General features: G+C 58.3%; 107 protein-coding genes and 3 pseudogenes (2 of these 110 only partly in view). 63 read left to right on the top strand and 47 right to left on the bottom strand.

The features are described 5' to 3' along the window. Window positions 1–39, bottom strand: partial view of a DNA helicase RecQ gene (gene recQ / locus EA797_RS08570; protein WP_122164804.1) — the start only. Its footprint begins 2,085 nt before the window's first position; the window shows 39 of its 2,124 coding nt (coding positions 1–39); its start codon is at window positions 37–39; the stop codon falls past the left edge of the window. Window positions 40–282: 243 nt separating this feature from the next. On the opposite strand from recQ, the gene EA797_RS08575 reads away from it, so the two are divergent. Beyond that, window positions 283–870 carry a UPF0149 family protein gene (locus EA797_RS08575; protein ID WP_122164805.1) on the top strand — a complete coding sequence of 196 codons (588 nt, stop codon included), beginning with the start codon at window positions 283–285 and terminating at the stop codon, window positions 868–870. A 13-nt stretch (window positions 871–883) separates the two neighbouring features. Further along, window positions 884–1,285: a YbaN family protein gene (locus EA797_RS08580; RefSeq protein WP_122164806.1), complete on the top strand. Its 402-nt coding sequence runs from the start codon at window positions 884–886 to the stop codon at window positions 1,283–1,285. A gap of 8 nt (window positions 1,286–1,293) precedes the next feature. Here the strand turns inward: EA797_RS08580 and EA797_RS08585 are convergent, their stop codons facing one another. Further along, on the bottom strand, window positions 1,294–1,890 hold the full coding sequence (locus tag EA797_RS08585) for a tRNA-uridine aminocarboxypropyltransferase (protein WP_122164807.1): 597 nt from the start codon (window positions 1,888–1,890) through the stop codon (window positions 1,294–1,296). A gap of 95 nt (window positions 1,891–1,985) precedes the next feature. On the opposite strand from EA797_RS08585, the gene EA797_RS08590 reads away from it, so the two are divergent. Then, window positions 1,986–2,657, top strand: a complete 672-nt coding sequence (locus EA797_RS08590; RefSeq protein WP_122164808.1) for a glutathione S-transferase family protein — start codon at window positions 1,986–1,988, stop codon at window positions 2,655–2,657. 26 nt (window positions 2,658–2,683) lie between these two features. Here EA797_RS08590 and EA797_RS22150 read toward each other — a convergent pair whose 3' ends face one another. The 3 genes from EA797_RS22150 to aceK form a co-directional block, all read right to left on the bottom strand. Continuing rightward, window positions 2,684–2,809, bottom strand: coding sequence for a PA1414 family protein (locus EA797_RS22150; RefSeq protein WP_304664911.1), 126 nt, complete (start codon window positions 2,807–2,809; stop codon window positions 2,684–2,686). Then, window positions 2,790–2,927, bottom strand: coding sequence for a hypothetical protein (locus EA797_RS21800; RefSeq protein WP_167468789.1), 138 nt, complete (start codon window positions 2,925–2,927; stop codon window positions 2,790–2,792). The genes EA797_RS22150 and EA797_RS21800 overlap by 20 nt, the downstream gene beginning before the upstream one ends. Window positions 2,928–2,988: 61 nt before the next feature. Continuing rightward, window positions 2,989–4,710 carry a bifunctional isocitrate dehydrogenase kinase/phosphatase gene (aceK, locus tag EA797_RS08595; RefSeq protein WP_122164809.1) on the bottom strand — a complete coding sequence of 574 codons (1,722 nt, stop codon included), beginning with the start codon at window positions 4,708–4,710 and terminating at the stop codon, window positions 2,989–2,991. A gap of 153 nt (window positions 4,711–4,863) precedes the next feature. Between aceK and EA797_RS08600 the strand changes: the two genes are divergently transcribed. After that, entirely contained in the window at window positions 4,864–5,778 is a 915-nt protein-coding gene (locus EA797_RS08600) for a DMT family transporter (protein WP_122164810.1), read from the top strand. Window positions 5,779–5,894: 116 nt separating this feature from the next. Here EA797_RS08600 and cysK read toward each other — a convergent pair whose 3' ends face one another. After that, on the bottom strand, window positions 5,895–6,869 hold the full coding sequence (gene cysK, locus EA797_RS08605; RefSeq protein ID WP_122164811.1) for a cysteine synthase A: 975 nt from the start codon (window positions 6,867–6,869) through the stop codon (window positions 5,895–5,897). 139 nt (window positions 6,870–7,008) lie between these two features. On the opposite strand from cysK, the gene EA797_RS08610 reads away from it, so the two are divergent. From EA797_RS08610 to EA797_RS08625, 4 genes are all read left to right on the top strand, one after another. Beyond that, entirely contained in the window at window positions 7,009–8,085 is a 1,077-nt protein-coding gene (locus EA797_RS08610) for an AsmA family protein (protein WP_122164812.1), read from the top strand. Window positions 8,086–8,224: 139 nt separating this feature from the next. Next, on the top strand, window positions 8,225–9,070 hold the full coding sequence (locus tag EA797_RS08615) for an AAA family ATPase (protein ID WP_122164813.1): 846 nt from the start codon (window positions 8,225–8,227) through the stop codon (window positions 9,068–9,070). A gap of 50 nt (window positions 9,071–9,120) precedes the next feature. After that, window positions 9,121–9,519, top strand: coding sequence for a GFA family protein (locus EA797_RS08620; RefSeq protein WP_122164814.1), 399 nt, complete (start codon window positions 9,121–9,123; stop codon window positions 9,517–9,519). A 47-nt stretch (window positions 9,520–9,566) separates the two neighbouring features. After that, window positions 9,567–10,745 (top strand): vWA domain-containing protein, encoded by a 1,179-nt coding sequence (locus EA797_RS08625; protein ID WP_122164815.1) that lies wholly within the window; start codon window positions 9,567–9,569, stop codon window positions 10,743–10,745. Between the two features lie 73 nt (window positions 10,746–10,818). Here EA797_RS08625 and EA797_RS08630 read toward each other — a convergent pair whose 3' ends face one another. Genes EA797_RS08630 through EA797_RS08640 form a run of 3 tightly spaced genes read right to left on the bottom strand, consistent with a single transcriptional unit; the run spans window position 10,819 to window position 12,641 of the window. Further along, window positions 10,819–11,358 (bottom strand): DUF2937 family protein, encoded by a 540-nt coding sequence (locus EA797_RS08630; RefSeq protein WP_122164816.1) that lies wholly within the window; start codon window positions 11,356–11,358, stop codon window positions 10,819–10,821. Next, on the bottom strand, window positions 11,358–12,134 hold the full coding sequence (locus EA797_RS08635; RefSeq protein ID WP_122164817.1) for a class II glutamine amidotransferase: 777 nt from the start codon (window positions 12,132–12,134) through the stop codon (window positions 11,358–11,360). The genes EA797_RS08630 and EA797_RS08635 overlap by 1 nt, the downstream gene beginning before the upstream one ends. Before the next feature lie 39 nt (window positions 12,135–12,173). Then, window positions 12,174–12,641 (bottom strand): MFS transporter, encoded by a 468-nt coding sequence (locus tag EA797_RS08640; RefSeq protein WP_122164818.1) that lies wholly within the window; start codon window positions 12,639–12,641, stop codon window positions 12,174–12,176. A gap of 206 nt (window positions 12,642–12,847) precedes the next feature. Here EA797_RS08640 and EA797_RS08645 point away from each other — a divergent pair, with 206 nt between their 5' ends. Beyond that, on the top strand, window positions 12,848–13,288 hold the full coding sequence (locus EA797_RS08645) for a universal stress protein (protein ID WP_122164819.1): 441 nt from the start codon (window positions 12,848–12,850) through the stop codon (window positions 13,286–13,288). 32 nt (window positions 13,289–13,320) lie between these two features. On the opposite strand, the gene EA797_RS08650 is transcribed toward EA797_RS08645, so the two are convergent. Together EA797_RS08650 and EA797_RS08655 are read right to left on the bottom strand one after the other, a co-directional pair. Then, window positions 13,321–14,013, bottom strand: a complete 693-nt coding sequence (locus tag EA797_RS08650; RefSeq protein WP_122164820.1) for a DUF6901 family protein — start codon at window positions 14,011–14,013, stop codon at window positions 13,321–13,323. A gap of 99 nt (window positions 14,014–14,112) precedes the next feature. Next, window positions 14,113–16,020: an ATP-binding cassette domain-containing protein gene (locus EA797_RS08655; RefSeq protein WP_122164821.1), complete on the bottom strand. Its 1,908-nt coding sequence runs from the start codon at window positions 16,018–16,020 to the stop codon at window positions 14,113–14,115. Between the two features lie 285 nt (window positions 16,021–16,305). Between EA797_RS08655 and EA797_RS08660 the strand changes: the two genes are divergently transcribed. Beyond that, window positions 16,306–18,237, top strand: coding sequence for a transglycosylase SLT domain-containing protein (locus EA797_RS08660; protein WP_122164822.1), 1,932 nt, complete (start codon window positions 16,306–16,308; stop codon window positions 18,235–18,237). A 118-nt stretch (window positions 18,238–18,355) separates the two neighbouring features. Here EA797_RS08660 and EA797_RS08665 read toward each other — a convergent pair whose 3' ends face one another. From EA797_RS08665 to yegS, 3 genes are all read right to left on the bottom strand, one after another. Further along, on the bottom strand, window positions 18,356–19,159 hold the full coding sequence (locus EA797_RS08665; protein WP_122164823.1) for an MOSC domain-containing protein: 804 nt from the start codon (window positions 19,157–19,159) through the stop codon (window positions 18,356–18,358). A gap of 23 nt (window positions 19,160–19,182) precedes the next feature. Then, the gene (locus tag EA797_RS08670) at window positions 19,183–20,115 is read right to left on the bottom strand and encodes a chemotaxis protein CheV (RefSeq protein ID WP_122164824.1); all 933 of its coding nucleotides are present in this window, start codon (window positions 20,113–20,115) and stop codon (window positions 19,183–19,185) included. Window positions 20,116–20,249: 134 nt separating this feature from the next. After that, window positions 20,250–21,179 carry a lipid kinase YegS gene (gene yegS / locus EA797_RS08675; RefSeq protein WP_122164825.1) on the bottom strand — a complete coding sequence of 310 codons (930 nt, stop codon included), beginning with the start codon at window positions 21,177–21,179 and terminating at the stop codon, window positions 20,250–20,252. A 377-nt stretch (window positions 21,180–21,556) separates the two neighbouring features. Here yegS and EA797_RS08680 point away from each other — a divergent pair, with 377 nt between their 5' ends. The 13 genes from EA797_RS08680 to EA797_RS08740 all read left to right on the top strand — a co-directional run bounded on the left by EA797_RS08680 (window position 21,557) and on the right by EA797_RS08740 (window position 36,807). After that, on the top strand, window positions 21,557–22,993 hold the full coding sequence (locus EA797_RS08680) for an undecaprenyl-phosphate glucose phosphotransferase (protein ID WP_122164826.1): 1,437 nt from the start codon (window positions 21,557–21,559) through the stop codon (window positions 22,991–22,993). Window positions 22,994–23,151: 158 nt separating this feature from the next. Continuing rightward, window positions 23,152–23,589 carry a low molecular weight protein-tyrosine-phosphatase gene (locus EA797_RS08685; RefSeq protein WP_122164827.1) on the top strand — a complete coding sequence of 146 codons (438 nt, stop codon included), beginning with the start codon at window positions 23,152–23,154 and terminating at the stop codon, window positions 23,587–23,589. A gap of 15 nt (window positions 23,590–23,604) precedes the next feature. Continuing rightward, window positions 23,605–25,815: a polysaccharide biosynthesis tyrosine autokinase gene (locus EA797_RS08690; protein WP_122164828.1), complete on the top strand. Its 2,211-nt coding sequence runs from the start codon at window positions 23,605–23,607 to the stop codon at window positions 25,813–25,815. A 164-nt stretch (window positions 25,816–25,979) separates the two neighbouring features. Beyond that, complete coding sequence (locus EA797_RS08695) at window positions 25,980–27,041, top strand: glycoside hydrolase family 5 protein (protein ID WP_122164829.1); 1,062 nt, start codon at window positions 25,980–25,982, stop codon at window positions 27,039–27,041. 322 nt (window positions 27,042–27,363) lie between these two features. Next, on the top strand, window positions 27,364–28,620 hold the full coding sequence (locus EA797_RS08700; RefSeq protein WP_122164830.1) for a hypothetical protein: 1,257 nt from the start codon (window positions 27,364–27,366) through the stop codon (window positions 28,618–28,620). Then, window positions 28,580–29,464: a glycosyltransferase family 2 protein gene (locus tag EA797_RS08705; protein WP_122164831.1), complete on the top strand. Its 885-nt coding sequence runs from the start codon at window positions 28,580–28,582 to the stop codon at window positions 29,462–29,464. Before EA797_RS08700 ends, EA797_RS08705 begins: the two co-directional genes overlap by 41 nt. Then, entirely contained in the window at window positions 29,454–30,215 is a 762-nt protein-coding gene (locus EA797_RS08710) for a WecB/TagA/CpsF family glycosyltransferase (protein WP_122164832.1), read from the top strand. The genes EA797_RS08705 and EA797_RS08710 overlap by 11 nt, the downstream gene beginning before the upstream one ends. 165 nt (window positions 30,216–30,380) lie before the next feature. Next, on the top strand, window positions 30,381–31,412 hold the full coding sequence (gene gmd / locus EA797_RS08715; RefSeq protein WP_122164833.1) for a GDP-mannose 4,6-dehydratase: 1,032 nt from the start codon (window positions 30,381–30,383) through the stop codon (window positions 31,410–31,412). 262 nt (window positions 31,413–31,674) lie between these two features. After that, window positions 31,675–32,586, top strand: a complete 912-nt coding sequence (locus EA797_RS08720) for a GDP-mannose 4,6-dehydratase (RefSeq protein ID WP_122164834.1) — start codon at window positions 31,675–31,677, stop codon at window positions 32,584–32,586. A gap of 539 nt (window positions 32,587–33,125) precedes the next feature. Next, the gene (locus tag EA797_RS08725) at window positions 33,126–34,214 is read left to right on the top strand and encodes a polysaccharide biosynthesis/export family protein (protein WP_122164835.1); all 1,089 of its coding nucleotides are present in this window, start codon (window positions 33,126–33,128) and stop codon (window positions 34,212–34,214) included. Between the two features lie 441 nt (window positions 34,215–34,655). Beyond that, window positions 34,656–34,952 (top strand): DUF3649 domain-containing protein, encoded by a 297-nt coding sequence (locus tag EA797_RS21985; RefSeq protein WP_122164836.1) that lies wholly within the window; start codon window positions 34,656–34,658, stop codon window positions 34,950–34,952. Next, window positions 34,949–36,481 carry a PepSY-associated TM helix domain-containing protein gene (locus tag EA797_RS08735; protein ID WP_122164837.1) on the top strand — a complete coding sequence of 511 codons (1,533 nt, stop codon included), beginning with the start codon at window positions 34,949–34,951 and terminating at the stop codon, window positions 36,479–36,481. Before EA797_RS21985 ends, EA797_RS08735 begins: the two co-directional genes overlap by 4 nt. After that, entirely contained in the window at window positions 36,478–36,807 is a 330-nt protein-coding gene (locus EA797_RS08740) for a DUF3325 domain-containing protein (protein ID WP_122164838.1), read from the top strand. Before EA797_RS08735 ends, EA797_RS08740 begins: the two co-directional genes overlap by 4 nt. Before the next feature lie 69 nt (window positions 36,808–36,876). Here the strand turns inward: EA797_RS08740 and EA797_RS08745 are convergent, their stop codons facing one another. Further along, window positions 36,877–38,592: an amidase gene (locus EA797_RS08745; protein ID WP_122164839.1), complete on the bottom strand. Its 1,716-nt coding sequence runs from the start codon at window positions 38,590–38,592 to the stop codon at window positions 36,877–36,879. Between the two features lie 282 nt (window positions 38,593–38,874). Here EA797_RS08745 and EA797_RS08750 point away from each other — a divergent pair, with 282 nt between their 5' ends. The 6 genes from EA797_RS08750 (at window position 38,875) to EA797_RS08775 (ending at window position 43,667) form a co-directional block, all read left to right on the top strand. Next, window positions 38,875–39,066, top strand: a complete 192-nt coding sequence (locus EA797_RS08750) for a hypothetical protein (RefSeq protein WP_122164840.1) — start codon at window positions 38,875–38,877, stop codon at window positions 39,064–39,066. A gap of 361 nt (window positions 39,067–39,427) precedes the next feature. Then, on the top strand, window positions 39,428–39,877 hold the full coding sequence (gene aroQ, locus EA797_RS08755) for a type II 3-dehydroquinate dehydratase (protein WP_122164841.1): 450 nt from the start codon (window positions 39,428–39,430) through the stop codon (window positions 39,875–39,877). Next, window positions 39,870–40,727, top strand: a complete 858-nt coding sequence (locus EA797_RS08760) for a shikimate dehydrogenase (RefSeq protein WP_122164842.1) — start codon at window positions 39,870–39,872, stop codon at window positions 40,725–40,727. The genes aroQ and EA797_RS08760 overlap by 8 nt, the downstream gene beginning before the upstream one ends. Window positions 40,728–40,798: 71 nt before the next feature. Beyond that, window positions 40,799–41,341, top strand: coding sequence for a TRAP transporter small permease (locus EA797_RS08765; RefSeq protein ID WP_122164843.1), 543 nt, complete (start codon window positions 40,799–40,801; stop codon window positions 41,339–41,341). Continuing rightward, on the top strand, window positions 41,338–42,618 hold the full coding sequence (locus tag EA797_RS08770; protein WP_122164844.1) for a TRAP transporter large permease subunit: 1,281 nt from the start codon (window positions 41,338–41,340) through the stop codon (window positions 42,616–42,618). Before EA797_RS08765 ends, EA797_RS08770 begins: the two co-directional genes overlap by 4 nt. 44 nt (window positions 42,619–42,662) lie before the next feature. Continuing rightward, entirely contained in the window at window positions 42,663–43,667 is a 1,005-nt protein-coding gene (locus EA797_RS08775) for a TRAP transporter substrate-binding protein (protein WP_122164845.1), read from the top strand. 87 nt (window positions 43,668–43,754) lie between these two features. On the opposite strand, the gene EA797_RS08780 is transcribed toward EA797_RS08775, so the two are convergent. Beyond that, window positions 43,755–44,414: a TetR/AcrR family transcriptional regulator gene (locus EA797_RS08780; RefSeq protein ID WP_122164846.1), complete on the bottom strand. Its 660-nt coding sequence runs from the start codon at window positions 44,412–44,414 to the stop codon at window positions 43,755–43,757. A gap of 78 nt (window positions 44,415–44,492) precedes the next feature. Beyond that, window positions 44,493–46,385, bottom strand: coding sequence for a 3-dehydroshikimate dehydratase QuiC (quiC, locus tag EA797_RS08785; RefSeq protein ID WP_122164847.1), 1,893 nt, complete (start codon window positions 46,383–46,385; stop codon window positions 44,493–44,495). Between the two features lie 250 nt (window positions 46,386–46,635). Here quiC and EA797_RS21990 point away from each other — a divergent pair. Continuing rightward, window positions 46,636–46,767: pseudogene (locus tag EA797_RS21990) on the top strand (MFS transporter); the annotation flags it as partial. A 128-nt stretch (window positions 46,768–46,895) separates the two neighbouring features. Here the strand turns inward: EA797_RS21990 and EA797_RS22205 are convergent. Continuing rightward, the gene (locus tag EA797_RS22205; RefSeq protein WP_122164848.1) at window positions 46,896–47,795 is read right to left on the bottom strand and encodes an alpha/beta hydrolase family protein; all 900 of its coding nucleotides are present in this window, start codon (window positions 47,793–47,795) and stop codon (window positions 46,896–46,898) included. 404 nt (window positions 47,796–48,199) lie between these two features. On the opposite strand from EA797_RS22205, the gene EA797_RS08800 reads away from it, so the two are divergent. Next, complete coding sequence (locus EA797_RS08800) at window positions 48,200–49,126, top strand: helix-turn-helix domain-containing protein (protein WP_122164849.1); 927 nt, start codon at window positions 48,200–48,202, stop codon at window positions 49,124–49,126. Between the two features lie 94 nt (window positions 49,127–49,220). Here EA797_RS08800 and EA797_RS08805 read toward each other — a convergent pair whose 3' ends face one another. Then, complete coding sequence (locus tag EA797_RS08805; protein ID WP_122164850.1) at window positions 49,221–50,267, bottom strand: hypothetical protein; 1,047 nt, start codon at window positions 50,265–50,267, stop codon at window positions 49,221–49,223. Window positions 50,268–50,618: 351 nt separating this feature from the next. Between EA797_RS08805 and EA797_RS08810 the strand changes: the two genes are divergently transcribed. The 3 genes from EA797_RS08810 to EA797_RS08820 are packed head-to-tail and all read left to right on the top strand — an operon-like array spanning window position 50,619 to window position 53,866. Then, window positions 50,619–51,392: a PP2C family protein-serine/threonine phosphatase gene (locus EA797_RS08810; RefSeq protein WP_122164851.1), complete on the top strand. Its 774-nt coding sequence runs from the start codon at window positions 50,619–50,621 to the stop codon at window positions 51,390–51,392. Between the two features lie 12 nt (window positions 51,393–51,404). Beyond that, window positions 51,405–52,952 carry a serine/threonine-protein kinase gene (locus EA797_RS08815; protein WP_122164852.1) on the top strand — a complete coding sequence of 516 codons (1,548 nt, stop codon included), beginning with the start codon at window positions 51,405–51,407 and terminating at the stop codon, window positions 52,950–52,952. A gap of 59 nt (window positions 52,953–53,011) precedes the next feature. Next, window positions 53,012–53,866, top strand: a complete 855-nt coding sequence (locus EA797_RS08820) for an FHA domain-containing protein (protein WP_122164853.1) — start codon at window positions 53,012–53,014, stop codon at window positions 53,864–53,866. Between the two features lie 147 nt (window positions 53,867–54,013). Here EA797_RS08820 and EA797_RS08825 read toward each other — a convergent pair whose 3' ends face one another. Further along, entirely contained in the window at window positions 54,014–54,709 is a 696-nt protein-coding gene (locus EA797_RS08825) for a potassium channel family protein (protein ID WP_208644429.1), read from the bottom strand. Beyond that, on the bottom strand, window positions 54,699–56,027 hold the full coding sequence (locus EA797_RS08830; RefSeq protein ID WP_122164854.1) for a TrkH family potassium uptake protein: 1,329 nt from the start codon (window positions 56,025–56,027) through the stop codon (window positions 54,699–54,701). The genes EA797_RS08825 and EA797_RS08830 overlap by 11 nt, the downstream gene beginning before the upstream one ends. 388 nt (window positions 56,028–56,415) lie before the next feature. Here EA797_RS08830 and EA797_RS08835 point away from each other — a divergent pair, with 388 nt between their 5' ends. Beyond that, a complete protein-coding gene (locus tag EA797_RS08835; RefSeq protein ID WP_122164855.1) occupies window positions 56,416–58,536 on the top strand; it encodes a TonB-dependent siderophore receptor in 2,121 nt (706 codons plus the stop codon). Window positions 58,537–58,727: 191 nt separating this feature from the next. On the opposite strand, the gene EA797_RS08840 is transcribed toward EA797_RS08835, so the two are convergent. From EA797_RS08840 to EA797_RS08850, 4 genes are all read right to left on the bottom strand, one after another. Further along, complete coding sequence (locus EA797_RS08840; RefSeq protein WP_122164856.1) at window positions 58,728–61,577, bottom strand: LysM peptidoglycan-binding domain-containing protein; 2,850 nt, start codon at window positions 61,575–61,577, stop codon at window positions 58,728–58,730. Window positions 61,578–61,652: 75 nt separating this feature from the next. Then, window positions 61,653–61,808 carry a hypothetical protein gene (locus EA797_RS21805; protein ID WP_167468793.1) on the bottom strand — a complete coding sequence of 52 codons (156 nt, stop codon included), beginning with the start codon at window positions 61,806–61,808 and terminating at the stop codon, window positions 61,653–61,655. A 128-nt stretch (window positions 61,809–61,936) separates the two neighbouring features. Then, entirely contained in the window at window positions 61,937–62,113 is a 177-nt protein-coding gene (locus EA797_RS21810) for a hypothetical protein (protein ID WP_167468794.1), read from the bottom strand. 39 nt (window positions 62,114–62,152) lie between these two features. Beyond that, a complete protein-coding gene (locus EA797_RS08850) occupies window positions 62,153–63,028 on the bottom strand; it encodes a LysR family transcriptional regulator (protein WP_122164858.1) in 876 nt (291 codons plus the stop codon). Window positions 63,029–63,114: 86 nt separating this feature from the next. Here EA797_RS08850 and EA797_RS08855 point away from each other — a divergent pair, with 86 nt between their 5' ends. After that, window positions 63,115–63,567, top strand: coding sequence for a multidrug/biocide efflux PACE transporter (locus tag EA797_RS08855; protein ID WP_122164859.1), 453 nt, complete (start codon window positions 63,115–63,117; stop codon window positions 63,565–63,567). 192 nt (window positions 63,568–63,759) lie between these two features. On the opposite strand, the gene EA797_RS08860 is transcribed toward EA797_RS08855, so the two are convergent. Next, a complete protein-coding gene (locus EA797_RS08860; RefSeq protein WP_122164860.1) occupies window positions 63,760–64,347 on the bottom strand; it encodes a glutathione S-transferase family protein in 588 nt (195 codons plus the stop codon). Further along, window positions 64,344–64,772 (bottom strand): VOC family protein, encoded by a 429-nt coding sequence (locus EA797_RS08865; protein WP_122164861.1) that lies wholly within the window; start codon window positions 64,770–64,772, stop codon window positions 64,344–64,346. Before EA797_RS08865 ends, EA797_RS08860 begins: the two co-directional genes overlap by 4 nt. 113 nt (window positions 64,773–64,885) lie before the next feature. Between EA797_RS08865 and EA797_RS08870 the strand changes: the two genes are divergently transcribed. Beyond that, a complete protein-coding gene (locus tag EA797_RS08870) occupies window positions 64,886–65,788 on the top strand; it encodes a LysR family transcriptional regulator (protein WP_122164862.1) in 903 nt (300 codons plus the stop codon). Between the two features lie 106 nt (window positions 65,789–65,894). On the opposite strand, the gene EA797_RS08875 is transcribed toward EA797_RS08870, so the two are convergent. The 3 genes and pseudogenes from EA797_RS08875 to EA797_RS21885 form a co-directional block, all read right to left on the bottom strand. Beyond that, a complete protein-coding gene (locus EA797_RS08875) occupies window positions 65,895–66,671 on the bottom strand; it encodes an SDR family oxidoreductase (RefSeq protein ID WP_122164863.1) in 777 nt (258 codons plus the stop codon). After that, window positions 66,665–66,997, bottom strand: coding sequence for a nuclear transport factor 2 family protein (locus EA797_RS08880; protein ID WP_122164864.1), 333 nt, complete (start codon window positions 66,995–66,997; stop codon window positions 66,665–66,667). The genes EA797_RS08875 and EA797_RS08880 overlap by 7 nt, the downstream gene beginning before the upstream one ends. 406 nt (window positions 66,998–67,403) lie before the next feature. Continuing rightward, window positions 67,404–67,595: pseudogene (locus EA797_RS21885) on the bottom strand (response regulator transcription factor); the annotation flags it as partial. Window positions 67,596–67,828: 233 nt separating this feature from the next. Between EA797_RS21885 and EA797_RS08890 the strand changes: the two are divergent. Continuing rightward, complete coding sequence (locus tag EA797_RS08890) at window positions 67,829–68,746, top strand: LysR family transcriptional regulator (protein ID WP_122164866.1); 918 nt, start codon at window positions 67,829–67,831, stop codon at window positions 68,744–68,746. A 53-nt stretch (window positions 68,747–68,799) separates the two neighbouring features. Here EA797_RS08890 and EA797_RS08895 read toward each other — a convergent pair whose 3' ends face one another. Further along, window positions 68,800–70,239 carry an HD domain-containing phosphohydrolase gene (locus tag EA797_RS08895; RefSeq protein ID WP_122164867.1) on the bottom strand — a complete coding sequence of 480 codons (1,440 nt, stop codon included), beginning with the start codon at window positions 70,237–70,239 and terminating at the stop codon, window positions 68,800–68,802. 89 nt (window positions 70,240–70,328) lie between these two features. Here EA797_RS08895 and EA797_RS08900 point away from each other — a divergent pair, with 89 nt between their 5' ends. The 4 genes from EA797_RS08900 to EA797_RS08915 are packed head-to-tail and all read left to right on the top strand — an operon-like array spanning window position 70,329 to window position 74,194. Further along, a complete protein-coding gene (locus tag EA797_RS08900; RefSeq protein ID WP_122164868.1) occupies window positions 70,329–71,102 on the top strand; it encodes an alpha/beta fold hydrolase in 774 nt (257 codons plus the stop codon). A 41-nt stretch (window positions 71,103–71,143) separates the two neighbouring features. Further along, a complete protein-coding gene (locus EA797_RS08905) occupies window positions 71,144–72,721 on the top strand; it encodes a GMC family oxidoreductase (protein WP_122164869.1) in 1,578 nt (525 codons plus the stop codon). 4 nt (window positions 72,722–72,725) lie between these two features. Continuing rightward, window positions 72,726–73,838, top strand: coding sequence for an FAD-dependent monooxygenase (locus tag EA797_RS08910; protein ID WP_244214085.1), 1,113 nt, complete (start codon window positions 72,726–72,728; stop codon window positions 73,836–73,838). Then, entirely contained in the window at window positions 73,835–74,194 is a 360-nt protein-coding gene (locus EA797_RS08915; protein WP_122164870.1) for a hypothetical protein, read from the top strand. Before EA797_RS08910 ends, EA797_RS08915 begins: the two co-directional genes overlap by 4 nt. Window positions 74,195–74,386: 192 nt before the next feature. On the opposite strand, the gene EA797_RS08920 is transcribed toward EA797_RS08915, so the two are convergent. After that, on the bottom strand, window positions 74,387–75,700 hold the full coding sequence (locus EA797_RS08920; RefSeq protein WP_122164871.1) for a DUF4832 domain-containing protein: 1,314 nt from the start codon (window positions 75,698–75,700) through the stop codon (window positions 74,387–74,389). 278 nt (window positions 75,701–75,978) lie between these two features. Here EA797_RS08920 and EA797_RS08925 point away from each other — a divergent pair, with 278 nt between their 5' ends. Genes EA797_RS08925 through EA797_RS21690 form a run of 4 tightly spaced genes read left to right on the top strand, consistent with a single transcriptional unit; the run spans window position 75,979 to window position 78,907 of the window. Next, a complete protein-coding gene (locus tag EA797_RS08925; protein WP_122164872.1) occupies window positions 75,979–76,644 on the top strand; it encodes a helix-turn-helix domain-containing protein in 666 nt (221 codons plus the stop codon). Between the two features lie 3 nt (window positions 76,645–76,647). Then, complete coding sequence (tmk, locus tag EA797_RS08930) at window positions 76,648–77,319, top strand: dTMP kinase (protein ID WP_122164873.1); 672 nt, start codon at window positions 76,648–76,650, stop codon at window positions 77,317–77,319. Window positions 77,320–77,322: 3 nt separating this feature from the next. Next, a complete protein-coding gene (locus tag EA797_RS21685) occupies window positions 77,323–78,246 on the top strand; it encodes a hypothetical protein (protein ID WP_147456811.1) in 924 nt (307 codons plus the stop codon). Beyond that, a complete protein-coding gene (locus EA797_RS21690) occupies window positions 78,239–78,907 on the top strand; it encodes a hypothetical protein (protein ID WP_147456812.1) in 669 nt (222 codons plus the stop codon). The genes EA797_RS21685 and EA797_RS21690 overlap by 8 nt, the downstream gene beginning before the upstream one ends. Window positions 78,908–79,009: 102 nt before the next feature. On the opposite strand, the pseudogene EA797_RS21995 reads toward EA797_RS21690, so the two are convergent. Further along, a pseudogene (locus tag EA797_RS21995) lies at window positions 79,010–79,507 on the bottom strand (GlxA family transcriptional regulator); the annotation flags it as partial. Window positions 79,508–79,713: 206 nt separating this feature from the next. Here EA797_RS21995 and EA797_RS08940 point away from each other — a divergent pair. Continuing rightward, window positions 79,714–80,754 (top strand): hypothetical protein, encoded by a 1,041-nt coding sequence (locus EA797_RS08940; RefSeq protein ID WP_122164874.1) that lies wholly within the window; start codon window positions 79,714–79,716, stop codon window positions 80,752–80,754. A 226-nt stretch (window positions 80,755–80,980) separates the two neighbouring features. Here EA797_RS08940 and EA797_RS08945 read toward each other — a convergent pair whose 3' ends face one another. The 4 genes from EA797_RS08945 to EA797_RS08960 all read right to left on the bottom strand — a co-directional run bounded on the left by EA797_RS08945 (window position 80,981) and on the right by EA797_RS08960 (window position 84,749). Then, the gene (locus EA797_RS08945; protein WP_122164875.1) at window positions 80,981–81,766 is read right to left on the bottom strand and encodes a DeoR/GlpR family DNA-binding transcription regulator; all 786 of its coding nucleotides are present in this window, start codon (window positions 81,764–81,766) and stop codon (window positions 80,981–80,983) included. A gap of 112 nt (window positions 81,767–81,878) precedes the next feature. Further along, the gene (locus EA797_RS08950; protein ID WP_244214086.1) at window positions 81,879–83,264 is read right to left on the bottom strand and encodes a sensor histidine kinase; all 1,386 of its coding nucleotides are present in this window, start codon (window positions 83,262–83,264) and stop codon (window positions 81,879–81,881) included. Beyond that, window positions 83,242–83,928 carry a response regulator transcription factor gene (locus tag EA797_RS08955; RefSeq protein ID WP_122164877.1) on the bottom strand — a complete coding sequence of 229 codons (687 nt, stop codon included), beginning with the start codon at window positions 83,926–83,928 and terminating at the stop codon, window positions 83,242–83,244. Before EA797_RS08955 ends, EA797_RS08950 begins: the two co-directional genes overlap by 23 nt. Beyond that, window positions 83,928–84,749 carry a MipA/OmpV family protein gene (locus tag EA797_RS08960; protein ID WP_244214087.1) on the bottom strand — a complete coding sequence of 274 codons (822 nt, stop codon included), beginning with the start codon at window positions 84,747–84,749 and terminating at the stop codon, window positions 83,928–83,930. Before EA797_RS08960 ends, EA797_RS08955 begins: the two co-directional genes overlap by 1 nt. A gap of 210 nt (window positions 84,750–84,959) precedes the next feature. Between EA797_RS08960 and EA797_RS08965 the strand changes: the two genes are divergently transcribed. The 3 genes from EA797_RS08965 to EA797_RS08975 all read left to right on the top strand — a co-directional run bounded on the left by EA797_RS08965 (window position 84,960) and on the right by EA797_RS08975 (window position 90,748). After that, window positions 84,960–86,381: an efflux transporter outer membrane subunit gene (locus EA797_RS08965; protein ID WP_122164878.1), complete on the top strand. Its 1,422-nt coding sequence runs from the start codon at window positions 84,960–84,962 to the stop codon at window positions 86,379–86,381. 78 nt (window positions 86,382–86,459) lie between these two features. Further along, the gene (locus EA797_RS08970; RefSeq protein WP_122164879.1) at window positions 86,460–87,650 is read left to right on the top strand and encodes an efflux RND transporter periplasmic adaptor subunit; all 1,191 of its coding nucleotides are present in this window, start codon (window positions 86,460–86,462) and stop codon (window positions 87,648–87,650) included. Then, the gene (locus EA797_RS08975) at window positions 87,647–90,748 is read left to right on the top strand and encodes an efflux RND transporter permease subunit (RefSeq protein ID WP_122164880.1); all 3,102 of its coding nucleotides are present in this window, start codon (window positions 87,647–87,649) and stop codon (window positions 90,746–90,748) included. The genes EA797_RS08970 and EA797_RS08975 overlap by 4 nt, the downstream gene beginning before the upstream one ends. Window positions 90,749–90,826: 78 nt before the next feature. Here the strand turns inward: EA797_RS08975 and EA797_RS08980 are convergent, their stop codons facing one another. Then, window positions 90,827–91,516, bottom strand: coding sequence for a class I SAM-dependent methyltransferase (locus tag EA797_RS08980; protein WP_305127076.1), 690 nt, complete (start codon window positions 91,514–91,516; stop codon window positions 90,827–90,829). 303 nt (window positions 91,517–91,819) lie between these two features. On the opposite strand from EA797_RS08980, the gene EA797_RS08985 reads away from it, so the two are divergent. Further along, window positions 91,820–92,212, top strand: a complete 393-nt coding sequence (locus EA797_RS08985; protein WP_106158052.1) for a VOC family protein — start codon at window positions 91,820–91,822, stop codon at window positions 92,210–92,212. Window positions 92,213–92,344: 132 nt separating this feature from the next. On the opposite strand, the gene ggt is transcribed toward EA797_RS08985, so the two are convergent. Together ggt and EA797_RS08995 are read right to left on the bottom strand one after the other, a co-directional pair. Then, complete coding sequence (ggt, locus tag EA797_RS08990) at window positions 92,345–93,979, bottom strand: gamma-glutamyltransferase (protein WP_244214111.1); 1,635 nt, start codon at window positions 93,977–93,979, stop codon at window positions 92,345–92,347. A 276-nt stretch (window positions 93,980–94,255) separates the two neighbouring features. Further along, window positions 94,256–94,516: a DUF2790 domain-containing protein gene (locus EA797_RS08995; RefSeq protein ID WP_122164883.1), complete on the bottom strand. Its 261-nt coding sequence runs from the start codon at window positions 94,514–94,516 to the stop codon at window positions 94,256–94,258. Window positions 94,517–94,856: 340 nt separating this feature from the next. On the opposite strand from EA797_RS08995, the gene EA797_RS09000 reads away from it, so the two are divergent. Both EA797_RS09000 and EA797_RS09010 read left to right on the top strand, forming a co-directional pair. Continuing rightward, window positions 94,857–95,108 (top strand): hypothetical protein, encoded by a 252-nt coding sequence (locus EA797_RS09000; RefSeq protein ID WP_147456813.1) that lies wholly within the window; start codon window positions 94,857–94,859, stop codon window positions 95,106–95,108. Window positions 95,109–96,014: 906 nt separating this feature from the next. Continuing rightward, the gene (locus EA797_RS09010; RefSeq protein WP_122164886.1) at window positions 96,015–97,469 is read left to right on the top strand and encodes an MBL fold metallo-hydrolase; all 1,455 of its coding nucleotides are present in this window, start codon (window positions 96,015–96,017) and stop codon (window positions 97,467–97,469) included. 85 nt (window positions 97,470–97,554) lie between these two features. On the opposite strand, the gene EA797_RS09015 is transcribed toward EA797_RS09010, so the two are convergent. The 3 genes from EA797_RS09015 to EA797_RS09025 form a co-directional block, all read right to left on the bottom strand. Continuing rightward, a complete protein-coding gene (locus EA797_RS09015) occupies window positions 97,555–97,854 on the bottom strand; it encodes a PilZ domain-containing protein (RefSeq protein WP_122164887.1) in 300 nt (99 codons plus the stop codon). 245 nt (window positions 97,855–98,099) lie between these two features. Then, the gene (locus EA797_RS09020; protein ID WP_122164888.1) at window positions 98,100–98,738 is read right to left on the bottom strand and encodes a peroxiredoxin; all 639 of its coding nucleotides are present in this window, start codon (window positions 98,736–98,738) and stop codon (window positions 98,100–98,102) included. 50 nt (window positions 98,739–98,788) lie between these two features. Next, complete coding sequence (locus EA797_RS09025; RefSeq protein ID WP_122164889.1) at window positions 98,789–99,370, bottom strand: alpha/beta hydrolase; 582 nt, start codon at window positions 99,368–99,370, stop codon at window positions 98,789–98,791. A 244-nt stretch (window positions 99,371–99,614) separates the two neighbouring features. Between EA797_RS09025 and oscA the strand changes: the two genes are divergently transcribed. The 10 genes from oscA to EA797_RS09075 all read left to right on the top strand — a co-directional run bounded on the left by oscA (window position 99,615) and on the right by EA797_RS09075 (window position 110,051). Further along, window positions 99,615–99,794 carry a sulfur starvation response protein OscA gene (gene oscA / locus EA797_RS09030; RefSeq protein ID WP_122164890.1) on the top strand — a complete coding sequence of 60 codons (180 nt, stop codon included), beginning with the start codon at window positions 99,615–99,617 and terminating at the stop codon, window positions 99,792–99,794. 185 nt (window positions 99,795–99,979) lie between these two features. Further along, window positions 99,980–100,978: a sulfate ABC transporter substrate-binding protein gene (locus EA797_RS09035; protein WP_122164891.1), complete on the top strand. Its 999-nt coding sequence runs from the start codon at window positions 99,980–99,982 to the stop codon at window positions 100,976–100,978. 187 nt (window positions 100,979–101,165) lie between these two features. Then, a complete protein-coding gene (cysT, locus tag EA797_RS09040) occupies window positions 101,166–101,984 on the top strand; it encodes a sulfate ABC transporter permease subunit CysT (RefSeq protein WP_122164892.1) in 819 nt (272 codons plus the stop codon). 13 nt (window positions 101,985–101,997) lie between these two features. Further along, window positions 101,998–102,873, top strand: coding sequence for a sulfate ABC transporter permease subunit CysW (gene cysW / locus EA797_RS09045; protein WP_122164893.1), 876 nt, complete (start codon window positions 101,998–102,000; stop codon window positions 102,871–102,873). A gap of 2 nt (window positions 102,874–102,875) precedes the next feature. Continuing rightward, window positions 102,876–103,865 carry a sulfate/molybdate ABC transporter ATP-binding protein gene (locus tag EA797_RS09050; protein ID WP_122164894.1) on the top strand — a complete coding sequence of 330 codons (990 nt, stop codon included), beginning with the start codon at window positions 102,876–102,878 and terminating at the stop codon, window positions 103,863–103,865. Between the two features lie 230 nt (window positions 103,866–104,095). Beyond that, the gene (gene chrA / locus EA797_RS09055) at window positions 104,096–105,460 is read left to right on the top strand and encodes a chromate efflux transporter (protein WP_122164895.1); all 1,365 of its coding nucleotides are present in this window, start codon (window positions 104,096–104,098) and stop codon (window positions 105,458–105,460) included. A gap of 266 nt (window positions 105,461–105,726) precedes the next feature. Next, window positions 105,727–106,788: a TRAP transporter substrate-binding protein gene (locus EA797_RS09060; RefSeq protein ID WP_122164896.1), complete on the top strand. Its 1,062-nt coding sequence runs from the start codon at window positions 105,727–105,729 to the stop codon at window positions 106,786–106,788. Window positions 106,789–106,833: 45 nt separating this feature from the next. After that, window positions 106,834–107,361, top strand: coding sequence for a TRAP transporter small permease (locus tag EA797_RS09065; protein WP_122164897.1), 528 nt, complete (start codon window positions 106,834–106,836; stop codon window positions 107,359–107,361). Further along, window positions 107,358–108,680, top strand: a complete 1,323-nt coding sequence (locus EA797_RS09070) for a TRAP transporter large permease (protein ID WP_122164898.1) — start codon at window positions 107,358–107,360, stop codon at window positions 108,678–108,680. Before EA797_RS09065 ends, EA797_RS09070 begins: the two co-directional genes overlap by 4 nt. Window positions 108,681–108,839: 159 nt before the next feature. Beyond that, window positions 108,840–110,051 (top strand): OprD family porin, encoded by a 1,212-nt coding sequence (locus EA797_RS09075; RefSeq protein ID WP_425275574.1) that lies wholly within the window; start codon window positions 108,840–108,842, stop codon window positions 110,049–110,051. 183 nt (window positions 110,052–110,234) lie between these two features. Here the strand turns inward: EA797_RS09075 and map are convergent, their stop codons facing one another. The 4 genes from map to EA797_RS09095 all read right to left on the bottom strand — a co-directional run. Continuing rightward, on the bottom strand, window positions 110,235–111,026 hold the full coding sequence (gene map / locus EA797_RS09080) for a type I methionyl aminopeptidase (RefSeq protein WP_122164900.1): 792 nt from the start codon (window positions 111,024–111,026) through the stop codon (window positions 110,235–110,237). 2 nt (window positions 111,027–111,028) lie between these two features. Continuing rightward, window positions 111,029–111,295, bottom strand: a complete 267-nt coding sequence (locus EA797_RS09085) for a ParD-like family protein (protein ID WP_122164901.1) — start codon at window positions 111,293–111,295, stop codon at window positions 111,029–111,031. A gap of 193 nt (window positions 111,296–111,488) precedes the next feature. Beyond that, window positions 111,489–111,887, bottom strand: a complete 399-nt coding sequence (pcaC, locus tag EA797_RS09090; RefSeq protein ID WP_122164902.1) for a 4-carboxymuconolactone decarboxylase — start codon at window positions 111,885–111,887, stop codon at window positions 111,489–111,491. Between the two features lie 77 nt (window positions 111,888–111,964). Next, window positions 111,965–113,251, bottom strand: the 3' portion of a protein-coding gene (locus tag EA797_RS09095) for a 3-carboxy-cis,cis-muconate cycloisomerase (RefSeq protein WP_122164903.1). The gene runs 72 nt beyond the window's last position; 1,287 of the gene's 1,359 nt are visible here — the last part of the coding sequence; its start codon lies beyond the right edge, outside the window — the gene reads right to left on this strand; the stop codon is at window positions 111,965–111,967.

Below are 113,251 nucleotides of genomic sequence, written 5' to 3' on the forward strand. Positions count from 1 at the left end.
GAATACATCTTTGAGAATGCGCTGTGCCTGATCGAGCATGCCGGTCTCCGAAACAAGACGCGCGAGTATACGCGACACGGCGGCGGGGTTCAGGCAGAACCCTTCGTCGATGCGATAACCGGGTCGGAAGCCGTGTCGCGGAACTCCGACGCCATTTGTTCATCTGTCGAAGGCGAATGGGCGAGAAATGTCCGTCGCCGCGTCAACCATCCGGCTGCGCGGTAGCCGGGGAACCATAGCTCGTCTAGAATCAGCGCTGTTTTCTCTCCAAGGTAGCCACCGATGTCATTCGCCGAGCAACTCGCCCGCCTGCAAGTGTTTCTGGATGCAGATGATCTGCACGAAGAGGCGCTCGATTACATCGCCGCGCACGGCTACCTGACCGCCTTGTGCATCTGCTCCGAGCAGGTGCCGGAGCGGGAGTGGATAGATGCGCTTTTCGCCGAGCCGCCGAAATACGCGGACGATACCGAGAGGGAATCGATCGAGGCGACGCTCATTCAGCTCAAGGCACATATCTCTCGACAACTCGCCAGCGACGAAGACATGGAGCTGCCCTGCGACCTAGAGATGGGCGACGAGCCTGACGAGTCCGATCTGCGGGGTTGGTGCATCGGCTTCATGGAAGGGGTGTTCATGCGTGAATCAGTATGGTTCGAGGATTCCGAAGAGGAAGTCAGCGAGCTGCTGCTACCGATCATGGTCGGCTCTGGGCTCTTCGACGAGCAGCCCGAGTTCAGCGACATAGCCACTGACCCTGACCTGGTCGCGGAGATGGTTTCGCAGATTCCGGAGATCCTTACAGCTCTGTATCTGATCTGCCACGCTCCCGAAGAGAAGCCCGCACTTCTCAAACCACGCAAGCACTGACGCCGGCCCCCTCTTGGCTCACCGCGATATTCCAACGTATCGCAACCCGGTAGTGCGCTACGCGCTACTGGGGATCGGTTGGCTAAGCGTTGCGCTCGGGGTTATCGGAATATTCCTTCCTGTTCTGCCGACGACACCCTTTCTCCTCCTGGCCGCGGCATGCTTCGTACGCAGCTCTCGGCGCTTCTACAACTGGCTCGTCATGCATCCGTGGCTGGGCCCGTGGTTCAAGGACTATCTGGAAGGCAACGGGATACCGCGCAAGGCCAAGATATACGCAATCGTCATGATGTGGCTTAGCATCGGGTTTTCCTGCTGGCTCGTACCGCTGGCCTGGGCCCGGTTCGGCATGCTGCTAAGCGCGACGCTGGTAACCTTCTACATTCTCCGCTTGCGAACGCTGCCGACCCGCTGACAACTCCTCTAGCCCTTTAAAGGCAAGTGATTGCGCTGAAATACGTCGCTGCCCATGGCCTCGATCTGCGCGTCGATCAAAGCCTCGAATGGTTTGAGCAACGCTTCGAAACGGATGCCACCTTCAAGACTGTTAAGCGCCACCACGATTGCCTCTATCGTCGACAGCGCACCAGGCATCGGTGCTTTGCGCAGGCGATAACGAGAAACGAGCCCCTCAGGTAAAGCTACCCGTGGAAGACTGGCTAAGCGTGGGTTGAGATGCAGCACCTTGCGCGCCTTGCGCCAAGTGCCGTCCGGAACGATCAACCTACGCGGCTCGGGCCGCTCTACCAGCTCCTCAAGTGACAGCGCATCTTCGCCAGGAAACAACAGATAGCTCTCCACCCCGTCGTCCATAGGAAGGTCTTTATCGAATTGCTCACCGATTCGCAGCTCTGCGTTTAGCAGCCCTAGCACTGCAAGTCTCGCTGTATTCAATGCATGCCGGGACTCACTCGAGTGCTGCAGGATCAGCACGGAGGTTTTGCTGGGCAGCGACGGAATCAAAGGACACAGACAGTGGCGTTGGGGGCGCTGACAGCGGGCACACTGCGGACGTGGCATAACTTCCTCCTGATGGGGGACGAATTTTGCCATACGGGTACAAGCCAGGGAGGGTGAACTAAGCTAGTCGCGGTCACCACCCCAAGGAGATATAGATGCTCACCCTGCACCATTTGGAAAATTCCCGTTCGCAACGCGTGCTGTGGCTGCTGGAAGAGCTGCAACTGCCTTATGAAATCAAGCGCTACGCTCGTGATCCGAACACGATGCTGGCACCGGTCGAGCTGAGAAAAGTGCATCCTCTGGGCAAATCACCAGTCATTACTGACGGCGAATTGACCTTAGCCGAGTCAGGCGCCATTCTTGAGTACTTGGTTGAACGCTACGGCGAAGGTCGCCTCGCTCCTGCTGCCAATACGGCGGACCAACTGCGCTATCGCTATTGGATGCACTATGCCGAAGGCTCGGCCATGCCGCCTTTGTTGCTGAGGCTGGTATTCAATCGGATATCCAACGGCCCAATGCCGTTCTTCATCCGCCCCGTGGCCCGTGCAATTGCCAAAGGCGCCAACCAGGCATTCATAGGGCCTCAGCTAAAGCTGCACCTTGATTACATGGAAAGCGAACTGGACAAAAGACAGTGGTTCGCTGGAAAGGACTTCAGCGTTGCGGACATTCAGATGAGCTTCCCGCTTGAAGCAGCACAGTCACGCGGAGGGCTGGATGAGCGCTACCCGAACCTGACAGCGTTCTTGCAGCGCATACGAGAAAGGCCCGCCTATCAGCGAGCCATCGAAAAAGGTGGGCCAGTGATGCCGGGACGTTGAATACTCAGCGCCCGGCTCGCATTTGGTCAGCGACGCTGGGCCGCTGCCTTGTCACGTTGAGCACGCACCGGTATAGGTTGCAACCGAGGCGGTTCGACAAACCCAAGCGCCACTGCCAGATTCCAGCACACACTATTGAGCCATGCTTTCATGGTCTAACCCCTCCTGCTTGATACGGGTCTTGGTGGAGCCCGGGACTTCGAGATCAGCATAACCCAACATTCGCAGCGCCGCCTGTGGCAGGTGTTGCAGATTGTTCAGACACTTCATCGTTCATCCGTCCCTTGATAATAACGACCCTTGCCGCCGCGAAGCGTTCGTGTCCCCCTCTCTATTGAATCGCTTCCTGCCTGCGACGATAGGGAAACACGTCGATAACCTTGCCGTCGCTGATTGCCTGCTGAAGCCCCTTCCAGTAATTGGCGTCGTACAGCTCTCCGTGAAGTTTGGCGAAAAGGCGGCGTTGTTTGAGGTCTGCAAACAGGAAGCGCGGAAATTCTTCGGGAAATACATCGTTCGGCCCGACTGAATACCAAGGCTCCGATGACATTTCGTCCTCTGGATAACGAGCTTCAGGGATGTAACGGAAATTCACCTCAGTGAGAAAGCAGATCTCGTCGTAATCGTAGAACACCACGCGCCCGTGCCGGGTTACGCCAAAATTCTTAAGCAGCATGTCGCCCGGAAAGATATTGGCCGCCGCCAGTTGCTTGATTGCAAGTCCATAATCTTCTAGTGCTTCCTCGACTTGCTGTTCGCTGGCGCTCTCCACATAAAGGTTCAGCGGGGTCATGCGTCGCTCGGTCCAGCAGTGACGCACAAGCACGGTATCGCCCTGCACCTCCACTGTGGACGGCGCGACTTCCAGCAACTCAGCCAGGCACTCTGGATCGAACTTGGACGTGGGAAAGCGGAAATCAGCAAATTCTTGGGTATCGGCCATCCGCCCTACCCGGTCAACGCTCTTCACCAACCGATATTTCTCGATCACCGTGGCGCGATTGACGTTCTTGGCGTGAGAGAAGCGATCCTTGATGATCTTGAACACGGTGTTGAAACCGGGCAGCGTGAACACACTCATCACCATGCCGCGAACGCCTGGTGCCATGACGAAGCGGTCGTCAGTGGTCGCCAGATGATTGATCAGTGAGCGGTAGAATTCAGACTTTCCGTGCTTGTAGAAACCAATCGAGGTGTACAGCTCAGCGACATGTTTGCCTGGCATTATCTGCCTGAGGAAGCCGATGAACTCCGCGGGAATGGATACCTCGACCATGAAATACGAGCGGGTGAACGAAAAAATGATCGAAACCTCCGCTTCATCTGTGATCAAGGCGTCGGCAACCAACCCCTCACCTTCGCGGTGCAGAAGTGGAATCACCAGCGGCCACTGTTCGTCTCGCGTGAAAATGCGCCCGACCAGATACGCGCCCTTGTTTCGATAGAGAACAGAGGTGAAAAGCTCGACGACCAGCTCCGGATCCTTGCATACCCAGTCGGGTAGCGACACCTGTAGCTGCGCCTCCAGCCGCTCCAGATCGCCGCTCAGGTCGCCGTACGGGACATCGAACGCGAAGTCACTGAGGATCTGCTCCAGCACGCCACGCAAATCTCCACTGGGTTGGTAACGTCTCGTCTGCGCCATCCGCTGGGCACGGTTCGCGGGCCGGGTGGTATGGATAAACATGGTGTCATCGTTGATGCAGTCGTGACTGAAGAGCGTGCAGAAAATGGAGTTATACCAAGTCTCCGAAAGCTCATCATCGAAGCGCGGGTTGATCAGCCCGATGTACTCGCTCTTGACCCGCGGCCAGCGCTCAACATCGAGCAGCACCTGCGACTCCACAGCCGAGCGCAATGCCGAAGCGGTTTGGCTGACCTTTTCCTCGTACAGGCTGATCCGTGCAGCGGACGCCCGCTGGGCGTCCTGCCACAGGGCCTGCTCGAAGCGAGATCTGGCGCCTTCGGTTATTAGCCTGAAATGTTCGCGATAGTCATCGAAGCCCAGAAGAATCTGGCGGGCTATCTCGACGTCCGGCGAATGCTGCGCCATATCATTGCTCTCGCTGCATGAAAGCCTCGAGCTTATCCAGACGTTTCCCCCAATGAAAGCTGATCAGCCCAACGGAAAGTTTAAAAGCGTGAATCGTGTTGTCAGCCCTCGGCGCCTCGCCAACACTATCGCGTCAACTCATGGAGCCCCGTTATGCGCCTTGTCGACTTGTTGCGTCTGCTCAGCCTCGCCGCGATCTGGGGCGCCAGCTTTCTCTTCATGCGAATCATCGCGCCGGAGCTCGGCACCTTTCCCACTGCCTTCTTTCGGGTGCTGTTCGCCTTTGTCGGGTTGCTCGCAATTCTGCTCTTGATGCGCAGTCGGTGGGATTTTCGCGGAAAGCTGAAGTTGTGTCTGATCCTGGGAATGATTAACTCGGGGGCACCTTTTGCCCTCTACGCGTTAGCCGCGCAATTCCTGCCGACCGGGTATTCGGCCATTTTCAATGCCACCACGCCAATGATGGGCGTCATCATCGGTGCACTGTTCTTTGCCGAGTCGCTGACGGCGTCGAAAATGATCGGCGTGGTGTTCGGTCTCGGTGGTGTGGCCTTGCTGACGCGAACCGGGCCCGTCGCATTCGATGTAGACCTTTTGATTGGCGCAATCGCTTGCCTGGGCGCAACAGCCTGCTATGGATTCGGTGGATTTCTGACCAGACGGTGGATCAATCAACAGGGCGGCTTGAGTAGCGAATTGGTCGCCTTCGGCAGTCAGGCCGGAGCCGCACTGTGCCTACTGCCACTCTTTGCCCTATCGCTGATTACTGCGCCACCCGTTTCCTGGGGTAACGGAAGCGTCTGGCTCAGCCTGCTGGCGCTTGGCATCGGCTGCACGGCTTTCGCCTACATCCTCTACTTTCGCTTGCTGTCGGACATCGGGCCGGTCCGGACGCTGGCGGTCACCTTCATCATTCCGCCGTTTGGCGTCCTATGGGGTGCTCTATTTCTGGGTGAGCCGCTGGACTGGGCCTATGTCTATGGAGGGGCACTCATTGGCGTGGCGCTGTGGCTTATCCTGAGGCAGGCGCCCGTAACGACGGTGGTGCCTGACGCGCAGCGCAGCTAGCGGCTGGTCTGCCGGTTGCTACTCATGACCAGCTGCCGGCCGAGGCGGCCGTGCGAAATGACGGCCACGGCCGAAGGACACGCGCCGGGGTTGCCAAAGCACCCCGGCGCAGCGGATCACTGCTGTAGTTCCTGTTCGCCGAACATGTCGGAGAAGAGCATCGAAGACAGATAGCGCTCACCGGAGTCAGGCAGAATCACCACAATGTTCTTGCCTTGCATTTCCGGCTTCTCCGCCAGTCGGACCGCCGCAGCCATTGCTGCACCACAGGAGATGCCGCAGAGGATTCCCTCCTCCCGCATCAGGCGCAGAGCCATTGCTTTTGACTCATCGTCATCCACACGCTCGACCTGATCGACAATGGACAAGTCCAAATTTTTCGGCACGAAGCCAGCACCAATGCCCTGAATCTTGTGCGGGCTCGGTTTGACTTCATCCCCAGCCATCGTTTGCGTGATAACGGGAGAGCTGTGCGGCTCCACCGCAACGCTGAGAATCTGCTTGCCTTTAGTGTTCTTGATGTAGCGTGACACGCCGGTAATGGTGCCGCCGGTGCCAACTCCTGCAACCAGCACATCAATGCTGCCTTCGGTGTCATTCCAGATTTCCGGACCGGTTGTTTTCTCGTGGATAGCCGGATTCGAAGGATTCTCGAACTGTTGCGGCATGAAGTACTTGTCCGGGTCCGTCGCGGCAATTTCTGCTGCCTTTTCAATTGCGCCCTTCATGCCTTTTGCCGGCTCGGTAAGTACCAGTTCCGCGCCAAGCGCCTTCAGCACCTTGCGGCGCTCAAGGCTCATTGAGGCCGGCATCGTCAACATCAGCTTGTAGCCGCGTGCCGCCGCGACGAATGCCAGGCCAATACCAGTGTTGCCGGAAGTGGGTTCGACCAGGGTCATGCCCGGCTTCAGGCGTCCGCTTTCCTCGGCATCCCAGATCATCGCCGCGCCGATGCGGCATTTGACCGAGTACGCCGGATTGCGACCTTCGATCTTGGCCATGATGGTGACGCCCTTAGGGCCCAGTCGATTGATCATTACCAATGGCGTATTGCCGATGGTTTGCGCGTTGTCAGCAAAGATGCGGCTCATGACAGTGTCCCTGCGATGTAAAAATCAGACTGATGAGCCTAAGCGCAGTCCCAGATCTCGTCCAGCCGAACTCACCAGGTGCCGCTGGGTCCACCCTTTTGGTACGTAACCATCCTTGAACTCAACCACCAGGCTCGTTATGAAAAAAAGCTACCGTTTGCCGCTCTGGATTCTGCTCGGCGTCGCATTGCTCCTGCTCGTAGCGCACCTGCTGCTTCCGCACCTCGTGCTGAACTACCTCAACGACAAAATGGCAGACATGGGCGATTACCGAGGCCAGGTGGAAGATGTAGACCTGGCCTGGTGGCGCGGGGCGTATAGCGTCGACGGTTTGCGTATCGAGAAAAAGCAGGAGCCAGTTCAAGCTCCGCTGTTTACTGCTGCCTCCATCGATATTGGCGTCAGCTGGCGAACGCTGTGGCGTGAACGTGCCCTCGTAGGCGAGGTGATTCTCCATGAGCCGCACCTCAATTTCGTTGACGATGACGAGCCAGAAAGCGACCAGACCGGCGGAGGTCTGGACTGGAGGGAGCGCGTGAACGAGCTGGTCCCCTTCACGCTGAATGAGGTCAGGGTGATTGACGGTCAGCTTTCATTCCGGAATTTCGATGCCGATCCGCAGGTGCATGTCTATGCGAACGCTATCAACGCCAGCCTCTACAACTTGACCAATTCAGCAAAAGAGGAACAGGGCCGGGTCGCGAGATTTGAGGGCGAGGCGAAGTTCTTCAACCAGGCGCCGATCGAAGCCACTGCGCACTTCGATCCATTTACCGACTGGGAGGATTTCGACGTGAGTCTGCGCATGACCGGCCTGGAGCTTACGAAGCTGAACGACTTCAGCAACGCGTACGGCAAGTTCGATTTCGAAGCCGGGACTGGCGATCTGGTGGTTGAGGTGCAGGCGCGCGATAGCCAGCTGGACGGTTACATCAAGCCGCTGCTGCGCAACGTGCAGGTGTTCGATATCGAGCAGGACATCAAGAATGAGGACAAGGGTTTCTTTCGCGGCATTTGGGAAGCCGTCGTCGGCGGGAGCGAGAACATCCTCAAGAATCAAAGCAAGGACCAGTTCGCTACTCGGGTCGAGCTTTCCGGCAGCACGAAAAACACCGAAGTCAGCCCCTTCCAGGCGTTCATTGCAATCCTACGCAACGGCTTTGTCGAAGCCTTCTCGGCTCGTTTTGAGCGCTCTCTGGCGGAGGATGAAGGGTGATGAAGACCAACAGTTCGGCCGACGCCCATTCAGTGACTGAATGATCCACTTACGTTCACACTCGTTCATCCTTCACTTATAGTCAGCCATCTAAACCAACACGAGTGCCTGCGTGCCAGGCCCGATCAAGGATACTCAGATGAAGTTCGAAGGCACCCAGTCCTATGTCGCCACTGACGATCTCAAGCTCGCAGTCAACGCTGCCATCACGCTAGAGCGTCCGCTACTGGTCAAGGGCGAACCTGGCACCGGCAAGACCATGCTGGCCGAGCAACTGGCCGATTCCTTTGGTGCACGCCTGATTACATGGCATATCAAGTCGACCACCAAAGCTCACCAGGGCTTGTATGAATACGACGCCGTGAGCCGACTGCGTGACTCGCAACTTGATTCCGATCGCGTTCACGATGTCCGCAACTACATCAAGAAAGGCAAATTGTGGGAGGCGTTCGAGTCCGAGGAGCGCGTGATCCTGCTGATCGATGAGATCGACAAGGCCGATATCGAGTTTCCTAACGATCTGTTGCAGGAACTCGACAAGATGGAGTTCTACGTCTACGAAACCAACGAGACGATCAAGGCAAAGCAGCGCCCGATCATCATCATTACGTCGAACAATGAGAAAGAACTGCCGGATGCGTTCCTGCGCCGCTGTTTTTTCCATTACATCGCCTTCCCCGATCGCGAGACGCTACAGAAGATCGTCGACGTCCATTATCCGAATATCAAGAAGGATCTAGTGGCAGAAGCCCTCGATGTGTTCTTTGATGTACGCAAGGTGCCTGGCCTGAAAAAGAAGCCGTCGACCAGCGAATTGGTCGATTGGCTGAAATTGCTGATGGCCGACAACATCGGCGAAGCCGTTCTGCGCGAGCGTGATCCGACCAAGGCCATTCCGCCACTGGCCGGGGCGCTGGTAAAAAACGAGCAGGACGTGCAATTGCTGGAGCGTCTGGCGTTCATGAGTCGTCGCGCCAACCGCTGATTGCGGCGGTTCAGCGGAACCGGCCGCCTCACGTCATTGGAGGAAGAGCCATGCAAACCCTTACCGGAAGTTGCCTGTGTGGCGTCGTGCGTTACCGCATCGATGCACCGATAAACGAGCTGACCCACTGCCATTGCAAGATGTGCCGAAAGGCCCACGGTGCGGCATTCGCCACCTACGCAGGTGTGCCACTCGAGGCGTTTCACATTCTCTCCGGCAAGGACCAGCTAGGCGTTTATCACTCGTCCGAACACGTGACTCGTACGTTCTGCATTCGCTGCGGCTCCAACCTGCAATTCGTCGATAACCGAGAGCATGAGCTCGGCGTCGCTGCCGGCACGCTCGACTCGCCGCTACCTGCCCCGCCACAGGCGCACATATTTGTGCGCTCCAAAGCGGACTGGTACGAGATCCGCGACGGTCTCCCGACTCACGACGAAGATCGCTGACCCATTCATGCAAGGTGCCGCTAGCGCGGCACGCTAGAGGTTCTGCCATGTTGCTTGGCTTGTTCAATGAAATGCGCGCTGCCAAGGTTCCAGTGTCAGTGCGCGAACTGCTCGATCTGGTCAATGCGCTGAAACACAATGTCGTGTTCGCCGACATGGACGAGTTCTATTACCTGTCCAGGGCAATCCTGGTGAAGGACGAACGACACTTCGACAAATTCGACCGTGCGTTCGGCGCCTACTTCAAAGGCCTTGAGAATCTCGATCAGCATATCGAGGCGTTGATTCCGGAGGAGTGGCTGCGCAAGGAATTTGAACGGTCGCTCAGTGACGAAGAGCGGGCGAAGATCGAATCGCTAGGCGGTTTGGACAAGTTGATCGAGGAATTCAAGAAGCGCCTGGACGAGCAGAAAGGCAAACACGCTGGCGGCAACAAGTGGATCGGCACCGGCGGCACCAGCCCATTCGGCTCAGGCGGCTACAACCCCGAGGGCATTCGCATCGGTGATGCCGGCAAACGCCAGGGCAAGGCAGTTAAGGTCTGGGACCAGCGCGAGTACAAGAATCTTGACGATCAGGTCGAGCTTGGGACGCGGAATATCAAAGTCGCGTTGCGTCGGCTGCGTAAGTTCGCACGCCAGGGCGCTCAGGACGAGCTTGATCTGGACGGCACCATTGACCACACCGCGAAAGATGGCGGCCTGCTCAATATTCAGATGCGACCCGAGCGACGTAATGCTGTAAAGCTGCTGATTCTGTTCGACATCGGTGGCTCGATGGACGCGCACGTGAAGGTCTGCGAAGAGTTGTTCTCGGCCTGCAAGACCGAATTCAAGCATCTAGAGTATTTCTACTTCCACAACTTCATTTATGAATCGGTGTGGAAAAACAATTTCCGTCGCACGTCCGAGCGTACCTCGACCCTGGATCTGCTGCATAAGTATGGCGCGGACTACAAGGTGGTATTCGTTGGCGACGCCGCTATGGCGCCCTACGAAATTACCCAGGCCGGCGGCAGCGTCGAGCACTGGAACGAAGAAGCTGGCTATGTCTGGATGCAGCGCTTCATGGAAAAGTACAAGAAACTTATCTGGATCAACCCCTACCCGAAGGACACCTGGGGCTACACCTCCTCCACCGGAATCGTCCGTGATCTCGTCGAAGACCGGATGTATCCGCTGACCTTGAGCGGCCTGGAGGAAGGCATGAAGTTTCTGTCGAAATAAGTACCCGGCCCTCGACAATGGGCGCTAGCAGGCAACAAATAGTGACAAGGCTGCTGTTAGCCGCTTGGCTAGGCTATTGCGGGGGCGGAAGCGGCTTAGCGATACGCCGCCGCTTTCGATAGCGCTGCGGGAACAGAGCTTGCTGCAGCAACACGAAAATGCTCTCGATAACCCAAGCCAGCAGCAACGCGCTACACAACCCCCAGGCAATGGCCTCGGGCGCCAGCAGCACCTGGAACTTGTAGCTGCTCCAAACTTGCGCTTTCAAGCTTTTATCGGCCCCTACCAACACGTGCCATGCCTGCGCGTACCAGGGGCCTTGCATGATTCGCCATTCGCGGTCCAGCAGCCGCGCACGTTCCACCAATGCAGAAACGCTACGAGCATCACTTTGGATCACCGGGTCTTCACTGGCGCGGTAATGGGCGACCAGCGCATTGAGATCACCGTTGAAGAATCGGCCGGCCGTTTCCTGAAACCCGGTCAGCCCTTGCTGGGCTTCCAGTCGCCGCGCTTCCACATTGTTGGCGTAGGCCTGAATGAACCCGGGAACCTGGATTCCGACCAGCAGCCCCAGGGCGAACAGCGTCAATCGCAGATAGCTTCTGAGCATCAGGCCACCTGCCCACGTGCAACGCACTCGCCCAGGCGCCATAACGTCCATTCGCCCGACTGGTGGATATCCCACTGCTCGTTATCGGTTAGCGGCTCGGTCGCCAAAACGGTCACCACATCGTTTGGCGTAGTTTCAGCAGTGAAATCGACAGTCAACTCTGCATCCTTCAATTGCGCCGGGCCGAAGGGAGCGCGACGTGTGATCTGAGCCAGCTTGGTCGAACAGAAGCTGAACAGCCATTCGCCATTGCTGAGCAGACAGTTGAATACCCCTTTGGCCCGATAAGTTGAACAGGCATCGAGCAGATGAGGCAGCAGATCCTCGGCGGCGACCCGCTCAGGGAAATCGCTGCGTATGCGATTGAGCAGATCGCAGAACGCGGCTTCACTGTCGGTATCGCCAACTGGCCGATAGAAACTGCGGGCCGGTTCGAAATCAGCCAACTGCCCATTGTGGGCGAAGCACCAGTGCTGGCCCCACAGTTCGCGCACGAAAGGATGGGTATTGACCAATGCGACCTTGCCGACATTGGCATGGCGAATATGGCCGATGACCACGTTGCTTTTGATCAGATAGTGCTGAACCATCTTTGCAACTTCCGACTCGCAGCTGGCCACCGGGTCCTGAAACAGCCGCAACCCTCGGCCTTCATAGAATGCGATGCCCCAGCCATCCTTGTGCGGCCCCGTACGGCCACCGCGCTGCATCAGCCCGGTAAAGCTGAAGTGAATGTCGGTAGGCACATTGGCACTCATGCCGAGCAGTTCACACATGGACTATCTCCCGGTGATCGTCGAAGGACGGCTTTGACCTCAGAGCCTGGGCTCGGTCCGCGTCTGGTAACGGCTCGCGGGGCGATAATCATCATCCTCGTCTTCTTCGAGCCGTTCGCGCAGGGTGCGCGGATCCTCATCATCGGACGAGTCGCTGCGGCCCTGCGGCCTGCGACGCTCGACGAGGAATCGCAAACCGACAAACAGTGCATACAAAGCGAAAGCGATCAAGCCGTATAGCGCGAGATCGGCGACCGCCCGCCAGGCGTTGTTGCCCACTTTGAACAAGAGGTCCAGAGCCGTGATCGCGACCGCGGGGGCGAACAGCTCTTTTGCGGGGTCGACAATCGTCGGCGTCAACAGCAAGACCGCCATGATCAGCCGCAACGGCTCCCGTAGCCAACGCCACATGGGACGGGTGATGCGGAACCAGACCAGCAGACAGCCCAGCGCGGCGATACCGTACGCCGACCAGGCAAGCAGATATTCATTGGCAAACAGGAACATGGTGATCTCTAGACAGGTTGGCAGACACGCCGGCATAGGTGTTGCGCATGATAACAGCCGGAAACCTTTGCACGGCTATTCAGCTGATGTAATGCACACTGGCCATTGTTCATCCAACGCCGTATAAACGCTGAAAAAAAACGCTGCACCCCTATTGCGTGCTGAGAAGCCATACTTGTCGTAACCGACACATCAGGAGATTCACCATGACCTATCAGCATATTCTGGTCGCTACCGACCTGAACGATGAATGCCATCCGGTCGTAGCACGCGCTCAGGCGTTGGCGACCGCCAGCGGTGCGAAGCTTGCGTTGGTCCACGTCATCGAGCCGATGGCCATGGCCTTCGGCGGTGACGTGCCGATGGATCTTTCGATGCTCCAGCAACAGCAGTTCGACCAGGCCCGAGACCGCTTGGCGGTGTTTGCCGACCGTTACCCGGGTTTGACCGCCGAGCAGCGTCACATCGCCTACGGGCAGCCCCGCCAGGAAGTGCACCGCCTTGCCAAGGAGCAAGGCTGCGATCTGGTGGTGGTTGGCAGCCACGGCCGTCATGGTTTGGCCCTGCTACTCGGCTCTACCGCCAACGACATTCTCCACGGAGCGCCCTGCGACGTACTTGCGGTCCGCTTGAAGAAGGCCGAATAACCCAAAGCAACACCGGCCTGTTCCATTGATGATCAGGCCGGGTCTGCACCCTCGCCCGCACTCATCACCATCGGCCTGATCTTTTTCAGTTGGGTTTCCAGCGAATAGGTAAGACTGGACGCCATGGAGAAAAAGGTTAGAAAGGCCTTCAGATTCGAGTCACCGTGGCAGGTGTCATGGATACGCTGCCAGAACGCTTGGTTCACCAGCTGCAGCTGCTGGAAGGAACGCACCAGCCCGCGCAGCTCCCAATCGGCATGCCGCCCCTCACGCAAGTTGAAATATTGCCTTGCCAGATAAAGCGAAACCGCACGCAGCACGAACTCCTGATTGCTGGCGAACGGCAGATGCTGGTGAGCCATTGGTTTCAAGGTACCGAGAATCGGGCAGGCGCTGGTGGCCATGATCACGCCCAATAATGCACGCAGCCCCTCGTCCAACCCGACCAGCTTGTTGTATTCGCGCTCAGGTGTGCGTACACGCACTTGCGCTTTTTTGAAGGCTGGCAATCCCTGAAAGTCTTCGACTACCTGATACAGATCCACGGCCGCCGGGCAGTGAGTGAAATTCTCACCGCTAAGTGGACAGTTATTGCATCGCTGATGATCGAGTCGTGTCCATTTGGGCGCCAACGCAGCGGCATCGGGATCGTACGTGCGGTCCAGCTCAATTCTGTAGCTGAACTCATGCTCGTCATCCAGGACGATGCGGTAATCAATTGCCATCTATGCCCCGTCCAGTGCTGACAGATGTCATGGTTAATGGTGCTCAGTAAAGTTGAGGTGCTCAGCACTGAAAGCGACGGTTGCAACCGAATCAGGTTGTCAACTTTCGAGTTCCGCCCAGCGCTCCAGCAAATCGTCGAGCTCTTTTTGCAACGTTTCCAGCCTGGCTATCGTTGCGCCAGTAAGCTCAGCTGGCTGCTGATAGAAATCGGGCTTGGCAATTTCAGCCTGTGTAGCAGCTATGCTCTTTTCAACGGCGTCTATCTTTCCGGGTAACGAGTCCAGCTCACGCTGCACCTTGTAGCTGAGCTTCTTCTTCGCTGGCGCAGGTTCGACTGCTGGCGTAGCGGTGGCTTGGGGTGTTTCGACCTTGGCTTCTTTTCCTTCCTTGCTATCGGCTACCCCCAGCAACCTGGGCGAACCTCCCTGACGAAGCCAGTCCTGATATCCGCCGACATACTCGCGCACAACGCCATTGCCCTCGAATACCAACGTGCTGGTCACGACGTTGTCGAGGAATGCCCGGTCGTGGCTGACCATCAGTACCGTTCCCTGGAAGTTGAGCAGCACTTCTTCAAGCAGCTCCAAGGTTTCTACGTCGAGATCGTTGGTCGGCTCGTCGAGAACCAGCAGGTTGGCCGGCTTGCTGAACAGCTTGGCGAGCAAGAGGCGTGCCCGCTCGCCACCTGAAAGAGCTTTGACAGGGGTCCGGGCACGCTGAGGGCTGAAGAGAAAATCACCCAGATAGCTCAGCACATGTCGGCTCTGCCCATCGATAGTAATGAAGTCGCGACCTTCGGCGACGTTATCGATGACGGTCTTTTCCAGTTCCAACTGGTGACGCAGCTGGTCGAAATACGCCACTTCCAGACGCGTGCCGGCCTCTACCTTGCCACTCGTGGGCTGCAGATCTCCAAGCAGAAGTTTAAGCAGCGTGGTCTTTCCGGTGCCGTTGGCACCGAGCAAGCCGATGCGATCTCCTCGCTGCAGCACCGTAGAAAAGTCGCGAATCAGCGGAGCACCACCCGGATGGGCAAAGCTCGCATGTTCGACGACGATGACCTGCTTGCCAGATTTTTCCGCTGCGTCGATCTGAATATTGGCCTTGCCCTGATGCTCGCGACGTTCACTACGCTCGGCGCGCAATGCCTTGAGCGCACGCACGCGGCCTTCGTTGCGGGTGCGTCGGGCCTTGATGCCCTGGCGGATCCAGACTTCCTCTTGCGCGAGCTTCTTGTCGAACAATGCATTGGCTGTCTCTTCGGCCGCCAGCTGCTGCTCCTTGTGAACCAGAAAGCTGGCGTAATCGCCGTTCCAATCGATCATGTGGCCGCGATCGAGCTCTAGAATGCGAGTAGCGAGGTTTTGTAGAAATGCCCGGTCGTGCGTGATGAAAAGTACGGCACCATTGAATCCGGTCAATGCCTCTTCAAGCCAGGCGATGGCACCGATATCCAGGTGGTTGGTTGGCTCGTCCAGCAGCAGCAGGTCCGGCTCGGAAACCAGTGCCTGGGCCAACAGCACCCGCCGGCGCCAGCCTCCGGATAGTTCAGCCAAAGTCTTGTCGGCTGGCAGCTGCAAGCGGCTCAGGGTACTGTCGACCAACTGCTGCAGGCGCCAACCGTCCTTTGCTTCGAGCTCCTGCTGCACATGCATCAGCTTGTCGAGGTCGGCGTCGTTCTGAATGTTCTGACTGAGGTGGTGATAGTCGGCAAGCAGCTGACCAACACCCGCCAACCCTTCAGCCACCACATCGAACACCGTGCGTTCGTCAGCGAGGGGTAGCTCTTGAGGTAGCTCGCCAATCTTCAGCCCTGGAGCGCGCCAGATTTCACCATCGTCTGGCAACTGGCTACCCTTGACGAGACTGAGCATGCTGGACTTTCCGGTCCCGTTACGGCCGATGATGCACACCCGCTCACCCCGCGCGATCTGCCAGGACACTCCATCGAGCAATGGATTGTTGCCATAGGCGAGGGACACATTGGTCAACTTGAGCAGGGTCATGACTACCTCCGGAAAACTGGGCGCGCAGTCTAGCAGAACGGGCCCCCATGACGGTTGCCGACCAGCGCCCTCCTGTCCAGTTGATACGTCTTAACGAGCGCTGGGCATTCACCTCTCTTCTAGATCAGGCGCTGGAGATAACGTTGGCCGAAATAGCCCTACGGCTCGTTCGTCGGAACCAATGAGTTTGTTTGTTTCAAGAGCTTAATCCGCGTTTAACTGGCCGACTCGCCGAGCTAAGCTAGCGGCCAGCAACTTCATGCCTCCCCCGTTTTCGGAAGTCTCATGCGCGGTCGACTCTCCAGTATCTGTTTCAGCCTTCTAATCGTTGTCGTCACCCTTGAGACTACTCAAGCCGCCAGCCTGCAGCAGCAACGTCAGCTTTATGACGAAGCCAAGCGTGCGTTGGACAAGGGCGATGCCGGCCCCTATCGCCGCAATGCCAGTGCGCTGCGCGATTATCCTCTGGAACCCTATCTGGCTTACGACGAGCTGACTGCTCGACTGAAGACCGCCAGCAACGCAGAAATCGAGAAGTTCCTGGCCGAGCACGGCGACCTGCCTCAGGCCAACTGGATGAAACTTCGCTGGTTGCGCTTGCTTGCCGCGCGAGGGGATTGGCAGCCCTTCCTGGCGCACTACGATCCGAAGATGAACTTCACCGAACTGGACTGCCTGTTCGGCCAATACCAACTGTCCAGTGGTCAGCTCAAAGAGGGTTACCAAACGGCGGAGCGCCTATGGCTGGTCGGTAAATCTCAGCACAATGCGTGCGATGCGCTGTTCGATCGTTGGGCTGCTGCAGGGCAGCTCACAGAATCGATGCGTTGGAAACGCACCAAACTGGCAGTCGAAGCGAACAATACCGGGCTCGCCAAGTTTCTGGTGAAAGGCTTGCCCACACTGAAAGCCGAGGGCGAGTTGCTGCTGGACGTGGCTGAAAAGCCGGAATTGCTGACCCAAATCGCTCGTTTTTCGCCGGCTACCGAAGCGATGGGGGACGTCGTCTCCATTGGCCTGCGCCGACTGGCCCGCAAAGACCCCGAGAAAGCGCTCGGCCTACTCGATGCTTACGCTAAACGGATGTCATTCTCTGCCGACGAAAAGGTGTCCATTGCTCGGCAAATCGGACTCACGCTTGCCAAGCGCTTTGACCAACGCGCACTGAAGGTCATGGCCGAATATGACCCCGAGCTGCGCGACGACACCGTCAGCGAATGGCGCGCCCGCCTTCTGTTGCGTCTGGGACGCTGGGATGAAGCATTTGAGCTGACGCAGCGATTCAAGGGTGAGCTCGGCGAAAGCAACCGTTGGCGCTACTGGAAAGCCCGTAGTCTGGAGTTAGCCAAACCCAAGGATGAACGGATTCCTCAACTCTATCGACCGGTGGCCGGCGAACGGGATTATTACGGCTTTCTCTCGGCGGATCGGATCAAGGCGCCTTACAAGCTCAATCATCAGCCACTTGCCCTTGATGCGAAGCTGGTACAGAAGGTGCGCAATACGGCAGGTATTCGCAGGGCCATGGAATTTCATGACCGCGGACAGATAGTCGATGGTCGTCGCGAGTGGTACCACGTCAGCCGGCTATTCAGCCGCGACGAGCTTGTCGCTCAGGCACGCTTGGCCTACGACATGGAATGGTATTTCCCAGCAATCCGCACCATCAGCCAGGCCAAGTATTGGGATGACCTGGATATCCGATTCCCCATGGCCCATCGCAACAGCCTGGTCAACGCCGCTAAGGCGCGCGAGATTCACCCCAGCTGGGCGTTTGCCATTACTCGCCAGGAAAGCGCTTTCATGGCCGATGCTCGCTCTCATGTCGGTGCCACCGGCCTCATGCAATTGATGCCGGCGACAGCCAAGGAGACCGCCAAACGCTATGGAATTCCGCTGGCCTCACAGCAGCAGGTACTCAACCCCAATACCAATATTCAGCTGGGCACCGCTTATCTGAGCCAGATTTATGGTCAATTCAAGGGAAATCGAGTCCTAGCCTCTGCTGCGTACAACGCAGGTCCGGGTCGAGTTCGGCAGTGGCTGAAGAACGCCGAGCATCTGCCCTTCGATGTCTGGGTGGAGAACATTCCATTCGATGAAACCCGGCAGTACGTTCAGAACGTCCTGACCTACTCGGTCATCTATGGCGAGAAACTCAACGCGCCGCAGCCGCTGGTGGAATGGCACGAACGCTATTTCGACGGGCAGCGTTAATCCTAGTAGCCGGCGGGTCGCCAACTTGGCGTATCCGCCGGGCTGTTTTGAGAAGGTCGTAAGTATGGATCAAGCCAGACCGCACTGGCTGGCTTGATCGCAACACCAAATTAGAGAGTTACTCGAGGACTTCGACAGGCATGTCCACGCGCAGCATGCCCGTCCCTTCGGCAATGAGATTCTGGCCGAAAAACACGCCTCCATCCCCCTTACGGTACTTCATGAGTGTAGCCAGCGGCTCACGAGCCGGGTTCCGCACGCCAGTAATCGGATCGATCGTCGGAATAATGCAGCGAGAGCAGGGCTTGACCACTCGAAACTCGATATCGCCGATGCGGATGCGTCGCCACGTATCTTCGGCATAAGGCGCAGAGCCGGCGACAACCAGATTTGGCCTGAATCGGCGCACATCAAGTATCTGGCCGACCCTGGCCGAAAGGTCGTCAAGGGATCGCTGACCAATCAAAAGATAAGGAAATCCGTCACTGAATGCAGTGCGCTCACCGGGCTGGGCGTAGTCCAGATCGACCTGTATTCCACGTGATGCGGGCAGATAGACCAACCGGCTGGAATGATCAAGCAAACGCGTCAACCATTGCGCCGCAGCATCGCCAGCATCCGGTACCTGCAAGCTTTCACGCCAGATCTGCACGCCGCGCGCAACATTGTGCGTATCCGGCACCGCGACCCTCAGGTCATCCATACCTGGGGCGCTCAGCAGCAGTGCTGCTTCGCCTTCCCAGCGAGCAGTCAGTAAAGCCATACCCGGCTGCGCCCGCTGCGTCAGAAACTTCCCGGAACTCGCATCAACCACCATCCAGCGTCGATCGCCGCTCAGGCCGAGCTCGTCGCATCGCCCCTCATCAAGCAATTCAGCGGAACCGGACTTGAGTGGGTAGCGATACAACGAGGATAGATGCATGGATGCCTCGATCAGATGAAGGGTCAGCTTCGGTCTTCCAGCAACAGGCGTTCGCGGACGACGTCTACCAGTTTCTCCGGTTGGAATTTGGAAAGGAAGTTGTCGCACCCAACTTTCTGCACCATCGCCAAGTTGAAGTTACCAGACAAGGAGGTGTGAAGGACTACGTAGAGATCACGCAGGCGTGGATCATTACGAATCTCTGTTGTGAGCCGATAGCCATCCATTTCCGGCATTTCGGCATCAGTGAACACCATCAGCAGCCGGTCGCTGACGACTTCACCTGCATCAGCCCAGGCCTTGAGCTTATTAAGGCCTTTGGCACCATCACTCGCTGTGTGGATGGTGATACCGAGCTGGGTCAGCGTCTCACGCAGCTGTGACAACGCAACGGTAGAGTCGTCCACGCACAGCACTTCGCGTCCTCGTGCCCTTTCGAGTACCGGGTCGGTCAAGCGCTCAGGTGCGATGCTGGTGTTGTAGGGGACGATCTCGGCCAGTACCTTCTCCACGTCGATGACTTCAACAAGCCTGTCTTCGACTTTGGTAATCGCGGTGAGATAGTGCTGGCGTCCCGCTGTTGATGGCGGCGGCAGCACCTCCTCCCAATTCAGGTTGAGGATGCGTTCCACGCCGCCGACCAGAAATGCCTGAATCGAACGGTTGTATTCGGTCACGATGATGGTGCTGCGCTCATCGGGCACCAGCGGCCGCAAGCCTATCGCACGGGACAAGTCGATGACTGGTAGAGTCTGCCCGCGGAGATTCACTACGCCACATACCGACCCATGACGGTGCGGCATGAGCGTCATCTTCGGCAGCTGCACCACCTCCTGGACCTTGAAGACGTTAATCGCGAACTGTTGCCGTCCCGAAAGCCGGAACATGAGGATTTCCAGACGATTCTGCCCCACCAAGCGGGTGCGTTGATCGACTGACTCTAGAATGCCGGCCATTTGCGGGCTCCTTGGCGAGTGAAGGGGAACTTAGGAGCTATCGGCCGCAAGTGGTGATGCTTTATCTAGACAGGCAAGTTTTTCTGCGCATTGACCTGGCCGCTGGCAAGAGCCACAGCGGCCACAGGCATCGGTCAAGCGGTCTGATCGTCGCCTAGAACGAGTTCCTCGTCGCGCAGCAATGGGCTGTCGGCCGGAAGGTGCAGCCGCAGCGCACGCCGCCTCACCGAAAACCGCATCCGCTTGGCAGTAACAGGCTCGCCGTCTAGGTTGATGTCGATCGCCTCCGGCGCGTCGACTTCGAGCCATGGCACCCGTGCTTTGACGGACACAGTATCTATTCCCAGAAGGCCGCCACTGAGCAGGGTTCCGATAGTGCTGACCGCATCGGCCGGTGCCGGGACGATGCAGATGTCCAATAGGCCGTCATCGATCGACGCTTGCGGGCATAGCTGCTGGCCACCGCCAGACTGACGACCATTACCAATGCCCAGCGCGAGGAATTCGCCTTCCCAGGTGAAGTCGGGCGCAACGAACCTTCCCCACGTCGCCCGCAGCTCACTGAAACGCGACAAACCAGTAAGCAGGTACGCGCTGCCCCCCAGAACGCGCTTGAGCTCCTGCGATGTAGTCGCAGTGACTTTGGAGCCGAATCCACCAGTCGCCATGTTGACGAAAGGTTCGCCATTCATCTCGCCAACGTCCACTGGAACGGGTTCCCGATCGAGCAGAGTCAATGCGTCGAAAGGCTCAAGCGGGATTTCGGCGGCTCTTGCGAAATCGTTGGCCGTACCCAGGGGCAGCACGGCCAGGCTTGCGTCCGAGCCGCTGCTCAGCAACGCATGAGCAATTTCCCGCACGGTGCCGTCGCCACCGCCAGCAACCAGCGTTTTGCACCCCAGGGCAAGCGCCTCCAGGACAAACCGCTCAGTGTCGCCAGGCTCCCAGGTCACGCGCACAGCCAGTTCATTACCAAGCTGCCGCCACTCGTTGACAGCTGCTCGCACTTCTTCGTTGAGCCCTTGCTTGCCATGAAGGACGAGCAATGCCTTGGGTACTTTCATGCCAATTGTTCCAGTGATCCGTTTTGGTATGCGCAGATAGACCTGCTGCCGGGCCATAAAGTTGTCTACGTCGAGCATCAACGCGGGTTAAGCCGGCTGTCCGAACGCCCTTACCACCGGTCAGCATTGCACATGAGATTAGCGTCCCCATTTTTTTGTTTTGAAACTTAACCGTATATATATCAACAACTTAAAAGCCGCATTTAATCCTTTTGAGCTGCACGACACTTTGCAGCTGGCCTGTGAACTCATTCCAAAGAAGGCGGTCCGAGCAGGTGTCCAGGTGAAGGTTGCGATAGCGGCCTGCCATCAGAACCGCGGATCGCGGCGATCAAATCGAGTATTGAGCTAGTAATAGCCGTAGGAAGGAGCCTTGTATGCGCTTACAGTCCGTTGGAACCCTTGAGTACGCCCACCCCAGTTTCGTCGATTACTTCCTCGCCAGCATTCGCCTGATCCATGGGCTTACTGCTGTGTTGCCGGGCGTACTTCTGCTGCTGTTTCTTCCGCTCGAGCTTCCAGCTGGTGGCGGCACATTCAGCACATTCCTGATGTTCTTCGGAGTGATCAGCGTCGTAATCTTCCAGTCCGTCGGAATCTACAGTGAGGAAGTGTTCAGCACCCTCCTTCGCTTTCGCACCATGCTGGTCGCTTGGGCCGCTGCGTTCAGCCTGCTGATCTTCATGCATCAGGGCCTGAGCATGTTCAGCTATCTGGAAGCCAAGCACCTGACTTTCTGGTTCCTCACCAGCGGCATCCTGTTCGGCGCTGAGCGGCTGATGATGCTGGCGCTGTTCCGCCGCCTCATGTCCAAGGGCGTTTATCTGCAGAACGCGGTAATCCTGGGTGGCACCGACAATGGAATTCGGGTCGCTGAATACCTGGCGCATCATCGCGACATCCGCACCGGCGTTCTAGGCTTCATCGATGACCGCCTGGAGCGTCTACCCAAGACCCTGGCTGATCTGCCGCTACTGGGTAATACCCGCGATCTGGAGCGGATGATCCGCGAAGAAAAGGTGACTCAAGTCCTTGTCGCCCTTCCCTGGTTCGCCGATAGCCGCATCGGCCAGGTCATCAATGAGCTGCGCAAGTTGCCGGTAAATGTGCTGCTCGTTCCCGACATGGTCGCTTTCCGCCATGCCAACAAGCGCATTACCGAAGTTGGTGGTTTGCCCACGCTGATCGCGTCAGACCTGCCACTGCGCGGGTGGTCGCCAATGTTCAAGCGCATCGAGGACATCATCCTGTCCAGCCTGGCGCTGCTGGCCGCCGCACCCGTGATGCTGCTGCTCGCACTGGCCATCAAGATCGACTCACCCGGCCCGATTCTGTTCAAGCAGAAGCGCTACGGCTACAACAACCGCTTGATCGAAGTTTTCAAGTTCCGCTCTATGTATCACGCCAAGTCGGATGCAAACGCCGAACGGCAGACTACCCGCGACGATGATCGTATTACCCGCGTTGGCCGTTTCATCCGCAAGACGAGCCTGGATGAGCTACCTCAGCTGCTCAACGTGTTCCTTGGCAGCATGTCTATGGTCGGCCCCCGTCCTCACGCCACTGCAACCAAGGCTGCCGGCGTGCTGTTTGAAGATGCTGTCTCAGAGTATTCCGCTCGCCATCGCGTCAAGCCTGGCATCACTGGCTGGGCGCAGATCAATGGCTATCGCGGCGAAACCGACACCCTCGAAAAGATCGAGAAACGCGTCGAGTTCGATCTGGATTACATCGAGCGCTGGTCGGTCTGGTTCGACATCTACATCCTCGCTCGGACCATCCCTGCCCTGCTGTTCAACCGGGACGTTTACTGACTGCCTCACGCATCGAGCAGCTTTAAGGCAACTACGCCACATTACATGCGCGAGCGCAGCAGGAAGATTGAACTAATGAAGCAAGGCAATATCAGATTTGCGTTCTGCATTAAGCAGGCCCGTACGCCCATGAAAATCAGGGCTGCGAGGCTGACTTAATGTTCAAGAATATATTGATCGTCTGTGTTGGAAACATATGCAGAAGCCCCGCGGCTGAAGCTTTGCTAGCCCACGGACTCCAGGGAAAAGGCCTGAGGATTAGTTCAGCAGGCATTGGTGCATTAGTAGGCAACCCAATGGACAAGACCGCACATGAGGTGCTCAAGGAACACGGCCTGGACCATACGGCCCACCGTGCTCGGCAGGTCGATAGCGAGATGCTGCATCAGGCTGACCTGATCCTCGCGATGGAGCATAGCCACATTCAGCACATTCGCCAGATAGCGCCCGAAGTACACGGAAAGACCTTCCTGCTGGGCAAATGGCTGGACGATACGGAAATCCCCGACCCCTATCGCCAATCAAAGCCCGCATTCGAACACGTTCACAGCCTTCTGACTCAGTCTGTCGAAAGCTGGCTTCCTTACCTGAAATAAGAAGAAGGAACTTCAATGACCACCATGCCACGACCAATATATGAAACCAAAGAGGAGAAGGACATTGACCTTGGCCACCTCTTTGACACCTTCCTCAATAACCGCGGGCTCATTCTCACCATAACCGGTTTCTTCGCCGCGCTTGGTGTTGCCTATGCTTTGCTTGCGACGCCAGTCTATCTGGCGAGCGCGATGATCCAGATTCAAGCCAAGGGCGGACTTCCAAGCCTTACTGATGTGGTTGGTACGGCACCTGCCGTGTCGCCTGCGCAAACAGAAATCGCGCTGCTCAAATCGCGTTCTGTTGTTGGTAGCGCCGTAGAAGATCTGAATCTCGACATCATTATCGAGCCTCATCATTTCCCGGTGATTGGCGGCTACATCTTCCGCCGGTTCGAACCTTCCGAGGAAGGCGAGCTGGGCTGGTATCCAGACGGATTCGAATCCTACGCCTGGGGCGGCGAGTCACTTCGCATCACGCATCTGATCGTGCCGGACAAAATGCACGGTGAGAAACTGACACTTGAAGCTGCTGAAAACAATGGCTTCATCCTCCGGGATACGGATGGCGAAGTCGTTGTCCAGGGCGCCGTTGGCGAACACATCGAGACTCCGGATTACGGCGTAACCGTAGCGGAACTGAATGCCCGCCCCGGCACGACCTTTACCGTTGTAAAGAACCGGACGTACGCGACCACCGAGGACTACCAGAATCGCCTGAATGCGGGTGAGCGCGGCAAGCTGTCCGGCATTCTGAACGTGACGCTGGAAGACACCGATCCGGAAAAAGCGGTGAAGGTACTTGAAGCCGTTGCTCAGCGCTATGTTGATCAGAACATTGCTCGCAATGCGGCCGAAGCGACCCAGAGTCTTGAGTTCCTGAGCGAGCAGGTGCCCGAGGTTCGCAAGAAGCTCGACGCTGCTCAGACTGCTTTGAACACCTTTCAGACTGGCAACCGCTCTGTCGACATCAGCGCCGAGACGCAGTCGGTCCTCGACCGCATTGTTGGCCTGGAAAACCAGATCTCCGAGCAGAACCTCAAGCGCACCGAGATGGAGCGTCGCTTCACCCGACAGCATCCAAACTTTCAGGCGCTTATGAATCAGATCAGCCAGCTGCAAGCGCAGAAGACTGAGCTTGAAAAGCAAATCGGCACCCTGCCTTCCACTCAGCAAGAACTGCTGCGTCTGAACCGCGATGTCGAGGTTTCCTCCGAAACCTATTCGATGCTGCTGAACAAGACTCAGGAACTGGACATCATTCGCGCCGGCACCGTCGGTAACGTTCGAATCGTCGACCATGCTGCCGCCGATATCGACAAACCAATCAAGCCGAACAAGCCGCTGATCGTCATCGCTGCCATCCTACTGGGCGGTATTATTGCGGTCGCTTTCGTTTATGTGCGCGAAGCACTCAAGCGCGGCGTTGAAAATCCGGAAGAAATCGAGCGTGTCGGCATCCCGGTCTATGCCGCAATCCCGTTCAGCGAGAAACAGGGTCTGCTGGAAAAGCGCCTGGCTAACTTCAAGCGAGACAAGAGTACCGCCTCGTATCTGCTCTCGATCAATGATCCCGCGGATCTGGCAACCGAAGCGATGCGCAGCCTGCGCACCAGCCTGCACTTCGCGATGATCGAAGCCAAAAACAACATCCTGATGATTACCGGGCCAAGCCCAACCGTCGGCAAGTCGTTCGTGACCAGCAACCTCGCTGCGGTGATCGCTCAATCAGGCAAGAAGGTCCTGCTGATCGACGCTGACATGCGTAAAGGCTATCTGCACAAAGTCATGCGCTGCCAGGGCGAAAAGGGTCTCTCAGATATCCTGTCTGGCCGCATCACTCTGTTCGATGCTATCCAGAAGACTCAGCTGAACAATCTTCACGTAATAACCCACGGTCAGCTTCCGCCCAACCCGTCCGAACTGCTGATGCACGAGAATTTCTCTCGCTTCGTCAAGGAAATCAGCAGCATGTATGACCTCGTGATCTTCGACACCCCGCCGATCCTGGCTGTAACCGATGCGGCACTCGTGGGCAGTCAGGCTGGCACCACTCTGATGGTGACCCGCTACGGACTGAACGGTGTCAAGGAAATCGAGTTCGCGAAGCGTCGTCTTGAGCAGAATGGAATTCTGGTCAAAGGCGTGATATTCAACGCTGTAGTGCGCAAGGCATCGACGTACAGCGAGTACGGTTACTACCAGTACGAATATCAAAGCAAGTAGCAAGTAACAGGTGCCCGGCTGATGCCGGGCAAATACAGCGCGCTCAGCTCAGTCACCTCTCCCACCGTTGATACGTTCTTCCCTCATGAGTGGAAGAACGCATCGCCTTGGCATCGACTGACCCCCTATCGTGCCTCACCTGAACACTTGGAGACAAAGACATCATGGAAAGTCGCTTCTTTACCACTTTGTTCAAGACCATAAAGTTAACCGCTGGCCTGGCGATTATTAGCAGCATATCGCTAGGCTATTCCCAAGCCGAGGAAAGCGGTTCCGGCATAGATTTGGTCGGGATCAACATGTCGGGCGCCAATTTCGCCCCGCACATTACCCCAGGCAAAGTAGGCACGAATTACTTCTACCCAGAGAAGAAATACTTCAAGTACTACGCCGAGAAGAATATTCGCCTGATTCGTTTCCCATTCATTTGGGAACGTGTGCAACACGACTTGCACAAAGGCATCAATTTCGACCAGATGCGATTACTTAAAAGAACGCTCGATTACGCCGCTGAGCATGACCAGAAGATCATTCTGGATATGCACAATTACGGGCGATACAAGGGCAAGCTCATCGGCTCCCCTGAGGTTCCTTACAAAGCCTACGCGGACGTATGGCGTAAGCTCGCTGAAGAATTCAAGGGTCATCCTGCATTGCTCGGCTACGACATCATGAACGAGCCCCACTCCACGAACGGCCTATGGCCTGGCGCTGCGCAGGCAGCTGTCGACGCGATACGCGAAGTCGATATGGACGCCCTGATATTCGTTGAAGGTGACCGCTGGGCCAGCACCTTCCACTGGCGCTACGTCAACGAGGATTTTCTTATCAAGGATCCCGCCGACAAAATCGTCTACGAGGGCCATCTGTACCTCGACAAGGACTTTTCAGGTCGCTATGCCGCTGACGAGACGGTCGATCCGATGCTGGGCATCGAGCGTGTTCGGCCGTTTGTCGAATGGCTGAAGGAAAACAATCTCAAAGGTTTCTTAGGCGAGTACGGTGTGCCTGCCCATTCCGAGTCGATGCTGGTCGCCATGGACAACCTGCTCGGCTTTCTCAACGAAAACTGCATGCCCAGCGCATATTGGGCTGGTGGACCGGGTTGGGGCGAGTATGTGCTCGCGGTGGAGCCGATCGATGGCAAGGACAGGCCGCAGATGGACGTACTGCAGAAACACATGTCAAATAATTGCACCGAATACGGTCCTGCCGGTAAGCACTAACGGTGCGCAGTCCTCAGGCAGCCCCACGGGGGCTGACCAGGGTGTTAAGCCGTTCATAAATTTTTTGATGAATCCTGAGCTATGGACGCAACCCAGCCATTAACCGGTTGTCCAAATCCAACCTCACGTCGAGCGGGTTAATGCGAGCGGAACTCAAAGGACAGTGCAGCTATCGAAGCAAGCGTTGTCAGCCCTGGGCTGATACAGCATTTTCAGCGACACGAAAGTGACGAAACGCCGGTGCACATCATGGCAATGCTGAAAGCTTGAGCTAGTTGCGACGCGGTAATCTGGAATGGAAATGCACCTAAGGACCCAGGTGATGACAAACATCAGCTCGAAATTATTCTTCTTCCCGTTGACAGTGCTAGCCATCATCTTGCACTTCTCGATATTTGGCGACAGCACGCACAACCCCATCGGATTCAAGTTCCTTAACGAAGCTTATCTCGCCGTTTGCATGGGGCTGTCTTTTCTGCTCATTCTTGCCAGCACTGAAAGCTCGAGCCGGGAATTTCGCATCCTGATGTACTACGCGTTCTATAGCGTTGTGGTATTCACGGTGCTGCCGGCGATATTTGCGTTTTACACTTTTGGTCAACCCATCACTTACGGCTTGATCGAAGAACGAAGAATTCTGTTTGCGTTCGGTTTCGTACCGTTGTTGCTGCTTGCCAAATACATCACCACCCTCCAATTCGAGCGTGCATTTATCTACGCAGCGCTTCTGGCAGTAGTCTTGTCATGGTGTTTCAAGTTCGGTTTGGTTCCAGACCTGCGTGAAGAACAGACCTCTTGGGACCGCCCTGACCGCTCATCCATCGGGCCATATCTGATTTGCTTCGCGTACTTCTATTGCATTCAGATCTGGGCGCAAGGCGCATCGCCGATCAATGGTGAAGCTCGACAGCGTAATTTTTATTTGATCGTTGCGGCTATTTTGCTGCTGACTCTGGTATTCGCAACGCAAACCCGACAGCTCATCGTCCTGTGCCTGGCATTTACTCTCTTTTCGTTGCGAGCCAAGGCAATTGTATGGGCGGCGTCACTTTGCGTGCTGTTGTCTCCTTTCTATTTCTATCCTGAGCTACTCGAAATACTTGGGCTCAATACCGAGTTTTACCAGAGCAACATTGAAGGGGGCGTAGAGGACGGCGTCCGACCTCACACGATCGCATCCGTCTTCAGCCACCTCGATCTGGTGAGCTGGTTGCCAAGCGGATCACTGTCATTGATGTGGCAGGACGGCTTCATTCCATACTTCGGAGAGCATTTCTTCCTTTCCGACATTGGAATAATCGGCACGCTGTTCCGCTTCGGCTTTCTGACCTTCTTGTTAGTACCGTTGTCGCTGTACATCTATCAGCGTATCGCTAAAAACATCCATCCGGACATGGGCTTCAGCTACGCCGTGGTGCTTGCTTTTTTCGTGATCTGGCCGCTCCAGGGATTGTTCGAATATTTGCAGCCGGTCATCTGTATGCTTTTTGTTTTGCATGCTCTTCGGGCACGCCATCTACGCAGCAAGGAACGAGTACATGAACGTCGCACTTATTCTCAACTACAAAGCTGCTACTGAAACTATCAGCTGCGTTGAAAGCCTGCTCGAACATTGCGCGACGATCGACCATATTGTGGTCATCGACAATGATTCCCAGGACGGCTCCGCCCTCGCCTTTCAACAGTGGCTTGAGGAAAAGGCTTACCCGAAGGTGACTCTGCTCTGCAATCCCGAGAACAATGGATACGCGGGTGGCAATAACTACGGTTTGCGTTGGGCGATGAAGAATCTGCAGCCGGAGTATTTCTGGGTGGTCAACAACGACACCTACGTAGACAGCGATGCCTTCTCCCCCCTGCTGGAGGCGCTGCGGCATAACGACCGGCAGTTCGTCGGCTCGTTGGTGCTCAGCGCCGATACCGGGCGACTTGAGTGCTACGGTGGCGGCAAACTGTATCCAATACTCGGCAAGGCTAGATTGCTTGGCAAAAACCAGAGCATCGAAGCTTCTCAGAGGCAAAATCCACAGCACGAACCGGATTACATAATGGGTTGCAGCCTGGCGTTTTCCGCCGCACTGACGGAAGAAATCGGTCTTATGGATGAAGACTATTTCATGTATTTCGAAGAAGTGGACTGGCAATACCGAGCGAAGCGTTTTGGCATCACGTCCAAGGTCATCCCAGGCAGTCGGGTATTTCATTACGGCTCTCTCAGCCTGGGCAGTCGCTCGGCGTTCTACCACTACTACCGCAACCGCGCCGCCACACGTTTCAACAAACGTTTCTACGGACCGGTTTTCGCGATCGTTTCCGCGTTTCTTCTTTCGGCTGTCACAACGATCAAGGAATACAGGAATCCCACACTCGCCTGGTCAGGTATCAAAGGCGCCTTCAAGGGAGTAGCAATGAGTGTCGAGTGATACTAATGCGTTCGGAATAGACTTCTATTCCGGCAATAAGAAAGCTTTATTGACCTGCATCCGTGAGGGAGTGAAGCAGCCCTATTCGTTTGTTGTGACGCCGAACGTTGACCACCTCGTTCAGCTGGAGCATGACGAACAGCTGCGTGACGCATATGCCAAAGCGCGGTGGCGTTTGTGCGACAGTCGCATTTTGCTCTCGTTGCTGACCCGGCTGGGCGTTCATTTGGATGAGGCGATCCCCGGTAGCGATCTGACTCTCGACCTGCTCAAATGGGCCGACGCAGAGCGCCTGCGTGTTGTGTTGATTGGCTCGGTGGAGTCCGAAGCGGAAAAGCTGCGCGCGCTTTACCCTGGCATCGATCTTTATCACTACAACCCTCCGATGGGCTTCATCAAGAATCCGGAAGAGGTGCAGCGCTGTCTCCAGTTCGTGCGTGAAAATCCCTCTGAGCTCGTGCTGTATGCCGTCGGGACACCACGTGGAGAAGTGCTTGCCGCGGCTACTCAGCCCAGCGAACGCACCGGTATGGGTTTCAGCATTGGCGCATCCATCTCCTTTGCCACCGGCACTATCAAACGTGCCCCGAAGTGGATGCGCGAGTACAAGCTCGAATGGCTTCATCGCATGTGCATGGAACCACGCAGGCTAGCCAAGCGTTACTGGATCGATGCGTTGTATATCGTCCCTGCATTCCTGCGGGAAAAAAACGCCAGGCAAAAGACCAGCCCTGCCAAGCAGGAGTCCTGAACCAATTCAATTAGTCGGCATCTGACACTTCCTCGTATCTGTTGCGATGCTGACTAGCACCATTCACGCTTATTGCAGATGCGTGATCACTTGTTGACGCCTAGTGCCAGGCATAAGCGAAGTGATCGCATCTCCGAACAAACCTAACCTCAAACAGGGAAGAAAATGAAAGCGATCATCACAGGTATCACTGGGCAAGACGGCGCCTATCTGGCAGAACTGCTGCTGGAAAAAGGCTACACCGTTTATGGCACGTTCCGTCGCACCAGCTCGGTGAACTTCTGGCGGATCGAAGAGTTGGGCATCGACAAGAATCCCAACCTGCACCTCGTTGAGTACGATCTGACCGATCTGTCTTCCAGCATTCGCCTCTTGCAGAACACCGGCGCCACCGAGGTATACAACCTGGCAGCCCAGAGCTTCGTGGGTGTCTCGTTCGAGCAGCCCTTGACCACGCTGGACATTACTGGCGCAGGTGCGGTCAACCTGTTGGAAGCCATCCGTATCGTTAACCCGAAGATTCGCTTCTACCAGGCCTCGACTTCTGAAATGTTCGGTCAGGTACAGGCCATTCCTCAGCTCGAAACAACCCCGTTCTATCCGCGTAGCCCCTACGGCGTTGCCAAGCTCTATGCGCATTGGATGACGATTAACTACCGCGAGTCCTACGGAATCTTCGGTTGCAGCGGCATCCTGTTCAATCATGAGTCCCCACTGCGCGGCCGCGAGTTCGTGACCCGCAAAATCACTGACTCGGTTGCCAAGATCAAGCTGGGTCAACTGGATGTGCTCGAGCTGGGCAACATAGACGCCAAGCGCGATTGGGGCTTTGCCAAGGAATACGTCGAAGGTATGTGGCGCATGCTGCAAGCCGATGAGCCTGATGTTTTTGTGCTGGCGACCAACCGCACCGAAACCGTGCGTGATTTCGTCACGCTCGCCTTTAAAGCTGCCGATATCGAGCTGCAATGGAAAGGCAGCGGTGAGCAGGAAGAGGCTATTGATGCCGCGACCGGCAAGGTAGTCATGCGGGTCAATCCAAAGTTCTATCGCCCAGCCGAGGTCGACTTGCTGATCGGCAACCCGCAAAAAGCCAAAGAGGTTCTGGGTTGGGAACCGAAAACTTCGCTGGAGCAGCTGTGCCAGATGATGGTCGAAGCAGACCTTCGCCGTAATCAGCAAGGCTTCTCCTTCTAAGCGAGTAGCCACATGAGAATGGGCCGAGATTGATTGATCGCAGTCTGGCCCGTCCTCAGGATCTCAGGGTCGCCGTCGTCTGGCCAGCCCGGATCCCGGCACTACGGCAACCGTTTATCCCAGCGGCCAGTGCAAGTTTCTTATCAGGCAGCTGATCCGAGACCTTGCGATACGTCAGTCGACGTTAACCTGGCCGCAACATCCTATGGCTATACGGGGATACGGCGCCGCTGAAATTGGATTCCACCCTATCGGGAAGATCATGCGCAAAGTGCTGATTACCGGCGTTACCGGTTTCACCGGACGCTACATGGCAGAGGAACTCGCGGCCGAGGGTTACGAAGTCCATGGCCTCAGCTATCGCCAGCCCTTAGGTGCGCTGCCTGCGGCTGTTTCAGCCATTCATTGCTGTTCATTGAACGACGCAGAGACGCTGCGGACGTTGCTGACTGAGATACGACCGACCTATGTCGTACACCTCGCGGCGGTCTCCTTTGTAGCCCATGCCGATGCAGATGCCATCTATAACGCGAACCTGCTCGGTACGCGTCACCTTCTGGAGGCGCTGCGCACCGCACCTGCAGAGCTCGAAGGTGTGTTGCTGGCAAGTAGTGCGAATGTCTACGGCAACGCTACTGAAGGTGTACTGGATGAGTCTGCGCCGTTCGCGCCCGCCAATGATTACGCTATCAGCAAGGCGGCAATGGAATATCTGGCACGGCTTTACCAGAGTCGTTTGCCGTTGATCATCACCCGCCCCTTCAACTACACAGGGGTCGGTCAGGCCGAACAGTTCCTCATCCCGAAAATCGTCGCGCACACGCGCCGTCATGCGGAGGTAATCGAGCTGGGCAACCTGGATATAGCCCGCGACTTCTGCGATGTACGGCAGGTCGCGCAAGCCTATCGTCGTCTGCTCGAGTCGCCCGCTGCTATCGGCGAAACCGTGAATATCTGCTCGGGCTTTGCGTACACACTTCAATACGTGCTCGAACAGGCAGCCGCCATTTCTGGGCACTCCATGGAGGTCAGGGTCAATCCAGCCTTCGTGCGCAGCGCAGATGTCAAAAACCTGTTTGGTAATCGAACCAAGCTGGATTCGCTGATTGGCGATTTGCCGCAGATTGAACTGAAGGACACATTGCGCTGGATGATCGAGTACTCCGGTAGCTGACTTGCGGTCCATCTGTCGCCGCGACGGTCGTATGACTTGCACTCCACCCTCGTTGAGTTGCGTGCTACAGGATTTATGGGCGGGCTTTAAGCGGCCCGCAGTCCAGCTCGTTTAGTCAATGTGTCAGAGGAACCCGCGACCTGGGCATAGCGATCACATTCCGATTCATCACGTTCTCAACGCAATCACTGCTCTACGCCTCATTTATGCGCACCGCCGTGAACCCCGGAGAAACGAAGCGGTCTATGGCTTCTGTGAGCAGCACAGGCCTCCTTTTTTCAGCAGAGTCAAAGGCGCTGGGCAGAGTTGAGCAGGATGTTCGGAAGCTTGTCCGTCACCTGTCTCGCTTTGAGTCTGGAAGCTAGACCTTCCAAAGCTTGCGGTAGTGACATCCGGAACGGCAGAACCGGGATCGCTTATCTCCGCGGATGAATGTTCGACGGCTGATAAACAAAAAACGGTTCGCGTTCCTTTAGCTAAACGTGAATTGCGCTGTTTCACTTTGTAAAAACAACTATTCCGTCAAGGATGAAGAAACCATGAAACCACTATTTGCTCTCGCTTTCTCCTCCGTGCTGGTGCTGCAGGGATGCGTTTTCTCACCTGGCCAACATCTTGATCCAGACCAGTTCAAGAAAGGTGCGGAAACGGAAGACGGCACTGTCCGGTTGATGCAGATCACCCCTGAAATGCTCAAGGGCGAGCTACCGTCCGACCAGGGCACCTCAAGCAAGCAAGAGCTGCTGGGCTTCAAGCCTGAGGCTTATCGCATTGGCGCCAATGACCTCCTGTACATCACCGTTTGGGACCATCCCGAGCTGACCGCTCCGTCCGGCCCGCAACAGCAGCTGGATGCTAACGGCCGCCTCGTTCGCCCTGACGGCACCCTGTTCTACCCATACATCGGCAACATCGATGCCGCCGGTAAGACCATCGAGCAACTGCGTGCCGACATCGCCAAGCGTTTGGCCAACTATATCGACAGCCCGCAAGTAGACGTCAGCCTACTGCGCTTCGGTAGCCAGCGCATTGTGCTTTCAGGCGCATTCACCACAGCAGGCCAGGTTGAAGTAACCACCGCGCCGATGACCGTCGTTCAAGCCATCGGTCAGGCTGGGGTCGACACCGACACAGCCGACCTCTCGGGTCTGATGCTCAAGCGTGATGGCCGTGAATACCTGCTCAATCTTGATGACATGAACCGTCCGGACTCGTGGCTGCATCAGGTGTACCTGAAAGACGGCGACCAGCTTCACCTGCCTTATAACGATCAGAAGAAGATCTACGTATTGGGTGAGGTTGTGAATCCGCAGGCCATGACGTTCAAGGCAACCAGCCTCAACCTGATGGATGCCATTGGTACAGCTGGCGGTATTCGTCAGGAAACTGCTGATGGCGAAGCGGTTTACGTCATTCGTGGCGCTGAGAACATTGCAACCGAGAAGGCTACTGTTTTCCAACTGAACGCCGCCTCCCCTGCAGCTTTCGCCCTGGCCAAACACTTCCCGCTGCAACCGCAGGACGTTGTGTTTGTCGGTCCAGCAGGCATCACCCGCTGGAACCGCTTCATCAGCCAACTGCTGCCTTCGGCTAGCGTCATCGGAACCGGTGCTGCGTTCAACCGTTAATGCCGGGCACTTCCTCAGGCTGACCAGAGCCTGAACAAAAACCGCAGTCAGCCCCCGAGCTGCTGCGGTTTTTTTTCGCCCATCGTTTGAACCAGCTCCCGACGCTCTTGCGTTACGCAGCGCACGCTCAAAAACGATTATTCAGCATTCAGCGGCTTCGCCCACCTCAGCAGGAAGACGATTGCTCAATGCTTACGCAAAGATGATGATCTTTAAAGCATCGCTTTTAAAATCTAACTTATTCGCATTAACATACCCATCCTCTTGCCGACCGAGTGTATATGCACGTGCGTATTCGATTGATGTTGCTCGCATCTACTTGGACGCTTGCTCAGGTTCAGTCGTGAACATGGCAGCAGATGGGGGCACTCGTGCAACCGCTTTGCGGCGTTTTGTATTTCAAGCGTGAGCTACTCATGCACCGTTCGGAGGGCTATTTCAATGGCCACACTCGTGTCTCCCCGCGTCACCAACCTGGTTGGCCGCATCTCTGCGGCGCTGCTGGGGGGCTATGCATTGGCCTTTGGTTTTACCGCATTCTTTTCCGTGTACCTGCCCATGTCGCGCCCTGATCGGGTCGTCACGGCGAGTCTTTTATGCTTTGCCGTCTGGGTAGCTGCAGCTATTTACGCATTTGCCGCCCGGAGCGCGTTATACGCCTGGCTGCTCATAGCCGTGTTGACTGCCCTCTTCTGCCTAGGCGCTTACCTACCGGTCGATTTGAGGACCCGCCCATGACTCTTCGCCAATCCATGGCTGGCCTGCATACCTGGGGCGGTTTGCTGCCGAGCTGGCTGCTGTTCGTGATTATCTTTGCTGGCACCCTGGCCTGCTTCGACAAAGAACTGGAGCGGTGGATGCGACCTGCTCTGCATATGCCATCGGCCACGACGATGACGGCCGACGATGTAAGCCAATGGGTGCAGACGAATGTGAAAGAACCCCTGCACGTCTACTGGCTGCACGGGCCGACCACGCGCGAACCTTATTGGCGACTTGGCTGGGAGGAGGATGAGACGGGTACGCGCGGCCGTGCTGCGTTCGATCCCCACACCGGCAAACCCATGCCTGAAACGGTGGGCGGAGAGTTCTTCTTCACGCTTCACTACAACCTGCAAGCAGGCACCGTAGGCATGTACATCGTCGGCCTGGCCGGTATGTTCATGCTGGTAGCCCTGGTCTCGGGCATCATCATTCACCGGCGAATCTTCAAAGACTTCTTTACGCTGCGCCCGCAGGCAAACGGGCAGCGCGCGTGGCTTGACGCCCATAATCTGTTCGGCGTCATCGGGCTGCCATTTCACCTGATCCTGGCTTACACGGGGGTGGCCATCTTTGTCGCAACCTATATGCCAGCGGGTGCGATGGTTGCATACAACAGCGACCCGCTCGCTTTTTTCGAGGAGGTGCAAGGCGGATACCACCGCAACGAGCTCGATCAGCCAGCTGGCCAACCGGCCTCTTTGAACGGAATGCTTGCCAATGCTCGCCAGCATTGGGGTAACGGAGAGCCGGGCTGGATGATCGTCGAGCACCCGGATGACGCCTCATCCGTCGTCAGCATTCGTCGTCTCGATCCGACACGAATCGGATCTCCTCAGGATGCCCTGAGCTTCGATGCATTCACGGGCGAACTGCTCGACGAGCAACAGGCACCAACGGGCTATCGGGCTTACATGTGGCTGGTGGGGCTTCACATGGCGCAGTTCGGCGGGACCATCGTGCGAGTACTGTACGCGCTGCTCGGGCTGGCAGGATGCGCCATGCTGGTCGCGGGCACGAGCGTCTGGCTGCGCAAACGCGAAGAGCGACAGATTCGCGGTCTAGCCATCGTTCGTGCACTCAACGGTGCAATCTTCTTCGGCTTGCCCATCGCTTCACTCGCGCTGCTGTGGGCAACCCGACTGCTGCCGGACGGGCTGTCTGCGCGGGCTACGGTCGAAACCTGGTGTTTCTTCCTGACCTGGTTAGCCGTAGCCGGCTTCGCCTATATCGGACGCCACAAGGTTGTTGAACTGCCACGTCGGCTGTTTGCTTTACTGGCCGTCGTTGCGATGGGTCTCCCCTTGCTCAATCTGGTAACGGCTCCCGAAGGGCATCTCTTAGCGACAGTCGCTAGGGGCGACATGTTATTGGCAGGCGTAGACAGCGTGTTGCTGATCGTGGGCCTGGTGTGTGCCTGGTGTGCACTTCGCCGACCTACCGTGAAGAGTCCAGCGCACAAGCGAGCGCGCTCCAGAGCTGGAGAACAGGAGCTGGCACCATGACCACACTCGCTTTCGGAATGGCATATCTGGGAATGCTGGCCCTGTGCTTGGCCATGAGTCGACATCACCGTGATCTCTTCAAGACTTCGCCATCGCTCAGCAAGCAGCACTTGCTGCGGCTGATCGGAGCTTGCCTGTTGATCGCGAGCCTCATGCTGAACGCGCAGTCCTTCGGGATTGCCATTGGCTTGGTCATTGGCATGACCGAGCTGATGTTCGCTGGGGTAACGGTTTGCTTGGTCCTAGCTTGGCGCAAGCGTTGGGTTATGCCGCTTGGCGCCATACTTGGCCTGACCGGTGCGCTTACCGCCATCACCGGTTGGTAAAAGGATCAGAAAAAGTCACCCGCCCAGCTCGATAACAGCTGGGCGAGTCAACCAGACTAAGATGGATCGTTACCGGGACAAAGGTGGCGTCCGTGGCGGGATCTGCCGTTTACTTCCGGTAGCTTCGTAGGCTGCTGCCAGGCGCAGTAGCGAGGAATCGTCATACGCGCGCCCGGCAAATGTCAGGCCCACTGGCATGCCGATGTCATCCATGATCCCCATGGGCACCGTCACCGTTGGCACCCCCAGGTGTCGAATCGCGAGGTTGCCGTTAGCGACCCAGACTCCATTGCTCCAGGCGATGTCCGCGGATACCGGATTGACATCCGAGTCCGCTGGCGCGACATCGGCCACCGTAGGGAAGATCACTGCGTCGAGGCTCAACTGATCCATCCATTGCTCAAGGTCGATTCGACGGGTTTCCTCAAGCCCACGTAGACCATCAGGCAGCGTCTCGATCTGGTCCCATGGCGTTATACCGCGCTCAGCCATCCGCACGTATTCGTCCATTCCAGCGGCAAGGTCACCCTCGCGGTTGGGCAGCGTGCCAGGGTCATGCGGGAATATCTGTGGGCCGTCGACGTCCACCAATCGGTTCAAAGCCGGATCGCCATTAGCCTGGAGGAAATCGTCGAAGGCCCATGCGGTCAGATCCCATAGTTCGTGGTGGAGAAACTCCTTCGATACCAGGCCACGATTGAATACGGTTGGGGCACCTGGGCGATCGCCCTCGCAATTGGAAACGAGTGGAAAATCGACCTCAATCACTTCTGCTCCCGCAGTCTCGAGCGCCTGACGTGCTTTCGTCCAGAGCTCGATAATGGAGGCGCGAGTATCAATGCGCTGCCCCGTGGGCCCACCGATCCCCGGCTCGGCACTTGTGCCGGCTTCAGGGTCGGCATTGATGTACATCCGGGGCACACCAAAGCGTTTTCCGGCGAGTGCGCCAGCTTTTGAAGCCAGATCTGCATAGGTCGATGGGCGAACGGATGCAACATCAGGCAAAGGCACCCAGGGTTGCATACGCCACAAGTCACCGCGAGTATCGGGGTCCTCGGCAACGATGACATCGAGTATTTCGAACAGATCCGACATTGTTCTGGCGAAGGGCACAACCACATCCATGGTTGGCGTCAGCGGCCAGTTACCACGGACCGAGATGACGCCTCTAGATGGGGTGTAGGCGCACAGACCGCTGTTGGAAGCAGGCCCCCGCCCGCTAGACCAGGTTTCCTCTGCAAGGCCGAACGCCGCAAAGCTGGCGGCGGTCGCCGTGCCGGCTCCGTTGGACGAGCCCGAAGCAAAGGGCGCAGGCAGGAAGCGGGCGTTATAGGGGCTCTCTGCCCGTCCGTAAACGCCGCGTTGCATACCACCGTTCGCCATAGGCGGCATATTCGTCTTACCAAGGCAGATCGCGCCCGCCGCGCGAAGGCGTTCGACCGTAAACGCATCACGGTACGCCTTAAGATTGGCGAAAGCTGGGCTGCCAGAGGCGGCAGTAAGCCCTTTCACCAGATAGCTGTCCTTGGCGGTATAAGGAATGCCGTCCAGCGGTCCCAGGCTTTCACCCCGCGCGCGACGATCGTCTGAGGCTTGCGCCTCCTTCAGCGCATCCGGGTTCCGCACCACCACAGCATTAAGCGCAGTCGGCGTCTCGGGTCCGTCATACGCATCGATTCGCGCAAGATAGGCTTCAACAAGCTCAACCGCAGTGACCCGTCCAGACTCGAGCGCCTCGCGCAAATCCGCAATGGACGTTTCGGTGACTTCGATCGGTGTATTCATTCGGCCCTCGCAGACAGCGTTGCGTAAATTTCTGTGGCGACAATATAGCGAGATATCGTGCGGCATCCGAGGGGCTGACCCGCTAGCTGTATCTTCGCCCACCGCACATCGCGATTGCCCCTAGATCACTGGACGTAGCCGAGCCCCCAGTAGCACGCCGCCCTCATCGAAGAATCGCCATTGGACCAAATCCAGATTGACTGCACAGCAGCTTAGGCGTTGGATAGCGCACGCCACTCGGCGTACCGCTTTTACAACCTCCCTTCGTTTCTGAGCTACCACATGAGCATCTATCAAATCGTACTGTGCACCGTCCTTAGTCTCGGCGTACTGGGCACCGGCGCACTACTGGACTATCGAAACCTGGACCGCGACAGGGCCGCAAGAACGACCGACTTCGCCAATCCGAACACCCTGTTGACAGGTCGGGCCAAACAAAAAGAAGACCACACCAAGGGGAAGGCCACTTCCTAAAACCCGGCTTGCCGCGATCTATCAGAAACATCGACGCGGGCGTGGCAACAGAGAAGCGCGATCCTTGCGATCGCGCGACTTGCGCGCCACTTGGTCCGGAGCTTTCCTGAGCCCCCGGACCTTGGCGCAGTCAGATCCAATCTACTGCGGCTCCAGGCACCAACGGCAGAATCCTACTTGTTGCCCGGAACTTCTAACGGAGAGCATCTCCGCACCTGCCCTCCCAGTTACGAAACCCTCAGCCCGTTAGCCGATAATCGCCCGCTGTTTGTACTACCCCTACCAATAGCTACTCCAACGGAGTGGACGTCCGCCCTTTTTTACGTATTAACTAGATAGTACATTTTCAAGGGTGACTTTAATGACAACAACCATCCTGGTGCTCAACGGCCCCAACTTGAATATGCTCGGCACGCGTGAACCTGCAACATATGGATCTGAAACGCTCGATGACATCGCTCGCCTCTGCCATGTTACGGCGGAGGCCAATGGCCTGGAAGTTGACTTCTTCCAGACGAACCATGAAGGCGAACTGATCGAGCGCATCCATCAAGCGCGCGGCACAGTTGCGGGCATTCTGATCAACCCGGCCGCCTGGACGCACACATCCGTGGCGATCCGAGACGCCTTGGCCGCAGTCGATCTGCCGGTCATCGAGGTGCATCTTTCCAACGTCCACAAGCGCGAATCATTCCGTCACCATTCCTACGTTGCACCCGTCGCGGTTGGTGTCATATGTGGCTTGGGAAGCAATGGTTATTGCCTGGCTATAGAGCATTTCGCTCGGCTGCTGGGAGCGAATCATGAGTGACGCCGCTGCAAAAAGCATTCTGGCCGGCCTGATCGGTTCGGGCATCCAGGCCTCACGCTCTCCTGCCCTGCATGAGCACGAAGGTGACGCTCAGGGGTTGCGATATCTCTACCGCCTCATCGACCTTGATGTGCTCAATCTCGATCTGTCCGAGCTTCCGAGCCTGCTGGAGGCGGCTGAGCGCATGGGTTACACCGGCTTGAACATCACCTATCCGTGCAAGCAGGCAGTCATCCCTTTGCTCGATGAGCTGTCCAAAGAGGCAGCCAGCATTGGCGCGGTAAACACCGTGGTCTTACGCGACGGCAAGCGGGTCGGCCACAACACCGACGCACTTGGCTTCGGTGAAGGGTTTCGCCGAGGTCTGCCCAATGCGTCTCGCCAGCGCGTCGTGCAGATGGGGGCCGGTGGGGCCGGAGCGGCAGTCGCCCACGCATTGCTCAGCCAAGGCGTGGAGCAGCTGACCCTGTTCGAAGTCGACCCAATCCGCGCTCAGGCTCTGGCGGATAATCTGTCTCGCCATTTTGGCAACGGTAGAGCAGTAGTCGGCACCGATCTCGAGACAGCAATGGCGCGCGCAGATGGCTTGGTCAACACCACTCCCATAGGGATGACGAAGCTACCCGGAACTCCCGTACCGCCCGAGCTGCTTCGTGCCGCCCTCTGGGTATCCGAGATCGTCTACTTCCCGCTGGAAACCCAACTGCTGCGTGATGCCAGAGCACTGGGCTGCCAGACATTGGATGGCAGCGTCATGGCGGTCTTTCAGGCAGTGAAGGCTTTCGAACTGTTCAGCGGAAGACAGGCAGACGCCGACAGGATGCTGAAGCATTTCGCTAGCTTCGGTTGAATTCGCATCAATGGGATCAAGCCGGCGGCCTGCATGTCGTCGTCCTTACAAAAACAAGAGGTGCGTGCAAGATGAAAAGCCTCGTCGAATGGTACTTCCGGCTGTTGAAACTGCTGGTCGTCGGCTGCATGGCGGTAATGGTGGTGATGGTTTTCGGCAATGTCGTACTGCGCTATGCCTTTAACTCAGGCATCAGCGTAAGCGAAGAACTGTCGCGCTGGTGCTTCGTCTGGATGGTCTTTCTGGGCGCGCTAATCGCAATGCGCGAACACGCCCATCTGGGTTTGGACAGCATCGTGAAGAAGCTGCCGCCGATCGGCCAGCGTATCTGCCTTGTGATCGGTCACCTGCTTATGCTCTTCGTCTGTTGGCTGATCACAAAAGGCAGCTGGGCGCAGGCGGTCATCAACCTGGAAGTGACGGCGCCGGCTTCGGGATTGTCGATGGCCTGGTTCTATGCGGCGGGCGTTGTGTTCGGCGTCAGCGCCAGTGCCATCCTGGTGGTCGAGCTTGTCCAGGCCCTGCGCGGGAAAGCCAACGGAACTGGCGACGGATTAGCCGCTGATCCTGCCCAAACGCTAACGCTCCCGACCGATGCGAGGACTCAGCCATGACGTTGCTTGTGTTCCTTGGATCATTGCTCGGCACGATGGCACTGGGGATTCCGATTGCCTTTGCGCTGCTGCTAGTTGGCGTAGCACTGATGCTGTACCTGGACTTGTTCGATGCGCAGATCATCGCGCAGAACCTACTCAACGGTGCTGACAGTTTCCCATTGATGGCCGTGCCCTTCTTCATGCTGGCCGGCGAAATCATGAATGCCGGCGGGCTGTCGCGTCGGATCGTCAATATCGCGATGGCCTTGGTGGGACATAAACGCGGTGGCCTTGGCTATGTGGCGATCATTGCCTCATGCCTGCTGGCGTCGCTTTCAGGCTCGGCAGTTGCGGACGCGGCAGCGCTCGCAGCGCTTCTGGTGCCCATGATGGTTTCAGCCGGACATAGTCGCCACCGCTCGGCGGGTCTGATTGCAGCTGGCGGCATCATCGCCCCGATCATTCCTCCGAGCATTGGCTTCATCGTATTCGGCGTTGCGTCGGGCGTATCGATTTCCAAATTGTTCCTGGCAGGTATCGTTCCCGGCTTGATGCTCGGCGCGGCGCTGGCAATCGCCTGGTGGTTCGTCTCTCGGCGGGAAGATGTGAAAACGCCGCCCAAGCGCAGCCGTAAAGAGGTGCTGAAAGCCATAACAGAAGGCTGCTGGGCGATGGGTCTGCCAGTGATAATCATCGTCGGCCTCAAGTTCGGCATTTTTACTCCAACCGAAGCGGCAGTCGTCGCGGCCGTTTATGCGCTGTTCGTATCGGTTGTGATCTACCGTGAGCTGAAACTGGCCGACCTTTATAGAGTGACATTGGCCGCGGCGAGAACCACGTCTGTGGTCATGCTGCTGGTTGCCGCTGCAATGGTCTCGTCCTGGCTGGTAACCATCGCAGACTTGCCCGGTCAACTGGCCGACCTGCTCGCGCCGCTGATGGACAGCCCTACCCTGCTGCTGATTGCCGTCATGCTGGTCATCATCGCGGTCGGCACTGTTATGGATATGACGCCCACTATCCTGATCCTCACCCCTGTGCTGATGCCCGCCATCACGCAGGCAGGCATCGACCCGGTTTACTTCGGGGTGCTGTTCCTAATCAACACGTCCATCGGCCTGATAACGCCACCAGTAGGCACTGTTCTCAACGTGGTCTGCGGCGTTTCCAAACTGAAGATTGAAGAAATCGTGCGTGGCGTCGGCCCATTCCTGTTCGCCCAGTTACTTGTCCTGCTGTTGCTTGTGCTGTTCCCGGTACTCGTTACCGGCCCGTTGAAGTTCTTCGCCGGCTAATCGGCATCCCAGTGCTTCGCCCAACAAAAACAATGGAGATCCACATGAACAACTGGTTGAGAACCCTAACTGCCTCGGTTTGCGCCACTGGCCTGCTTGTCGGCTCGCTACAGGCTCAAGCTGCAGACTACCGCGATCACACGCTGCGCTTCGCCTTTCAGAATGTGAAGGAACATCCGCAGGGGATGGGGGCGCAGAAATTCGCAGATCTCGTGAATGAAAAGTCTGGCGGCAAGATGAAGGTCCGTCTTTTTGCAGGCGGGACCCTCGGTGGCGACTTGCAGACAGTCTCTGCTCTGCAGGGCGGCACGCTCGATGTCACCGTATTGAACTCGGGCATCCTCGCAGCCCAAGTGCCGGATTTCGCACTGTTCGACTTTCCGTTCCTGTTCGAGAGCAGCGAGCAGGCCTACACCGTCATGGACGGGCCGGTGGGGCAGGAGTTGGGCAAGCGCCTGGAAAGCAAAGGACTTGTCGGCCTCGGTTACTGGGACTTGGGATTCCGCCAAGTGACCAACAACAGCCGCGCAATCACCGGGCCGAAGGATCTGGAAGGCTTGAAGATTCGCGTCATCCAGTCACCGATCTATCTGGAAACCTTCAAAGCCCTGGGTGCAAATCCGGTACCGATGCCCTTCCCTGAGGTCTACACAGGGTTGGAGCAGCGCACGGTCGACGGTCAGGAAAACCCGTTCACCGTGATCGAGGGCAGCAAATTCAACGAAGTGCAGAAATACCTGTCAGCGACCAATCACATCTACAACCCGCAGTCGCTGATCATTGGCCAGAAGACCTGGAATCGTCTGAATGCTGACGAGCAGGCTCTGATCCGCGAGGCCGCCGCAGAGGCAACCCAGTACCAGCGAGAAATTACCCAGGAGCGTCAGGGTCGAGCGTTGGAAACACTGAAGCAGTCGATGGAATTCAATGAACTGGATGAGCAGGCGCTTACAGCCTTCCGGGAAAAGGTCAAACCGGTAATTGAGCAATTCTCCAAGGACATCGATCCGGCACTCCTGAAATCGCTACACGAAGCTGTCGGTCAGTAACCATCACCGATAAAAAATAGACGGGCCAATGGCCCGTCTTTTTTTCTCAGAAGTAGTTCAGCGCACAGAGCACCAGCACTCGCTCGATCACGCCAGCACATACCGGATGACCGCGTCGCCGATCATCTGCTTATGACGCTCAAAGACGGAAGCCTCAGAAAGGTCAATCTCGTGAATCGTCGAGAACGTATGCCGATTGGAGACGCGAAAAAAGCAGAAAGAGCTGATCAGCATATGCAGATCGAGCGGCTCGACGTCGCGACGAAATAACCCTGCTGCGACTCCCCGGTCGAGGATCGAAGCGATGGAGGTCAGCACTGATTTGTTGAGCGCTGCGATCACTTGGGATTTGGCGATGTGCGTCCCTTTGTGAATATTCTCGATGCTCACCACACGAATGAAATCCACGTTCCGGTTGTGATGCTCGAAGGTGAATTCTACGAGCCTCCGGATCGCCTCATCAGGGGCCAGCTCGTCAAGCTTCAACTCTTCTTCGGTAGCACGGATATCGCCATACAGCTTTTCCAGGACGGCAAGATAGAGCTGCTCCTTGCTTCCGAAGTAATAATAGATCATCCGTTTGGAGGTTCGGGTGCGCTCGGCAATAGCGTCGACACGCGCGCCGCTCAGGCCTTGCTCGGCAAACTCGGTAACAGCAGCCAGAAGGATTTCCTGCCGAGTTTTCTCCGGATTGTTCTTGCGCGGCAGACGTGTGACGGGTGCTGCTTCGATGGACGTGTCCGACATGTAGGGCTCGGTCGCTCGGCGGATGCGCCGGAATTATTACTGGCGGCCATAGAAAAGTCATCGACCGCCTTGCAGGGATCAAATCCTGGCAGTGCGCCCGGCACGCGCTTGCGCCATGGCCGCCAAACGCACCGCAACATTGGCAGCACCGTAACCCACATAGTCCTTGCGCTGAAGTATCTCGAAGAAAAATCGATCTTCGAACGGCTCGGTATAGACATGGAAGAATTCGCCCCCTTGCCCATCACGATCGTAAAGCACGTTGTAGTAGGCGAGCTGACTGAGAAAGTCGTCGTCAAAATCGAACCGGGCCGCCAAGTCGTCGTAGTAGTTCATCGGGATTTCCAGCAATGGCACTCCCGCGTCTTTGACCTGGCTTACTGCGGCGAAGATGTCATCGCAGGCAAAGGCGATGTGATGGACACCGGAACCGCGGTAATGCGACAGAGCATGGGAAATCGCTGTGTTTCGGTTCTCGGAGATGTTCAATGGCAGTCGCACCGTCCCGCAGCGGCTACGGATGGCTCGGCTTTTCACCAGCCCATACGGGTCCGGCAGCACCACTTCATCATCCGCCTCGAAGTCGAGAACGGTTTTATAGAAAAGCACCCAGCTGTCCAGACTTTCGGCAGGTAACGCCATCGCCAGATGGTCGATGCGCAGAAGCGGCCCGCTGCTCGTTGCCGGCGTCAACTCGAAGTCCGTTTCGTAGATGCTGTCGGTATCGGGATGATCTTCGACCAGATAAAGCAGGCTTCCATCCGGCGCCCGCACCGCAGGGATCTCACGCTCGTTCGGCCCGACGAGGCCGCGATAAGGTTGACCGCCATACTGGCGAGCCCGTTCTAGCGCTTCCCCGCTATCGCGGACTTTGAGAGCCGTCGCGCAGAGCGAAGGCCCATGCGCTTCCAGAAATCCATGAGCGAAGGAGTACGGCTCGCTGTTCAACACCAGATTGATGTCACCCTGGCGCAACAAGCTGACCGATTTGCTGCGGTGCCGTCCGGCTTGAGAAAACCCCAGTTTGCCAAGCAGCACGGACAAACGCGCCCCAAGCGGCTCGTCAACCGCAAACTCCAGGAACTCAACGCCCTGCATCGGCCCCACCGCAGGCGGATGGAAGAGAGGCTGGCTGACGTCGTGGTGTTGATGGTGCAGCAGGTCCGCAGTCTTCTCTTCCAGATAGCGCAGCGAGCGCAGACCGTCGACAGCGTTCTGCCGGGGCGGCGCTGCGCGAAAGCCATCATTGAAGACTTCAAGCGATATGGGGCCCTTGTAACCGGCGCGCAGAATCGGCGCGAGAAAAGCCGGGAGATCGAACTCTCCCTGGCCCGGAAAGCAGCGGAAGTGTCGGCTCCATTCGAGCACGTCCATGGCCAGTAAGGGTGCATCTGCAAGTTGGACAAAGAATATCTTGTTGCCTGGTATCTCGATGATTCCGCTTGGGTCATCCTTCAGCGAAAGCGTATGAAAGCTGTCCAGAAGCACGCCAAGGCTGGGGTGATCAGCTTCTCGTACGATGTCCCATACCTGACGCCAAGTCTTTACGTGACGGCCCCACGCAAGCGCTTCATAGCCGATGCGAAGATTACGGGTCGCAGCGCGTTCAGCCAGCTGCCGCAGATCGTCCACCAAAATGTCGGTGTCCCCGACAGAGTCTGCAGCTACATTGCTGCACACCAGTACCAGATCGGTCCCCAACTCCTGCATCAAATCGAACTTGCGCTCGGCGCGCTCGAGATTGCGTCCAAGTCGATCGCGACGGCAGCCCTCGAAGTCGCGGAATGGCTGAAACAGCGAAACCTCCAACCCCAGCTCTCGGGTCATGCGCCCCACCTCCCTCGGGCTGGCGCCATGGTAGAGCAGATCGTTTTCGAAGATCTCGACCCCGTCGAATCCGGCCGCCGCAATGGCTTCGAGCTTCTCGGGTAGCGTACCGCTCAGGGAAACGGTGGCGATGGAACGCTTCATGGGACCTCCTGCTGGCCAGGTCGCCACTGCGACCCGATATGTTCGGACGTTCCATGATTATTGAAGCCGCCGCTGCTGCAGGCAAGAAAATGTACTAACCAGTTACTTTATTGGGGCGATTATCGAACAACTAAGAATTCGCCTTGCCGGGTCAGCCCACAGCTGTGTGCGATGAGTGATCGAGAATAGCCTTTCGCAGTGCCCGGGCGACCGGCCGAGAGGCTCGTCAAGGCGGTGTGCCAGATAGGCTTCTACGCCGATCTTTGCACTGTTCAGCTTTCTGCCCGTACTGCTGGACGAACGCATGAGCGTCCCTCGGCCAAGCGCTGGGTTGTTGACGGCGCTGGCCAGCGCAGCTAACGCGGTTGGTAATCTGGCAGCTCGCCGGATAGGCAATCTAAGAGGCTATGACGACCTTCATGCCAGATGGAACGTAGCGCAGCAGGGCCGCTGAAATGGGCAGGCAAAACCGCCCAACTTCATCGCTCAGCAGCCCGGAATCACCGCGCCTTAGTAGTTGCAGTTCTCGCGGTACTCGGAAATCCTGAGGTCTGCTGCGTGGTTTGGCCCGCACAGAAATTGGCTGTAACGGCTATCGAAGTCGATGAACCGCTTCATCCAGGAGATTCCGTACATGCCTAGCAGGTCTTCATTGGGATAGCCCGAGTTTGCGCAGAAGTGCGACCCACCGTATATCTCCAGAAAGGCCTTGGGCGTTGCCTCAGGGATCCTGTTGTAGAAAGGTGATGCATGCGAGCCCACGGGCGCGACTACATCGGCACTGCAGGCCAGAATCATGGTTGGCGTATTGATGGTGTTGAATCGGTTTAGGCCTGCGTAATACGGCGCCTGAGGAATGATGGCGTTGAGCGAGCGTTCGGTAGACAGCTTCAATGATCCGCCACCGCCCATGGACCAGCCAATGGCGCCCAGTCGTGTACTGTCGACTTTGCCTGAAATCGGACTTGAGCGACTGTTGCTTTGCTCGATGACGTAATCGAGCGCCCGGCTGAGCTGCGTCGCGCGGCTGTCAGGTTGGTCGTAAATGGTGTTGGTATTCATGGTGATGACCACAAATCCATGGGAGGCCAGGCGTGGTCCCCACCATCTGATGCTGTCCTCATAGGAGAGGTATCCGGGAATGACTGCGATGGCCCCCATCTTCCCCGTGGCATTCGTAGGGTAATGGACCGTGCTGTTGCCAAAGCCTCTCAAATACCCAGACACCGAAAATGTGCTTACTGTAAAAGGACCAGACCTGCTTTGCAGCGAGGCGACTGTTGGGTTTGGGCCGCGCGAACAGTCGGCGCAAGGCGCGGATGGGCCTGGTGCAGCGTAAGCTAGGGAGCTTGCTAAAAGCGACACTGTAACCAGCGAGGTTATTCTTGCCAGATATGCCTTGAGTTTCATGAGTAGCCTCTTGTTATTGTTATTGCGGAATATCAGCCGCGTGTCACCTCAGGTAAGTATCAGCGAGCTGATCGGTTGAAACTATCAAGGGCGCAGACCCGACTACAATCTTCCATTCCGCTCATTTCATACAAGCGTTCAACCGGTTTTTTGCAGCAGCTAGTGATGCCGCAGAGGTTCACGTTTTCCCAATCAGAACACGGACTTTCGCGGCAGACGGGAAAGTTCCGGCTCAGCTCACTCCCACCTCTTACCTAAACATGGTTGGGAGATAACTATTATGGAAAAGTATCAACACGGCGTGATCGCAGTAGATATTGGGCAATAACAACAATGAATGAAGCTCATAAGAGGGAATATTAAGCCCTCAAACGAGTCCTATGACTACTCCCCGTTAATCACCCATGACTATGAGTAAGCAGCCAGATACCGACAAGCCTGTGGCACCCAGCAGCACAGGAACCGGTAACGGCCTTTCCATACGCCCTCATACTCACGTAACTGATCACTTGGCAGAGTCAACCACCGCAATTCAGCCACCGGCGTTGATCTATGTTTCCAAAAGAAGATATATCTACCTTGGACGCAACCAGCTGCGGATCAGGGATTTTCATTCGGCAGCATCCTCACTGCTGGTTTGCCTCGAGGGGTCGATTAGGTTCAGGTCCCAGGGAGACCATCATTGGATTGGCGCAAAAAGTGTTCTTATTCCCGCAGGCAGCAGGATCAGCATCGAGAACAATGGCGGCGTCATGTCAGCCTGTTATTTGGACGCAGCTACGCCTGACTTCCAACTGCTGAAGAAAAAGATGGAATCGGTAGCGGCGGGTATCTATTACAACCTGACGAACGAAGATCAGATGGCCACTGGCCTGAGCCGATTGCGCGAAGAGGCGCCGGATTTCTCTGAAGCACAGCGCCGCGTGGAGCTTCTCATCGGTGAATGTTGTGATGACGCTGGAGCGAGTATCGATCCCAGGATTGCTCATGTAATCAAGCGACTAAGGGACACTGCTGCACTCAATTTGTCGGTAAAAACGCTAGCTGAAGAAGTAGGCCTATCCGAATCGGGACTGATACGGCTGTTCAGCACTCATATTGGTGCGCCCCTGCGCCGGCACCGTCTTTGGTACAGACTGGTCGAGTTCGTGACGTTGACCTTGTCGGGCGTACCCACTGCTATGGCGATAAAACGGTCCGGTTTTACAGATGCCTCACATTTATCCCGATGCTACAGCGGGTTCTTCGGTGTCAGTTTCTCCTATGCGTTTTCCAAGAATACAAATGCTCGATATATCATCGAGGCACCTGAACACAACTCTAGCCACTAATAAACCGGGTCCGGGGGCAACTTTTATCAGCGGCTGGACATCCGGCAGAAATAAAAAAGCCCGCTGTCAGCGGGCTTCAATAACTACTTTCGACTCACTGGCCTTGCACTACCGTTGCGCTGTTGTTCGATCCGTTCTGCAAGATGCTCGCTATATTTGTCGCGGCCCCTTCGACGTTGACGTTCTGTGTCAGCGACGCAAAGTTGGAGTTGCCGGTTTGCGCAACCGTGCCGATGTCGCCCTGCCCCCACCACCCGCCCTGCGTGGCTTGGATCAGGTTGTCGGATCCACTCTGGGCCAGGTCGAGGACGTTGTTGTCTCCCGTCTGATCGATCTCGGCGCGGTTGTAATCACCGCTCGACGTGCCGGCGATGCGGGTGTTGCGTCCGCTTTGGTTGACAGCCAGCTCGTTGCCGTTCCCGGTTTGGGTGAACTCAAGCACGCTCCATGCACCCGTGCCGGCAACCTCGGCGTTGTTCGCCTGCCCGTCTTGGTCCAGCTCTATTCGCCCACCGGGGTAGCGCCCCCCTGCGGTCTGCACGATATCGGCAAGGTTGAACTCACCACTCTGAGATACCGCCATGGACGCGCCAAAGGGCCATGCGGTTTGCTCCACGCTCAAGCTATTGCCCGTACCGCTTTGGCTGGCTTCGGCTCTGGCGCCGCCTTCCTGAATGATCAGTGCCTGGTTGCCCACCCCGCCTTGGTAACCAGTGAAGTCGTTCACTCGACCGGACTGCTGGAGATCGATCCGATGGTCGTTGCCGTCCTGGTTGATGGAAGCCGAGTTCGCTGCATCATCAAGCTGAACAACATTGGCCGTATTGAAGGCACCAACCTGGTCGATTACGGCGCGGTGATTCCCACTATATTCATCGTAGGTGTTGAACTGGTAAACGCTTTGATAGTTGCCTTCGCCTTGCTGAGTCAGCCTGGCCTCGCTGCGCTGCCCCGTCTGCTCGCTGCTGATTTCGTTATTCGTTCCGCTCTGGGAGGTCGTTAGTCCAAGAGCCGTTCCGAATTGAGTGGCATCCAGTTTGTTACCGTTACCGTATTGCTCCGCTGCGGCCAGATTATCGGCCTGCGCATGGCTCGCCAGCACGAGCGAAACAGCGACAGTCAGAAGAGATCGAGTGAACATGGCTCAGAATCCTTTGAGAGGGGGGCGAGGGAGATTCTTCTTCAAATGACAAATGCGGGAAATGGACTGAACGATTGAATCTTCTGCAGATGCAACGGCTGACGCCCAGATGATGCCCATCTGGTCCAGCTCATCAGAGGATCAACTCCGTTCGATGCAGGGCAGTGCGATCGTCTACCGAATGCTTTCTGCGCAACACCTCCAAAGGATCAGTACGGCGATGGATGATCGTCAGCTCTCGATATTTGCGCGAGTTAACAGTTTTGCGTGACCTGCTGCCGCCGTCGATGACAGGCATACACGTCCATCGCATCATGGCGCTCGAGATCGTGACGCCGGACTGAACCCCGCATGCAACCTACTCTTTCTGCTTCGCTGGACTATGCCGAGCAAAGCTCGCCGGGGCGCAGGCGCAGCCACAATGAGGACGCCCTTGTCTGTGCTCCGGCGTTGGGCCTATGGGCAATCGCCGACGGCATGGGCGGGCATCAGTGCGGAGAAGTCGCGAGCAGCCTGGCGCTCGCTGCGCTGCTGCAAGCGATCGAGAATGGAGAATCCCTGGCGGCAGCGCTTCACCACGCCAATCAGGCGGTTTTAGAGGCCTCGGTAGACGACGGAATGGGCACAACCATCGTCGCTGCGCTCTTCGAGGGGAACGACTTCGAACTGGCCTGGGTGGGCGATAGCCGGGCGTATCTGGTTACTTCCAGAGGCATCGAGCAACTGACCCGTGACCATAGCTGGGTGCAGATGATGATCGATGCAGGCGAACTCAGGCCTTCTGAAGCCCATAGTCATGCCTGGCGCAATATCATCCTGCGATGCCTGGGGCGCGAGGAACCACTCGAGATCGGTACAATCAGCGGCAGCCTGAACACCGATGAACTGCTTCTGCTTTGCAGTGATGGTCTGACCAACGAGCTGACTGACGCGCAGATACATGCCAGCTGCACCTTTGCCGATACGCTCGAGCATCTGGTGGAGCAGTTAGTCGACCAGGCTAACCACCATGGGGGGCGCGACAATATTTCATGCATCGTCATCGGCCGTCCTGCTGTAGCACCTGCGGCCGAATCACGCGGTCGCCGCTTCATCAACATGCTGTTAAAACCTCTCAAGTCGTAAGTAGGCGCTTTGATGACGCAACGGATGCTGGAAGTACCGGGCTATCGCCTGCATAAACGACTCGGCAAGGGCGGAATGGCCGAGGTCTACCTCGCCACTCAGTTGTCGCTGGATCGCGAGGTCGCCATCAAGGTCCTGCTGCGCACCGAAGACGCGGCATTCACCGAGCGCTTCATACAGGAAGGCCACATCGTTGCCTCCCTTCGGCACCCCGCCATCATCACCATTCATGACATCGGCCTGATCGCCGACGGCCGCCACTACCTCGCCATGGAGTACATCGGTGGCGGCGATCTGGCGCAGCACCGTGGCATTGTCTTTTCACCATCCCGCGCGCTGGACATCGTCCGGCAGCTCGCCGGTGGCTTGGCCGTCGTGCACGATGGCGGCCTGGTGCACCGCGACGTAAAGCCGGCCAATATCCTGTTCCGAGACGACAGTAGCGTCGTGCTCACCGATTTTGGCGTCGCCAAGGCGGTGGAGCTGGATAACGAGCTCACGCACTTCGGCATCGCCGTTGGCAGCCCCGCCTACAGCAGCCCGGAACAAGCACAGTGCCAGTCTCTGGATGCGCGCAGTGACATTTACAGTCTCGGAGTCATCCTCGCGGAGATGCTTATCGGAACCAACCCGTTTCGTGCAGCAAGCTATCCACAAACGGTCCTCAACCACGTGCAGATGCCACCGCCCGAGCTGCCGCCAGCCCTGGCTCCTTATCAAGCGCTGCTGGACCGAATGCTGGCCAAGCAGCCGGATGAGCGCTTCAGAAATTGCCGCGAGCTGCTGGAGGCCATTGACACGCTCACCGAACCGGACATGGATCTGACTCGCATCGCGCCGGCAGTAGCCATCGGCAACCAACCTTCGCGCCGCCGGCGTGGCCTTCGCGTTGGCCGCTTGGGGGCCGTCAGTGCGGCGCTGCTAGTGATGGTGGCGATGGGTGCCGGGGGCTACCAATGGTTGCAGTTCAGCCGCATCAGCAACTTGCTCGAACAGGGGGCCTCAAGGCTAGCGGCTGGGCAACTGACCGCGCCCGCGTTTGATAATGCCGACTATTACTACCGTCAGGCATTGCGCCTGGATGCCGATAACACTCGAGCGCTTGAGGGGCTGCGACGTGTTCTCGATGCGCGCATCGCCGACGCCCTGGCCCTGGCTGCCCAACGTTTGGCCAGCGATCAGCTACTCGAGCCCGCCGAAGACAGCGCCGTACATTATTACCGCCAGGTACTGGGATGGCTGCCAGGCAACGAAGCCGCTCGCGAAGGACTGATCCAGGTTGGCGAGCGCTATGTTGCGTTAGCTGAAGCGGCCTATGGACGACGCGAGTTTGCGCTCGCATTGGAGTACATCCAGCAGGGTCTTGATGCTGTACCGGAACAGGCAACACTGCTCGCCCTTCGCGACGAGCACCCGAAGCGAGTCGCCAAGGCTCGTGCCCCCCGTGTCGCGGCACGCCCGGCTGTTAGCACCTCCCGCGCGCCGGCTAGCCCTGCTCAAACTGCCCAAGCGCCTGCCAATCCGGTCAAGCGTCTGTGGAACAGGATATTCGATCAGTAATCCAGCTCGGTCGTTACACCCGAACAACGATCAGCCTTCCCGCTCAAGGTATCGCATACATGCTCAGGATCCACTTCGTTGACAACCGTCAGAGCCCCGTCTGGCTTGCCGATGAACGCTTTACCCTTGGCTCGGACGCCAGCAATGATCTGGTGCTGCGCGACGCCGGGATAGCGCCCTTTCACGCCGAGCTGCGGCTGGACAATCGCCTCTACCACCTGACCGATCTCGGCGCGCCGGGCGGCACCTTCGTCAACGAAGAGAAAATCGGCGAGCGCTATCAGATTCGTTCGGGAGACCGAGTTCGCCTGGGTTCGCTCGAACTGGAAATCGTCGATCCAGCCAAGGTGGGTGCAAAGGTGGCAATGGCACCCCGTTGGCTGCTGCAGGTCATCAAAGGCGAAAACCAGGGCCACAAATATCACATCACCGGCTCCATGACTTTTGGTCGCTCCGTGAAGTGCGAGCTTTGCTTCAGCGACGCGGAACTGTCCCGCCGTCATGCCGAGTTCTATCTCAAAGGCGACAGTCTCGAAGTGAAGGATCTGGCATCGGCAAATGGGCTGCTCGTAAACCGGACCAAGGTGACGACCGCCGTATTGCAGCCAGGTGATCAGGTTCAGTTGTGCAGCACGACGCTGCTGGTGATCGGCCCGAAGGTTCACGCGCCTGAGCCTGTCGAAGAAGACGCTACCGTGTTCATGCGAGCAACGGACTTGCCAGCCACGGTGACGACCAAACCGGCCCGAACGCGCCCCGCCGCGCCCAATCCGTTACATGCTGCTGCATCTGCTCCTGCCGGTGCCGTCGCCCACTCCGTGGCCAGTCCGAAATCGAGGTGGCGAACCGGGCTGTTCATAGGCGCGCTGTTAGCGGCGGTCGCCGCCGGTCTCGTTGCGCAGGGATACATCTAGCCTGCCGGCGCTCGTACCCCTTGAGTAGCCTTACATCGCCTACAAAGGCGTCGCCGCCTTCAGAACGAACTGAAGGCGGCCGTTGCGGCAACCTCTCGACCTTCGTCGAACCCAGGCAACTACCCCGACACGGATAGCAACCCGGCGTTATTTCACTTGCCCGGCAAAACGCTGAATCTGCCCCGTGGGGCCCGAGACAATCAACAGGTCGCCAGGCAGGACCATGGTGCTAGGCGTCGCGTGCTGGAAATCGGTATTGGTGCGCTTGACGCCTACGACAGTAATTCCGTACTTGGTCCGTACTTCGGACTCTTCGAGCTTGCGATTGTGGGTAGCCGCCGGAGCATGAACCTTTGCCAGGGCGAAACCGTCATCCAGCTCGATGAAATCGATGAGTCGCCCGGTAACCATGTTCGCAACCCGAACGCCCATATCGGCTTCTGGATAAACCACATGGTGTGCGCCGATGCGTTGTGCGATCTGGCCGTGTTCCTGCGTCAATGCCTTCACCCAGATGTCCTTGATCCCAAGCTCGGTAAGGGCCATCAAGGTCATCAGGCTCGCAGCCACATCCGTTCCGATGCCCACAACCGCATGCGCGAAATCGGCCACGCCCAGTTGCCGGAGCACCATGGCGTTGGTGGCATCGGCCTGGACAGCATGCGTTAGCCGGTCCGCCCAGGCATGCACGGGATCGGACTCACGATCGATCCCCATTACGTCATGACCAAGGTGCACCAACGAGCGTGCTACTGATCCTCCGAAACGCCCCAGTCCGATGACTACGACGCTGTCGCCTTTCGAAAAGGCGTATTGCTCGGAAAACAACAATTTAGCCAACAATGGGATGCTCCTCTGGATAGCGATACGGCATGCGGTGTGCGCCCAATGCAAGTGAGACGGCGAGCGTGATGGTCCCGACCCGCCCGGTATACATGAGCAAACTGAGCATGAGCTGACTGGATTCCGGGAGGGCAGCCGTGATTCCGGTGGACAGGCCGACGGTCCCGAAGGCAGAAATGACCTCGAATATCACCTGGTCAGTGGGAAAGTCGGTCTCGCGCAGGATCACCAGGGTACCCAGCACCACCATTGCGCTCCCCAACACCATCACGGTGATCGCCTGTCGTTGCGACGCAGTGGTTATCCTTCTGCCGAATACCTCGCAATCGGGCCGGCCGCGCACTTCGGCTACGACCATCAGCACGAGAATCGCCATGGTGCCGATCTTCACGCCGCCTGCCGTACCCGCGCTACCGCCGCCAATGAACATCAAAAGATAGTGCAGTGCCCAACTCTCATGGGTTAGCGCTCCGATATCCAGCGCGTTGAAGCCGGCCGTCCTTGCCGAAACCGACATGAAAATAGCCGACAGCAGCTTGTCCACAAGGGCCATGGGGCCGAGCGTTCGTGGATTGGCCCATTCGAAAAAGACGAAAGACACGAAGCCGCCGAGCAGGAGGATCGCCGTGCCACTCAACGTCAGTTTCGTATGCAGTGACCAATGCCGCGAGTCAGTGAATCTGGTGCGCAGATCCTGCAGCACCGGAAATCCGATGCCACCGATGATGATGGCAATCATGACGGGCGTCAGGACAAATCCGTCAGTCGCAAAGCCCATGAGGCTGTCGGCGTGAATCGAGAATCCGGCGTTGTTGAATGCCGAAACCGCGTGGAAGAGTCCGCTCCACGCAGCGCCCGGCCAATCGACGTCGTAAGTGAGGTGGAACCGGAGCGTCAATAGGAGCGCGACAGCTGCTTCCACTACGAGCGTAACCACTAGCACCAACTTCGCGACGCTGGTGACATCACCGACACCCAGTGAGCGACTTTCGACCTGCGCGATCATTTTTGTGCGCAACCTAAACGACCGATTGACGAGCAGCCCCATAAGGGTTGCGACTGTCATCATGCCGAACCCGCCGAGCTGAAACAGAGCGAGGATTACCACCTGCCCGAGTGCCGTCCAGTACGTACCAGTGTCCACGACAACCAGTCCCGTTACACATACTGCGGACACCGCGGTGAAAAGTGCTGTGACCAATGGCGCCGAAAGCCCGTTACTGCTAGCGGCGGGAAGCATCAATAGAGCTGTTCCCAACAAGATTACGCCAGCAAAAATCAGGGCCACCACCCTGGCTGGATGCAGCGAAGACTTCATTCAATCGCCCTTACGATGCCGGAAATCGGTAAGCGGAATCCGCAAGGCGGCTACTTTACTCCCCAATCCCCGACAACAGTACGCTTAAAACAGGCCCGCTTCGGCTCGTCTGGGGATGGCCGCACCCGAGCATGTGAGCCCCAATACGGCGTTTGAAGCCAATGCCTCGCCTCTACGTTCTGAGCAAGCCGCACGCCCAACTGTCCTGAAGACCGGCATTGATTATGTGAGATAGCAGTCAGCCAACGCAGAGGCTCAATGGGAATCGGTGCTCGCCGTTAGCAACTGCGGAAGCCCGACGCAATATCGTTATGATATAACGTCAGCAAAGCAACGACGTTGCCTGCTCTGCTGCGCCGTCACCCGTTCCCATTAACGATCCCTCATAATGAAACCATCACTGCCAAACATCAGCCTGAGACACGCCTTGAGTCTCGGTAGCCTCGCCCTGTTCGTTACCAGCACCCATGCCCAGGACTCCACACAACTTCCGACGATGACGATACGAGCCGAGCAGATGAAGGACGCAGGTTCGTATGCGCCGAGCTCGATCTCGGTCGGTAGCAAGGTGGCGGTGTCGCCTCTGGAAGTACCGCAATCAGTCAGCGTGGTTACGCGCCAGCGCATCGAAGACCAGAACCTGATCACCCTCGGCGATGCACTGAACGAGGTCACTGGCGTCACCGTCTCACCGTGGGATTCGATGACCCATCAGTACCGCTCTCGTGGTTACGTCATGGACATGGCTTACGATGGCGTGCCCTTGTACGGCACCGGTGGACACCAGCAATTCGACCTCGCCATCTACGAGCGTGTCGAAGTGCTACGCGGCCCTGCCGCGCTGTTCATGGGCTCAGGCCAGGGTGGCGGCCTGGTCAATCTGGTGCGCAAGCGCGGGCTGGAGCAGTTCGGTGCATCGCTCACGACATCCGCCGGATCATGGGACAACTATCGGACCGAACTAGATGTCGGCGGGCCGTTGAGCGCTGACGGGCGTCTGCGCAGCCGCTTCGTTGGCAGCTGGCATGAACACGACTATTTCTGGGACGTCACGCATAAGGAAAAGTGGCTCGGCTACGGCACTCTCGACTACGACCTGACGCCCAACACTGTCATCTCGGTTTCCTTTACTCATCAGCAAGACCATACCGATTCCCCCAGCATGGGGCTGCCGGCGTATACAGATGGGCGCTTCCTCGAAGTATCGCGGTCAACGCATGTGTATCCGGACTGGAACATGATCGGTTTCGAGACCAGCGAAGTGGCCTTTGACCTGGAACACCGCCTGGCCAATGACTGGGTCGTGAAAAGCAAATTGCTAGAGCGTCGGCAGGATTGGTTCTACAAAGACAGCTTCCCCGCCGTTGGCGTCGATCCGCAGACAGGGCTGATCGGCCAGTACAACCGCCGTGCCAGTGATTCCGATATCGAACAGAGCGCGTTCGACATCTATACGTCCGGGCCATTCGAGTTGCTCTCCCGCACGCACGAGATGACCGTCGGCTACAACCGAAACCGACTCTTCGACAGTTCGCGTTACGGCAACGCCTCGCCGGTTTTCAATGTGCCGTTGGATAACCCCAGCCTGGTGCCTGAGCCTGCTACCACGTACACCAGCGGATACGAAAACGATACTCGGCAGCAAGGCGTCTATGGCCAGACACGACTGTCCATCAGCGATCCGCTGACACTGGTGCTCGGGGCAAGAGCCAGCAATTTCGAACGGAAATCGCGAAACGTCTCCCCCTCCACACCTACCCAATGGCGTACCGGCTCGAAAGAAACTGGCGAGTTCACCCCCTACGGCGGCCTCGTGTACTACCTCACGCCAAACATCACCAGTTACGTCAGCTACTCGGACATCTTCATCCCTCAGGGTCAGCTCACAGCGGCCGGCGGCACCCTGGAGCCCCGTGTCGGCTCGCAGTGGGAGGCCGGTTTGAAGGGGCAGTTCTTCGAGCAGAAGCTGAATGCTTCCCTGGCGGTTTACCGGACGCGGGATGAGAACCGAGTCATGCAGGACCAGAACAACCCAGGGTTCTTCCTGGCCGCAGGCGAAGTGGAAGTCGAAGGATGGGAGTTCGAGGTGTCCGGTCGGCCTACGCCTAACCTTAATCTTTCACTTGGATACGCCTACGTGAACAGCAAGTATCTGGAAGACCTGCGCAGCAAGGGCGGCAAGTTTTCGCTGTTCGAGCCCAAGCATTCTCTCAAGACGTTCGCAAAATATCAGTTCACCGAGGGTCCACTCGAACGCGCCTTTGTGGGTGGTGGCGTGCATATCAACAGCGGCGGCAACGGCAGCAGCGGGACGGACCTCCGCACTCAAAGCGGCTACGCCCTGTTCAACGCTCAGATTGGCTATCAGGTCGCGTCAAAGACATCAGTTGCCCTGCTGGGCAACAATCTGTTCGATCGGGAGTACTACGCGCGGGTTGGTGGCGTGAACACCTACAACACCTTCGGGGACCCTCGAAACTTCACCCTGATGCTGCGTACCGCGCTGTAGCGATAGGCGAACGATGACAGGGCTCCGGACCGACACCACTTCATGCGGGCGGTTGACGTCCATGTCGTAACGGATTGACCGGTCATCGCAAAGGAGTGCATGACGCCATCCGTTGCAGATACTCGCTACGCCAGCATCGTCGCAACAGCGGCGCTGGCGTAACGACCACTCCGTTCTTTTCAAGACCAGTTTCAGGTGGTCAGCGTTTCGAGGTTCAGGATCCGGAGAACCGTGTCCAACTGATTCATAGACAAAGGCTTGGCGTAGCCGCTGTAGGTGAAATGCGGGCGATCTGTGTTGTTGAATGCGAAGAACTCGTCATCGTCGCTGCTCACCGGCATCTGTTCAAGGTCATTGCCGACCTCATCCAGAGAACGATGGAGGTTGTCACGCAGCGCGCCGAGTCGATCGGTCGGCATGTCATTGATCCATGCCGCAAATCGTTGCTGATCGGTCGTCTCATTCAAATCCAGCCCTCGGCTGTTGGCGTAACGCTCTAGCAATGGCAGCACGCTATGCCCCTGCCCGCTCTGATCGGACAGCACCTGCGCAGCGGCTTCGCTGAAGCCCGAATGCGTCAGGAATTCGACAGTAGTTCCTGTCTGATAAATGTTGGCCTGCTTGACCTGGTCATACTTCATCTGGGCTCCGGTGCCGAGCAACACGATGCCTATACCCACCGGCCCCCATATGCTGCCTGTCCCCACTGCCGCCATCACACCGCCCACGCCGGTCGACGCGTAGATGGCTGCGCCGGCAGTGTCACCGCGATCCGCGGCCACCTTGGCGTTGTAGAAATCGAAAGCCGAGGTCAGCGTTCCAAGAATCTTAACCGGCATGCGGTTGCTGCCCCCGACCAGATTGTCCAGAGTGCCGCCCTTCTCGATCATGCCCGCGCCCATCAGCACTTCGGTGGTCTTCTGCGCCACACCTGCCGCATCCAGCGTCACCTTCAGGCCAGTCCATAGATTCGGATCGTTCTGGTAGTTCGCATGCGAGCTGAACATCACAGCCGTATTGCCCAGTACGCCGAGCAGCCGTAGCGCTTGACCGGTTGGCGTGTCGCGGTTGAAGGCACGAACGCCGTCGCGGGTCGTCGTGAGTTTTTCGAAGTCGGCATCCATCTTCTGCAGCCGCGCCTGCACTTCAGCGACGGTTTCGCCAGGCTGCGGCATGGCGTCTTTGACGACCTTGAGCGCTTTATCGAGGTCGCCTTCCGAGATGCCTATCAGGCGCCCAGTCGCTTCGGTACTGAAGTTGTCCAGCGCTCGCTTGACCTGCTCAACACTCTTTGGATTGGAGGGATCGAGTTGAGCCAACTCAGGCACCACAGTCCGGCGAATGATCTGCGTCGCGGTTTCCTCGACGAACTTGCGTCCGCGCTCGGTCAGTTTTCCGTACTGGCCCAGTAACCGCATACTGTTCGAATCGGTCAGCAGCTCCGGGTCGGAATCGAGCGCAATCCCCATTGCCGTAACCGATTCAGGAGTATCGAAATTCTCGATCAGCTTACGGGCGAAAGCCCGGTCGGCATCGCCTTCGATGGACCGCAGTCGTGTCTCCAGATCGCCCTCACCTTCGAACAACTCTGGATAGCGCGCTTCGATAACGCCCAGGTTGTCGATCAGTTCGCGGCCGTCCGTCGCCACCTGCGCCCGTAAGTCATCAGCTGTCTTCTTCCAGTCATCATTACCAACGATATAGCCATCAACGGCCCCAGCCAGCTGCTCGTCGGTCATGACCGAACCGCCGTTCTGCTCGAGCCAGTTCAGCTCAGCCAGGTGATCGCCATAGGCTTTGATGTCCTCACCCACACGATGTTGGTTCTGTTGAAGACCATCGAGAATTCCGCCCTCTGTCACCAAAGTGGGCAAATCGCCCTCGAACTGCCCGACCAGTGCCAGCGGGTAGTTCAGGCTTCCGCCACTGGCAAGGTAAGGCGCAAAGGCGTGCATGTGATAGAAGCCCATCGCACTTAGGCGATCGAGCGATCGACTGTCCGCCTGAGGATCGAGGCGGCCGGTGAACTGGAGCATGTACTGGGTGCCCAGCGCTTCGGTCCGCAAGGCGCCGTAATCGCTATAGATTGACTCGGCAAACTCGCTTTCCAGCTCGGGCAGGGCGGCCTTGGTGAGTTCGCTGGTCAGTTTTGGGGCTAGGCCGACGCTCATCTCATCCAGGCGGCGAAACATCTCTGCGGTTTTGAACACCTGTGAATCAAACGCGTCCTTGTGCTCTTCCGTCAGCGCGCTCGTGGCTTGGTCGGCCGCGTTCTGGATCACCGCCTTGGCATCCGACGAGCGCAGCATGGCCCGCTGAACCTCATCCGAGGCCGACTTGAAGCCATGGTCCAGACTGGTGAGCGCATCGAGCGGGTTTGTTTGGCCAAGCGCTGCGGCAACACGTTCGCGGGCCTGAGCCTCGACCTCGCTACCTGCATGGGATGATGCCTGCAACTCCACGTCCTGCATCTCAGCGCCCTTCTCGATAGCCATCTGAGCCGGGCCCGCATCGGTCCAGTCCTGGTCGAACAGCCGCTGCGCAGCTTTCTGTCTCGTATTTTCCGGCAATGCCCCAATGAACTCACCCACGTCGTTGGCAAGCGTGTCGATCTCGCTCTGATGATCGATTTCAGACGCATCAGCGTATTCGATCGCATTGCCACGGGCGTGGAGGTCGTCGATGAACTGCGCTTCGCCATCGGGTCGCCGGGCCAGCTCAGTGGGCGAAGGAGCAGGCAGAAACAGCACCTCACCACTCTCGATATGATCGATGTTCTCGATTTGCGGATTGACGTCGGCGACTTCAGGCACCGTCACACCATGACCTTTGGCGATATGAATCATGGTGTCACCAGGCTCGACCATGACCAACCGTTCCAGCGGCCGATGCCTGTTCATGCGAAGTCCGTCGGATGCCTCGGCGCGCTCGTTGACGGCGTGCTGCACGGCCTGCCGAAAACGCTCACGTTCGCGCTCAGCTTGGGCAGGAAGGTTGGGTCGCAAACGGCGAGAATCGAAATCGTCGATCAGTAGAGCCATAGGGTTTCCTCCAAATTGCTGACTGCGAACCAAGCGGTGATGCTGGGCTGATCAGCACACCTGGTGCGCTTCAGTTCATATGAGCAGCAACAGACCGTTCTGCCACTTGCCGAAATAGCGATCCAGTGCTGAAGCATCTGGAGTTGGGTTACCGGACTGATGGGCCGGAGATTGATTGCCGTAGCTCGGCTCGGCGAAGTACGCCGCACCGAACAAGACGGTCGATGGCAAAATTCGCGGCTGATACGGGCCACGTCGCGCGGATCAGAAGGTGCATCGGCTCGAACTTCACCCATGGCCAGACATGATCGGCCGGAGCGATGGGCACAAAAAGGACGCGGGTAAGGATGAACATGCGTTCACTCCTCGGGATGGCGATGCCAGACAACACGACTTCCATCCCGAAGCCGAAACAAGCTGAGGCGAAGCAGCCGTCCCGCCGCTCCTTCACGACTGTGCATCGCCACGATGACAGCGGTATTGCAGGCCGAGTCTCGCTCAGCCGCAATCAGCCCCATGCCGGAGATACGGGGCATGCTCCAATCGCATACCTGTGCACTTGCGTGCACGTTGCCTCAGAACTTGATCAACCGATCGAGCAACCAGGCCGCCGCGGGTCCCAATGGCCGCTGTCTCGACCAGACGGCATCGACAGCCGTCTGCTTGGGCCAGCCGTTCATGTCGAGTTCCTTGAGCCGGCCTGGCTCGTAAGCCTGGACCAGAGACCTCGGCAGAATGGCCCAGCCAAAGCCGAGCGCGGCCATTTCCATCAGCAGTACATGGTCCGGCGCCGTCCAGCATCGGGCGCTGACAAAGCCCATGTCGTCGTCGTTGTTGTCGTTGCCGACAACGGAACGTAAGCGCAGCCGTCGCCACTGAGCCAGTGCCTCGGTATCGACTGATTCAAGGGCGGCGAGATGATGATCGTGCCTCACAAAAATTCCGAAGATCGCACCGTGCGCCAAGCGTGCGTGGCCAATCGAAGCGTCATAGCCGGATTGCGCGGCAATCAGCCCGACGTGGGCACGCCCCTGGCTGACCAGATCAAGAACGTCCGCACCCTCGGCGATGAGGCACTCGAACTCCAGATCGGGATAGCGCTCGTCCAGCTCGCATAGCCGCTCCTCATGTTGGCCGTGCTGATAGGCATCTGACAGCGCAAGCGTAAGCCTCGCTTCCAGCCCACCGGCCAGCATCGCTGCATGGCGTTTCAGGCGCTCGCCTGCTGCCAGCACCTCTTCGGCATGGGCGAGCAGTGTTCCGCCTGCGTCGGTGAGCTTCAGCTGTCGAACTCCCCGCTCGAACAATTCGACGCCAAGGTCGATTTCCAGCCTTGCAATCGCTTCGCTGATAGTTGACTGACTCTTGCCAAGGCGCCTGGCTGCGGCACTGAACGAGCCGCAGCTCGCTGCATGAACGAAAGATTCAAGAGATTCAGGGGAAGGGTTCATATCGGTTCAGCCGATGGTAGCCAACTAGGTATTGAAGGTTTTAGCGATGAATATAGCTCCATCTCAGATCCCGATGCGAACTTGTCATGCAAACTTCTCTCACCGCCCGCAGCTTTACCGAACGTGCAGGCCATGCCGTTGCTTTCGAACTGATCGCTGTCGCCATCTGTGCGCCAGCACTCGCATGGGTAATGGACCGCCCGTTGGCTCACGTTGGTGCTCTGACGGCGATGTTTTCTGCCGTGGCCATGCTCTGGAACATGGCGTTCAATGCCCTCTTCGATCGAGCACAGGCAAGGATTGGCTTCGAGCGGCGCATTGGCATACGGATGCTTCACGCAGTGCTGTTCGAGCTGGGCCTTATCGTGTTGCTCGTGCCCTTGGCAGCGTGGTGGCTGGAGATCAGCCTGCTCGAGGCACTGCTGCTGGATATCGGTCTGATCCTGTTTTTCCTGCCGTACACCCTGGGCTTCAACTGGATTTACGACATCTTGCGAGAGCGATACGTACGACAAAATGCCCGCGCCGTGCGCGGGTAAGAAAAACGGTGCCTCGCCCGCTATTTTCCGAGCCGTGACAGAGGCCTCGCTTCAATCGCCCCCGCTGAGACTGTCGGCTGTGCGACGGCCCCACCTCTACTACCACGGCCGCCGCCACACGAAATCGCCGCTCAACGCTCCTTTCGAATTCATGAACGGCGAAGGGCCCGAGCGGAGCTACCTCATCACGGGTCAGGGCTTGGGCAGATAGCCCGGCAACGCCTCCAGCCGCTTCATCCAGCGGGCGACGTGGCTGTATGGCGTTAGATCCACATCCCCCTCCGGCGCCAGCACCACGTAGGGGTAGACCGCGCAATCGGCGATGGTCGGTCGGGCGATCGCCAGCCAGTCGTGGCGTTGCAAATGATCGTCCAGCAGCTTGAGCACCGCCGGTGCCTTCGCCAGCGCCGCGACCTTGTCCAGCGGGTAGCCGAACTTCTGCACCAGCCGCGCCGCATTCAGGCTCTGCTGGATCTCGTTTGCGGTGAAGGACAGCCACTGCACGATCTCCGCCTGCCCGCGCGGATTGTCCGGCCACCACGCCAGGCCGCCGTAGGTCCCTGCGAGGTAGACCAGAATGGCCTGCGAGTCGCGGACGATATGCCCGCCATCGTCCAGAATCGGCAACTGCCCCAGCGGGTTCAGCTCGGACAGCGGCGGCTTCTTGTGCGCGCCATTGGCGAAATCCACGGCTACCAGTTCAAGGTCGATATTTGCCAGCGCAGCGAACAGCCGCACCTTGTAGCAGTTGCCGGATGGACCCAGGTCGTACAGTTTCATTGCGCACCTCCTCTGATGAGCTGATTGAATTCCAGAACGTTGCCGTCCGGGTCGCGGATGAACAGCGCGATCCGGCGCGGGCCGATGGGATGCGGCCCCTCGGTGATGACGATGCCCTGCGCCTCGAGCCAGTGCTGGAGCGCCGCGAGGTCATCGACGATAAAGGCCGGATGGGTCATGCCGGGCCGCTTGACCGGCGCATCCAGCAGCACGTTGTGCGCATCAGGTGCACGTGCGCCGTTGAAGATCAGGTTGATGCGCACGCCATCCGGGCTGAGCATTTCGTTCGCCTCGAACAGCGGAAAGCTCGCGCTCTCGACGAAGCCAAGCGCCTGGTAGAAGGCCATCGCGCGCGGCCGGTCGCTGACACGAATGCCGATGTGGTCATAGGCGAGAATGCGGGCGGGATTGGCTGTTTGATTCATGTGCGAAACTCCAAGAGACCTCAGTCCCTGTAGTGTCAGCCGCCTAGCGGGTTTCACCTATGCCGCGGGCCTGACAACATCTATGCAGCAATCGCACAAATCCCGGGGTGGCAATGGACAAGCTCAAGGCAATGGCCAACTTCGTTCGCATCGTCGACAACGGCAGCCTGAGTTCTGCCGCCGATACCACCGGGCAATCCGTGGCGTCGGTGGTGCGCTCACTGGCCGCGCTGGAACGCCACCTCGGCGTGCGCCTGCTTAACCGCAGCACCCGGCGCATGGCGCTGACCGACGAGGGCGCGGAATACCTGGCCTGGAGCCGGCGCATGCTGGCGGACTTCGCCGACATGGAGCAGCGCCTGGAGGCTAGCGACGGCGCCGTCCGAGGCCTGCTGCGCATCACCGCACCGGTGGAGTTCGGCCAGCGTTACGTCGCGCCGCTGGTGAACGAATTTCTCAAGGAACATGCCGAGATCCGGGTAGAGCTGAACCTGAGCGACCAGATCGTCCCGCTGCTCGACGAACGCCTCGACCTCGCCCTGCGCATCGGCCACCTGCCCGACTCGGCCATGGTCGCCCGACAGATCGGCAGCACCCGGCTGGTCACCTGTGCCAGCCCCGACTACCTGAGCACCGCCCCCGCCATCGACATCCCGGCAGCACTGGAGGACCACGCCTGCATTCTCTTCGCCGCCCAGGGCCGCCACTGGTACTACCGCCACGGCGAAAAGGAACAGGCCGAAGAAATCACCCCACGCATGACCTGCAACCAGATCCGCGCCGCCAGCATGGCCTGCGCGCAAGGCCTGGGCATCACGCGGTTGATGCACTATCAGGTCGCCGATGAACTGGCTGATGGTCGCCTGGTAAGGGTGCTTAAGGATTACGAACCGAAGGATCTGCCGATCCAACTCGTCTACCCGCACGCCTTGCAGCTATCGCCAAGGGTGCGGGCATTTGTGGAGTGGGCTTGTCCGAGGTTGGAGAGGGTTATGCCGGCGCCGGATGAGGGATAAGGGCCTTAGCGCCAGGAGCGTACGTCTGCTAGTGGCCATAAATTGGCCTAATGGCACACGCAGGGTCGCAGATGTCCGCATTCACCTCATTGAGGATGAGAGATGGCTAAGCGGTAGGCACTGTTCCCCCGTCGATCACAAACTCGCCGCCGGTGATGGAAGCGGCCCGAGGTGAAGCAAGGAAACCAATCAGGTCGGCAACTTCCGTCGGCGTCGAAGGGCGCCCGAGCGGGATACCGCCCAGTGTGCCCATGATGATCTGTTTCCCGCCCTCATAGTCAGTACCCGCTTGCTGCGCGAGTCGCTCGGCCAATGCGACTGAGGCTTCGGTTTCAACCCATCCCGGTGATACCCGGACGACCCGCACTCCCTTCGGCGATACCTCTTTCGACAAGCTCTTGCTGTAAGTCGAGAGGGCTGCCTTGGCCGCCGCGTAAGCGGTCGTGGCTTCCGGCAGAGGCAGCCGACTCTGGATCGACGTCACGTGAATGATGACGCCCTGCCCCCGCGCCAGCATATCCGGCAGCAAGGCGCGATCCAGCCGCACGGCCGGAAACAGATTCAGGTCGAGCTCGCGTTGCCACTGCTCGTCATCCAGAGCAGCGAAGCCTCCACCGGGGGCCGAAGAGCCACCCAGTACATGCACGATGATATCGACGCCTCCCAGTCGCGTTTTTGCTGCGGCCGCCAACGCTTCACAGCCTTCCCGGGTCGAGAGGTCTGCCGCGACCAAGAAGCCACCCGGCATTTCGAGGTCGGACTGCCGGGCCGAGGTCATCACATTTGCGCCCTGAGCCAGGAACAGGCCGACAACCGCGCGGCCGATGCCTTTGGTGCCTCCGGTCACGAGGACTCGCTTGCCACTCAATTCGAGGTTCAGCATGGGATGATCTCCAGCGAGAGGATTCGGCCGTTCTCCAGCCTGAACACTTGGTTCAGCTGGACCGGGCTACCAGGAAAATTACCGGTAAGCCGCGTGATGACAGACAGCCTGCCCTGCCCCTGCACCGCCTGAAGCGGTTCAACTGCAAAGGAGAAAGCCTGCCGAACCTCGTGCTGCCAGGCTACGATGGCCGGGAGGCCGTTATGGGTTTTGTTCTCATCGAACACTGTGGCGTCCGTGCAGAAGCAGTTGGCAAGCTGCGACAGGTCACCACCGTTGCTGATGTCAAAATACGTCTCGACGACGTCCGGAAGCTGAAGGCTCATATGCAACTCTCCTAGAGGGGTTTAAGAGCGATCTTGCGATTACGGTGACAATCAGCTCAATAGGGACAAAGGTTCATTACCAGTCCCTAAAATCAGGACAATCTCTTTGTCGGATGAATGCCAATGGCTTATCAAGCCTTCGTCGCCTGCGGGCAACCTGACCTGTTAAGGGGCGGGCTGAGTTGAGAAAGACGGGCCCAACGGTGCCGCCGAGGGCTTTACGGCGCTAAATTCCACAAGCGAGGTTGGATGTTCAGGACAGATCGCCCCGGCAGATCCCTGGCTACGATTGATGACCAAGGACCTGTCGCTCAAGCCCGTGAATCACTGGCGCGCTCAGTATGCATAGCGGTTTGCCCCTGGCCCGTCAGAGCCACAGGATCGCCCTTATGTCGGGGCGCCAAGATCAAGAGATCAAGCCCAGCGTCCACCCCTTCAGGGCTGCGGCCGCTCGGGTAGAACAATCCAGTTTCCGAAAGATGTTTTCTACGTGGGTGCGAACGGTGCTCGGGCTGATTTCCAGCAGCCGTGCCACCTGTTTGTTGCTAGCGCCACGGCTGATTTCCAAAAGCACGCGGCATTCGCGAGCGCTCAGTAGACCCACCGAATGATCGAACTGGCGCTGGTCGACAGCCGTTGGGTCAACCGCCCCATCAGCAGGGGCCCGGCCTGAGCCGCGGCTGACTTCAGTGCGTATCCCATTGGCTTCGAATCGCTGATGGCTCATTTGTTTTCGTCCTATGTTGGGTTCGCGACGATCTTGCTGCCCACCCAACAATTTGCTCAACTGGGACGGACCTAGATGAGTCATCCCAAAATCCAGGACAAATCATGTCAGACATTCGTCTTGGGCTCGGTGAGCTAGAGGCTGTTATCGCAGTGGCACGCAGGGCTTCGTTTCGACAGGCAGCCATCGATCTCGATGTCTCGACGACCGCGTTGAGCAACACCATCGCCAAAGTGGAAGCGAGCCTCGAGACGCGGCTTTTCAATCGAACCACACGCAGCGTGGCTGTCACCGAGGCGGGCCGGATCTTTCTGGAACAGGTGGGGCCGGCCCTGCAGGATGTACGGGGCGCTCTGGATGCGGTGCGATCGCATAACGCGGGCGCCTCGGGCACGCTGCGCATCAACGCTTTCGCCACTGCCGCACGGGCAACGCTGCTACCACTGCTGGTGGAGTTTCTGAAGCTTCATCCGAAGGTGCATGTAGACCTCGTCACCGAAGGCCGCCTGGTAGACATCGTCGCTGACGGTTTCGATTTCGGGGTACGTTCCGCAAGCCTCGTACCGAGCGACATGATCGTGATTTCGCTCAGCCAGCCCCGGCGCTACGCGGTTGTCGGTACGCCTGCTTATTTCGCCCGACATGGACGGCCTCGCACCCCACCCGACCTTCTCAACCATGCCTGTATCCGCATAAGGCTCCCTAATGGCGCCCTCTTTCCCTGGCATTTCGAACGAGATGATGAAGTTATAAAGCTTGATGTGGCCGGGCCGCTGACCCTCGATGAGGCCAGTGTGTCCAAGGCGGTCGTGCAACAAGGCTTGGGGCTCGGCTTTTTCATGGAGCAGGACGTTCAAGCGGAAATCGATTCCGGAGAGTTCGAGCGAGTGCTCGAAGACTGGACGCCGCCCCGAGATAACCTCTGCCTGTACTACCCGAACCGACGCAACCCCTCCGCCGCGTTCAAGGCATTCATAGCCCTGGTTCGCGCCAGCCAGAACGGCAAAGACGGACTCGCCTAATCCCAATCGCCCGTCCCAGCACGCCGTAGAGCGATCCATCTGCCACCGCCGTATCAGGCGATCAGCCCCAGCGTCAGCGCCTTCAAGGTGGCAGCGGCGCGGGTCGAGCATTCCAGTTTGCGAAAGATGCTCTCAACGTGCGTGCGGACCGTGCTTGGGCTGATGTCCAGCAGCCGCGCCACCTGCTTGTTGCTTGCGCCACGGCTGATCTCCAGCAGAATGCGGCACTCTCTCGCAGTGAGTATTGAAGGTTTCGGCTGATGAACCAGACGCTCGCCCCGTGCGGCTGCAATCACTGCTTCGCAGACATCGTTGTCGAACAGTCCGTTGCCGACGTCCTCTTTGAGCAGCCTGGCTGCCTCTGACTCGTCATAGGCGGACCGCCACGGCCTGGACCCTCTTAGCGCGACCCAGGCCACGGAAGTGGCGAACAGCCGATGCTCGGCACACAGCGCATCACCCATCACGCCTCGAAAATAGCCGCTGCCGTTGAGCCGTTCGTAAGCATGGGCTGCGATCGCTCCGGGCACGGCCAGTTCGCCGATAGGCCGCAGTGCCTGTTGCGTCCAGTACGGCACGAGGTGTACCCGCTCCGCGGCGCCGTAAGGCAACGCACCCGCGGTGTTCCATAGGTGATTGGAAACAGCCGCCCGGCCGAGGCCGTAAATGAGCGCTGCTTTTCCGATCGCGGTCAGCGTTGGCTCACTCAGGCCCGACAAGCGTGCCGCCTCTACGGCAACATGCGCCACCTGCCGGGAATGCCCCGCCAGCCAGGGAAGCTTCAGATCAATCACGTCCCCAACCAACGTCAGCGAAACGGAGCGCTCTGTCTCTGCATGAGGCGGTGGTTGCAAGAGCATTTCGAGATTCGCCAGCCATTCCTTGGCGTTTTCCACGAGCAATGACACGAGCGAGGTCGGATAGCGTCGATCCGACTGGTCGTGAATCCAGCGCAGCGCCGCGTCCAGGCCATGCGCCCGGCTGAGAATGTCCAGATCACCGGCAAGCACCACCTGATAGGCCACTTCCGGGATGTGCTCATGTGTCACGCCCAGCGGCCGACCAGTCCCGTCGTAGGTTTCGAATACGCGGCACAGACCCGCCTCTACAGCCTCACCAAGTTCGAGGGTCTTGGCGATCTCGCCAGACACCTCGCAGTGCACGACGGCAAGTGGAGTTGCCTGATGCACCGCGTTCATTTCTTCCTTGCCCAGGGTCAGGTCGAGCATCGCACGGCGGCCCTCGACGTCGTCGCCGAGCAGATCCGCGAACCCTTCGGCGTTGGCAGTGCAGCCGGACCAGCGCAACAAGGCGACCTGCTCCGCCACCTGCAGGTGCTCGCCATCGCCGTGCGCGGCTTGCGCCAGCATGCGTGCCAGGCTTGCAACGCGCCGGGAATGCCCGAGCGGTTGCCCCATGCTGAGGTCACCGACCTGGGCAATTGCCGTCAGTGCTCCGCTCAGAGAGATGTCCAGCTGCAGTGCGCTATCCATGAAAAGATGCTCCGGGGTCGGATAAATGACCGATGCCCGCGGCGCAGGCCAGTCAGCAGAATTTGAGCTCCCACATAGGAGTTCATCCAATGAAAACACTCAAATCGAAAGTCGCCACAGCTGCATTTGCCCTTGCAAGCACGTTCGCCGCGACCGGCAGCCAGGCGCAAGGTACAACGCCTTCGGTGGTGATCGTACACGGCGCATTCGCCGACGGCTCCGACTGGGCCAAGGTGGTGCCGCGGCTCCAGGCCGAAGGTGTTGCCGTGACGGTCGTGCAGAACCCACTGACCTCACTGGCCGATGATGTCGCAGCGACACGCCGCGCGTTGAACAACCAGCCCGGCAAGGTGGTTCTGGTCGGCCATTCCTGGGGCGGCACGGTGATTACCGAAGCCGGCAATGACGAGAAGGTCAGCGCGCTGGTGTATGTCGCCGCATTCGCACCGGAGGCCGGGCAAACCAGCGGCGAACAAGGCAAAGGGGCGCCCACGCCTCCTGGCATCAGCCAGATCAAGGCAGATGCCAACGGCTTCCTGTATCTGACGCCCGAAGGCATGGCCAAGGACTTCGCCCAGGATCTCCCGGCGGCGCAGACCGCTGTGATGACCGCGACCCAAGGCCCTATCCAGGCATCCGCCTTCGAGGACAAGACGACCGTCGCTGCCTGGAAGACCAAACCGTCCTGGTATTTGCTCGCCACCGAGGACCGGATGATCCACCCGGACGTCCAGCGCTCGGCCGCCAAGCGTATCGGCGCGACCCTGGCCGAGCTGCCCACCAGCCATGTTCCCCAGCAGTCGCAGCCAGATGCGGTAGCTGAGGTGATTCTCGAGGCGGTGCGCAGCGTAGGCGCGCAGTGATCACTGACGCGACTGATAACCCCTTGAACTGGAGCGGACGCATGGATCATCTGCGTGATCGAAACTATGACTACATCGTGTGCGGTGCGGGCACGGCGGGCTGCGTGGTCGCGGCCCGTCTCGCCGACCACGGCAACGCGCGGGTGTTGTTGCTTGAAGCCGGCGACGGGTACACCGGCCGCGAGGTGGTCGAGCCGGCGCAATGGCCGCTGAACCTCGGCTCCGAGCGCGACTGGGCGTTCGAGGGGCAACCCAATCCGCATCTCAACGGCCGTCGCCTTTCGCTCAGCATGGGCAAGGGCCTTGGCGGCGGGTCCAGCATCAATGTGATGGTCTGGGCGCGCGGGCATCGGTCGGACTGGGATCATTTCGCGGCCGAGTCCGGCGACCCTGCGTGGGGCTACGACTCGGCCCTCAACTACTACCGCAGGATTGAGAACTGGCAAGGAAGCCCGGATGCGGGGCGGCGCGGATCAGGCGGCCCCGTGCATGTCGAGCAGCCGGCCTCGCCGCAGCCTCTCGCCTGGGCAACGCTGGAGGCGGCCAGCCGTCTGGGCATACCCCGGTACGACAGCGCCAATGGCGAGATGATGGAGGGACCCGGCGGGGTCGCGCTCACCGATCTGCGCATCAAGGATGGCAAGCGCGAATCCGTGTATGACTCCTACATCCGACCGCGGCTGCATTACCCCAATCTGACGGTCCTGACCGGCGCATTGGTGGCTCGCGTGTTGCTGAGCGGCACACGGGCAATCGGCGTTGAAGTGGTGATCGATGGCGAACGGCACAGCTTCTGTGCCGACGCCGAAGTCATCCTGTCCATGGGCGCGATAAACACGCCGAAGGTGCTCATGCAATCGGGCATCGGCCCGGAAGATGAGCTGCGCACTCACGGTATTTTCCCGATCCATCACCTTCCCGGGGTGGGTCAGAACCTCCAGGACCATATCGCCTTTGGCTGTACCTGGGAGTACATGCAACCTCAGCAAGTCGGCGCCGGCGGATGTGAAACCAAGCTGTACTGGAAAAGCGACAGTCGCCTGGACGCCCCAGACCTGCTGCACTGCCAGCTTGAGTTCGCGGTGCCCTCTCCCGCAGAAGTCGACATCCAGCCGCCGCAACATGGCTGGACGATGTTTGCAGGCCTCGCCAGACCCGCCAGCCGAGGGCAAGTACGCCTGTCGGGTGCCGGTCCGCTGGACGCCCCGCTCATCGAGCCGAACTCGCTGAGTGCCCCCGAGGATATGGCCGCGGCGTTCGCATCGGTCGACCTGTGCCGAGCGCTCGGCAACAGCGAAGCCTTCAAAGGGCTGATCAAGCGCGAGGTCGCACCCGGGCCGAAAGAACACCGCGCGATGCAGCAGTTCATTCGCAATTCGGCCGTAACCTACTGGCACCAGTCCTGCACCGCGAAAATGGGCCGGGATGAGATGTCGGTGGTGGACCATCAGCTGCGCGTGTATGGCATCGAGCAGCTTCGGATCGCCGATGCCTCGATCATGCCGCGCATCACCCTCGGCAATACCATGGCGCCGTGCGTGGTCATCGGCGAACGCGCGGCGGACCTTATCCTCGCGGCGCAGGGTGTTACTGCTACAGCCACAGCACCGAACGAGTAACCCGATGAGAATATTGATAGTGGGCGGCGGTATCGCCGGCCTCGCCATGGCCAGGGCGCTGGAGCTGCAAGGGTTCAGCCCCGATCTGATCGAACGCAGGGCCGGTGCGCCACAAGGCGGGACCGGGCTCTACCTGCCAGGCAATGCCGCAAGAGCCTTGCAGGCCTTGGGACTGCTGGACTCGATTGCGGCGGTCGCCATGCCGATCGCGACCCAGCGCATCCTTGATAGCGGAGGCAAACCCCTCAGCGTCACGCAGACCGCGGATGTCTGGTCGCGTTGCGGTCCGTGCCTGGCGCTGCCCCGTACAGTTCTGCACACCATACTGCTTGACTCGCTACGTGGAACAGACGTGCGCTTCGACACCTCGATCACAGGTGTCGAGCAGCTTGGTACGAGATGTCTGGCGACTTTTTCCGACGGCACCACAAGCGAGTACGACCTCGTCATAGGCGCGGATGGCATCAACTCCTATATTCGGCAAAGCTTGTTCCCTGACGTCAGGCCCTCTTACACCGGCAATGTGTGCTGGCGCTTCATTACCAAAGACATCGTCGGGGTCGAGGGTTGGACCGTAATGCTCGGAGACGGGATGAGTTTGCTGGCCATTCCGATAGGCGCCGGCCAGGTCTACGTCTATGCAGACATGGCGGTAAGCGAGCAGCAGGCTCAGCGATACCTGACCGACCTTCCACACAGCACCTTACTGGCCAACTTCTCGGCCCCCTTATCTCCACTCATCACCCAAGGGCCGACCGACGCTCAGGTTCACGTTTGCCGGATCGAGCAAGTGCTCATGGAGGAATGGGTAAAGGGAAACGTGGTACTGATTGGCGATGCGGCACACGCCTCCTCCCCAAGCATGGCAGAAGGAGCGGCGATGGCGATGGAAGATGCACTGGTACTGGCCGAAACGCTTGGCACAGCCTCGAAGATCAGCGATGCGCTCGCCGAATACACGCGCCGACGCAAACCACGCGTCGATTGGGTCCAGAAGCAATGCGCTACACGGGACAGGATGCGTGGGCTGCCCGGCTGGGCACGTGTCCCGCTGCTTAAATTCGCCGGCAACGCGTTGTACAAGCGAAGCTATCTACCCTTAACGGAACCGACATGACCCGCAGCTGGACGCTATCTCGACGTATTGCAGTTACACTCCTCACCTTGTCGGCGCTATGTGCTGCACTGCTGCTAGGCGCTAACTACTGGGCGACGCCCACGGTCGTCGTTCGAAACCAATCGGGCGTCACCGTGCAGGTTGAAGCTCAATGGAGCGCCAATCGCAAACAGCTTCCTGCCATCGCGCCGGGCGCAAGGCGAACGTTCAAAGTAACCGGCGAGTCGTCGATAGTATTTGCGGTGACTTACCCGGACGGACGACAGCTGACCAGTAGGCCGATGTATTTCACTGCCTTCACAACTGTCACCGCTGTCATCACTGACGGCCTGGTGGAGGTTGATGCGAAGTTCTGATGAAGCAGCTTCTGGCCCTGCCAGCGAAAATCTTGGATGGAAAGCGTACGGGAACAGTTGCCGCAGCTCATGAGAGGTTCGGTTGTCACCTCTATGGTCACGACGATGGGAATCGGCCCGCTGGGGGGCGTGGTGGTCCCGATAGCTGTTCGGGGCCTACTGCTGAAGCCCCGTAGCCTTCGGTCGATGCACCTACGGCAACGACGCGTTGAACTGGATTCGCTGGCCCGGCACCAGGCGATCGCTTTCTATGCTGACCTGCAGCGCCGCCCGCGCATGCGGGCCAATACATGCCTCGGCGGTCCGTTCCGCGCCGGGCAGCAACCCCTTCAACGAAGTGCTCATGCGTTGGCCATCCGCTGCCGGCCAGGCGTCGTAATAGATCGGCGCCACGCCTTCGTTGCGCACCGTCAGTCGCACGCAGTCGCCATTGCTGGAGAGCGCCGTGATTCGGAACCTGTAGCCGGTTGCCATCGATGCCTCGCGAATCCGCCAACGCGGCTGATAGCCGGGCTGATCGTTTCCGATCATGTAGCTGATGTGATATTGCGCCGCGAACGATTCGAAGCTCCTTCCCCAGGGACCGTTGGGCGCCAGCACATGCTTCTGGTCGTAATCGCTGTAGTAGTTGAATTCGCCGCCCGCCGGGCTGTGGCTATAACGCGTGCTGCCGAAGAACAGCCACGAGGCGCGGTTGTATTCCTGATTGCTCTGCGAATGTGTCTCGTGCATGAAGGAATCGTCGAACAGGCCGAATTGCAGCTGCCGTAGGGCCGATACCGCCGAGAACGGCGTATACGTGGCGCTAGCAGCATCTATCGACAGCGACCACGGCGTTTTTACGAATGTGTTGCCCAGGTGCGCGAGAAACTGCTGCTGGAAGGCTTTCGACGGAAACGTAGTGCCTAGCTTCAACGGACCGTCCCAGAGGTGGTACTCGGCATAGGAGCCGAAGCCGACCTGCACGAAGCCAAGACGTGAATCGCGGTCGTAACGCTGAGCAAAGCGGCTGTAGAACTCGAGGATGAACGCCTGTAGCGTGGCCGAACGCCAGTCCGGCACGAAGGTGCGCTGGCCTTCTATGTTGTGGTAACTCAGCGCGTGATCGGGCGCGCCTGCGACCTGGGCAGGAATTGAAACCTTGGTATGCCCAGGATAGGTATCGTGAAAGCGCAGAATCATCTGGTGACCGCGCCCTGCCGAGGACGCCAGCGCTGCATCGACCCGTGACCAGTCATAGACGCCAGAATCGGTGACGACATCGCTGTACTTGAAGTAGGCGAACTCCAGCTGCACGTCTTCGCCGAGCGCGGCGAGGCCACTGGTGTTGTCGTTCCACAACACGATGCCGGTCATAGGTTGCACCCGGTCGATCGAAGCATGCAGCGGTACCGGAACATAGTCCGCGACACGCGGGCGTTTTGCCGCTTCGGCCTGCGATGCGCTCGCGACCGTTAGCAGCGCAGCGGTGATGAACCCGTGCAGCAGGGGACGGCATATCTGCATGACATATCTTCTGTAATTGATGCGGAGCCAAAGTCTAGTCACCAAGCGTCCATGACGGTAGAAGATTGAGGTGACAGATTTATTTATTGGGATGGATGGCCGCTTTTGCCCTAAAGCAGCCATAACGACCGGCCGCTATCGGCCAGAAGCTGCCACTGGCTTCGCTGCTCTGAAGCCCCCTACAGAACTCTCCTGCTATGCGGATCAGCACTCAATTTGCCAAGCTGTAATCCAATGGATTACATTTCATCTATGTAAGCAGCTCTGGAAAGGGACAAATGTTAAAAAAACAAAGTGAACTCTCTCTTCACATATCACCTGAAGATGTTAAGAGAATAAGAGAAAAAACAGAAATGACACAGAAGGACTTCAGTGAAACTTTTGGTGTCAATTTAAGCACCTTGAGGCATTGGGAGCGTGGCGACCGATCACCTTCCGGCGCATCTTTAATTCTCTTGAATCTAATCGACAAAGCTCCGAGGGAGATTTATTCCATTTTAGATGCGCATCCGGAGGAAAAAATGAATAATCCTGATGACAAACAAGCTCTAAAAGAGATTGTAATAGCCGGAGAGCTCCAAGATTTTTACAGTATGGCGAAAGCTAATCCAGAAAAAATAAAACAAATTATTCTTGCATTAATTACCGCAAATGGATTTCCTTACAAAAACGCCACAGAATCCAATGGTGTCATTGAGTTCTACGCGGGACACGAACAGTCTGCGCTAAACCTAATCCTAACTTTCGACGCCCGCAGCTTGATTTTAAGCGGATCACTCAGCAAGACAATTGAGAAGACATATCTCGTTATCGACGCTATTGAAAACGAGCTTAGTAGCGCAATGTATCTTCCGCATGAAATGAGGCAGGCACGCATAAATTCCGTAATTAACCGCATAGGCATTGACGCTTCATTCTACTCTACAATTCTGAGGAACTGGTGAACCATGCGCGGCAAATTGATAACCATCGAGGGCATTGATGGCAGTGGAAAAGGCACTCAAGCCAAAATGCTTTTAGAAAAGCTTCTTGAAAGGTCTATACCCGCAAAATTGTACAGCTTCCCCAACTATGACGAAACTTTTTTCGGCAAGGAAGTTGGCGCATTTCTTCGCGGAGAGTTCGGCTCAATCGAATCAGTAAATCCTAAGCTAGCATCCATCTTATTTGCCGGTGACAGATTTGAGAAAAAACACGAAATTGAGTCTGACCTCAGTAATGGGGTAATCGTCATTTGCGACAGATATGTAGATTCAAATATAGCGCATCAGTGCGCGAAATTATCACTAGATAAGCGTCAAGAGTTCTGTGACTGGTTAGAGAGCCTAGAATACAAAGTATTTGGGATGCCGAAACCCGATATTGTGTTTCTACTAGACGTACCTTTGAGTATCTCAAGAGAGATGGTGCTGAAGAAAAATAAAAGAAGCTACACTGATGCGAAGGAAGATATCCATGAGTCGGCTCACGGGTACCTAGAAGAAGTTTTTTCCATGTACCTTCAGCTTGGTAAATGCAGACTATGGCAAAAAATAGAATGCACCACAAACTCCCATATTCGTGGCGCCGCTGAGATAAATGAGAGCATAGTTAATTTCGTAATAAATCAAGGTAGATAACGAGTGCTTAACGATATTCTAGAAAAATCATACCCTAGAAGAGCTTTCTTTATTACGGTAGCAGCTCTTCTCGGAATATTAGTACTTATTAGATACATTATCCTTCCAGAATTGGAGCCCACCGTCAAAACAGGTTTGGTGATTTTCTTAGCAAATATCTCTGACGGCATTATTGTCTCAATGCTTGTGACAATATTCATAGGCGTTTTCCTTTTCTTTCTTACACCTGAAGCCGTCAAGAAATCACGCATTGAAATAACCGAACCCCGCAACTTACCTGAATTATTTGAAAAGGCTTTTCCTGTTGCAGAGTTATGGTGGTACAAGGGCGGCTGTGGCAGATACTTTCGGACAAAAACACTGCCAGCAATGGCATGCTGGGCTAGAAGGACTAGCCTTTCGCGAGAGGTAAGAGTCGTAATTCTTGATCCATTGAATACAGCGCTTTGCGAAGCGCACGCCACCTATCGAAGAAGCACGGCTTCAGCCGGGCTGGACGAACACACTTGGGATTTAAACAAGGTTCGGCACGAACTATACGCCACAATAGTTACTGTATTAATAACGCAGTCAAATGAGCCTAGGCTTCGTATCAATCTTAGCTTAGCCTCTCATTATTCCGCGTTCCGAATCGATCTTTCTAGCACAAGCGCAATCATCACTAAAGAGGACAGAAAAGCGCCGGCAATAATTTGCCATCCAGAAAACTATTATTACAAATCATACAAAGAAGAAATTATTCTAAGCGAAAGCCAAAGTAGACACGTCCCTCCGCTGGCTCACGGAAGCTATGACCTGAATTATCTAGATAAAAGCTCGGTTGAAAAAATACTGAGCGACTCAAAACTAATCTATCAAGGAATGAGCGAGGAGGATTTTGATAAAATCGCCATAACTTGCAGGGAAAAATTAAATCCATATGAGTGAAATATTTCAGCGCATTTACAACGGAATTTTAGAAGGCCGAGATGTATCCGATATTGCACGTAATGCGATATTTCTACTCGCAAGCGACACTAATACATTTTCCCCAACGTGGCATGCGCTAGGTTTCGTCCACTGCAAGTTACTTCAGATAGATCAAGGTACGCTACGGATCCACATTTGGCCCAAGAAACTTAGAAATGATTCCGAGCAAAAGTACAAAATTCATGACCATATATTTAGTCTGAAAAGCTTCGTAATTTGCGGAGAGATTACAAATAAAACTTACCAGCTAATAGCAAGCAGCGATACTGGCGAACCTAATTACTCGTTATTTCATGTGGAGTACCTTGATTCAGGCTCCCGACTATGCCCTGGCGAAGAGGGCTTTCTCCCAAGCTTAATTGATGAGGAGGTAGTACCAAGGACAAAAATATACCATGTGGAAAGAGGTGTTTTTCATGAATCAGCTGTATCGGAAAATAAGCTTGTAGCCACCTTGGTCGCCACTTATAACCACTGCACTGGAATGCCTAAAATGCTAGGAGCGTTCAATAGTCAGGGCGATATATTTAGGGAGAAAATCAATTTCCCAAACCACAAATGGCGGGAGCTCCTAGTCACAGTGCTTCACGAAATGACCACTGATTTAAATCGTACCTGATTTTATACGCTTGATGACCGCTAATGGCCGATTCTTGCCAGTCGCTTGAGTAAACGCAGACAGGCCTGTTCATGGGCGCGCCTGCTCGTCCCATAGCCTGTCTTAGCCGACCACCGCGTGGAACGTGCGCCGATACTCCGAAGGCGTGGTGCTCAGCTCGCAGTGAACTGCTGGCGCAGCGACAGCGTGGTGCCGAAGCGGAGCTGCGAGGCGACGCATCCGATGGGCATCTCCGTCGTTTCAGCAGCTGCTGAGCCCTTGCCACCCGCTCGTCATTGAGCCAATTTTAAAAGAGGTGCCGATTGCCTCCCGGAATCGCCAGGTGAAGGATCGCCGGCTCATGGGCGACCACGGCAAGGGCATCCAGCGACAACGCCTTCTGCAAATGCTCTCGCGCCCATGTCATTACTTCAGGTAACCGGCTCTCGCTCGGCAACTGAGGCACCGGCTGTTCGATGTACTGGGCCTGCGCGACCTGACGACGCGGGGCATAACCAGCAACCGCGCAATCCGTTTAGCGACATCCGCACCGTGGCGCTGAGTAAGCAAATGCAGGCAGCAGTCGATGGGCGCCACCGTCCCGTTACACAGGATGATATTGGTCGATCGGATCGGCGGTCGGCGGTCTGTAGAGTGAACACATTCATCCAGCAGAACGGTACGGGCACTGTGGCGATCATAGTCTAATGATCTGATGTTTCATCCCGTGCGCTCGCGGTTTGCTAATTGCGAGCCACGCCCCTGCCGCAGGGTTTTGCGTAGTTTGTGGTGCTGCCCAGCGTCCAACCTCCAAGGAGCTAACGCGTATGTTCACTCGCAAACCCCTCATTGCCTCCATCTTGCTCGCATTGAGCTTCAATGCTGCTGCTGAGAATTCGGTTGATCAGAGGCAGACCGGCAACAACAACCAAGTGTTCGCCGAGCAGGCCGACGGCGATAACAACCAGATCGTGCAGTCTCAGGAAGGCGATCTACTGACTTCGACGGTAATCCAGTCCGGCGATGCGAACCTGGCCGAGACTGTTCAATTGGGCCAGGACCACAATGCCCTGATCGATCAGGATGGCGTTGGCAACAGAAGTAGCGTCTATCAAGAAGGCTCTGCTCATAACGCCACCATTACCCAAGTAGGCAATGACAACCAGTCGGACGTCTGGCAGGAGGGGCTGAGCGGCGCTATTTCTTATCAGGAGGGTGTTGGTAACTCCCATATGATCGAGCAAACGTCCTGGGGCAACACAGCCAACGTCTCATCGGTAGGCGCTGAGAACAGCACCATGGTCACTCAGATGGGTGCAGGCGACATGACCAGCGAGCAGACCGGCAATGGCAACGTATTGTCTGTCCTGCAAGACACGCTGTACTACGGCGGCATCGCGGATGTCGTTCAAGCGGGTAATAGCAATAACGCTGATATCCATCAGCATTCCGCCACGCGCTACAACACAGGCCTTGTTCAGTTGAAGCAGCAGGGAAATTCGAACACCGCTCAGCTTTCCCAAAGCGGCGGTGACAATCTCATCGATTTCTTGCAGAACGGCAACGGCAATGACGTCGTGGTCAACCAACGCGGTCGTGGCGTCTCCGTAACGGGTGTATCGATCGGCGACTCAAATTCGGTTGATGTCACTCAGGGCTCTGAGCTGAATACGGTTGACGTCAACCAGAACGGCTCTGAAAACCAGATCACCGTCATGCAGGAAGCCTACAGCAGCCTGAGTGCCAGTCAGATTGGCGATGGCAACCAGATCGCCGTCACGCAAGGCGAAGCAATGTCGTTCTCGGAGTTAAGTGCGACCGTCATGCAGGTTGGCACCAATAACATCGCAACCGTTATCCAGCAGTAATCATCGTGCACCGCCGCTGCGGCGGCGGTGCGTTGCTCGTGAAGCTGACGCGGCTCGCCTAAAGTACTGCCCTTTTCTGATTCAACACGAATATGACCCGTTAAGCCTATCGCCTCGAAATCGGCGCCGCAGTGGCGGCTGTCGATAAGTCAGCTAACTCTACCAACGAGCACGCTCGGAATGGTCATCGGCTAACCCAGGGACCACTCGCGTAGCCCTGAAGCACTCACCCAGCACGTTCGACTTCGATACCTTGAGCGCGCATTTGCGCCAATGCGTCATCTGGCGCGTCGGCTTCTGTGATGAGAAGGTGGATGCCGACCGCCGGCGTGACCACGAAATTCTCAACCGTTCCCAGCTTGTCTGCCGCCACGGCTGCGATGACCTGTCCGGAGTGCTGGATCATGGTGCGCTTGGTTGCGACTTCCTCGAAATTCGAAACGGTGATACCTACCTCCGAATGCAGGCCGCAGATGCCCAGAAAGCAGAGATCGGCATGAACCCCCTGCAACATCGCAACCGCCTGAGGACCGGTAATTGCCATGGCGTGAGGAGACAGCTCACCCCCTACGAGGATCACCCGGACACGCTCGAAGCGGCCCAGCGCAATAGCGACTTCGGGTGAGTTGGTAATGGCTGTAATGTTGATGTCCAGGGGCAAGGCACGCGCGATGTGCAGCGTCGTGGTGCCGGAGTCGAACAACACCACCTGGCCGTCGCGCACATGAGCGGCAGCTCGTCGGGCAAGCGCCTGCTTGATAGCGCCCGGTTGCTGCGCTCGGGTCAGGTAGTCCTTACCCGAGTCACTTGAGCGAGGGAGCGCCCCCCCGTGCACGCGATGCAACAGGTCGGCGCTGGCCAATTCGTTGAGATCGCGGCGAATCGTGTCTTCCGAAACACCGAACCGATGACTCAGTTCGGACGCCATGACCCGTCCATCGCGCTCCAGCAAGAGCAGGATCTTCTGACGTCGGAGCGAAGGAAGCGTGCTGGTTTCTGCTGGTATCTGCATGATGATGCCCGCTTGAAGGATGCTAGCATGCTAGTGCGCTGGCGGGCCTTGAACAAGGGGCGGACTCCGATGTGATGGTACGCTCGACCTACTCCTGGATCCCGGCATCAAGCTATTGGGCCTGAGTCTCCGCCGTAGCGCTGCCAATGCAGGAAAGCTGGAATGACAGCCCTGGCTCCATCCGCTTAACAGTCAGCGTCCAACCATGAGCGGTAGTGATCTCCTGGCAGATGGACAAGCCAAGCCCTGCACCATGATCGCGGCGATGAGCGCCGCGCCAGAATCGGGTGAACAGGTGCTCCAGTTGCTGCTCTTCGATTCCTGGCCCCCAATCACGTAACGTCAAGGTACTGGTGCCGAGTCCAATATGGATCTCGCTATCACGCGGCGCATGCTGGATCGCGTTCTCCAGCAGATTCTTGAGCAATGTGAAAAGCGCACCGCGATCAGCCAGCCAGCGCGCATCGCTATCGCCGGTTACCACCAACCTCACCTCCGCGTTGTCGGCCATTCGCTGGAGGTAACTGACGGCCTCGGTCACCACGTCTCGAATGTTCACATCGGCGAAACGGTAGCTCTGTATCTCGCTCGCTTCGGCCAGGTGCAGCAGCTGGTGTACCTGGCGCGTCATGTGTTCCACGTCGTTGAGCAACGATCTGCGCTCATGACCATCGTCCATCAACTCGATCTGCGCGCGGATCAGCGCGAGCGGTGTCTTCAGCTCGTGGGCGGCCGTTGCGAGAAATTCCTGCTGGACGCGGTATCCGTGCTCCAGCCGTTCCAGCACGTTATTGAAGCTTACGACCAGAGGCGCGATTTCACGCGGGATGGCATCCGTCTGCAGCCGCGCGTGAAGCGAACGGGGTGAAATCTCGGCGGCCGAATTCGAAACGTTTCGCAGCGGCCTGAAGGTGTACTTCAACGTCACATAGACACTGAAACCGAAGACCAATAGCAGCACCAGACTGAATAGCGTTATGCCGAGCCCAGTGAACGGCAAGGTAAAAGCCCGATAGACCAGATGCAGAAAGCGGGTACTGGCGGTGAACTGCAGATACCAGGTCTGCCCCTCGTGCTGCACAGGCTCGGTGGCACCGTGCATGGTCACACCCCTCTGCTGAAACTCGAAGCTCCCGCGCTTGGGCGGTTCACCAGAGGCACTGTCCGGCCAGATGACTTCGCTTCCCGGCGAGGACAGAACCACCCTCCCCGCCGCGTCCAGCACGCGATAAGCCGTCTCGCGCTTCAGGCTTTCGAAAATCCAGTCAACGTCGAAGTCCGTGATATCGAGCCCCACCGGTTTGCCGCTGCTGTCAAACAGCAGGTCGTCGGCCATGTCTCTGGTGGTATCGGCGACCTCGGCTCCCGATATCACTCCACGTTGCGAAGTCGTAAGGGAAAAGACGGCCAGCACCAGCAGCGCTGTGGTCAGGGTCGCGCACGCGACATAAGCAAGCATCACCCTTGCGGCAAGGCTATTGAGGCGCATCTTGCTCATGAAGCGCATAACCATGCCCCCTGACGTTGACGATCTTTTGTTTTGAGCCGATGACGAGCAGCTTGCGTCGAATGCGATGCAAGGCAACGTCCAGCGCGTTCGGCGTGACCGCTTCACTCAGCCCCCAGGCTGCTGACTCCAGCGCGGTGCGTCGTACCACGTCCGGCCCGGAGCGTAAGAACAACACCATCATCTGCATCTCTGCCGGTGACAGGGGAGCACTCTTATCGCCGCACCAGAGCACGCCAGTGTCGGTCCGCAGAGTGAGATCGCCATAACTGGGATCCAGAGCACTGAGCACAATAGGCCGACGCAGGAGCGCGCGCACTCGCGCGACCATTTCGTCCATGGCAAAGGGCTTGGGCAGGTAATCGTCTGCCCCGGCGTCCAGGCCTTCGACGCGGTCATGCAGCGCGTCGCGGGCAGTCAGGACGAGGCAAGGCAGGCCGAGGCCGGCTTTGCGCAGGCGTTGCAGAAGGATCAGGCCATCGCCATCCGGCAAACCCCGATCCAGGATCATCGCCTGGTAGGAAAGCCGTTGGATGGCCGCCCAAGCAGCATCCACCCTGCTGACCACATCGACCGCAACGCCCGCGGCTGCAAGCCCCTTGCATATCAGGCCGGCGAGGCGTTCGTGATCCTCGATCAGAAGAATGCGGCTCATCAGAAGCGGTACAGGTAACCGAAGCGCACGCTGTTTTCGGTGGAGCTATCCACCAGCGGGCTATCTTCGATTTCGCTTGCAAGACGTACGGCTTCCAGATCGAGAAACACCGAATGGTGTCGGTCGACCATGTAGCTTGTACGCACGCCAAATTCAGTATTGATACCGGACTTCCCTTGGTAGGTCGGGCGATCGAAGCGGGCTTCGTCGCTGCGAACGCCGAAATAGTAGTCGACGTATTCCTTGTCCTGCCAGACAGCCGCCAGCCGCGGAGTGAGGGTGATGTGCTCTCCCCACCGCCATGATCGTTCCAGCTCAACGGTCACGCGTTGACCGTCGCTCTTGCTGGATGCATCAGCAAGCCACTCGGCGGACACATCGAAAAGCTCGTGCTCCCACCTCACCACCGCCCCGGCCCAGAAACCACCATCACGGTCGTCCATGCCATCAAGGATTCTGGAGTCGCCCTCTTCATAACCGCTGGAGTCGTACTTGGCCACCAGATTGAATTCAAGCTCGTTCGACTCGCTGATCTGCAGACCCGGCAGCTTGATCTCGGCCCTTGGCCCAAATAGCTGCACATAGTCGTTCTCGAAATAGATCAGTGGTATCGCCTCGTTATCACGATCGATATCGGTATAGGCCTGTTGGCTACTGGCCAGGCCGATGCCCAGCCCCCAGGACGACGTCCCGCTTGCACGCTCTGTTTGAGCCGCGCTGGCAGTAAGGGACATCGTCAAACCGGCCACGAACACCGAAGCAGTCATGGCGTGCATGAGCGCACGGGATCTAGCGAGGACTGAGAGGTGGAAAGAACGCATGGGGCTCTCCAGAGCAAGGATGAAAGGCGCCCCGATCATTGAGAGCTTCTCCTTACTGGATACTTACTGCGCAAGACTTATTTGTTTTGCCGCCCGGTAAGGGTTCGGAAAGTTTGTTCACCCGATAGTCACTTCCCGGCAGCGCCAGGCCAAAGGCCAGGGCTGCCGAGTTCACGTGAGGTGTCGCTCACAAGGAAAGGGAGAAGGACTTTGAACCCACTACCAAGCCGCTTATGGGCAGCACTGTCAGTCATAGCGCTCACCAGCTGCGCCTCTATCGAGCCAGCCCCTACTCCGGGCAGCACCGGTGCGCCGGTCGCTCCTCAGTGGCATGCCCCTGTTGCCCATAACGGCAAGCTCAGTGAGCTGACCGACTGGTGGGAGCAGTTCGACGACCCGCTGATGTTGAGCTTGATCCTCGATGGGCAGCAGGCAAGCGCTACCCTCGCGCAAGCGGTTGCGAATATCGCCGACGCTCAGGCTGCACGCGTCGGTAGCATGGCAGTCCTTCTGCCCACCCTGGATGGAGTCATGGATGCAAGCCGGGGGCGTTCCGAACCGGGTGCCCCGGTTGGATCGTTCTCGTCGGCAGGACTGCAGGCGAGCTGGGAGCTGGACATCTTCGGGGCCAACCGTGCAGCAGCCGGCGCCACACGGGCCGAGCTGGAAGCGAGCATGGCCGGATGGCATGACGCCCGAGTATCTATCGCTGCGGAGATCGCCACCACCTATGTAGAGCTGCGCGCCTGCGAGGCTCAGATCGCGCAAGCCGAACTGGACGTCCGGTCACGTCGTGAAACGGCTCGGTTGACAGAACTCATGGCGAGCAGCGGCTTTCAATCGCCGGCCGAAGCTGATCTGGCACACGCCAGTGCCGCGCAGGGCCAGGTCACTCTTGCCGAGCAAAACGCCCAATGCGAATACCTCATCAAGTCGCTGGTGGCGCTCAGTGCACGTAACGAGACGGAGCTTCGGAAGTCACTTGCCAAGCAGACCGCACGGTTACCCCAGCCGGCAGAGTTTCGCGTCGCCAAGGTGCCCGCCGAGGTGCTCAGCCAACGGCCCGACATCCATGCGGCTGCGCATGATGTGGTGGCCGCCAGTGCCGATTCAGTGGAGGCCCAAGCCCTGCGCTGGCCACGTATCACCCTGAGCGGAAACATCGGCAGTACCCGTATCCCCGAAGGCGGAGTCAGCACTAACGGCACCGTCTGGACCATTGGCCCCGTGGCCGTGACGCTTCCGCTGTTCGACGGTGGCACCCGCAGGGCGAACGCGGAGGCGGCGCAGGTGCGGTACGAGGTGGCAACTGTCGTGTATGCCGCACGCTTGCGCAACGCCATTCGGGAAGTCGAAAACGCCCTCGTCTCGCTGCAGAGCACTGCAACTCGCAGTGATGACGCTCGCCGTGCGGCCGAGGGTTTCACACGCTCTTACCGCGCAGTCGAGTCTGGTTACCGAGCCGGCAACGCCAGTCTCTTCGAGCTTGAGGATGCCCGCCGCAGCATGGTCGCTGCGCAGATAGCACTGATCGAGCTACAGCGCGAGCGTGTCGCCGGCTGGATCACGCTGTACAGAGCGGTCGGGGGCGGTTGGTCCGTCGACCAGCTGGAAGAGATCAGCGGCGCATGACGCCGCGATGAAACCGTTCAAGTACTCGCCCGCCGCCTGCACCGCGGTCATGCCACCCAGCCCTGGACACCGATTCACATGAAAAGAACGACCCGCCAATTGGCTTTCATCCTCATAGGCATCGTTGCCGCCTTCACCGTTGCGATCGGCTTGCTGACTCGCTGGAAACCCGATCAATCACCGCCGAACGAGAAAACAGTGGCCACGGCCAAGCCTGCGCTGACGGTTTCCGTGACTACGCCTCAGCCCATGACACTGCCCGTCCGGATTGCCGCGAACGGCAACATCATGCCTTGGCAGGAGGCCAGTGTCGGTACAGAAGCGGACGGCCTGCGCCTCGCAGAGGTGAATGTCGATGTCGGTGATGTGGTTCAGCGCCATCAGGTGCTCGCCACCTTTGCGGCTGATTCGGTGAACGCAGAACTTGCGCAACGCCACGCCGCGACCGCCGAGGCCGAAGCTGCACTCGCCGAAGCTCAAGCGAACGCACAGCGGGCCCGGCAACTGCAGACCACCGGTGCTTTATCAGCGCAGCAGATCAATCAATACGTCACGGCCGAGCGGACGGCTCAAGCACGGCTGGAGGCCGCTCGCGCCAATGAGCAAACGCAGCAGCTGCGCGTTACCCAGACCCGCGTACTGGCGCCTGATGACGGCGTGATCTCCGCTCGAAGCGCCACCTTGGGTGCGGTGCTTCCCGCTGGCCAGGAACTGTTCAGGCTGATTCGTGGCCGGCGACTCGAATGGCGCGCCGAAGTCGCAGCGTCGGACCTGCCGCGGCTGCAACCCGGCCAGCTTGCTCAGATTCGTTTGACCAACGACCAGGTGGTGGAAGGCAGGTTGCGTATGATCGCCCCGATGGTCGATACGCAGACCCGCAATGGCCTGGTCTATGTGGACCTGCCTCCGGACAGCCCAGCGCGCGCAGGGATGTTCGCGCGAGGTGAGTTCGACGTCGGTACCGATCAGGCAATGACCCTGCCGCAAAGTGCCGTGCTGCTTCGGGACGGCTTCAGCTATGTGCTGCGAGTCGGTAAGGATGCCAAAGTCGCTCAGACCAAGGTTACTGTGGGACGGCGAGTAGGCAAGCACGTCGAGATCACCGGCGGGATCAGTCCGGAAATCCCGGTGGTATTGGCAGGGGGTGGATTCCTCGGAGATGGTGATCTCGTGCGAGTCGTCGAAGAGCTGGCCTCAAGCCGCGACCCGGTAAAGCCCGGCGAAGGCCCAGTGGTGGTCACCCAGCAATCGAGCGGAGGCGCGCAATGAGCCTCAACATCTCGTCGTGGTCGATCCGCAATCCGATACCGGCCGTCTTGCTGTTCATTTTGCTTACGTTTGCAGGGCTGATGGGCTTCGGGATGATGAAGATTCAGGAATTCCCCGATATCGATTTGCCTGTCATCACCGTGACTGTCGAGCTGCCGGGGGCCTCGCCCTCGCAATTGGAAAACGACGTCGCCCGCAAGATTGAGGACTCGCTCGCCACAGTTCAGGGCCTGAAGCACATCAAGAGCACCTTGACTGACGGCACGGCGGATATCGTGGTCGAGTTTCATCTCGAGAAGTCGACACAGGAAGCGCTGGACGACGTCCGGGACGCGGTGGCGCGAGTACGGGCCGACTTGCCGGCCGATCTGCGTGATCCGGTGATCAGAAAAGTGGAAATATCCGGATCCCCGATCCTGACCTTCACCGTCGCCTCGGCGCGCATGGACGAGGAAGCGTTGTCCCGGTTCGTCGACCACGACATCAGCAAGGTTCTACTGGCTGTTCCGGGCGTTGGAGCGGTTTCGCGTGTGGGCGGCGTGACCCGCGAGGTGCGTGTGGCGCTGGATCCGGCGCAGTTGCTCGCGATGAATACCACGGCACTGGATATATCGCGCCAACTACGCCAGGTGCAGCAGGAAGCCGCTGGCGGCCGCGCTTACCTGGGGGGCGGCGAACAGACGGTACGTACCCTCGCAACGGTGCAATCTGCCGAGCAGATCGCCACCCTTGAGATCACCCTGAGTGACGGCCGGCGCGTCAGGCTCGATCAGATCGCCACCATTTCAGATACGGTCGCTGAGCCGCGCTCAGCTGCGCTTCTGGATGGCGAGCCGGTGGTCGGCTTCGAAATCGTGCGGGCGCGCAGCGCCGGAGAGGTGGACGTCGGCGATGGCGTTCGCGCAGCGCTCGATAAGCTCAGGGCCAAGCATCCGCATATCTCCATCACCGAGGCATTCAACTCAGTCGATCTGGTGGTGGAGAATTACAACGGCTCGATGCGCCTCTTGTACGAGGGCGCCGCCCTCGCCGTGCTGGTGGTGTTCTTCTTTCTGCGCGACTGGCGCGCCACCCTGGTCGTCGCTGTGGCGCTGCCACTGTCAGCGATACCGACGTTCGCCGTCATGCACTGGATGGGCTTCACGCTGAACACCGTGACATTGCTGTCCCTGTCGCTGGTGGTCGGCATCCTGGTGGACGATGCCATCGTCGAAATCGAAAACATCGCGCGCCATATGCGCTTGGGCAAGCCGCCGTACCAGGCGGCGATGGAAGCGGCGGACGAAATCGGTCTGGCCGTTGTGGCGACCACCTTCACCCTCATTGCGGTGTTCCTGCCTACGGCGTTCATGAGTGGCACCGTCGGCAAGTTCTTCGTCCAGTTCGGCTGGACGGCGGCCATCGCGGTGTTCTTTTCCCTGCTTGTCGCGCGCATGTTGACGCCGATGATGGCGGCTTATCTGTTGCGCTCGCCGAAGCAGCATGTGGAAAAGCCGGCGAGCTGGTTGGGTGTGTATCTGTCCTGGGCACGCTGGTGCCTGCGCCACAGGGTGCTGACGGTCGCGGCCGCAGCTGCATTCTTTACCGGTGGGCTGATGCTCTCGACGTCCCTGCCTGGCACATTCATCCCACCCGATGATGATTGGCAGACGCAGGTCACGCTTACGCTCGCACCTGGCAGCAAGCTGGACGACACCCTCGCGCTCGCCGAACAAGCACGCCGGCTCATCGAGCAAAACCCGCACGTGAAGATGGTGTATAGCGGGATTGGCGCAAGCAGCGGCGGTGACGGTCCGGGCGAACCGCCTGCGAGCAGCGCAACGGACGTCCGCTCAGCGGTGTTGACGCTCAACATGGCCCACCGCAATGACCGCCCCGGGCTGACCAAACAGCAGATCGAGCGCCAACTGCGCGAAACACTCTCGGTGCTACCCGGCGTACGTGTCCGGGTCGGAATGGGCGGTTCGGACAACTACGTGCTGGTGCTTGCTGGGGAAGATGGTCAGGTACTGGCGCGCCATGCACAGCAAGTGGAGCGAGAGCTACGCGCCCTCCCCGGCGTTGGCGCCGTGACCTCCACCGCAAGCCTGGTGCGTCCCGAGCTGATCGTCCTCACTGATTTCATCCGTGCAGCCGATCTTGGTGTCACCTCCGCCGCCATCGCCGACACGCTGCGCGTCGCTACCATGGGCGATTATGACCAGGAGCTCGCCAAGCTGAGCTTCAGTGAGAGGCAGGTGCCAGTAGTGGTGCGGCTTACAGACGCTGCGCGCGAAGACATTGAGACGCTCAAACGGCTCCCGGTGCCTGGCGCGCGGGGCCCTGTACCGCTTGAGAATGTCGCCACCCTCGAAATCGGCAGCGGGCCCTCCGAAATCTCGCGCTATGACCGCATGCGCAACATCAATATCGAAATTGAGCTGAACGGCGAAGCCCTCGGCGACATCGAGACCGCCGTACTGGCGCTGCCGAGCCTGCAACGTCTTCCTGCGGGAGTTATGCAAACCTCCAGCGGCGATGCCGAGGCGATGGGAGAGCTTGCTACGGGCTTCGGCTTGGCGATGCTGACCGGCGTCCTGTGTATCTACATGGTCCTGGTGCTGCTGTTGAAGGAGTTCATGCAGCCACTGACCATCCTCGCCGCGCCCATGCTTTCGATCCCCGGCGCGTTCGTAGCCCTGTTCTTGACCGGCACCGCGATATCGATGCCGTCGATGATCGGGCTGATCATGCTGATGGGCATTGCGACCAAGAACTCGATCCTGCTGATCGACTACATCATCCTCGCGCGCCGTGACTATGGTTTGTCACGCTGGGACGCGGTTATCGACGCCTGTAGCAAACGTGCGCGCCCCATCATCATGACCACGATCGCCATGGGCGCGGGGATGATGCCGGTCGCCCTGGGCATAGGCGCGGACCCAAGCTTCCGCTCCCCGATGGCCATTGTCGTGATTGGTGGCCTGATCACATCGACCTTCCTAAGCCTGCTGGTGATACCTGTGCTGTTCACCTTTATGGACGACGTCGCGCAGTGGGTAGCGCGCCTGACCCGTAGCTCTGGTGAACGCTCATACGCAGAGCCGGCGGCCAGGTGATAGGCATAGCTGACATTCGCACCGGTGTCGGTCGGCTGAGACGAGGGTTCGCCCATGTAGGCCAGGACGCGGCGGGCGTTACCTACTCCTCCCGGCGTTCCTGGATCGGCAGAACCACCCGTGCATCAGCCCCGCCTGAAAGGACTGCACCGGGGGTTCAAACCCGGCTGCTTCGATCAGAGCCGCGACTTGTGGGGCCGGCAGTATGGCCACGTCCTTGGCATAGGCCGTTCGGGCCCGCTCCAGCATTTGCGGCTCGACGCCAGCCGAGGACATAAGCGTCATCCAGTTGCGTAGCAGGACCTCATACGAAGGCGAGGTTACGTCGGAGGCAAGATCGGCGGTCGCCAGCAGACCACCCGGTTTGAGACGTGATGCGATGGCTTCAAAGAAGGCTGTACGTGCCTGGTGATCGAGCAGGAACTGGGATACCAGAAAACACGTGCCACCGTCGTGGACAGGCTGCAACGGCAGTGTCTCGAGATAACCTTCATGGAAATTGCAGCGCGAGAGGAAGCCACCTTGCGAAGCCCGCTCTCGGCATCGCTCGAGCATCGCGCCGGAAGGGTCCACGGCGGTGAATCGCCAGCCAGGAAAACGATCCGCCAGAAAGGATAATTCTGCGCCAGTACCGACGCCGACACAGAGGATGCTGGCGTCGTCCGGCAGTTCAGAGAAGAAAGATCCGAGCAGCATGTAAAGGGCGTCACGGATGGGCGCCATCCCTGCCCATTGCTGGTCATAACCTTTGGCCTGCTGATCGAACATGGTAGTGAGTTCATCGGGTTGCACAGCGCACCTTCCAGTTAGTAGTTATCGGCTTTACCGCTAATCGCGGCATCAATGCCAGTATTGCAGAGCTGTCAAGCACCCTGGCTTGCCCGCGCGCTGCATACCGTGAGCTGTCCGAAGCTGGGCATCTTGGCAAAGCGTTCGGCCGTCATGCCGTAGCGGTGGGGGATTAACGTATATGGCCGGCTCGCCGCGACCTGCCGTTGACTGCCCTAATCATCCCGGTGCTAGAGTGCCCGCTCGATAGCGGCACAACTCCAACCACATAGCGAGGCCCCCATGCTCAACCATGTAATGGTCGGTTCGAATGATATTGAACGGTCGAAGCGCTTCTACGATGCCGTGCTCGGCGTACTCGGCGCAGGCGAGCCGCTACGCAATGTGGCGCCGTCCGGGCATACCCGCCTGTTCTACCGCCATGATGGCAGCCTGTTTGGTGTCACCGAGCCCATCAACGGTGAGGAAGCAACCGTCGGCAACGGCGGCACGATTGGTTTCAAGTGCAACTCGGCCGAGCAGGTCAAGGCCTTTCACGATGTAGGCGTCGCCCATGGCGGCACCACCTGCGAGGAGCCGCCAGGACTGCGCGAATCCAGCCTCGGCGCGATGCACCTCAGCTATGTGCGCGACCCTGACGGAAACAAGCTGTGCGCCATCTACCGCCCGCAGTAACCTCCCCGCTCTCTCAACTCCGCTCAGCCCATGCGCGGCATTGAAAGCTGAAGCTCATGCGTCGCAGCGCGCCGCGGCGCATGAGGTTTCAAGAGTCGACTACGATTCTCTCCGCGTGCCGCCCCTCGCCTATCAAGGCTTGACGACCATCCCCACTCCACGCCCGCGCGGGTCCGAGCCGGTCTGCAGGCGGGTGCCATCGACGCGTATCGCCTGGATATCACCCATCAGCCAGCCCTGATCCTCCAGCGTGTAGCCCATGGCTTTCAGCTCGTCGGCCACCTTGCCGGTCAAGGGTGCGTGGGCGTCGTAGTAGATGGTGTCCTTCGGCAGGAGCTGATGGTGCACGCGTTGCGCGGCCACGGCTTTTTCCAGCGGCATGTCGAAGTCGTAGACGTTGTTCAGCACCTGGAAGATCGAGGTGAAGATGCGCGAACCGCCCGGTGTACCGAGCACCAGGCTGACCTTGCCGTCACGCGTGACGATGCTCGGGCTCATGGAGGACAGCATGCGCTTGCCTGGCTCGATGGCATTGGCGTCACTGCCGACCACACCGAAGGCATTGGCGACGCCCGGCTTGGCACTGAAGTCGTCCATTTCGTTGTTGAGCAGGAAGCCGGCGCCCTTGACCACCACACCGCTGCCGTAATCCAGGTTGAGGGTGTAGGTGTTGCTGACCGCGTTGCCATCGGCATCGACGATGGAGAAGTGAGTCGTCTGCCTTGGCTCGAGGCCGGGGCGTACTTGTTCGGTTTCGGAGATGGCCGTTGGATTGACCTCGGCCGCGCGCTGCTTCAGGTAATCAGGCGATGTCAGCTTCGTGACCGGTACGTCGGAGTAGTCAGGGTCGCCGAGGTAGTCGGCACGGTCGGCAAACACGCGCTTTTCGATCTCCGCCAGCAAGTGGATGTAACGCGCCGAATTCAGCTCGACACCCTTGAAGTCAGCGGCGCGCTGCTCCTTCATCCCGATCAGCTGCGCCAGAGCGATTCCGCCGGAGCTTGGCAGCGGCGCGGTATAGAGGCTGTTGCCCTGCCAGTCGACACGCATCGGCTCGCGCCATTTGACGCGGTAGGCGGCCAGGTCCTCCTTGCTGATCAGCCCGTCGTCACGCTGCATCTGAGCCACCAGCAGGTCAGCGGTCTTGCCTTTGTAGAAATCATCCGGCCCCTTGTCGGCGATGCGCTCCAGGGTCTCGGCCAGCTCCGCCTGGCGGAAGGTTGAACCTGCCTTCATGGCGCCGAAGTAATCCTCGAAATTGGTCGTACCCTTGAACAGGCCGAGGGCGTCGTCGCGGTACTGGTATTGCTGGTCGGCCACCGTGAAGCCTTCACGGGCATAGCCCACCGCCGGGGTGATGAGCTCGCTCCAGGGCAACTTGCCGAAGCGCTGGTGTGCCTCCCACATGCCCAGCACGGTGCCGGGCACGCCGGAGGCCCTGGCGCCGACCAGGCTCAGGTTCTCGATCACCTCGCCCTTGTCGTCGAGGTACATGGTCTTGCTGGCGGCCTTGGGCGCGACTTCCCGGTAATCCAGAAAGTACGGATTGCCCTCGATGTAGAGCGTCATGAAGCCACCACCGCCGATATTACCCGCCTCGGGGTAGGTGACTGCCAACGTAAAAGCGGTCGCTACCGCGGCATCCACCGCATTGCCACCGGACTTGAGCACCTGCGCGGCCACGTTGGCGCTGTACTCATCGGGGGCTGCGACCGCGCCGCCCTCAAGGCTGGCGGAAAACGCCAGTGGGCCGGTGACGGCAAGCATCAGGGAAAGGGTTGGTCGTGAGATGTGGAGCAGGCGCATGGAGCTCATTCCTTCTTCTTGTGAATTGGCCGATCACGCCCCGGACAAGGGTCAGGCGGGCCAGTTAACAAGGTAGACGAATAACCAGCCCCGCTAGTTGCGGACTCGCTGAGCGATGCGGTCATTTAATCTGGAAATGAAGATGCTTGAGTGCGGCGCACTTTCAAACGCTCAGCCCGATGCAATTCAGAAGGCTGGGGCTGAACGTGATCGATTCAGCTCCAGCACCTTCGGGCATCAGCCTTCGCTTCCGAGACGGCCGGCCTGGCTGAACTCGATCGACCTTACGTTTCCTTGGCTGTCTTCGTAGATCAAGGTGACAGGAACAACACCGGCTTTGTCGCTGGTATCGGTCAGAGAGATGACGCGTTTTATATCGAGTTCCATCCCGTAGTGGTATTCCACAGGTGCGGTCGCTTCAACTTTGAGGTCGCTTTTTGCGAAACCAGAAGTGGCAACCAGACTACTGAGCACGGCTACGCCTATTGATCTGATCATATGGATTCACCTATTGAGTTCCAAGCAAGTTTGTCTGGATGACTGCTTGCGTAGGGAGTATTCAAACAGCCGGCAAACAAATCGGTAAATCGATAGGAACAGTAGTACTAATTGCCGGGCTTGATAATTGACAGACACTATCGAACCGATAGTCCGCACAGGTATAACTGCCCTGCCAATAGTTCTAAATAGGCCCGCAAAGCCAGGCATGGCAATAGCTGCGTTCCGTCATCGATTCTATCGATAACTACTGTTAATGCCTTTTGTTATCGAAACCCCACAACGAATGGCAGCATGACTACCGCTAGATTTTTAGCAGTAATCAATCAAGGAGTTTGCCATGAGAACTTACGCCCTACCCTTTCTAATTGCTTTGGTTTCTTCAGGAAGTGCATTTGCAAGTCAGCCGGCAGATCCTTCAGATAACCAAGTCAGTAATCTCCAAACAAGTGAGGATATTTACCAGATCATTCAAGAAGATAATTCCAAGCGTGCTCCGGAGAAAACGGCGAATGCAGTTGAAGGCGATTCCAAGTCGCTGCAGGAGCGTGAACGCGAGCGCAAAGGCCTCCCTCGTTATTGGAATGGCTAACGGTGCGGCAAACGTTGATGACCTGGCCGGTTACAAGCTACAGCCGGCCAGCCTCGACGGAACGATTGAGCGGGGCTAGGCTCGCCCGCTCCGGTTGCCTATCGCAACTTTGCTTCCGCCTCAATAGAACCGCCTGTGGCGATCCATCTTTCATACATCATCGAGCGACCTCTGCAGCGCTAATGCAGCAACGATGACAATGCCCTGATTGGTTGCGTGAGCCGACAAGCCACGCAGAGGCGGTCGTTTATTCCAACACCCATCATCTCACTTGAGACGGCCTCTACGAGCATTTCCGTTCTCGATGACTCCGAAAACAACCACTCGTTGAACACAAACGGCTCGAACTCCCGCCCCATTAGGCTTCTCTGCATTATCCACAGAACCTGTGGATAACACTGTGCACATATTTGGGATGACTTGCTCAAATGCCCGGCTGACGTGGCCTCGCCACAGATCGGCGAGTTTTTACCCAATTGCAATAACTCAATATAAATCAATGATTTAGAGTTTTACATATTGACGAGCGAAACGCTGGAGGACAGGGCCATCCGATTGTTCGTCCTGATGTGCATAACAATTTCTGTCAACGCCTTTTTAAGAAAAAAAAGCAGCAATAACGCTGGACAAAACAGTTTTTCGGCCTTACTCGATAGCACATTGCCACCGACACCCATCGGCCCTATTCAGTTTTGAGCTTTGGCGACTTCATTGAAGGACTGAGTTCGCCCACCGACTTTGCCGTAGGCGATGGAGAATCAGGATTTCATTCGTCAACGTCACTGCGTTGGAAACTATACCGTTCGGCCCGTTGCCAAAATCTGCGCCAGATGAACGCCTGGTATCGCCCCCTTCCGGACCGAATGTCGTGTTGTCAGCGCCGCCGTCCGCGCCTGAGGAAATTCGATGAGACCTCCAAAAGTTATGCATCACGGCGCCCGAGAAGGCGTCACGGGCTCGTGCCACCAGCTCTGGATGGACGACCACTGCAGCGTTCTGATTGATTGTGGGCAGTTTCAAGGTACGGATGAAAAGACTGGCGACGATCTGTTGGCCCTGGATTTCCCCATCGAGGGCATCAAGGCTCTGATAGTGACCCATGTCCACATCGACCACGTCGGTCGGATCCCTAACCTCCTGGCCTCGGGATTCGAAGGTCCGATACTGTGCAGCGAGCCTTCGGCTCGCCTCCTGCCGATCGTGCTGGAGGATGCGTTCCGCCTCTCCATCAGCCGCGATCAGGAGCAACTGGAGCGCTATCTGAATACGGTCGAGCAGCGGATCATTCCTTTACCTTATGGCAACTGGTTCACCCTGCATGAAGCAGACGACGCGATGTGCAAGGTTCGTCTTCAGCCTGCTGGGCATGTGCTCGGTTCGGCTTACGTCGAGCTGGAGTTCAGCGCGCCGGGCACGGCTGAAAAGCGTGTCGTGTTCAGTGGCGACCTTGGTGCGCCGCACTCGCCGCTTCTGCCTGACCTCGTGCCGCCCGAGCGCGCGGATCTGTTGATCCTGGAAAGCACCTACGGCGATCGCCGCCACGAAGACCGCTCGCATCGCCGCGACCGTCTGCAGGCAGCTATCGAACGTGCGCTTGCTGACCAGGGAACCGTACTCATCCCGTCCTTCAGCATTGGCCGGACGCAGGAACTGCTCTACGAGCTCGAAGAGATTCTTCACGATAAAAACGAATCGACTCAAGCCACTCGCTCCGTCGGTGAACCCAGCGAAGCCGGCAGTGACGGCGCGCCCGATATCGATTGGCCTCAGATCCCTATCATCCTCGATTCGCCTCTGGCTACTCGCTTCACCAAGACCTATACAGAGCTGCAGGGCTTTTGGGATGAAGACGCCCGACACCGCATGGAGGAAGGGAGAAAGCCGCTCGCCTTCAAACAGCTCATTACTGTCGACACCCACGACGAGCACATACGTATCGCCCAGCACCTCACCGACACCGCGCGGCCTGCGATCGTCATTGCCGGCAACGGCATGTGCTCGGGTGGCCGAATCGTCAACTATCTGAAGGCGATGCTTGGTGACTCACGGCATAACGTCGTGTTTGTCGGGTATCAGGGCAAAGGTACGCCAGGGCGAGACATTCAGACGCATGGGCCCGACGGGGGCTATGTCGAACTGGATGGGGAGCGGATTGACATACGCGCCGGAATCGACAGCTTACTCGGCTATTCGGCGCACGCCGACCAGGCTGATCTGGTTGGTTTCGTCACGCGAATGAAGGAGTGGCCCACGGAGATCCGGCTTATCCATGGTGAAGATCAAGCCAAGCGAACGCTGGCTGAAGTGCTCGAGGCGAAATACCAGGAAGCAGGCAAGCAATCGAATGTAGTGATTCCTTGAATGGAGCCCTTGCTGCTGCATGGGGCAACAAGTCAGCGTCGATCGGTGAGTCCGCTGGACCACCGACCGGCCGCGGCATCGATCATCAACTCATTGAGAGAATGGTCAGCCCTAGGCTCTGACGACCATCTTCGAGGTTGTCGATTCGTACTACTTCGGTTAGCGCGTCCAGGCCAGTCAGCTCTGCATGCTCGGAAGGTATCTGAACTCGAATCTTCTCACCCTGCTGGAACGAGCCTGCGACGAGCACCTGCATGCCGGTACTCGAAAGATCATGGCAAACGCCCTGGATGCTCTGACCGCCCTGTGAAAGCGTTATCGGCGCATTCAAATTCATACGAATGAAATCGCGCTTCTCGCTGTAATTCCTTTCTACTTGAAACATCTTTTCGTCCCTAAAGTGAGTATTGAAATCGCCATACGCGCCCTGAATTGGCCTATCAGGCGTGACGTGAGGCGCTCAGCTTGGAACGCATTTGACACGGGAGTTCACTCGGCGACGAAAAAATAACCGATCTGACTCTTGCTGGCCGCAAGCAAGCTCGAAAGGCCTCACGCTTGTACGCCAGCAGCCCGGTTCGGGCTGCTGGCTCGCGAAATGATCGCTCTGAGGTGTGTCGCGAAAGCGGATTAGCGGTTGGGCTGAGGGGTCAGCCTAAGGTACGGCTTCACGGCACGATAACCTTTCGGGAAACGCTGCTTGATCTCTTCTTCGTCCTTGAGCGAAGGCACTATTACCACCTCGTCGCCGTCCTGCCAGTTGGCCGGGGTGGCGACCTTGTGGTTGTCGGTCAGCTGCAGCGAATCGATCACCCGCAGGATCTCGTGGAAGTTGCGCCCGGTGCTCGCCGGGTAGGTGATGGTCAGACGCACCTTCTTGTTCGGATCGATGACGAACAACGAGCGCACCGTCAGGGTGTCGTTGGCATTGGGATGAATCAGGTCGTACAGCTCGGAGACCTTGCGGTCGGCGTCAGCCAGGATCGGGAAGTTGACGCGGGTGTTCTGCGTTTCATTGATATCGTCGATCCACTTGATGTGCGAGTCCACTGGGTCCACGGACAGGGCGATGGCCTTGACGTTGCGCTTGGCGAACTCGTCCTTCAGTTTGGCGGTGAAGCCCAGTTCGGTGGTGCATACCGGGGTGAAGTCGGCGGGGTGCGAGAACAGCACACCCCAGTTGTCACCAAGCCACTCGTGGAAGCGGATGCGGCCTTCGCTGGAGTCTTGTTCGAAGTCGGGGGCGATGTCGCCGAGACGGATGCTCATCGTGTCTTCTCCTTTGCGTGGGTTGCTGCGTTTATCAGGCCAGCCGGCGCTCAGGCGCTCCGGCGACCGTGCTGCTCGATACGGTTCTGCAGGCGGTACAGAAAAGCAAAGCCCTGCTCCCAGCGGTGATGTCCCGACGCGACATTGATATGCCCTGCACCGGACATAATCGCTGTATCGCTGCCCCAATTGCCGCCCATTTCTATGGCACGTGCGGCGCTGGCCGCGTTGTCGTTATCCGATCCGACCAGTTGACTGGCGAAAGGCAATGGCTGGCGCGGTATCGGGGCAAAATTACGCAAGGCTTCCGGGCATCCAATGCGTTCGACATCGGCAGGCGCGACCAACAAAGCGCCGCGGACTTTACCCAGCAGCTCCAGAGGAGCTGCCGCGGCCCAGTGTGCAACGGTGATGCAACCCAGGCTGTGGGCCACGAGGATGACTGGATCAGCACTTGAGGCGATGCTGAGCTCCAGCTCGGAGACCCAACTTTCCCGACGCGGAGTCACCCAATCCTGCTGCTCAACCCTGGCGGTGTTGGGCAACGTGCGGTGCCAATGACTTTGCCAGTGCTCATCAGCCGAGCCTTGCCAGCCTGGAACGATCAGATAACGGATGGATTCATCGCGCATGTCGGCGCACCTCCTGTGATTCATGCCGGCCAGTCTAGATGCTTGCAAACTCCGGTTAAAAGAATAAGAAATTCTTTCTTTATTCTTATTGAGAATATCAATTTTGTAACCTGGTTATTCCTTTAAGATATATAAATGTTCTGAAATATTATTTTTAAGAATAAATCAGTTCCTCCTAATATCCGCTCCACGCCTTGCTGCTGCGGTTTTCCGGCCGTTGCGTAAGGCTTTCACGGAGACGGAAATGACCGCGACCAATCGCAACCCAGAGCTGCAGGACGAAGCCAGCATCCTGCGCGAGATACATAGGGTGTTGAGCGGCCTCAAGTTCGGCTCGGTTGAAATAACCGTGCACAACGGCGAGGTCGTTCAAATCGAGCGCAAAGAAAAGTTTCGCCTGCCGCCTAGCAACAAGAACACCTGACGATTCTAAACCCCGATTTATCAAGCCCGACTGGACCACCGGAGGGCGTGACCATGAGTAGAACCACAGCATGAACACGCACCGGTACTGCAGCTGTCGCCCTCCGCGAATGCGGAGCTAAAAGCCCCGAAAACGAATTCAGTAACAGCCAAAAGCACAATCGATCTGTATTCAGGAGCTGCACCATGTCCATTCGTCGCTTCGCCCTCGCCGCCCTGGCGAGCGCGCTGATCGCCGGCCCTGCACTGGCCGCCGATACCCTGCTCAACGTGTCCTACGATCCGACGCGCGAGCTCTATGTGGAATTCAACGACGCCTTCAACAAGCACTGGCAGGCCCAGGGCCATGAGCCGATCAAGGTCCAGCAGTCCCATGGCGGCTCCGGCAAGCAGGCCCGTGCGGTGATCGACGGCCTGCGCGCCGATGTGGTGACGCTGGCCCTGGCTGGCGATATCGATGAGCTGCATCGCCTCGGCAAGCTGATCCCCGAGGATTGGCAGACCCGCCTGCCGGAAGCCAGCACGCCCTATACCTCGACCATCGTGTTTCTGGTGCGCAAGGGCAATCCGAAGGGCATCAAGGACTGGGACGACCTGGTCAAGCCGGGCGTCGAGGTGATCACGCCAAACCCGAAAACCTCCGGTGGTGCGCGCTGGAATTTCCTCGCCGCCTGGGCCTATGCGCAGCAGAAATACGGCGACGAGCAGCAGGTCCAGGCCTTTGTCGAGAAGCTCTACAAGAACGTGCCCGTACTGGACACCGGTGCCCGCGGCTCGACCGTCACCTTCGTCAACAATGGCATCGGCGACGTGCTGCTGGCCTGGGAGAACGAAGCCTTCCTGGCACTGAAGGAACAGGGCGGCGAAAACTTCGAGATCATCGCGCCGTCGCTGTCGATCCTCGCCGAGCCGCCGGTGGCTGTGGTGGACAAGAACGTCGAGCGCAAGGGCACGCGGGCGGTAGCCGAGGCCTACCTGAACTACCTGTACAGCGAGGAAGGCCAGCGCATCGCGGCGAAGAACTTCTACCGGCCACGCAACGAGGCCGTGGCCGCCGAGTTCAAGGACCAGTTCCCGGCGCTGAAGCTGGTCACCATCGACGGGGATTTTGGTGGCTGGAAGGCCGCACAACCGAAGTTCTTCAATGATGGCGGCCTCTTCGACCAGATCTATCTGACCGAATGAAGCTACTGCGCTTGCTCATGCTGCGTTGAAGACCGGCTCGTGCCTGCTCATTTACAGCCCGTAAACTCCGCGGCCCTCGCCGGTCTTCGCCTTGCCTGAGCTGCGCTCGTGACGCTTCAGCCGAACCTCCTCAATCGGATCGCGATGACCACGGCGGATTCTTTTCCGCCCTGTCGAAGGAATAGTCATGTCCCGCCGAACCTCCCCCGTCATACCCGGCTTCGGGCTGACGCTGGGCTACACCCTGGTGTACCTCAGCCTGTTGGTGCTGATTCCCCTGGGTGCGCTGTTTCTCAAGACCACCGAACTCTCGTGGGCGCAGTTCATCGCCATCGTCAGCGCGCCGCGCGTGCTGGCGGCGCTCAAGCTGAGCTTCGGCACCGCCTTCGCTGCCGCCGTGCTCAATGGCATCATCGGCACGCTGCTGGCCTGGGTGCTGGTGCGCTACCGTTTCCCCGGTCGCAAGATCATCGAGGCGATGATCGACCTGCCCTTCGCCCTGCCGACAGCGGTGGCAGGCATCGCCCTCACCGCGCTATATGCGCCGAACGGGCCGATCGGCCAGTTCGCTACCGACCTGGGCTTCAAGATCGCCTACACCCCACTGGGCATCACCCTGGCGCTGACCTTCGTCACCCTGCCCTTCGTGGTGCGTACCATTCAGCCGGTGCTGGCCGATATCCCTCGGGAAGTCGAAGAAGCCGCGGCCTGCCTTGGCGCCCGGCCGCTGCAGGTTGTTCGCCATGTGCTGCTGCCAGCGCTGCTGCCCGCCTGGCTGACCGGCTTCGCCCTGGCCTTTGCACGCGGCGTCGGCGAGTACGGCTCGGTGATCTTCATCGCCGGCAACATGCCGATGAAGACCGAGATCCTGCCGCTGCTGATCATGGTCAAGCTGGATCAGTACGACTACGCCGGCGCCACGGCCATCGGCGTGCTGATGCTGGTGGTGTCGTTTGTTCTGCTGCTGTTCATCAACCTGCTGCAGCGCCGCATCGCGCATTCCTGAAGAGGCCACCGACATGACTTCCGCCTCCCTATCGGTGACCGCAAACACCACCGCCAATGCCACGCGCCGCGGCAACGCCCTCGGCCGCCGGCTGCTGATCGTCGCCGCCTGGCTGGTCTTCGCGCTGTTCCTCTTGCTGCCCCTGGTGATCGTCGTCAGCGAGGCGCTGAAGCAGGGCTTCGGCACATTTTTCACCGCCATCTTCGAACCCGACGCCCTGGCGGCGCTCAAGCTCACCCTGCTTGCCGTGGGCATCTCGGTGCCGCTCAATCTGGTGTTCGGCGTCGCCGCCGCCTGGTGCGTGAGCAAGTACGAGTTCCGCGGCAAGAGCTTGCTGGTGACCCTGATAGACCTGCCGTTCTCGGTCTCCCCGGTCATCGCCGGCCTGATCTACGTGCTCTTGTTCGGCGCCCAGGGCTATTTCGGCGAGTGGCTGAGTGATCGCGATATCCAGATAATCTTCGCCGTGCCCGGCATCGTCCTGGCGACACTGTTCGTCACCGTGCCCTTCGTTGCCCGCGAGCTGATCCCTCTGATGCAGGAACAGGGCAGCACCGAGGAAGAAGCCGCGCGGCTACTCGGCGCCAGCGGCTGGCAGATGTTCTGGCACATCACCCTGCCGAACATCAAATGGGGCCTGATCTACGGCGTGGTGCTCTGCACCGCGCGGGCGATGGGCGAGTTCGGCGCCGTGTCGGTGGTTTCCGGGCATATCCGCGGGCTGACCAACACCCTGCCGCTGCACGTCGAGATTCTCTACAACGAATACAACCATGTCGCCGCGTTCAGTGTGGCCAGCCTGCTGCTGGCCCTGGCGCTGGTGATCCTGCTGCTCAAGCAGTGGAGCGAGTCGCGTATCGCCCGCCTGCACGCCAACTCCGAGGACTGACCATGTCGATCGAAATCAGCAACATCAACAAGCGCTTCGGCCAGTTCCAGGCATTGAACGCCATCAATCTGCATATCCAGAGCGGCGAGCTGGTCGCCCTGCTCGGCCCGTCCGGCTGCGGCAAGACCAGCCTGCTGCGCATCATCGCCGGGCTGGAAACGCCGGACAGCGGCAACATCGTATTCCATGGCGAGGACGTTTCCAGCCGCGACGTGCGCGACCGCAACGTCGGCTTCGTCTTCCAGCATTACGCGCTGTTCCGCCACATGACGGTTTTCGAGAACGTCGCCTTTGGCCTGCGCATGAAACCGAAAAAGCAGCGCCCGAGCGATGCGGTGATTGCCGAGAAGGTCCATGAACTGCTCGGCCTGGTGCAGCTGGACTGGCTCGCCGATCGCTACCCAGAGCAGCTCTCCGGCGGCCAGCGCCAGCGCATCGCCCTGGCCCGCGCGCTGGCGGTGGAGCCCAAGGTGTTGCTGCTAGACGAGCCGTTCGGTGCGCTGGACGCCAAGGTGCGCAAGGAACTGCGCCGCTGGCTGGCGCGGCTGCACGAGGACGTGCATCTGACCAGCGTGTTTGTCACCCATGATCAGGAAGAGGCGATGGAGGTCGCCGATCGTATTGTGGTGATGAACAAGGGGGTGATCGAGCAGATCGGCACGCCGGCGGAGGTCTACGCCAACCCCGCCAGCGAGTTCGTCTACCACTTCCTCGGCGACGCCAATCGGCTGCAGCTGGACGAACAGCGCAGCCTGCTGTTCCGTCCGCACGAGATTTCCCTGAGCCGCGAAGCGGTGGCCGAGCACTTGGCCGGCGAGGTGCGCGACATCCGCCCGCTCGGCGCGCTGACCCGGGTCACGCTGAACGTCGCAGGGCAGGCCGAGCCGATCGAAGCAGAGGTCCATCGTGACCATGCCAGCCTTATCGATGTACGTCGTGGTGAAGTGCTCTACTTCAAACCCAAGGAGGGCTGTACGACATTTCCTGCCTGACTACCGCATGGCATCGCTTCGAGCGGCGAAATTTCACAAAGGTCAGTCGTTCAGAGATGGCGCAGCAAATAAAGCTGCGCTGCCTCTGGCGAATACATGACATATCGGTAGCATTCACCCGCCGAAACCGCCGAGCGGCCCAGGCCCTTCCAACTCATAAAAAGACCGCTAGCCGCATTTTCGCCCTCATTGAGGGTCAGTGAGCGGCGCTGCGAGCGAGGCACGCCTTGATGACCGATAGCAACCCGTCACCGCTAGAGCAGGCTTCACCAAGTGGTGAATCTGTGAGTCTGTATCAAGCGTTCCTCTTCTGGCTGAAGCTCGGCTTCATCAGCTTTGGTGGCCCGGCCGGCCAGATCTCGATCATGCACCAGGAGCTGGTTGAGCGCCGTCGCTGGATATCCGAACGTCGATTTCTACATGCGCTGAACTATTGCATGTTGCTCCCCGGCCCCGAAGCACAGCAGCTGGCAACCTATATCGGTTGGCTGATGCACCGAACATGGGGTGGCGTGATCGCCGGAGTACTTTTCGTACTTCCGTCGCTGTTCATCCTGATCGCTTTGTCCTGGGCTTATATCGCCTATGGCGATGTGCCTGTGGTGGCCGGCTTGTTCTACGGGATCAAGCCTGCCGTGGCCGCCATCGTGGTGCAGGCGGCCCATCGCATTGGCTCACGTGCGCTGAAGAATGAATGCTTGTGGGCGGTAGCGGCCGCGTCATTCGTGGCCATCTTCGCGCTCAATCTGCCTTTTCCGCTGATCGTATTGGGCGCGGCGGTCATCGGCTTTTTCGGCGGACGTTACGCTCCGCAGAAATTCGCTGTTGGCGGCGGACACGGCGCAACCCAACAATCTTTTGGCCCTGCGCTGATCGATGACGACACCCCCGCACCGGAACATGCACGCTTTCGCTGGCCACGACTGATCGTGCTGGCCGCCATAGGCGTTACGCTCTGGACGGTACCGATAGGCCTGCTGACGGTCCTCTTCGGCTGGGAAAGTACGCTGACACAGATGGCCTGGTTCTTCACCAAGGCGGCGCTACTGACCTTTGGGGGTGCTTATGCTGTGCTGCCCTATGTGTATCAGGGAGCGGTAGGCCACTTTGGCTGGTTGACGCCGGCTCAGATGATAGATGGCCTGGCCCTGGGTGAAACGACACCTGGCCCCCTGATCATGGTGGTGGCCTTCGTAGGCTTCGTCGGTGCTTACGTGCACCAGGTATTCGGCGCGGACCAGGCCTTTCTGGCAGGTGCCGTGGCTGCCAGCCTGGCTACCTGGTTCACCTTTCTGCCGTCGTTTCTGTTCATTCTTGCAGGCGGTCCGCTGGTGGAATCCACTCACAATGAGCTGAAATTCACAGCGCCGCTCACGGCCATCACGGCAGCGGTAGTTGGCGTCATCCTCAACCTGGCACTGTTCTTCGGCTACCACGTGTTATGGCCGCAAGGCTTCAGTGGATACTTCGACTGGCCATCGGCCCTGATCGCACTGGGCGCGGCCGTAGCGCTATTTCGCTACAAGCGCGGCGTCATCCCGGTGCTGGTCGGCTGTGCACTTGCTGGGCTGGCGGTACACCTGCTGCAAGGCTGAGAAGTGCCATTCCGTTGTCGTGGAACGAGCCGACCACGTCGGCAGCACCCTCAGCACCAGCAAAACCCTTCTTGGAAACACGCACTTCGCCGCGCCTTCAGCGCGGCAGTACGGATGCCGTTCGATAATCGCACAGTAAGCGGAATGGCCGATTGATCGGGCAGACGGGAGCCTGCACGATCCATTGCGACACGATCTGCGGTTCCGAGACGGGTACGCCCATCTCTGGCAGCTCGAATATAAAATCAATAAAAAAGGATGACTCGATGCTCAAGCTCCCCAAGACATTGCTCGCCATAGCAGCGCTCGGATCTTTCGTTTTGCATGGAGCGGCCCAGGCTGCTGAGCCGGTGGTCACGTTGAAACTTGCCCACTTCCTACCCGCGCATTCGGTTACCCAGGCGCAATTTCTCGAGCCTTGGGCCAAACGCATCACTGAGCAATCCGACGGTCGTATCCAGTTCCAGTTCTACCCCTCGATGCAGCTCGGTGGCACGCCCCCCCAATTGGTCGACCAGGTCCGTGATGGCGTGGCAGATATCGTTTGGACACTTCCCGGCTACAGCAGTGGCCGCTTTCCGCTTACTGCGGCTTTCGAACTCCCGTTCATGAGCAGTTCCTCTGAAGCCAGCAGCCAGGCCATGTGGGACTTCATCGAGAAACATGGGCAGAAGGAATTCTCCGACATGCATCTGTTGGCGACGCACCTGACCGACGGGGCACTGGTCCATACCGTCGGCAAGCCGATCCATACCCTGAAGGATTTCCGGGGTCAGAAGCTACGCGCCGCCAACCGTACCGCCGCCAAGACCATCGGCCTGCTGGGGGCCACCCCCGTCGCCATGCCAGTCCCGCAGGTTCCCGAATCCTTGTCGAAGGGTGTAGTGGACGGCGCGGTGCTGCCATGGGACGTCGTCCCTGCGCTCAAGCTGCACGAGCTGGTCAAGTACCACACCGAAACCGCCGTGGGCTCTCCCGCCTTGATGCATACCGCCTTGATCGTCGGCATGAACCGCGCGACCTACGAAAAACTGCCCGATGATCTAAAGAAGGTTTTCGACGATAACAGTGGCCGTGAACTCTCCCGGGAAGCTGGGCGCATTTGGGATAACCAGGTTGTCGAGACTGGCCACAAGCTCGCGCAGTCGCGCAACAACGAAATCCACGTGCTGCCCCAGGACGAGCTGGACAAGTGGATGAAAGCCACCGCGCCGGTGAGTAATGACTGGATCAAGGAGGTAGAGCGCAAAGGTTACGAGAACGGCCAAGCGCTGCTCGAGGACGCCCGGCAATTGATTCAGCATTACAACGACCAGCTGTCCCGCTGACCGATAGACAGGCAGTGCTATCCAGTACTGCCCTGGAGATAACCCATGAGCGAACCCGTTGTTCAGGCCGTCCCATCGCCTGCGGATCCCCTTGGCCGATTGCTTGACCTGCTGTCACGCCTGTTGGCCCTGATTGGAGGCCTGCTACTCATGGCGATGACCTTGATGGCCACCTACAGCATCGCCATGCGTGCAGTGTTCGATGAACCACTGCTTGGCGATGTCGAGCTTGTGCAGATGGGTTGTGGCATCGCCATCGTGTTCTTTCTACCGCTATGCCAGCTGCGCCGCGGCAACGTTATCGTCGACGTTTTCACCATGAATGCGCCCCAGCGTGTACGCAACAGCCTTGATGGGCTGGGTGGCCTGCTGATGGCGCTCGCTTCAGCGCTGCTGGCGTGGCGTTCGGCAATCGGCACGACCGATGCCTTCGGAACGGGTGAAGAGTCGATCATCATGGGGTTGCCAATCTGGTGGTCGATGGCCGCGTTCGCCCCTGGTTTTGCATTGCTGGCGCTGGTGGCCCTGTACACCTCCTGGCAGGACTTTCGTGGTGAGGGTAAATCCGCATGAGCAGTGTTGAAATAGGCGGATTGTTCCTCGCCATCCTTCTCGTTCTGCTGGTCGCGCGCATCCCAATTGCGATCGCCATGTTGTTGACCGGCGTAGGCGGCTATGTGGCCATCAGTGGCTGGTCGCCCCTGCTGAGCTATATCAAGACCGTGGCATTCGCGCGCTTCACGGTATATGACCTTTCGGTCATCCCCCTCTTTCTGCTGATGGGCCAGTTCGCCTCGCGCGGCGGCCTGGCGTCAGGTCTGTTTCGAGCAGCAGCGGCGATGATCGGCCATTGGCGCGGTGGCCTGGCCATGTCGGCTGTGGGGTCATGTGCGGCCTTCGGTGCGGTTTGCGGCTCATCCATTGCGACTGCAGCGACCATGGGTCAAGTCGCGCTGCCGGAGTTGAAGAAGTACAACTACTCGGGTTCGCTGGCGGTAGGCTGCCTGGCTGCTGGCGGCACCCTGGGCATCCTGATTCCGCCATCGGTGGTGCTGGTGATCTACGCGATCCTGGCCCAGGAAAACATCTCATCGCTGTTCATGGCTGCATTCATCCCCGGTGTATTGGCGGCCGTCGGCTACATGATCGCTATTGCTGTGTATGTGCGGATGAACCCCGACGCCGGTCCCGCGCTGCCACGCATGACCTGGCGCCAACGCTTCGCCGCACAGAAAGGCGTATGGCCGGTGTTCCTGATTTTCCTGCTCGTACTAGGAGGCATCTACAGCGGCTGGTTCACGCCTACCGAGGCGGCGGCTATCGGCACAGTCGGTACCGGTTTCTTCGCCGTGGTGCTGGGCGGTATGCGTTGGGAAGGTTTCAAGGAGGTGCTCTACGGCACCGCGGTCACCACCGGGATGATCTTCATGATTCTGCTGGGGGCCGACATCATGAACTCCTTCCTCGCCGTCTCACAGCTGCCCGTTGCACTGGCAGAGGCGATAACGAACAGCGGTGTCGGCCCGTTCGTGGTGCTGGCCGGCATTCTGATCCTGTACCTGATCCTCGGCTGTGTGATGGACACCATGTCCATGATCCTGCTGACTATCCCGATCTTCTTCCCGCTGATCATGGGGCTGGATTTCTATGGTCTGGATCAGACCGAGAAGGCCATCTGGTTCGGCATCCTCGCCTTGATGGTGGTTGAGATCGGCATGATCACCCCACCGGTTGGGATGAACGTCTACGTGATCAGCAGCATGGCGCGGGACGTGACTTTGCGTGATGCGTTCCGAGGCGTTGTGCCTTTTCTCATCTCCGACGTGATCCGCGTAGTGATACTGGTGCTGTTCCCGTCGATCACCCTTTGCCTGGTTCGGTGGTTGTCATGACCTCGACCGGCTAACCGAATAGCCGCCAGCGGCGGCTGCGACTCTCCCCTTCGCTTTCGAACATCCGCAACGGCGGCGGGGAGCCTTCAACCTTGAAAAAGGAATACAACAACAATGAAACACCATCCTGCTCAAGCCAATCGCATCCTGGCACCCACAATGCTCGCCGTTTCCATCGCTGCTGTCGTCCCGCTGGCCGCCAGCGCCGAGGGATTTGTCGAAGACACCAAGATCACGGTAAACGCGCGCAACTTCTACATCGGCCGTGAATTTCGTGATGACGCAGTGGACCGTACCAAAGCCGAGGAATGGACACAGAGCTTCATCCTCAATATTCAATCCGGCTACACGCCAGGCCCGGTCGGCTTTGGTGTAGATGTGCTGGCCGGCCTGGCAGTCAAGCTCGACGGTGGACGTGGAACCTACGGCACTGCCTTGCTTCCACGCCACCGCGATGGCCGACCGGCTGACGACTATGGCCGTTTTGGCGTAGCCGCCAAAGCCAAGGTTTCAAATACCGAACTGAAGATCGGCGAAATGATGCCTGTGCTGCCGATCCTGCGGTCGGACGATGGCCGCTCCCTTCCGCAAACGTTCGAGGGCGGCATGGTCACATCGCGTGAGATCGATGGGCTGATGCTGACTGCTGGCCAGTTCCGCCAGAACAGCCCGCGCGACGACGCCAGCATGGAAGACATGACCTTTGGCGGTGGTGCCTCGGACCGCTTCAACTTTGTTGGTGGTGAGTATGCCTTCAACGAAAAGCGCACCACGCTGGGCTTGTGGGCAGCTGAACTGAAGGATGTCTACGAGCAGCGGTACGTCCAGCTTCTGCACACCCAACCGCTGGGGGACGACCTTGCACTGACCGCCAACCTCGGGTATTTCCAAGGCGATGAGGACGGTAGCGCCCGAGCTGGCAAGCTCGACAACAAGACTTACTCCGGTTTGTTCGGCCTCAAAACCGGCGGCAACACCTTCTACGTCGGCCTGCAAAGGGTCAGCGGCGACACCTGGATGCGCGTTAACGGAACCAGCGGCGGTACGCTTGCAAACGATAGTTTCAACAACAGCTACGACAACGCTGAAGAACGCTCCTGGCAGGTTCGTCATGACTACAACTTCGCCGCTGTAGGCGTTCCCGGTCTGACCTTGATGAATCGCTACATCAGCGGCGACAACATCAGAACGGCCACCACTGACGACGGCAAGGAGTGGGGCCGTGAGACCGAACTGGCCTACACCATCCAGAACGGGCCGGCGAAAAACCTCAACATCAAGTGGCGCAACTCGAGCTTCCGCTCACAGGTCAACACGCGCGACCTGGATGAGAACCGCCTGATCTTCAACTACCCGCTGTCGATCCTGTAACCGCTAGACGCCAGCGCTCCCTGTTGTACGCGTTTCTCCTGCGCGTGATTGCTTTGGCCCGTCCTGGACGGGCTTTTTTTATTCCAACCCGAAGACAGGTCGCGCCCGAACCGAGCAGAGCGCAGTCAAGCGTAGGGCCGGAGGTAACCGGCGCGGCGGGCTGCCAGGCGAAACGCATCCGCGCTAAAGAGCCACAGCAGGCTGAGCGCTACCCTGATGCTCGGGCCACGCCGTCAGAACTTCGAATCCATCATCCGTAACGGCAACCATGTGCTCCCATTGAGCGGACAAGGACTGATCCTTCGTGACGACAGTCCAGCCGTCCGCAAGTGTTTTCACGGCACGCTTGCCAGCATTCAGCATCGGCTCGATCGTGAAGATCATCCCCGCCTTCAACTTCATACCCTGGCCGGGATAGCCGAAATGGAGAATGTTCGGCTGATCGTGGTAGATCTTGCCGATACCGTGCCCGCAGTATTCGCGCACAACGCTCAACCCGGCACCTTCCGCACGCGTCTGGATCGCATGGCCGATGTCTCCCAGCGTAGCGCCGGGCCGTACGGCGCGAATGCCGGCCCACATGGCTTCGTAGGTTGTTTCAACCAGATGCCGTGCTTTGGGAGAGGGCTCACCCACGAAGTACATCCGACTGGTGTCGCCGTACCAGCCATCCTTTATCACGGCTACGTCGATGTTCACGATGTCGCCGTCGTTCAATACTGTCGCTGATGGAATGCCGTGGCAGACCACTTGGTTGACCGACGTGCACAAGGTTTTCTGATAGCCGTGATAGCCGATATTGGCAGGAGTGACTTTCAGCACATCAACGATGTAGTCGTGACAGAGCTTGTCGAGCTGATCAGTTGTGACGCCTGCTTTGACGTGTGGGACGAGCATCGCCAGCACTTCAGCAGCGAGCGCCCCTGCGGCACGCGACATTGCGATCTGTTCCGGCTTATGGATAGGAACGCTCATGTTCACACGCTCGCCCTGGTCGCTGATTGCGTCTTGGCATCCGTTGGAAAGCCTGTCTCGATGCAGAGTTTCTGCACATCGAGACCGCCCGCCTGTTCGGCGCGGATCAGCAGCTTGCAGATGTCGTGGTGATTAAGATCAGGGTGCAGCTCGGCGAGCAGACCGATGCGCATCCAATGCTCGGCTTGAGCATTGATCGAGCGGCTAAGCGCGCCGCCTGCAACGCGTAAATTGTCATGCATGGCGTCGGAAATTTTGACAATACCCATAAGGCACTCTCTATATGAAACGTATACGAATCATATAGCAGTCATGACGTATCGTCGCTGGTAAATTTGGCAGGCGTGTCATTATCGAGGTGATCTGAGTCTGAGCATGGCGTTGTCAGAAGCGCTGACAAATCCCGCCCGCTGCTGAGAACTCTCTATTCAGGGCTTATCAACTGTGCCTGCCGTACTCCGCTTACCCCTGCCCCAGTGACTCGACCCCAATCTCGTCAAATATCTCTTCGGCGAGATGGAAGGAGGCGTTGGCGGCCGGAATGCCACAGTAGATGGCACTCTGCAGCAGCACTTCCTTGATTTCGTCGCGCGTAACGCCGTTATTCTTGGCGGCGCGCAAATGCAGCCTCAGTTCGCCCTCGCGATTCATGCCGATCAGCATGGCGATGGTAATCAGGCTGCGGGTGTGTCGCGGCAATCCAGGCCGGGTCCAGATGTCACCCCAGGCATGGCGGGTAATCATCTCCTGGAACTCTTCGTTGAACGAGGAAACGTTTTTCAGACTGCGATCAACGTGGGCATCGCCCAAGACGGCACGACGCACCTGCATGCCCGCTTCGTAACGCTCTTTCTCATCCATAGCTCCGCTCCCGATCGTGTAGGTCATGTCCCAAGGTCAACTGCCCGCCCTTGCAGACGGTGCATTCAATGCTTGTATCAATAAAGGCTGCGATGCTCGGCCACGGCGCGTTCGACCCAGCGCTGGGCTTCACCCAGGTAGAAAACAGGATCCAGCAAGCGATCAAGCTCTGCGTCAGTCAGTTCCTGGCGCACTTCAGCGGTTTCACCTAGCACGCCACGCAAATGTCGCCCGTCTGCAACGGCACGCTTGCAGCATTGTTCGACCAGATGATGCGCCGCATCGCGACCGATCCGCTGCGCAAGTGCGATGCTCACCGCTTCGGCCAAGACCAGACCGCGGGTCTGCTCCAGATTGCCTGCCATTCGGTCAGCGTCAAACTCCAGCCCAGCTGTTGCTTGCAGCGCCTGCTGCAGCGAGCCGGACACCAGGCAGCACAGCTCCGGCAAGGTCTCCCACTCGGCATGCCAGAGGCCCAGGCTACGCTCATGCTCTTGTGGCATGGCGCTCAACATGGTGGCAACCAGGCCTGGCGCACGCGTGGCGGCGCTGATCATCACCGCGCTGCCAACCGGGTTGCGTTTGTGCGGCATGGTGGACGAGCCGCCTTTGCCCGGCGCGGAGGGTTCGAACACCTCACCAACGTCCGTCTGCATCAGCAGCGACAGGTCTCGGCCAAGCTTGCCAAGGCTGCCCGCGATCATTCCGAGCAGGCTGGCAAACTCCACCAGACGATCGCGCTGGGTGTGCCAGGGTTGATCCGGCAGATTCAATTCCAGCTCGGCCGCGAGCGCCTGGCTGACCGGCCATGCTTGCTTGCCCAGCGCCGCCAGCGAGCCGGAAGCGCCACCAAATTGCAGACAAAGCACCCGCGGTTTGATCTCGGCCAGGCGCTGCCGGTGACGGTTGATCGCACCGAGCCAACCGGCGATCTTCATGCCCAGCGTCACGGGGGTTGCATGTTGCAGCCAAGTGCGGCCAGCCATTGGCGTTGCGGCATGGCGCTCTGCCTGGGCGGCCAGCTTTTCACCCAAACTGGATAGATCACGCTCCAGTAACGCCATTGCCTGGCGCAGCTGCAACATCAGCCCGGTATCCATGGCGTCCTGGCTGGTAGCCCCCAGATGCAGGTACTTCTCCGCCTCCGCATCCTGCGCGGTAATCCGTTTGCCCAACGCCTTGACCAATGGGATGGCTGAGTTACCCGAGCTAACGATAGCCTGCGCCAAGGTAACCGGATCATAGAGTTCTGCGCGGCAAGCGGCCTCGATAGATGCGACAGCTGACTGGGGAATCACGCCACACCGCGCCTCGGCTCTCGCCAGCGCCGCCTCGAAATCCAGCATGCCTTGCATTCGGCCCGC

This window comes from Stutzerimonas zhaodongensis (assembly GCF_003696365.1).
Taxonomy (GTDB): domain Bacteria; phylum Pseudomonadota; class Gammaproteobacteria; order Pseudomonadales; family Pseudomonadaceae; genus Stutzerimonas; species Stutzerimonas zhaodongensis.

Excerpts from the sequence above, each read along its gene's own strand:
- chrA (WP_122164895.1), top strand. The coding sequence starts at position 104,096 with ATGACCGATAGCAACCCGTCACCGCTAGAGCAGGCTTCACCAAGTGGT.
- EA797_RS08980 (WP_305127076.1), bottom strand. The coding sequence starts at position 91,516 with ATGTTCGATCAGCAGGCCAAAGGTTATGACCAGCAATGGGCAGGGATG.
- cysK (WP_122164811.1), bottom strand. The coding sequence starts at position 6,869 with ATGAGCCGCATCTTTGCTGACAACGCGCAAACCATCGGCAATACGCCA.
- EA797_RS08660 (WP_122164822.1), top strand. The coding sequence starts at position 16,306 with ATGCGCGGTCGACTCTCCAGTATCTGTTTCAGCCTTCTAATCGTTGTC.
- EA797_RS08615 (WP_122164813.1), top strand. The coding sequence starts at position 8,225 with ATGAAGTTCGAAGGCACCCAGTCCTATGTCGCCACTGACGATCTCAAG.
- EA797_RS08620 (WP_122164814.1), top strand. The coding sequence starts at position 9,121 with ATGCAAACCCTTACCGGAAGTTGCCTGTGTGGCGTCGTGCGTTACCGC.
- EA797_RS08995 (WP_122164883.1), bottom strand. The coding sequence starts at position 94,516 with ATGATCAGATCAATAGGCGTAGCCGTGCTCAGTAGTCTGGTTGCCACT.
- EA797_RS08870 (WP_122164862.1), top strand. The coding sequence starts at position 64,886 with ATGGACAAGCTCAAGGCAATGGCCAACTTCGTTCGCATCGTCGACAAC.
- EA797_RS08635 (WP_122164817.1), bottom strand. The coding sequence starts at position 12,134 with ATGTGTGAACTGCTCGGCATGAGTGCCAATGTGCCTACCGACATTCAC.
- EA797_RS08700 (WP_122164830.1), top strand. The coding sequence starts at position 27,364 with ATGACAAACATCAGCTCGAAATTATTCTTCTTCCCGTTGACAGTGCTA.
- EA797_RS08590 (WP_122164808.1), top strand. The coding sequence starts at position 1,986 with ATGCTCACCCTGCACCATTTGGAAAATTCCCGTTCGCAACGCGTGCTG.
- EA797_RS09035 (WP_122164891.1), top strand. The coding sequence starts at position 99,980 with ATGTCCATTCGTCGCTTCGCCCTCGCCGCCCTGGCGAGCGCGCTGATC.
- EA797_RS08610 (WP_122164812.1), top strand. The coding sequence starts at position 7,009 with ATGAAAAAAAGCTACCGTTTGCCGCTCTGGATTCTGCTCGGCGTCGCA.
- cysW (WP_122164893.1), top strand. The coding sequence starts at position 101,998 with ATGACTTCCGCCTCCCTATCGGTGACCGCAAACACCACCGCCAATGCC.
- EA797_RS08940 (WP_122164874.1), top strand. The coding sequence starts at position 79,714 with ATGTTCACTCGCAAACCCCTCATTGCCTCCATCTTGCTCGCATTGAGC.
- EA797_RS08630 (WP_122164816.1), bottom strand. The coding sequence starts at position 11,358 with ATGCTCAGAAGCTATCTGCGATTGACGCTGTTCGCCCTGGGGCTGCTG.
- EA797_RS08915 (WP_122164870.1), top strand. The coding sequence starts at position 73,835 with ATGACCCGCAGCTGGACGCTATCTCGACGTATTGCAGTTACACTCCTC.
- EA797_RS08835 (WP_122164855.1), top strand. The coding sequence starts at position 56,416 with ATGAAACCATCACTGCCAAACATCAGCCTGAGACACGCCTTGAGTCTC.
- EA797_RS08865 (WP_122164861.1), bottom strand. The coding sequence starts at position 64,772 with ATGAATCAAACAGCCAATCCCGCCCGCATTCTCGCCTATGACCACATC.
- EA797_RS08910 (WP_244214085.1), top strand. The coding sequence starts at position 72,726 with ATGAGAATATTGATAGTGGGCGGCGGTATCGCCGGCCTCGCCATGGCC.
- EA797_RS08640 (WP_122164818.1), bottom strand. The coding sequence starts at position 12,641 with ATGTTCCTGTTTGCCAATGAATATCTGCTTGCCTGGTCGGCGTACGGT.
- EA797_RS09050 (WP_122164894.1), top strand. The coding sequence starts at position 102,876 with ATGTCGATCGAAATCAGCAACATCAACAAGCGCTTCGGCCAGTTCCAG.
- EA797_RS09015 (WP_122164887.1), bottom strand. The coding sequence starts at position 97,854 with ATGTTTCAAGTAGAAAGGAATTACAGCGAGAAGCGCGATTTCATTCGT.
- EA797_RS08760 (WP_122164842.1), top strand. The coding sequence starts at position 39,870 with ATGAGTGACGCCGCTGCAAAAAGCATTCTGGCCGGCCTGATCGGTTCG.
- EA797_RS08895 (WP_122164867.1), bottom strand. The coding sequence starts at position 70,239 with ATGGATAGCGCACTGCAGCTGGACATCTCTCTGAGCGGAGCACTGACG.
- EA797_RS22150 (WP_304664911.1), bottom strand. The coding sequence starts at position 2,809 with ATGAAAGCATGGCTCAATAGTGTGTGCTGGAATCTGGCAGTGGCGCTT.
- EA797_RS08740 (WP_122164838.1), top strand. The coding sequence starts at position 36,478 with ATGACCACACTCGCTTTCGGAATGGCATATCTGGGAATGCTGGCCCTG.
- pcaC (WP_122164902.1), bottom strand. The coding sequence starts at position 111,887 with ATGGATGAGAAAGAGCGTTACGAAGCGGGCATGCAGGTGCGTCGTGCC.
- EA797_RS08650 (WP_122164820.1), bottom strand. The coding sequence starts at position 14,013 with ATGGCAATTGATTACCGCATCGTCCTGGATGACGAGCATGAGTTCAGC.
- EA797_RS08800 (WP_122164849.1), top strand. The coding sequence starts at position 48,200 with ATGACTATGAGTAAGCAGCCAGATACCGACAAGCCTGTGGCACCCAGC.
- EA797_RS08860 (WP_122164860.1), bottom strand. The coding sequence starts at position 64,347 with ATGAAACTGTACGACCTGGGTCCATCCGGCAACTGCTACAAGGTGCGG.
- EA797_RS08960 (WP_244214087.1), bottom strand. The coding sequence starts at position 84,749 with ATGCGTTCTTTCCACCTCTCAGTCCTCGCTAGATCCCGTGCGCTCATG.
- yegS (WP_122164825.1), bottom strand. The coding sequence starts at position 21,179 with ATGAAAGTACCCAAGGCATTGCTCGTCCTTCATGGCAAGCAAGGGCTC.
- EA797_RS08815 (WP_122164852.1), top strand. The coding sequence starts at position 51,405 with ATGACGCAACGGATGCTGGAAGTACCGGGCTATCGCCTGCATAAACGA.
- gmd (WP_122164833.1), top strand. The coding sequence starts at position 30,381 with ATGAAAGCGATCATCACAGGTATCACTGGGCAAGACGGCGCCTATCTG.
- ggt (WP_244214111.1), bottom strand. The coding sequence starts at position 93,979 with ATGCTTGCCGTCACCGGCCCACTGGCGTTTTCCGCCAGCCTTGAGGGC.
- EA797_RS08855 (WP_122164859.1), top strand. The coding sequence starts at position 63,115 with ATGCAAACTTCTCTCACCGCCCGCAGCTTTACCGAACGTGCAGGCCAT.
- EA797_RS08810 (WP_122164851.1), top strand. The coding sequence starts at position 50,619 with ATGCAACCTACTCTTTCTGCTTCGCTGGACTATGCCGAGCAAAGCTCG.
- EA797_RS08695 (WP_122164829.1), top strand. The coding sequence starts at position 25,980 with ATGGAAAGTCGCTTCTTTACCACTTTGTTCAAGACCATAAAGTTAACC.
- EA797_RS08725 (WP_122164835.1), top strand. The coding sequence starts at position 33,126 with ATGAAACCACTATTTGCTCTCGCTTTCTCCTCCGTGCTGGTGCTGCAG.
- EA797_RS09085 (WP_122164901.1), bottom strand. The coding sequence starts at position 111,295 with ATGGGTATTGTCAAAATTTCCGACGCCATGCATGACAATTTACGCGTT.
- EA797_RS08665 (WP_122164823.1), bottom strand. The coding sequence starts at position 19,159 with ATGCATCTATCCTCGTTGTATCGCTACCCACTCAAGTCCGGTTCCGCT.
- aroQ (WP_122164841.1), top strand. The coding sequence starts at position 39,428 with ATGACAACAACCATCCTGGTGCTCAACGGCCCCAACTTGAATATGCTC.
- EA797_RS08890 (WP_122164866.1), top strand. The coding sequence starts at position 67,829 with ATGTCAGACATTCGTCTTGGGCTCGGTGAGCTAGAGGCTGTTATCGCA.
- EA797_RS08705 (WP_122164831.1), top strand. The coding sequence starts at position 28,580 with ATGAACGTCGCACTTATTCTCAACTACAAAGCTGCTACTGAAACTATC.
- EA797_RS08975 (WP_122164880.1), top strand. The coding sequence starts at position 87,647 with ATGAGCCTCAACATCTCGTCGTGGTCGATCCGCAATCCGATACCGGCC.
- EA797_RS08830 (WP_122164854.1), bottom strand. The coding sequence starts at position 56,027 with ATGAAGTCTTCGCTGCATCCAGCCAGGGTGGTGGCCCTGATTTTTGCT.
- EA797_RS08745 (WP_122164839.1), bottom strand. The coding sequence starts at position 38,592 with ATGAATACACCGATCGAAGTCACCGAAACGTCCATTGCGGATTTGCGC.
- EA797_RS08600 (WP_122164810.1), top strand. The coding sequence starts at position 4,864 with ATGCGCCTTGTCGACTTGTTGCGTCTGCTCAGCCTCGCCGCGATCTGG.
- EA797_RS08670 (WP_122164824.1), bottom strand. The coding sequence starts at position 20,115 with ATGGCCGGCATTCTAGAGTCAGTCGATCAACGCACCCGCTTGGTGGGG.
- EA797_RS09065 (WP_122164897.1), top strand. The coding sequence starts at position 106,834 with ATGAGCGAACCCGTTGTTCAGGCCGTCCCATCGCCTGCGGATCCCCTT.
- EA797_RS08840 (WP_122164856.1), bottom strand. The coding sequence starts at position 61,577 with ATGGCTCTACTGATCGACGATTTCGATTCTCGCCGTTTGCGACCCAAC.
- EA797_RS08905 (WP_122164869.1), top strand. The coding sequence starts at position 71,144 with ATGGATCATCTGCGTGATCGAAACTATGACTACATCGTGTGCGGTGCG.
- EA797_RS08970 (WP_122164879.1), top strand. The coding sequence starts at position 86,460 with ATGAAAAGAACGACCCGCCAATTGGCTTTCATCCTCATAGGCATCGTT.
- EA797_RS21810 (WP_167468794.1), bottom strand. The coding sequence starts at position 62,113 with ATGCCCCGTATCTCCGGCATGGGGCTGATTGCGGCTGAGCGAGACTCG.
- EA797_RS08880 (WP_122164864.1), bottom strand. The coding sequence starts at position 66,997 with ATGAGCCTTCAGCTTCCGGACGTCGTCGAGACGTATTTTGACATCAGC.
- EA797_RS08920 (WP_122164871.1), bottom strand. The coding sequence starts at position 75,700 with ATGCAGATATGCCGTCCCCTGCTGCACGGGTTCATCACCGCTGCGCTG.
- EA797_RS08820 (WP_122164853.1), top strand. The coding sequence starts at position 53,012 with ATGCTCAGGATCCACTTCGTTGACAACCGTCAGAGCCCCGTCTGGCTT.
- EA797_RS08945 (WP_122164875.1), bottom strand. The coding sequence starts at position 81,766 with ATGCAGATACCAGCAGAAACCAGCACGCTTCCTTCGCTCCGACGTCAG.
- EA797_RS08690 (WP_122164828.1), top strand. The coding sequence starts at position 23,605 with ATGACCACCATGCCACGACCAATATATGAAACCAAAGAGGAGAAGGAC.
- quiC (WP_122164847.1), bottom strand. The coding sequence starts at position 46,385 with ATGAAGCGTTCCATCGCCACCGTTTCCCTGAGCGGTACGCTACCCGAG.
- EA797_RS08985 (WP_106158052.1), top strand. The coding sequence starts at position 91,820 with ATGCTCAACCATGTAATGGTCGGTTCGAATGATATTGAACGGTCGAAG.
- EA797_RS08850 (WP_122164858.1), bottom strand. The coding sequence starts at position 63,028 with ATGAACCCTTCCCCTGAATCTCTTGAATCTTTCGTTCATGCAGCGAGC.
- EA797_RS09020 (WP_122164888.1), bottom strand. The coding sequence starts at position 98,738 with ATGAGCATCCGTCTCGGCGACATCGCCCCCGACTTCGAACAAGACTCC.
- EA797_RS08875 (WP_122164863.1), bottom strand. The coding sequence starts at position 66,671 with ATGCTGAACCTCGAATTGAGTGGCAAGCGAGTCCTCGTGACCGGAGGC.
- EA797_RS21690 (WP_147456812.1), top strand. The coding sequence starts at position 78,239 with ATGAGTGAAATATTTCAGCGCATTTACAACGGAATTTTAGAAGGCCGA.
- oscA (WP_122164890.1), top strand. The coding sequence starts at position 99,615 with ATGACCGCGACCAATCGCAACCCAGAGCTGCAGGACGAAGCCAGCATC.
- EA797_RS08645 (WP_122164819.1), top strand. The coding sequence starts at position 12,848 with ATGACCTATCAGCATATTCTGGTCGCTACCGACCTGAACGATGAATGC.
- EA797_RS08655 (WP_122164821.1), bottom strand. The coding sequence starts at position 16,020 with ATGACCCTGCTCAAGTTGACCAATGTGTCCCTCGCCTATGGCAACAAT.
- EA797_RS09010 (WP_122164886.1), top strand. The coding sequence starts at position 96,015 with ATGAGACCTCCAAAAGTTATGCATCACGGCGCCCGAGAAGGCGTCACG.
- EA797_RS08625 (WP_122164815.1), top strand. The coding sequence starts at position 9,567 with ATGTTGCTTGGCTTGTTCAATGAAATGCGCGCTGCCAAGGTTCCAGTG.
- EA797_RS08720 (WP_122164834.1), top strand. The coding sequence starts at position 31,675 with ATGCGCAAAGTGCTGATTACCGGCGTTACCGGTTTCACCGGACGCTAC.
- EA797_RS08950 (WP_244214086.1), bottom strand. The coding sequence starts at position 83,264 with ATGAGCAAGATGCGCCTCAATAGCCTTGCCGCAAGGGTGATGCTTGCT.
- EA797_RS08735 (WP_122164837.1), top strand. The coding sequence starts at position 34,949 with ATGACTCTTCGCCAATCCATGGCTGGCCTGCATACCTGGGGCGGTTTG.
- EA797_RS08780 (WP_122164846.1), bottom strand. The coding sequence starts at position 44,414 with ATGTCGGACACGTCCATCGAAGCAGCACCCGTCACACGTCTGCCGCGC.
- EA797_RS08775 (WP_122164845.1), top strand. The coding sequence starts at position 42,663 with ATGAACAACTGGTTGAGAACCCTAACTGCCTCGGTTTGCGCCACTGGC.
- EA797_RS08680 (WP_122164826.1), top strand. The coding sequence starts at position 21,557 with ATGCGCTTACAGTCCGTTGGAACCCTTGAGTACGCCCACCCCAGTTTC.
- aceK (WP_122164809.1), bottom strand. The coding sequence starts at position 4,710 with ATGGCGCAGCATTCGCCGGACGTCGAGATAGCCCGCCAGATTCTTCTG.
- map (WP_122164900.1), bottom strand. The coding sequence starts at position 111,026 with ATGAGCGTTCCTATCCATAAGCCGGAACAGATCGCAATGTCGCGTGCC.
- EA797_RS08805 (WP_122164850.1), bottom strand. The coding sequence starts at position 50,267 with ATGTTCACTCGATCTCTTCTGACTGTCGCTGTTTCGCTCGTGCTGGCG.
- EA797_RS08770 (WP_122164844.1), top strand. The coding sequence starts at position 41,338 with ATGACGTTGCTTGTGTTCCTTGGATCATTGCTCGGCACGATGGCACTG.
- EA797_RS21800 (WP_167468789.1), bottom strand. The coding sequence starts at position 2,927 with ATGAAGTGTCTGAACAATCTGCAACACCTGCCACAGGCGGCGCTGCGA.
- EA797_RS08955 (WP_122164877.1), bottom strand. The coding sequence starts at position 83,928 with ATGAGCCGCATTCTTCTGATCGAGGATCACGAACGCCTCGCCGGCCTG.
- EA797_RS09060 (WP_122164896.1), top strand. The coding sequence starts at position 105,727 with ATGCTCAAGCTCCCCAAGACATTGCTCGCCATAGCAGCGCTCGGATCT.
- EA797_RS08765 (WP_122164843.1), top strand. The coding sequence starts at position 40,799 with ATGAAAAGCCTCGTCGAATGGTACTTCCGGCTGTTGAAACTGCTGGTC.
- EA797_RS22205 (WP_122164848.1), bottom strand. The coding sequence starts at position 47,795 with ATGAAACTCAAGGCATATCTGGCAAGAATAACCTCGCTGGTTACAGTG.
- cysT (WP_122164892.1), top strand. The coding sequence starts at position 101,166 with ATGTCCCGCCGAACCTCCCCCGTCATACCCGGCTTCGGGCTGACGCTG.
- EA797_RS08925 (WP_122164872.1), top strand. The coding sequence starts at position 75,979 with ATGTTAAAAAAACAAAGTGAACTCTCTCTTCACATATCACCTGAAGAT.
- EA797_RS08685 (WP_122164827.1), top strand. The coding sequence starts at position 23,152 with ATGTTCAAGAATATATTGATCGTCTGTGTTGGAAACATATGCAGAAGC.
- EA797_RS09075 (WP_425275574.1), top strand. The coding sequence starts at position 108,840 with ATGCTCGCCGTTTCCATCGCTGCTGTCGTCCCGCTGGCCGCCAGCGCC.
- EA797_RS09070 (WP_122164898.1), top strand. The coding sequence starts at position 107,358 with ATGAGCAGTGTTGAAATAGGCGGATTGTTCCTCGCCATCCTTCTCGTT.
- EA797_RS08750 (WP_122164840.1), top strand. The coding sequence starts at position 38,875 with ATGAGCATCTATCAAATCGTACTGTGCACCGTCCTTAGTCTCGGCGTA.
- EA797_RS08900 (WP_122164868.1), top strand. The coding sequence starts at position 70,329 with ATGAAAACACTCAAATCGAAAGTCGCCACAGCTGCATTTGCCCTTGCA.
- EA797_RS09000 (WP_147456813.1), top strand. The coding sequence starts at position 94,857 with ATGAGAACTTACGCCCTACCCTTTCTAATTGCTTTGGTTTCTTCAGGA.
- EA797_RS09025 (WP_122164889.1), bottom strand. The coding sequence starts at position 99,370 with ATGCGCGATGAATCCATCCGTTATCTGATCGTTCCAGGCTGGCAAGGC.
- EA797_RS08575 (WP_122164805.1), top strand. The coding sequence starts at position 283 with ATGTCATTCGCCGAGCAACTCGCCCGCCTGCAAGTGTTTCTGGATGCA.
- EA797_RS08585 (WP_122164807.1), bottom strand. The coding sequence starts at position 1,890 with ATGCCACGTCCGCAGTGTGCCCGCTGTCAGCGCCCCCAACGCCACTGT.
- EA797_RS21985 (WP_122164836.1), top strand. The coding sequence starts at position 34,656 with ATGGCCACACTCGTGTCTCCCCGCGTCACCAACCTGGTTGGCCGCATC.
- tmk (WP_122164873.1), top strand. The coding sequence starts at position 76,648 with ATGCGCGGCAAATTGATAACCATCGAGGGCATTGATGGCAGTGGAAAA.